General features: G+C 60.3%; 91 protein-coding genes, 4 tRNA genes, 2 pseudogenes and 1 other annotated feature (1 of these 98 running past the window's edge). Of the genes and pseudogenes, 42 read left to right on the top strand and 55 right to left on the bottom strand.

Annotated elements, in window-relative coordinates:
- Nucleotides 1-1,366, top strand: the 3' portion of a protein-coding gene (gene tnpC, locus M2367_RS08535; RefSeq protein ID WP_259236424.1) for an IS66 family transposase. Its footprint begins 56 nt before the window's first position; 1,366 of the gene's 1,422 nt are visible here — the last part of the coding sequence; its start codon lies off the left edge, out of view; its stop codon occupies nt 1,364-1,366.
- Here tnpC and M2367_RS08530 read toward each other — a convergent pair.
- From M2367_RS08530 to M2367_RS08485, 10 genes and pseudogenes are all read right to left on the bottom strand, one after another.
- Nucleotides 1,348-1,596 (bottom strand): annotated as a pseudogene (locus M2367_RS08530) (IS481 family transposase); the annotation flags it as partial. The gene tnpC and the pseudogene M2367_RS08530 sit on opposite strands and share 19 nt — an antisense overlap.
- A 93-nt stretch (nt 1,597-1,689) precedes the next feature.
- On the bottom strand, nt 1,690-2,898 hold the full coding sequence (locus M2367_RS08525; RefSeq protein WP_259236423.1) for a phage integrase central domain-containing protein: 1,209 nt from the start codon (nt 2,896-2,898) through the stop codon (nt 1,690-1,692).
- Between the two features lie 252 nt (nt 2,899-3,150).
- Nucleotides 3,151-3,921, bottom strand: coding sequence for a chitin disaccharide deacetylase (gene chbG / locus M2367_RS08520; RefSeq protein ID WP_259236422.1), 771 nt, complete (start codon nt 3,919-3,921; stop codon nt 3,151-3,153).
- 48 nt (nt 3,922-3,969) lie between these two features.
- Nucleotides 3,970-5,316, bottom strand: a complete 1,347-nt coding sequence (locus M2367_RS08515) for a 6-phospho-beta-glucosidase (RefSeq protein ID WP_224432410.1) — start codon at nt 5,314-5,316, stop codon at nt 3,970-3,972.
- A 155-nt stretch (nt 5,317-5,471) separates the two neighbouring features.
- Nucleotides 5,472-6,299, bottom strand: coding sequence for a transcriptional regulator ChbR (chbR, locus tag M2367_RS08510; protein WP_259236421.1), 828 nt, complete (start codon nt 6,297-6,299; stop codon nt 5,472-5,474).
- 32 nt (nt 6,300-6,331) lie between these two features.
- Nucleotides 6,332-6,685 carry a PTS N,N'-diacetylchitobiose transporter subunit IIA gene (chbA, locus tag M2367_RS08505; protein WP_224432412.1) on the bottom strand — a complete coding sequence of 118 codons (354 nt, stop codon included), beginning with the start codon at nt 6,683-6,685 and terminating at the stop codon, nt 6,332-6,334.
- 56 nt (nt 6,686-6,741) lie between these two features.
- A complete protein-coding gene (locus M2367_RS08500; RefSeq protein ID WP_310504058.1) occupies nt 6,742-8,124 on the bottom strand; it encodes a glycoside hydrolase family 1 protein in 1,383 nt (460 codons plus the stop codon).
- A gap of 54 nt (nt 8,125-8,178) precedes the next feature.
- Nucleotides 8,179-9,531, bottom strand: coding sequence for a PTS N,N'-diacetylchitobiose transporter subunit IIC (gene chbC, locus M2367_RS08495; protein ID WP_224432960.1), 1,353 nt, complete (start codon nt 9,529-9,531; stop codon nt 8,179-8,181).
- 19 nt (nt 9,532-9,550) lie between these two features.
- Nucleotides 9,551-9,871 carry a PTS sugar transporter subunit IIB gene (locus tag M2367_RS08490; RefSeq protein WP_224432413.1) on the bottom strand — a complete coding sequence of 107 codons (321 nt, stop codon included), beginning with the start codon at nt 9,869-9,871 and terminating at the stop codon, nt 9,551-9,553.
- A gap of 1,187 nt (nt 9,872-11,058) precedes the next feature.
- A complete protein-coding gene (locus M2367_RS08485) occupies nt 11,059-12,315 on the bottom strand; it encodes an adenylosuccinate synthetase (RefSeq protein WP_224432414.1) in 1,257 nt (418 codons plus the stop codon).
- Between the two features lie 169 nt (nt 12,316-12,484).
- On the opposite strand from M2367_RS08485, the gene M2367_RS08480 reads away from it, so the two are divergent.
- Nucleotides 12,485-13,453, top strand: coding sequence for a LysR family transcriptional regulator (locus M2367_RS08480; RefSeq protein WP_259236576.1), 969 nt, complete (start codon nt 12,485-12,487; stop codon nt 13,451-13,453).
- A gap of 168 nt (nt 13,454-13,621) precedes the next feature.
- Here M2367_RS08480 and M2367_RS08475 read toward each other — a convergent pair whose 3' ends face one another.
- Together M2367_RS08475 and M2367_RS08470 are read right to left on the bottom strand one after the other, a co-directional pair.
- Nucleotides 13,622-14,893: a TAXI family TRAP transporter solute-binding subunit gene (locus M2367_RS08475; protein ID WP_259236420.1), complete on the bottom strand. Its 1,272-nt coding sequence runs from the start codon at nt 14,891-14,893 to the stop codon at nt 13,622-13,624.
- A gap of 47 nt (nt 14,894-14,940) precedes the next feature.
- Entirely contained in the window at nt 14,941-16,083 is a 1,143-nt protein-coding gene (locus tag M2367_RS08470) for a MalY/PatB family protein (protein ID WP_259236419.1), read from the bottom strand.
- Nucleotides 16,084-16,334: 251 nt separating this feature from the next.
- Here M2367_RS08470 and M2367_RS08465 point away from each other — a divergent pair, with 251 nt between their 5' ends.
- Complete coding sequence (locus M2367_RS08465) at nt 16,335-17,507, top strand: MFS transporter (RefSeq protein ID WP_259236417.1); 1,173 nt, start codon at nt 16,335-16,337, stop codon at nt 17,505-17,507.
- Nucleotides 17,508-17,647: 140 nt separating this feature from the next.
- On the opposite strand, the gene M2367_RS08460 is transcribed toward M2367_RS08465, so the two are convergent.
- Both M2367_RS08460 and M2367_RS08455 read right to left on the bottom strand, forming a co-directional pair.
- Nucleotides 17,648-18,541, bottom strand: coding sequence for a LysR family transcriptional regulator (locus M2367_RS08460; protein WP_259236416.1), 894 nt, complete (start codon nt 18,539-18,541; stop codon nt 17,648-17,650).
- 91 nt (nt 18,542-18,632) lie between these two features.
- Nucleotides 18,633-19,388, bottom strand: coding sequence for a YciK family oxidoreductase (locus M2367_RS08455; RefSeq protein WP_224432419.1), 756 nt, complete (start codon nt 19,386-19,388; stop codon nt 18,633-18,635).
- Nucleotides 19,389-19,736: 348 nt separating this feature from the next.
- On the opposite strand from M2367_RS08455, the gene sohB reads away from it, so the two are divergent.
- Entirely contained in the window at nt 19,737-20,744 is a 1,008-nt protein-coding gene (gene sohB, locus M2367_RS08450) for a protease SohB (RefSeq protein WP_259236415.1), read from the top strand.
- Between the two features lie 215 nt (nt 20,745-20,959).
- Here the strand turns inward: sohB and astB are convergent, their stop codons facing one another.
- A complete protein-coding gene (gene astB, locus M2367_RS08445) occupies nt 20,960-22,297 on the bottom strand; it encodes an N-succinylarginine dihydrolase (protein WP_042041487.1) in 1,338 nt (445 codons plus the stop codon).
- Nucleotides 22,298-22,659: 362 nt separating this feature from the next.
- On the opposite strand from astB, the gene topA reads away from it, so the two are divergent.
- Together topA and M2367_RS08435 are read left to right on the top strand one after the other, a co-directional pair.
- Nucleotides 22,660-25,281 (top strand): type I DNA topoisomerase, encoded by a 2,622-nt coding sequence (topA, locus tag M2367_RS08440; RefSeq protein WP_042041488.1) that lies wholly within the window; start codon nt 22,660-22,662, stop codon nt 25,279-25,281.
- A gap of 103 nt (nt 25,282-25,384) precedes the next feature.
- The gene (locus tag M2367_RS08435) at nt 25,385-25,552 is read left to right on the top strand and encodes a hypothetical protein (protein WP_198135252.1); all 168 of its coding nucleotides are present in this window, start codon (nt 25,385-25,387) and stop codon (nt 25,550-25,552) included.
- A gap of 47 nt (nt 25,553-25,599) precedes the next feature.
- On the opposite strand, the gene M2367_RS08430 is transcribed toward M2367_RS08435, so the two are convergent.
- From M2367_RS08430 to M2367_RS08375, 12 genes are all read right to left on the bottom strand, one after another.
- Nucleotides 25,600-25,950: an MGMT family protein gene (locus tag M2367_RS08430; protein ID WP_042041489.1), complete on the bottom strand. Its 351-nt coding sequence runs from the start codon at nt 25,948-25,950 to the stop codon at nt 25,600-25,602.
- Between the two features lie 388 nt (nt 25,951-26,338).
- Nucleotides 26,339-27,892, bottom strand: coding sequence for a PAS domain-containing methyl-accepting chemotaxis protein (locus M2367_RS08425; protein ID WP_259236414.1), 1,554 nt, complete (start codon nt 27,890-27,892; stop codon nt 26,339-26,341).
- A gap of 228 nt (nt 27,893-28,120) precedes the next feature.
- The gene (locus M2367_RS08420; protein WP_224432421.1) at nt 28,121-29,989 is read right to left on the bottom strand and encodes a beta-N-acetylhexosaminidase; all 1,869 of its coding nucleotides are present in this window, start codon (nt 29,987-29,989) and stop codon (nt 28,121-28,123) included.
- Nucleotides 29,974-30,873: a BadF/BadG/BcrA/BcrD ATPase family protein gene (locus tag M2367_RS08415; RefSeq protein ID WP_224432422.1), complete on the bottom strand. Its 900-nt coding sequence runs from the start codon at nt 30,871-30,873 to the stop codon at nt 29,974-29,976. Before M2367_RS08415 ends, M2367_RS08420 begins: the two co-directional genes overlap by 16 nt.
- Complete coding sequence (locus M2367_RS08410; protein ID WP_259236413.1) at nt 30,866-32,572, bottom strand: glycoside hydrolase family 9 protein; 1,707 nt, start codon at nt 32,570-32,572, stop codon at nt 30,866-30,868. The genes M2367_RS08415 and M2367_RS08410 overlap by 8 nt, the downstream gene beginning before the upstream one ends.
- Before the next feature lie 136 nt (nt 32,573-32,708).
- The gene (locus M2367_RS08405; RefSeq protein ID WP_042041494.1) at nt 32,709-33,701 is read right to left on the bottom strand and encodes an ABC transporter ATP-binding protein; all 993 of its coding nucleotides are present in this window, start codon (nt 33,699-33,701) and stop codon (nt 32,709-32,711) included.
- A 10-nt stretch (nt 33,702-33,711) separates the two neighbouring features.
- Nucleotides 33,712-34,743, bottom strand: coding sequence for an ABC transporter ATP-binding protein (locus tag M2367_RS08400; RefSeq protein ID WP_042041495.1), 1,032 nt, complete (start codon nt 34,741-34,743; stop codon nt 33,712-33,714).
- Nucleotides 34,740-35,654 (bottom strand): ABC transporter permease, encoded by a 915-nt coding sequence (locus M2367_RS08395; RefSeq protein ID WP_259236412.1) that lies wholly within the window; start codon nt 35,652-35,654, stop codon nt 34,740-34,742. The genes M2367_RS08400 and M2367_RS08395 overlap by 4 nt, the downstream gene beginning before the upstream one ends.
- 1 nt (nt 35,655) lies before the next feature.
- Nucleotides 35,656-36,639: an ABC transporter permease gene (locus M2367_RS08390; protein ID WP_042041498.1), complete on the bottom strand. Its 984-nt coding sequence runs from the start codon at nt 36,637-36,639 to the stop codon at nt 35,656-35,658.
- A 117-nt stretch (nt 36,640-36,756) separates the two neighbouring features.
- Nucleotides 36,757-38,442, bottom strand: a complete 1,686-nt coding sequence (locus M2367_RS08385) for an ABC transporter substrate-binding protein (RefSeq protein WP_042041499.1) — start codon at nt 38,440-38,442, stop codon at nt 36,757-36,759.
- A 1,205-nt stretch (nt 38,443-39,647) separates the two neighbouring features.
- Nucleotides 39,648-41,327 (bottom strand): ABC transporter substrate-binding protein, encoded by a 1,680-nt coding sequence (locus M2367_RS08380; RefSeq protein WP_224432426.1) that lies wholly within the window; start codon nt 41,325-41,327, stop codon nt 39,648-39,650.
- A gap of 885 nt (nt 41,328-42,212) precedes the next feature.
- Nucleotides 42,213-45,650, bottom strand: a complete 3,438-nt coding sequence (locus tag M2367_RS08375) for an ATP-binding protein (protein ID WP_042041501.1) — start codon at nt 45,648-45,650, stop codon at nt 42,213-42,215.
- A gap of 250 nt (nt 45,651-45,900) precedes the next feature.
- On the opposite strand from M2367_RS08375, the gene M2367_RS08370 reads away from it, so the two are divergent.
- Together M2367_RS08370 and M2367_RS08365 are read left to right on the top strand one after the other, a co-directional pair.
- Nucleotides 45,901-45,976 (top strand) — tRNA-Gly (locus M2367_RS08370).
- Between the two features lie 60 nt (nt 45,977-46,036).
- Nucleotides 46,037-46,110: transfer RNA gene (locus tag M2367_RS08365), tRNA-Cys, on the top strand.
- 23 nt (nt 46,111-46,133) lie between these two features.
- Here the strand turns inward: M2367_RS08365 and M2367_RS08360 are convergent.
- Nucleotides 46,134-46,418 (bottom strand): hypothetical protein, encoded by a 285-nt coding sequence (locus M2367_RS08360; protein WP_224432428.1) that lies wholly within the window; start codon nt 46,416-46,418, stop codon nt 46,134-46,136.
- A gap of 209 nt (nt 46,419-46,627) precedes the next feature.
- Here M2367_RS08360 and M2367_RS08355 point away from each other — a divergent pair, with 209 nt between their 5' ends.
- The 8 genes from M2367_RS08355 to M2367_RS08320 all read left to right on the top strand — a co-directional run bounded on the left by M2367_RS08355 (nt 46,628) and on the right by M2367_RS08320 (nt 51,895).
- Nucleotides 46,628-46,828 (top strand): YbfA family protein, encoded by a 201-nt coding sequence (locus M2367_RS08355; RefSeq protein WP_042041503.1) that lies wholly within the window; start codon nt 46,628-46,630, stop codon nt 46,826-46,828.
- A 228-nt stretch (nt 46,829-47,056) separates the two neighbouring features.
- Nucleotides 47,057-47,320, top strand: a complete 264-nt coding sequence (locus tag M2367_RS08350; RefSeq protein WP_157013955.1) for a DUF2282 domain-containing protein — start codon at nt 47,057-47,059, stop codon at nt 47,318-47,320.
- A gap of 68 nt (nt 47,321-47,388) precedes the next feature.
- Nucleotides 47,389-48,231 (top strand): DUF692 domain-containing protein, encoded by an 843-nt coding sequence (locus M2367_RS08345; protein WP_259236411.1) that lies wholly within the window; start codon nt 47,389-47,391, stop codon nt 48,229-48,231.
- Nucleotides 48,224-49,024 carry a DNA-binding domain-containing protein gene (locus tag M2367_RS08340; RefSeq protein WP_259236410.1) on the top strand — a complete coding sequence of 267 codons (801 nt, stop codon included), beginning with the start codon at nt 48,224-48,226 and terminating at the stop codon, nt 49,022-49,024. The genes M2367_RS08345 and M2367_RS08340 overlap by 8 nt, the downstream gene beginning before the upstream one ends.
- A gap of 22 nt (nt 49,025-49,046) precedes the next feature.
- Complete coding sequence (locus tag M2367_RS08335; protein WP_224432431.1) at nt 49,047-49,487, top strand: DoxX family protein; 441 nt, start codon at nt 49,047-49,049, stop codon at nt 49,485-49,487.
- A gap of 126 nt (nt 49,488-49,613) precedes the next feature.
- The gene (locus M2367_RS08330) at nt 49,614-50,597 is read left to right on the top strand and encodes a D-2-hydroxyacid dehydrogenase family protein (RefSeq protein WP_259236409.1); all 984 of its coding nucleotides are present in this window, start codon (nt 49,614-49,616) and stop codon (nt 50,595-50,597) included.
- Nucleotides 50,594-51,061, top strand: coding sequence for a GNAT family N-acetyltransferase (locus M2367_RS08325; RefSeq protein WP_259236408.1), 468 nt, complete (start codon nt 50,594-50,596; stop codon nt 51,059-51,061). Before M2367_RS08330 ends, M2367_RS08325 begins: the two co-directional genes overlap by 4 nt.
- Nucleotides 51,062-51,337: 276 nt before the next feature.
- Nucleotides 51,338-51,895: a DUF3332 domain-containing protein gene (locus tag M2367_RS08320; protein WP_224432962.1), complete on the top strand. Its 558-nt coding sequence runs from the start codon at nt 51,338-51,340 to the stop codon at nt 51,893-51,895.
- Nucleotides 51,896-51,962: 67 nt separating this feature from the next.
- On the opposite strand, the gene M2367_RS08315 is transcribed toward M2367_RS08320, so the two are convergent.
- The 4 genes and pseudogenes from M2367_RS08315 to M2367_RS08300 all read right to left on the bottom strand — a co-directional run bounded on the left by M2367_RS08315 (nt 51,963) and on the right by M2367_RS08300 (nt 55,329).
- The gene (locus M2367_RS08315) at nt 51,963-53,036 is read right to left on the bottom strand and encodes an FUSC family protein (RefSeq protein WP_259236407.1); all 1,074 of its coding nucleotides are present in this window, start codon (nt 53,034-53,036) and stop codon (nt 51,963-51,965) included.
- 293 nt (nt 53,037-53,329) lie between these two features.
- Nucleotides 53,330-53,854, bottom strand: a pseudogene (gene mobB, locus M2367_RS20400) (molybdopterin-guanine dinucleotide biosynthesis protein B); the annotation flags it as partial.
- Nucleotides 53,851-54,495, bottom strand: coding sequence for a molybdenum cofactor guanylyltransferase MobA (gene mobA / locus M2367_RS08305; protein ID WP_259236405.1), 645 nt, complete (start codon nt 54,493-54,495; stop codon nt 53,851-53,853). The pseudogene mobB and the gene mobA, both read right to left, overlap by 4 nt.
- A 246-nt stretch (nt 54,496-54,741) precedes the next feature.
- Nucleotides 54,742-55,329 carry a TMEM175 family protein gene (locus tag M2367_RS08300; protein ID WP_042041516.1) on the bottom strand — a complete coding sequence of 196 codons (588 nt, stop codon included), beginning with the start codon at nt 55,327-55,329 and terminating at the stop codon, nt 54,742-54,744.
- Between the two features lie 260 nt (nt 55,330-55,589).
- Here M2367_RS08300 and M2367_RS08295 point away from each other — a divergent pair, with 260 nt between their 5' ends.
- The 4 genes from M2367_RS08295 to M2367_RS08280 all read left to right on the top strand — a co-directional run bounded on the left by M2367_RS08295 (nt 55,590) and on the right by M2367_RS08280 (nt 60,568).
- Nucleotides 55,590-57,299: an NAD-dependent malic enzyme gene (locus M2367_RS08295; protein ID WP_042041517.1), complete on the top strand. Its 1,710-nt coding sequence runs from the start codon at nt 55,590-55,592 to the stop codon at nt 57,297-57,299.
- A gap of 300 nt (nt 57,300-57,599) precedes the next feature.
- On the top strand, nt 57,600-58,838 hold the full coding sequence (locus tag M2367_RS08290) for a uracil-xanthine permease family protein (RefSeq protein ID WP_259236404.1): 1,239 nt from the start codon (nt 57,600-57,602) through the stop codon (nt 58,836-58,838).
- 169 nt (nt 58,839-59,007) lie between these two features.
- On the top strand, nt 59,008-59,745 hold the full coding sequence (locus tag M2367_RS08285) for a dienelactone hydrolase family protein (protein WP_259236403.1): 738 nt from the start codon (nt 59,008-59,010) through the stop codon (nt 59,743-59,745).
- A gap of 256 nt (nt 59,746-60,001) precedes the next feature.
- Entirely contained in the window at nt 60,002-60,568 is a 567-nt protein-coding gene (locus M2367_RS08280) for a hypothetical protein (protein WP_259236402.1), read from the top strand.
- 91 nt (nt 60,569-60,659) lie between these two features.
- Here the strand turns inward: M2367_RS08280 and M2367_RS08275 are convergent, their stop codons facing one another.
- Nucleotides 60,660-61,673: a beta-propeller fold lactonase family protein gene (locus M2367_RS08275; protein ID WP_259236401.1), complete on the bottom strand. Its 1,014-nt coding sequence runs from the start codon at nt 61,671-61,673 to the stop codon at nt 60,660-60,662.
- 169 nt (nt 61,674-61,842) lie between these two features.
- Nucleotides 61,843-62,610 carry a helix-turn-helix transcriptional regulator gene (locus tag M2367_RS08270; protein WP_042041524.1) on the bottom strand — a complete coding sequence of 256 codons (768 nt, stop codon included), beginning with the start codon at nt 62,608-62,610 and terminating at the stop codon, nt 61,843-61,845.
- A 249-nt stretch (nt 62,611-62,859) separates the two neighbouring features.
- Between M2367_RS08270 and M2367_RS08265 the strand changes: the two genes are divergently transcribed.
- The 5 genes from M2367_RS08265 to M2367_RS08245 all read left to right on the top strand — a co-directional run bounded on the left by M2367_RS08265 (nt 62,860) and on the right by M2367_RS08245 (nt 70,421).
- Nucleotides 62,860-63,939: a substrate-binding domain-containing protein gene (locus M2367_RS08265; protein WP_224432441.1), complete on the top strand. Its 1,080-nt coding sequence runs from the start codon at nt 62,860-62,862 to the stop codon at nt 63,937-63,939.
- Between the two features lie 59 nt (nt 63,940-63,998).
- Nucleotides 63,999-65,483 (top strand): sugar ABC transporter ATP-binding protein, encoded by a 1,485-nt coding sequence (locus tag M2367_RS08260; protein ID WP_042041526.1) that lies wholly within the window; start codon nt 63,999-64,001, stop codon nt 65,481-65,483.
- 17 nt (nt 65,484-65,500) lie between these two features.
- The gene (locus M2367_RS08255) at nt 65,501-66,481 is read left to right on the top strand and encodes an ABC transporter permease (RefSeq protein ID WP_084218170.1); all 981 of its coding nucleotides are present in this window, start codon (nt 65,501-65,503) and stop codon (nt 66,479-66,481) included.
- 30 nt (nt 66,482-66,511) lie between these two features.
- A complete protein-coding gene (locus M2367_RS08250; RefSeq protein ID WP_259236400.1) occupies nt 66,512-68,119 on the top strand; it encodes a glycoside hydrolase family 3 N-terminal domain-containing protein in 1,608 nt (535 codons plus the stop codon).
- Between the two features lie 124 nt (nt 68,120-68,243).
- Nucleotides 68,244-70,421, top strand: coding sequence for a carbohydrate-binding protein (locus tag M2367_RS08245; protein ID WP_259236399.1), 2,178 nt, complete (start codon nt 68,244-68,246; stop codon nt 70,419-70,421).
- A 94-nt stretch (nt 70,422-70,515) separates the two neighbouring features.
- On the opposite strand, the gene M2367_RS08240 is transcribed toward M2367_RS08245, so the two are convergent.
- The 8 genes from M2367_RS08240 to M2367_RS08205 form a co-directional block, all read right to left on the bottom strand.
- Nucleotides 70,516-71,127 (bottom strand): LysE family translocator, encoded by a 612-nt coding sequence (locus tag M2367_RS08240; protein ID WP_259236398.1) that lies wholly within the window; start codon nt 71,125-71,127, stop codon nt 70,516-70,518.
- A 190-nt stretch (nt 71,128-71,317) separates the two neighbouring features.
- Nucleotides 71,318-74,617 (bottom strand): mechanosensitive channel MscK, encoded by a 3,300-nt coding sequence (mscK, locus tag M2367_RS08235; RefSeq protein WP_259236397.1) that lies wholly within the window; start codon nt 74,615-74,617, stop codon nt 71,318-71,320.
- A gap of 147 nt (nt 74,618-74,764) precedes the next feature.
- Nucleotides 74,765-76,177 (bottom strand): pyruvate kinase PykF, encoded by a 1,413-nt coding sequence (gene pykF, locus M2367_RS08230; RefSeq protein WP_259236396.1) that lies wholly within the window; start codon nt 76,175-76,177, stop codon nt 74,765-74,767.
- A 307-nt stretch (nt 76,178-76,484) separates the two neighbouring features.
- Complete coding sequence (locus M2367_RS08225) at nt 76,485-77,696, bottom strand: transporter (protein WP_224432447.1); 1,212 nt, start codon at nt 77,694-77,696, stop codon at nt 76,485-76,487.
- A gap of 80 nt (nt 77,697-77,776) precedes the next feature.
- Complete coding sequence (locus tag M2367_RS08220; protein WP_259236395.1) at nt 77,777-78,436, bottom strand: hypothetical protein; 660 nt, start codon at nt 78,434-78,436, stop codon at nt 77,777-77,779.
- A 7-nt stretch (nt 78,437-78,443) separates the two neighbouring features.
- On the bottom strand, nt 78,444-79,121 hold the full coding sequence (locus M2367_RS08215; protein ID WP_042040366.1) for a C39 family peptidase: 678 nt from the start codon (nt 79,119-79,121) through the stop codon (nt 78,444-78,446).
- Nucleotides 79,122-79,174: 53 nt separating this feature from the next.
- Nucleotides 79,175-80,278 (bottom strand): hypothetical protein, encoded by a 1,104-nt coding sequence (locus M2367_RS08210; protein WP_224432449.1) that lies wholly within the window; start codon nt 80,276-80,278, stop codon nt 79,175-79,177.
- Nucleotides 80,279-80,405: 127 nt separating this feature from the next.
- Nucleotides 80,406-80,987, bottom strand: coding sequence for a hypothetical protein (locus M2367_RS08205; protein WP_224432450.1), 582 nt, complete (start codon nt 80,985-80,987; stop codon nt 80,406-80,408).
- Nucleotides 80,988-81,352: 365 nt separating this feature from the next.
- Between M2367_RS08205 and M2367_RS08200 the strand changes: the two genes are divergently transcribed.
- Nucleotides 81,353-82,654, top strand: coding sequence for a sigma-54 dependent transcriptional regulator (locus M2367_RS08200; protein WP_259236394.1), 1,302 nt, complete (start codon nt 81,353-81,355; stop codon nt 82,652-82,654).
- A gap of 98 nt (nt 82,655-82,752) precedes the next feature.
- On the top strand, nt 82,753-82,941 hold the full coding sequence (locus M2367_RS08195) for a hypothetical protein (protein WP_259236393.1): 189 nt from the start codon (nt 82,753-82,755) through the stop codon (nt 82,939-82,941).
- A 105-nt stretch (nt 82,942-83,046) separates the two neighbouring features.
- On the opposite strand, the gene ggt is transcribed toward M2367_RS08195, so the two are convergent.
- Complete coding sequence (gene ggt, locus M2367_RS08190) at nt 83,047-84,828, bottom strand: gamma-glutamyltransferase (protein WP_259236392.1); 1,782 nt, start codon at nt 84,826-84,828, stop codon at nt 83,047-83,049.
- Nucleotides 84,829-84,964: 136 nt separating this feature from the next.
- On the opposite strand from ggt, the gene M2367_RS08185 reads away from it, so the two are divergent.
- On the top strand, nt 84,965-85,561 hold the full coding sequence (locus M2367_RS08185) for a GDSL-type esterase/lipase family protein (RefSeq protein ID WP_259236391.1): 597 nt from the start codon (nt 84,965-84,967) through the stop codon (nt 85,559-85,561).
- A 106-nt stretch (nt 85,562-85,667) separates the two neighbouring features.
- Here the strand turns inward: M2367_RS08185 and rdgC are convergent, their stop codons facing one another.
- The gene (gene rdgC / locus M2367_RS08180) at nt 85,668-86,579 is read right to left on the bottom strand and encodes a recombination-associated protein RdgC (protein WP_042040372.1); all 912 of its coding nucleotides are present in this window, start codon (nt 86,577-86,579) and stop codon (nt 85,668-85,670) included.
- Nucleotides 86,580-86,759: 180 nt separating this feature from the next.
- On the opposite strand from rdgC, the gene M2367_RS08175 reads away from it, so the two are divergent.
- From M2367_RS08175 to M2367_RS08165, 3 genes are all read left to right on the top strand, one after another.
- Complete coding sequence (locus tag M2367_RS08175; RefSeq protein ID WP_042040373.1) at nt 86,760-87,188, top strand: N-acetyltransferase; 429 nt, start codon at nt 86,760-86,762, stop codon at nt 87,186-87,188.
- Between the two features lie 114 nt (nt 87,189-87,302).
- On the top strand, nt 87,303-88,529 hold the full coding sequence (locus M2367_RS08170; RefSeq protein WP_259236390.1) for an exonuclease SbcCD subunit D C-terminal domain-containing protein: 1,227 nt from the start codon (nt 87,303-87,305) through the stop codon (nt 88,527-88,529).
- A complete protein-coding gene (locus M2367_RS08165) occupies nt 88,526-92,278 on the top strand; it encodes an AAA family ATPase (protein ID WP_259236389.1) in 3,753 nt (1,250 codons plus the stop codon). The genes M2367_RS08170 and M2367_RS08165 overlap by 4 nt, the downstream gene beginning before the upstream one ends.
- A gap of 307 nt (nt 92,279-92,585) precedes the next feature.
- On the opposite strand, the gene crr is transcribed toward M2367_RS08165, so the two are convergent.
- The 4 genes from crr to cysK form a co-directional block, all read right to left on the bottom strand.
- Nucleotides 92,586-93,095, bottom strand: a complete 510-nt coding sequence (gene crr, locus M2367_RS08160) for a PTS glucose transporter subunit IIA (protein WP_005906805.1) — start codon at nt 93,093-93,095, stop codon at nt 92,586-92,588.
- A gap of 43 nt (nt 93,096-93,138) precedes the next feature.
- Nucleotides 93,139-94,866 carry a phosphoenolpyruvate-protein phosphotransferase PtsI gene (ptsI, locus tag M2367_RS08155; RefSeq protein WP_042040377.1) on the bottom strand — a complete coding sequence of 576 codons (1,728 nt, stop codon included), beginning with the start codon at nt 94,864-94,866 and terminating at the stop codon, nt 93,139-93,141.
- Nucleotides 94,867-94,911: 45 nt separating this feature from the next.
- Nucleotides 94,912-95,169, bottom strand: coding sequence for an HPr family phosphocarrier protein (locus M2367_RS08150; RefSeq protein WP_005303128.1), 258 nt, complete (start codon nt 95,167-95,169; stop codon nt 94,912-94,914).
- Nucleotides 95,170-95,610: 441 nt separating this feature from the next.
- Nucleotides 95,611-96,579 (bottom strand): cysteine synthase A, encoded by a 969-nt coding sequence (gene cysK, locus M2367_RS08145; RefSeq protein ID WP_042040379.1) that lies wholly within the window; start codon nt 96,577-96,579, stop codon nt 95,611-95,613.
- 276 nt (nt 96,580-96,855) lie between these two features.
- Here cysK and M2367_RS08140 point away from each other — a divergent pair, with 276 nt between their 5' ends.
- Nucleotides 96,856-97,977, top strand: a complete 1,122-nt coding sequence (locus tag M2367_RS08140) for a beta-ketoacyl-ACP synthase III (protein ID WP_224432458.1) — start codon at nt 96,856-96,858, stop codon at nt 97,975-97,977.
- A gap of 83 nt (nt 97,978-98,060) precedes the next feature.
- On the opposite strand, the gene tsaA is transcribed toward M2367_RS08140, so the two are convergent.
- Nucleotides 98,061-98,765 carry a tRNA (N6-threonylcarbamoyladenosine(37)-N6)-methyltransferase TrmO gene (gene tsaA, locus M2367_RS08135; protein ID WP_259236387.1) on the bottom strand — a complete coding sequence of 235 codons (705 nt, stop codon included), beginning with the start codon at nt 98,763-98,765 and terminating at the stop codon, nt 98,061-98,063.
- 170 nt (nt 98,766-98,935) lie between these two features.
- Between tsaA and M2367_RS08130 the strand changes: the two genes are divergently transcribed.
- Nucleotides 98,936-99,325, top strand: coding sequence for an MAPEG family protein (locus tag M2367_RS08130; protein ID WP_042040382.1), 390 nt, complete (start codon nt 98,936-98,938; stop codon nt 99,323-99,325).
- Nucleotides 99,326-99,385: 60 nt separating this feature from the next.
- Here M2367_RS08130 and rcsF read toward each other — a convergent pair whose 3' ends face one another.
- The 3 genes from rcsF to M2367_RS08115 all read right to left on the bottom strand — a co-directional run bounded on the left by rcsF (nt 99,386) and on the right by M2367_RS08115 (nt 103,374).
- Nucleotides 99,386-99,757 (bottom strand): Rcs stress response system protein RcsF, encoded by a 372-nt coding sequence (gene rcsF / locus M2367_RS08125; protein WP_042040384.1) that lies wholly within the window; start codon nt 99,755-99,757, stop codon nt 99,386-99,388.
- 124 nt (nt 99,758-99,881) lie between these two features.
- Nucleotides 99,882-101,612, bottom strand: coding sequence for a heme ABC transporter ATP-binding protein/permease CydC (locus tag M2367_RS08120; protein ID WP_259236386.1), 1,731 nt, complete (start codon nt 101,610-101,612; stop codon nt 99,882-99,884).
- Nucleotides 101,605-103,374 carry a heme ABC transporter permease/ATP-binding protein CydD gene (locus M2367_RS08115; protein WP_259236385.1) on the bottom strand — a complete coding sequence of 590 codons (1,770 nt, stop codon included), beginning with the start codon at nt 103,372-103,374 and terminating at the stop codon, nt 101,605-101,607. The genes M2367_RS08120 and M2367_RS08115 overlap by 8 nt, the downstream gene beginning before the upstream one ends.
- Before the next feature lie 201 nt (nt 103,375-103,575).
- On the opposite strand from M2367_RS08115, the gene M2367_RS08110 reads away from it, so the two are divergent.
- Both M2367_RS08110 and M2367_RS08105 read left to right on the top strand, forming a co-directional pair.
- A tRNA-Gly gene (locus tag M2367_RS08110) sits at nt 103,576-103,649 on the top strand.
- 94 nt (nt 103,650-103,743) lie between these two features.
- A tRNA-Gly gene (locus tag M2367_RS08105) sits at nt 103,744-103,818 on the top strand.
- 182 nt (nt 103,819-104,000) lie between these two features.
- Here the strand turns inward: M2367_RS08105 and arcA are convergent.
- Nucleotides 104,001-104,720, bottom strand: coding sequence for a two-component system response regulator ArcA (arcA, locus tag M2367_RS08100; RefSeq protein ID WP_042040388.1), 720 nt, complete (start codon nt 104,718-104,720; stop codon nt 104,001-104,003).
- A 776-nt stretch (nt 104,721-105,496) separates the two neighbouring features.
- On the opposite strand from arcA, the gene M2367_RS08095 reads away from it, so the two are divergent.
- Nucleotides 105,497-105,976 carry a putative 4-hydroxy-4-methyl-2-oxoglutarate aldolase gene (locus tag M2367_RS08095; protein ID WP_259236384.1) on the top strand — a complete coding sequence of 160 codons (480 nt, stop codon included), beginning with the start codon at nt 105,497-105,499 and terminating at the stop codon, nt 105,974-105,976.
- Between the two features lie 3 nt (nt 105,977-105,979).
- On the opposite strand, the gene M2367_RS08090 is transcribed toward M2367_RS08095, so the two are convergent.
- A complete protein-coding gene (locus M2367_RS08090) occupies nt 105,980-106,462 on the bottom strand; it encodes a hypothetical protein (protein ID WP_224432463.1) in 483 nt (160 codons plus the stop codon).
- A gap of 156 nt (nt 106,463-106,618) precedes the next feature.
- Between M2367_RS08090 and M2367_RS08085 the strand changes: the two genes are divergently transcribed.
- Entirely contained in the window at nt 106,619-107,014 is a 396-nt protein-coding gene (locus tag M2367_RS08085; protein ID WP_259236383.1) for an META domain-containing protein, read from the top strand.
- Between the two features lie 135 nt (nt 107,015-107,149).
- Here M2367_RS08085 and aceK read toward each other — a convergent pair whose 3' ends face one another.
- A complete protein-coding gene (aceK, locus tag M2367_RS08080) occupies nt 107,150-108,925 on the bottom strand; it encodes a bifunctional isocitrate dehydrogenase kinase/phosphatase (RefSeq protein ID WP_259236382.1) in 1,776 nt (591 codons plus the stop codon).
- Nucleotides 108,926-109,081: 156 nt separating this feature from the next.
- Here aceK and M2367_RS08075 point away from each other — a divergent pair, with 156 nt between their 5' ends.
- The 5 genes from M2367_RS08075 to M2367_RS08055 all read left to right on the top strand — a co-directional run bounded on the left by M2367_RS08075 (nt 109,082) and on the right by M2367_RS08055 (nt 115,310).
- On the top strand, nt 109,082-109,774 hold the full coding sequence (locus M2367_RS08075; RefSeq protein ID WP_259236381.1) for a tRNA/rRNA methyltransferase: 693 nt from the start codon (nt 109,082-109,084) through the stop codon (nt 109,772-109,774).
- A gap of 67 nt (nt 109,775-109,841) precedes the next feature.
- Nucleotides 109,842-109,976, top strand: a sequence feature (Thr leader region).
- A 25-nt stretch (nt 109,977-110,001) separates the two neighbouring features.
- Nucleotides 110,002-112,494: a bifunctional aspartate kinase/homoserine dehydrogenase I gene (thrA, locus tag M2367_RS08070; protein ID WP_259236380.1), complete on the top strand. Its 2,493-nt coding sequence runs from the start codon at nt 110,002-110,004 to the stop codon at nt 112,492-112,494.
- 40 nt (nt 112,495-112,534) lie between these two features.
- On the top strand, nt 112,535-113,503 hold the full coding sequence (gene thrB, locus M2367_RS08065; protein WP_404972868.1) for a homoserine kinase: 969 nt from the start codon (nt 112,535-112,537) through the stop codon (nt 113,501-113,503).
- Nucleotides 113,500-114,789: a threonine synthase gene (gene thrC / locus M2367_RS08060; protein WP_259236379.1), complete on the top strand. Its 1,290-nt coding sequence runs from the start codon at nt 113,500-113,502 to the stop codon at nt 114,787-114,789. Before thrB ends, thrC begins: the two co-directional genes overlap by 4 nt.
- A gap of 119 nt (nt 114,790-114,908) precedes the next feature.
- Entirely contained in the window at nt 114,909-115,310 is a 402-nt protein-coding gene (locus M2367_RS08055) for an SgcJ/EcaC family oxidoreductase (RefSeq protein WP_259236378.1), read from the top strand.
- Nucleotides 115,311-115,343 lie beyond the last annotated feature (33 nt).

The following is a 115,343-nucleotide window of genomic DNA, read 5'->3' as shown; positions in this document are numbered from 1 at the left end:
CGAGTTGATACATAAGCTGCTGGACCCTATCACCGAGTTGGAGGGCCGCCTCAACCAGCACAGCGGCAACTCCTCCAAGCCGCCCTCCAGTGATGGTCCTGACAGCACACCACCGGCCAGGCCGCGTCCGGCTTCCGGTAAAAAACGTGGGGCCCAACCTGGCCACAAGGGGCAACGGCGTGAGCGTCATTCGCACGATGCTCGTCTGTCCGTGGAGGCTTATTACCCGGCACCGGAGTGCCCCTGCTGTGGGGGCAAGGTGCTGGCTCATGACAAACCCTATCGAGCGCATCAGGTGTTTGACTTGCCAGAGGTAAGCTACTTCGTTACCGAACACCAACTGTTTCGTGCCACCTGTACCTGGTGCATTCACACCGTAGATGCGGCGCTGCCTGACGCGGTCAGCGACATCCAGATGGGCCCGAACCTACTCAGTTATATCACTCTGCAAAGTGGTCAGTTCCATCAGAGCGTTACCCAGATACAGCAGCAGTTGAAGCAACACTTTTGTCTGGGTTTTAGTCGCAGGGCTATCAGCGAAGCACAAGGGCGGGTCAGTGCCATGCTGACGCCTACTCACCAGGCCATCAAGCAGCAGGTCCAGTCGGCCTCACTCATCCATGCCGACGAGACCCGTCATCAACGGGGTGGCGAGCGGCGCGGGATGTGGATGGCACTGAGCAAAATTGCGGTCTGCTTCATGACCGCTTACGGCCCTGGTATCGACGCTGCCAAGCGCCTGCTGGGGTCGGAGCTGGCCGGCGTACTGGTGACGGACCAGTATGCAGGCTACCGATTTGTCGGCGCGAGTCAGCGCCAGCTTTGTTGGGCGTATGTGCTGCGCCATGTGGCCTCCATAGCCCAAAGTGGTGAGCAGGTTAATCAGTCCGTTGGAGCCAGGTTGGTGCTGCTGGCCAACAGTGTCTTTCGGGTTCGCCATCGCTATGAGCATGGCTCCTTGAGCAAGGATCGCTATCTGCACCGGCTCGGGCGCTATCGAGGGAGTTGGTTAAAGACGTTAGAGCAAGGAGCCATGCTGTGCTCAAAGCTCTATCGGGGGCGTTGCGAGTGGCTCATCAAGGATGACGAGATGCTGTGGCGGTTTATGAATGATGACGATATTCCGCTGACGAATAATGAGGCAGAGCGAGCGCTGCGTGGCTATGTGCTGTGGCGCAAAGGGAGCTACGGCGTGTGTTCACATCGCGGGGAGCTGTTTCGTCAGCGCATCCTGGCGTTGGTGGAGACGGCCAAACGCCAGGGGCGTTGTCCCCAGGAGTGGCTGCGCGCCATCGTCCGAGCCTGCATAGATAAAACGGATTACCCCATCCCAGCCGAATTGTGTGCGTCAAGCTCCTGCCGGTGAACGGTTACCTCATAGGGATGATGGTCAGGTCGCCCGCAGAACTCGCGCCCGTTGTCCGACAGGATGGTATAGACCCGTACCTCATGGGCTTCGAAGAACGGCAGCACCGTTTCATTGAGTACATGAACCGAGGTCACCGATAGCTTGCTGGTGTAGAGTCGCCCCCAGGCGTGGCGGCTCTAGCAGTCCAGCACGGTTTGCAGATAGACCTTGCCAACCCCCTCAGAAGCTGTTTGAGCATTGGTTTAGCAAGGTGTGCTCATCGGCGAGAAAAAGCTAAAAAAAGAACATAGAAGGAAGCTGCCCTGATGGCCGCTTCCTTCTTATTTGCTTGGTAGATCACCAGCCACAAACTCAGTCCACGCATCCATCATAGGGCGCCGCAGATCGAGCAAATCAGTACGGTGGTATGCAGCTTCTACCTTGTTTTGAACTGTGTGAGCTAAAGCTCGTTCAGCGAGATCCCGCGCATAGCCTTGCTCGCTGCACCAGTCCCGAAAGCTCGAACGAAAGCCATGAGCAGTTGCCATTCGACCAGGAGTACAACTCTCCGCTTTAGCTCTTCTCAGAAACATAGTCAGCACAGTGTCTGAGAGTGGTACTTGGTCTCGGGGCGAAGGGAATACTAATTCGTCATGTAATCCCCTTAACCCCTTCAGGATCTCAACGGCACGCAGAGATAACGGAACACGATGTTGTTGCTTGGCCTTCATACGTTCGGCAGGCAAGGTCCAGACCTTTGCCTCCAGATCTACTTCAGACCATTTCATTGCTCGGACTTCACCAGAGCGGCAAGCTGTCAGGATCAAGAACTCCAACATCGAGCGGGTTACATCGTATCGTTGTGCTGTTCTCAGATGTTGCTGAACAAAAGCAGGTATATCACGCCAGGGCATAGCTGGCTGGTGTTCAACCCTCACTGATTTGCTGGGTTGGGCCGGTAGTAAGTGACTCACCACATCCACCGGGTTTGCAGAGGTATAGCCGTGAGCCCATGCCCAAGCCATTACTGCGTGTAGGCGTTGCTTAACACGGCTTGCAGTTTCCGGGATCGTCAGCCATATCGGTTGCAGGACTGAAGCGATATGAGCTGGAGTTATCGCATCAATGGAGATAGCGCCAATGGTAGGAAAGGCATATTGCTCCAATGTGGTGATCCATTGTTTACCGTGTTTGGGGTTCTTCCAACCTGGTAACAAGCTTTCGTAGACCAATCTGGCAGATGCTTCCAACGTCGGGATTTTCGGCTTGTTCTGCTCCTGCAGCCGGACCTCTAGCGGATCCAGATTATTCGCCAGCTGTTCCCGCATTGCCTGTGCGTCTCGAGCTGCGTCAGCGATGGAGATCTCTGGATAAGTGCCGAGACCTGCGTTACGCCGTTTCTTCGTCAGTGGGCTGACATAGCGGAATACCCACTTGCCTCTACCCTTGGCAGTAGAAGGGTGTAGCGTCAACCCGGTGACACCACCATGAGCAAGGGGTTTATCTTCAGGCTTGATGCTACGAGCTTTGGTATCGGTGAGGATTGCCATCGGGTAACCTCCTTGAGAATTGAATGTGCCACTCAGTATGCCACCGCGTGTGCGCAGTGGTAATATGTGATTGGGATAGATTGGACAGTATTTGTTTCTAACATACTGATAGTAAATGGCTTACTGGATTGGTGTGGAGTTAGTTGGACTTGATTGCGGCGGGCACCTCCTCCGCCATTTATTGAAGCCAAAAAGGCCACCCAAGGGGTGGCCTTTTTGCATTGGATGTTTTTGTACTTGGGTGGTCAGCCATTATTGCGATGACCAATCTCGATAACTGCACAGGCGATAGCCTCGCTCGGCGATGAGGGCTGGCAGGGCCGGGTCGGTGAGGATGGCGAGCTCGGTGAGCCTGGGCTGGTGATACGTGCTGCGCTGCACCTCGAGATCGATAAAGGCGGGGTGGCACATGATCTCCAGGGAATCGGCCCCCTGTTCATTGGCGTCGTCGAGCAGTTGCAACAGTAGCTCCCGGGTGAGCGACTCACCGTAGAAGCGGCTGTCAAAACGCTGGCAACTGAGCTCATGGTTGACGGTCAGGCCGTGACGGCGCACCTCCTCCCGATCGATGCGCATCGCAATGCCCTGCTGACGGGCAAAGTCCTCCACCAGGGGATAGAGGCTCGGCAGCATATGCACATGGTGATGGCTGTCGATGTGGCTGGGTGAGCGGCCAAACAGGGTGATGAAGCGGTCGAACTGCTGCCTTAACTCTGCCAGGATTTCCCTTGCGACCAGCAGGCCATCCTCGCTTTTTTGCCAGATGCTCTTGTCCAGTAACCCCTGGGCATTGACCAGACAGGGCAGGGGGGAGAGTGGTTTGCCCCAACTGAGTACGAAGTGCAAGCCGATGGGCAAGTCCGGGAAGCGCTTGGCCAGCCAGGCCGCATGTTCTATGGCCGGAGAGTTGACCATGGCGGTGGTCGAGCTGACCACCCCATGTTCGAAGGCTTCCACTATGCCGTAGCTCTGGGCAGGGCAGAGACCAAAGTCGTCGGCGTTGATAATCAATCTTTTATGCATCTCTATCTCCTGTATTGCCCCGCCGATGATCAACGGGGCCCAGTGTTCTCAGGCGAGATCCGCAATGGCGGCGGCAAACTTGGGCAGGTGCTCGCGGTGGGCCAGCAGCAGCTCCTGGGCAACGATTTTTGCCTCGTTGTCCGAGTGGATCAACGGATTGAGGTTCATGGCCAGCAGCAAGTCATCGAAGGAGCCGCTCAAGGCAGCCTGGGAGGCGGCAATCTCGAAGCTCTTGATGAGGTGAATGAGCCCGTTGACCTTGTCGTCGAAGCGGGTGAGGCGCGGGTGGGGAATGGCACCATCACGGCCCACCAGGCAAGTCATCTCGACGGTCCAGTCGGCCGGAATGTTGGTGACATGGCCATGGTGGGGAATTATCACATACTGTTCGCTGCGCTTGTCGTTATGGATGGCGCTGATCACCTCGCAGGCCGCATCCGAGTAGTAGGCGCCGCCGCGCAGCTCCAGCTCCTTGGGCTTCTCGTTGAGCTCAGGGTTCTGGTAGAGCTCAAACAGCGTCTTCTCCACTTTTTGTACCACCTGGGCCCGGGCGCCGCCCTTGTAGAATTCGCCCATCTCGATCCCCAGCATCTCTTTCTCTTTGAAGTAGTAACGCAGGTAGGAGCAGGGCAGCAGGCGCAGTCCGCGCATCAGGCTCGCATCGAAGGGCAGATCGAAGATGTTCTTGACCGAGCTGGAGCTGGTGAGGCTGCCGTCTATCACTCCCTCAAGCAGTTCATCGAAGCGCGATACCCCATTGACCAGCACGTCGCCGATGAACACCAGGTGATTGAGGCCGAAGATGTCGATGGAGAGGGCGTCCTCTGCGCTGACCTTGAGGGCGTCGCGCACAAACATCTGCATGCCGACCGGAATGTTGCACACCCCGATGAAGCGGCGGAACTGGGTGTGGCGATGCACGGCTTCGGTCACCATGCCGGCCGGATTGGTGAAGTTGATGAGCCAGGCATCCGGGCAGATCTCCTCGACGTCCCTGATGATGTCGAAGATGACGGGGATGGTGCGCAGCCCCTTGAACAGGCCGCCCGCGCCATTGGTCTCCTGACCCAGCAGGCCGTGGCTGAGGGGAATGCGCTCATCTTTTTCCCGGGCTTGCAGCTGGCCGACCCGCAGCTGGGTGGTGACGAAGCTGGCACCTTGCAGGGCGGCGCGGCGATCCAGGGTCTTGTGCAGCGTCATGGGGATGCCGGCTTTGCTGATCATGCGCTGGCAGAGGTCGAAAATGATGTCCAGTTTCCCCTGGCCTTCGGGGACATCGACCAGCCACAGCTCGTCGATGGGCAGCTCGGCGTAGCGCTTGATGAAGCCATCGACCAGCTCCGGGGTGTAGCTGCTTCCGCCACCTATGGTGACCACTTTAAGCGTCTTGTTCATAAACACCTCTTTCATCATTTTCAAATTGGGTTGAATAAGGGGCCGCCCTGCATCTGGGGTGCAGTGGGCCGCAGCCACCTGTGACAGGGGCCGGTCAATCTGGGACAGCTGTTTTACAACGCGCTGTTTTTAAATAAAAATATGGTTAGCCCATCTCAGACTGGGGTCTCAAATTTCGGATAGAGATATTTGCGGTAACTGCCCGGGGTGAAGGAGGTCAGCTTCTTGAAGTTTTTGATAAAGAGGCTGACATCGTTGTAGCCGGTCTCGAAGGCAATGTCGGCCACGGAGTCGTTGGTGACTTCCAGCTGCATCTTGGCGTAGTTGACCCGGATCTCGTTGATGATCTGCATCGGCGTCTTGTTGTAGTAACGCCGGGTGGCACGGGTCAGGTACTCCTGGCTCTTGCCGGAGAGATGGATCAGATTGGCCAGGGCATCTTCGGCAAACAGCGGGCGATCGTGCATGCGCTCAACCGCCTCATGGAGCCAGAGCGGCAGATCCTCGCTGGCCGAGGCGTCCTTATGGTGGCGCAGCCGGTTCATCACCGAATAGGTCACCCCTTCGAGAAATTCGGTCAGCGCCTCTTCCCGAAAACCGGGGGAGACCAGTACCGACTCGATATAACTCAGAAATTCATGCTTGAGCGGATAGGCTTGGGACGCCACGAAGTGCTCAGGCAGCAGGTATTTGAAGTGCTCGTCAAAGTAGTGGCGGCTGATCCCGACGTTGAAAATCCGGGTGGTGCCGAACTCGTAGAAGCTCTGATGGGATGAGCCCAGCGGAATGAACACCAGATCGCCGCGCTCGAGCAGTACCCGCTTGCCGTTGACCTCCTGGTAGTAACGGCCGGTCAACACCAGGGTGAACTCGTAATAGTCGTGCTGATGCAACCCGGTTCCGCTCACCTGCTTGTTGTAGATGAACATGTGGAAGGGTCTGTTATTGAACAGCTCGTTTTCCCGGATGGTCTTGACGCTCATTATTCGCCCCTTATGACTGGCCGATGCCGCTGTTACTTGCCGAGCAGCTTTTCATGCACATCGATGAGTTCGTTGATGAGCTCCCGCGCCAGCATGGAAGTCATCAGGTGATCCTGGGCATGCACCAGCACTAGCGTGACCGGGATCTTGCCCTCGCCCTGATCGCTCTCAATCAGCTGGGTCTGCACCAGGTGGGCGGCGTTGAGGGCCTCGCGGGATTGGGTCATCAGCAGGCGGGCGGCGGCCATGTCGCCCTCCTTGGCCTTCTTCAGGGCGCTGTAGGCCAGGCTGCGTGCCTGCCCCGAGTTGATGATGAGCCCCATCACCACCTCTTCCATGTCATCGCACGTCGTGGTCTCTGCCTCTATGTGGTCCATATCGAACATCTCTTTATCCCCTTGATTACGGCTAGTTGATTGAAAGCGGTTTAATTGAATCTCACTTAATTGAAACCATGATTGCGTGCCACCTCGGCGAACCAATAGCCACTCTTCTTGATGGTGCGGGTCTGGCTGTCAAGATCCAGCCGGACCAGGCCATAGCGATTCTTGTAGGCATTGAGCCAGGACCAGTTATCGATGAAGGTCCAGAGGTGATACCCGCAGCAGGCGCTGCCCTCTTGCAGGCCGCGATGCAGCCACTCGAGGTGACCACGAATAAAGTCGATGCGATAATCATCCTCTACCCGTCCCTCCGGGCCGATGAAGCGCTCTTCCCCCTCGACCCCCATGCCGTTCTCCGAGATGTAGCAGCGGGGGTTGCCATAGCCAAGGCGCAGCTCGGTGAGGATGTCGTAGACCCCTTTCTCATAGATCTCCCAGCCCCGGTGCGGGTTCATCTTGCGACCCGGCATCTGGTAGAAATCGAACAGATCTTCGGGGGTGTGCGGTGCCCCTGCGCAGGGCTGATCCTTGGCCTTGACTCGCCGTGGCTGGTAGTAGTTGATGCCCAGCCAATCCACTCGCCCGGCACTGAGTAGCGCCTTGTCACCGGCTTCCACCTCTGGCAGCAAATCATGCTGGCGCAGCAGGTCGATCAGCTCGGGGTCATAGCTCCCCTTCAGGGCGGGATCGAGGAAACTCTTGTTGAGCAGCAAGTCGGCCCAGCGCGCCGCCTGGCTGTCTGCCGCCGAATCGGATCTGGGGTAGGTGGGGCTCAGGTTGAGAATGATGCCAATCTCGCCACTGGCATGGGTATCGCGAAAGGCCTTGACCGCACCGGCATGGGCCAGAGCGGTGTGATAGGCGACAGTGACGGCGCGGCGAAAATCCACCACACAGGGGTAGTGGAAGTGGCCGAGATAGCCGCACTCGACCGGCACTATGGGTTCGTTGAAGGTAAACCAGTGCTTGATGCGCGAGCCAAACAGCTCGAAACAGATGCTGGCGTAACGCACATAGGCCGCCACCACGTCCCGGCTCTCCCAACCGCCCTGCTCCTGCATGCACAGCGGCATGTCGAAGTGGTAGAGATTGATGAAGGGGGTGATCCCCTCGGCCAGCAGGCGATCAAAGACCGCATGGTAGAAAGCGACCGCCTGCTGATTGACCTCGCCCGTCCCGTCCGGGATCAGCCGGGACCAGGAGATGGAGGTACGAAAACTGTTGTGATTGAGCTGCTTGAGCAGTGCGATATCGCTCTCGAAGCGATCATAGAAGGTCGAGGCTTGCGCCGGGCCTATGCCCTGATGGAAGCGCGTCGGCTCAAGGGTGTGCCAGTAATCGAAGATGTTGTCGGACTTGCCATCTCGGCTGGAGGCTCCCTCCGCTTGGGGCGCCGAACTGGCACTGCCCCACCAAAAATCATCCGCAAAGCGATACATCATCATCTTCTCCTTCGGCTTGAAGAGGGAGGAGTCAGGCTCCTCCCGGGAGTGTCATCAGAATTTCAGGGCCAGGGCGATATCCTCTTCGCTCTCCTGTTCTTCCTCGATAACGGCCTGGGCCTTGTTGGCAATCAGCACGAAGGGGACATACATCAGGGTGGCTATCCCTAAGTTGAATATCGCCAGCAGGGCTGCGGCTATGCTGCCGTTGGTGTTGAAGAAGGCCCCCAATCCGGCTGGCATGGTCCAGGGCGCCATGTTGGTGATGGGCGGGATAAAGCCGGTGTTGTAGGCAAACAGGGTGATGGTCGCCAGCACCGGCTGCACCATCACGAAGGGGATAAGCAACACAGGGTTCATGATGACCGGTAGACCAAACAGGATGGGCTCGTTGATCTGGAAGATGCCGGCGGGCAGACCCAGCTTGGCCACCTGACGGTAGTCATCGCGACGCGACACCATGAACACCGCCAGGATGAGGCCTAATGTTGCACCGGTGCCACCGAGGAAGATGTAGGAGTCGAGCATCGGCTTGGTCCAGACGTGGAAGGTCTTGCCGGCGGCGATAGCGGCTTCAACGGAGCCGTATTGGGTATAGAGGGCGACGTTTTCCAGGGTGAAGGGCACCAGAATGCCGTTCTCCAGTGCCGACAGCGCCAAAGAACCATGGACCCCGAAGAACCAGAGCAGCGGGGAGAAGAGCACATAGACCCAGCCGACCAGGCCACCCATGTTGGACAGGGGGGTGGAGATGGTGTCCATGATGATCTGGTGGAAGTTGGTGCCCTCTGTCTGGAGCAGGTAAGCGACTATCCCCATGATGGAGAGGATGATGAAGCCGGGGATCAGCGCCGAGAAGGAGCGCGCTACCGAGGTCGGCACGCTGTCAGGCAGGCGGATCACCCAGTTGCGGCGAATGACGAAAGCAAACATCTCGGCCGAGACGAGACCAATGATCATGCCGGAGATGATGTTGGCGCCACCTAGCCAGTTGGCACCGACCGCATAGGCCTCACCGACGCTGAAGGGGGTGACCGTCATGAAGGCGGCAACAGAGAGCAGACCGGCCGAGAGGGGATCAACCTTGCGCTCTTCTGCCATGGCATGGCCGATGAAGAAGGGTGCCATCAGGGACATGATCCCCAGGGTACCGTTGTAGACGCTGCCGCCAATGCTCTTGAAGCCGTCCAGGGTGGCTATAGTGGCGGGATCGAGTCGCACCCCCATGGAGTAGAAGAAGGATCCCTCCCCAAAACTCAGGAAGACATTGTTGATCAGGACGAACATGGCCCCGGCCAGGGTCAGGGGCATCAGTTTGATGAAGCCATTCTTGATGGCGTTGACATGAGGCTGCTTACCCAGCTTGACGGCAATGGGCAATATGGCCTTTTCCAGGGATGCGATCATGGTGCTCACGGTGTTCTCCTTACTGAGTGAGGCTCTTCTTGATGGATGCGACGGCGGCCTTGAGGACCCCTAACCCATCGACCTTGCCATAGAGCAGGGAGTCGATGACTTCGACCGGCTTGCCCGGCAACAGGGTCTGGATCTCAGACAGCATGTAGGCAATCTGCGGGCCCAGCAGCACCAGATCCGCATCCTGCCCCTTCTCGGCTGCCAGGGTTTCCGGGTAGGCATCTATCTCCACGGGCACATCATATTTCTCAGCCTGGGCCTTCATCTTCGAGACCAACAGTGACGTCGACATCCCGGCAGAGCAAAACAGGTAAATCCGTTTCTTTTCCATAACCACTACCTCACGATTAAAAACCAGTTGTATAGGGGGGGATGAAGCTGTCTCTTGCCGTCACAACCTATGGTTAACTAATCATCCCTCATTGACATCATTGTAATGACTTACAGATCCAACTGATATTTCGACCAGTTAAAAAATAGTTCCATATTGACCTGTCACTTTGGTGTCGTTCACGATTTCAAAGGATGGAAAAATAAGGAGTCAGATGGGTGGTTTTTCAGTGAGGCTTAAATGTTATAAAAACAGATATATTTCAATCATTTAGTTTTATTTTCGTCATTTCACCTGCTCAGGTTACGAAAGCAGTTAATAATCGGCTGTGGTTCACACTTTCACATTAATGGACTTAGCTTGATGTTGGTCACAAGGCCGACCTTGGGGAAGAGGTGGTAACTATACGCTGTTGTTGACCAGGCACTGAGCGCCAGATCCCCCTGTTGCGTTGGGGATCCTGAGTGACTGGTATGTTCTTGCCACCGATGACCATCGGATGTCAGCGCAACCCTCTGCTTCCTCCTCTTTATGGTTGACCCCGATACTGCCCATCCTGGTTGCGCCAAGGTCATGGGCGCGCAAGGCTCCTGGCCAGATCCGGCCATCAACCACCAGCGCAGAGGCGTTCATAAAAAAGCCCTGAGGAGCAGGGCTTTGAACTGTTGCTGAAACAGGGGCAACCCAGAGGGCAGCAACGGCTTCCCGTACCAGCAGGGCCAACTCGTCCTTGCACATTGCTCGAGTCCACGCCAGGCATAGGGATGTGAACGGCGTTGCGTGATGACCAGAGGTTAAAGATGGCAGTGTTCCAGCCACGATTAACGTGCCGCCGCGGGTCAGGGAAAGGAGAGGTACGCAGATCGGGCCGAGTGCCTGCTTGCTGCAGGCGGTGAAGCGGCTGGGAGAGCGGTTCTCTCCTCGTGGCCGACACCGTTGAAGCTGAATGCCTGGTCCATCAGCTGGCCTGCCTCAATGGAGGATGGCATCAGTCTGTTGAGGCAGGGGAAAAGCGGTGTCACTGAACGACCCAATCCCATCCCGCGTACATAGGCACCATTATGAGTCTGAGCGCGTTTGTGATGGCGGGATCTCAAGGGATGGCGCTGTGGAGTCCGGGGTGAAGGCATAAAAAAACCGACACCCGGAGGTGTCGGTTTTTATCTTGCCAAGGGCGCTGAGGCGGCTTAGCGCAGTATCATCTGCTCGCGGCCCGGGCCGACGGAGACCATGGGCACCGGCACACCCAGCAGGGCTTCGATGCGCAGCACATAGTGCTGGGCAGCCTTGGGCAGGTCTTCGAACTTGCGGATGTGGGAGATCTCTTCGCTCCAGGCTTCCATGGACTCGTACACCGGCTTCAGACCGGCGGTCTGCGGCCAGATCGGGTTCTCGGTGTTGGCGCCTTCGTAGGCCACGCAGATCTTCAAGTCCGGCATGCCGGAGAGGCAGTCCAGCTTGGTCAGGGCGATCTCGTTGGCGGCCTGGATCTCCAGACCCTGCTTGGTGGCGACCGCATCGAAGTAGCCGATGTCACGGGGACGGCCGGTGGTGGCGCCGAACTCGTTGGCAAACTTGCGGAACTCTTCCTGGTTCTCCATGGCGGTGATCAGGGTGCCGGTACCCACAGAGGTACTGAACGCCTTGGCCACGGCAATCACGCGCTCGGGGCGCAGGGCCGGCAGGCCGCCACCGATCCCGGCGTAGGCGCCGGAGACGTGGGAGGAGGTCACCCAGGGATACTCACCGTAGATCAGGTCACGGCCGGCGCCCAGCTGGGCTTCGAACAGCAGGGTGCCGTTCTGGGCCTGGATGGCCTTGAGCGGCTCGCTGACGTTGCAGACGGCGTCGATCCAGGGAGCGGACACTTCCAGCAGCCAGTCGGCCATCTCCTGGGCGGTCTGGCTGAATTCGAAGCTCGGGTAGAGGGCCTTGAGCTGCGGCAGTTTCCAGTCGAGGAAGAACTGGATGCGTTCGACCAGTACTTCTGGCTGTTTCAGCCAGCCGACCAGGATCGCTTTTTTCATGACCCGATCACCGTAAGCCGGGGCAATGCCCTGACGGGTGGAGCCGTAGGCGCCATCGCCCAGACGGAGTTCTTCCAGGGTATCTTCCAGGGCGTGGATCGGCAGGCAGAAGGTGGCACGATCTGAAATGGCCATCTTGGGATTGACACCGGCGGCCTTCACTTCGGCCAATTCCTTGGTCAAAGGCTCTGGGCTGATGACCATGCCAGGGCCAAGCACGACCAGGCAATCGGGGTTGAATACGCCACTCGGCAGCTGGTGCAGCTTGAAGGTGCCCAGGTCGTTGACGACGGTGTGGCCGGCGTTGTTGCCGCCCTGAAAACGGATGCTGGCGGCGGATTGGCCTGCCAGATAATCGACGATGCGGCCTTTGCCTTCATCACCCCAGTTAGCACCTACGACTACGATAGACGACATGTGACTTTCTCCTAAGACGTTAGGCGTTCATCCTAGGAGCCTGGGGCGGATTAGAAAAATTAATTATCTTTATAATTCCGATAAGTAAGTCATATAATTGTGACCAATTTATCGGCAAAGACCCGCCATGACGCGCCACTGCGCGCCTGCCGCGGGCGAGAGTGACCCCATGTTGGATATTCACTGGCTCAATACCTTCGTCACCCTGGCGCGCTTGCAGCACTTTGGCCAGACGGCGACCGAACTGCACATGACCCAACCCAATGTCAGTCTGCACCTCAAGAATCTGGAGCAGGCGACCCGGGTGAGGTTGATCGAGCGCAGTCCCTTTCGGCTCACCCAGGCGGGGGAGCGCTTGCTGCAAAGCGCCGAGCGCGCCATTGCCGAGCTGCAACTCTGCCAAGCCGATCTCAATGCCCTGGGGCAATTCAGCCAAGGCAAACTGGCCATCGCCGCCAGCGATATCATCTCGCGCCTGCTGCTGATCCAGCCATTTCAGCGTTTCAAGCAAGCCTTCCCCGGCATCGATCTCACCCTGTTCAACACCACCTCGGATCAGGCCGCCGAGTTGGTCAAGGCAGGGCGGGCGGATCTCGGCTTCGTGATGGCGCAAAAGCGCAGCGAGCCGCTGTTCTATACCGAGCTGCAACAGGTGACCTGGTGCGCCCTGGGTCAGGGGCTCACCCGCTGGCAGGCCCGTGCCAAGGCCGGGGAGAGCGATCCCCTCGACGAGCCGACCCTGATCTTGCTTGGTCACGACACTCGCACCCGGGCGCTGATAGACCCGTCATTGCCCCTGCTGGGGTTGCCGAGCTGCCGCATCATGGAGGTGGGCAGCGTGGATGCCCAGCTCGACTGGGCCGAGGCGGGATTCGGGGTCGCCATAGTGCCCGACTTCTCCTTGCACCCGCGGCTGAAGCTCACGGCGCCGGTCAGCGAGCTGCACGATTTCCCCAGTACCAGCCTGGGCTATGTGGTACGCCAGAATCAGGTGTTGTCCCGGGCCATCAAACAGCTGCTGCACTGGGTGGAGGAGGAGATACAGCGGCCCCATCCCTATCTGGGGCTGGAGTTGGCCTTGAGTGAGCAGGCCAAGGAGGGACAGGCCAAGGAGAGCACAGGGGGAGGAGATGAATAAGCGGTCGATGGGCCAGCCAGGGGGGCGATGGGTTTAGATGGGCAGGCGCGATGCATCCCATCTGGATGGCGACTGAGCGGATCCTCACCACATAACAACGGCCACCCTGGGGTGGCCGTTGTTTCATCGGGTAGTGCGGTTATCCGCCCAGCGGGCCTGACCGCAGACTCAAGGGGCTGGCTGAGCCGCTGATGGCTGAACGGCGTCGCTCACCGCGGGCTCCTGGCCAGCTGGCACTGGGTTGCTGGCGGCCGAGGCTGGTTGCTCTGTCTCGACTGGGGCGGGGACTGTGCCTGTTGCCATGGCCACTGGTGCGGATCCTTCGACGGCACCTTCGACGGCACCTTCGACGGCATTATCCACTTCGGTCGGGGTTGATTCGGTCGAGACAGCCCCGGAAACCAGGGTGGTGGCGTCGGCCGATGACGATGAGAGCTCAGGTTGCAGTGACGCTGGCATCAGGCTCGGCAGGGTGGCATCGCTTGCCGGGGGCGCATTGGCATCATCCAGCATGGCGGCATGGGGCGGTGCCGGGGTCGGCGCCATCATGCTCTCCTGGGTGAGCGCGATCAGGGCCGGGTGCAGGCGAGTGAACTGCTTGAGCCGCGCGTCCATGACCCGCCGCAGTTGATGTACCGTCTCGGCGGGCAAGGTATCGAGGGCCACCAGATCTGCGTACACCGCGATAGTGGGTAGAGAGAGTGTCTGGCCCGGATAGAGGTTGGCCGCGATGCGACCCTGCTCGTAATAGGTTGAGCCCTCGATCAGTTGATTGATTTTGGCATCCTCGATGGCAACCAGCCGTGCCTTGCAACGGCCGGTCAAGTCCGAGATAACCTGACTCGGTTGACCCGCGACCACGAAGGCGGCATCCAGGGTGCCATCACACAGACCTTGAAGGCGATCGGGCCCCTGTTCGGCCACGGTGCCGAAATCCTTGCTCTGCCAGCCCATGGCCTCAATGAGGGCCATGATGGTGATCCTGTCCCCCCCGTTGGCACTGCCGAGATCGACCCGCTTACCCAGCAGATCCCCCAGGCTGCTGATACTGCTCTTCTCGCTGACCAGCAGGGCGACCGACTCGCGATGAAGCCGGTAGAGGGTGCGCAGTGAGGCATCTGGGCCCTGCTGTGCGAAGGGGCCAGTGCCATGCACGGCGTGATAGAGCACATCGGATTGCACCAGGGCTAGCTGGCTCTTGCCACTCGCCAGATCGCGCAGATTGGCGAGTGAACCCTTGGTGCTCTGCACACTGCAGTGCAGGTTGTTGTACGCGCTATCTGCGTTGAACAGGCGACAGAGGGCGCCACCGACAGGGTAATAGACGCCGGTGAGGGCCCCGGTGCTGATGGTGAGGTAGCTGTCAGCGGCCTGGGCGTTTGTTCCCCAGCAGAGCAAGGCAAACAGGGGAGCGAGCAGGGTAGATATTCGTGGGCGCATAGATAACCAATCAGGAAAAAGGGGATGGGCCACTGGGCCCATCGGGTTTAGTTGGGCAGCGTGAGGATGGCTTGCTCCATGCGAGCCAGCGCCTTGGTTAGCAGTGCTCTGGTGCAGCCAAAGTTGAGGCGTACGAAATCGCCGTCACCAAACTGGGCACCCGGGGAGAGGCCAACCCCCGCCTGCTCGAAGAAGGCGATGGGATTCTCCAGGCCCAGGGCGCCCACATCTATCCAGGCCAGGTAAGTCGCTTGATTGCGCGCCATCTTGACCCCCGGCCAGCGGGCCACGGCCGCCTCGATCAGCGCCAGGTTGCCACGCAGATAGTCGAGCTGCGCCAGGAGCCAGGCCTCGCCTCCTTCATAGGCGGCTTCGGCCGCCACGAAACCGAGCAGGTTGACGTCGGCACTGATGCCGCGCATCGCCTGTTGCAACTTGAGGCGCAGCCGGGCATTGGGCACCACGGCGAAGGAGCAGCAGAGGCCGGCGATATTGAAGGTCTTGCTCGGCGCCATCATGACGGCGCTGCGCTGGGCGGCTTCAGCACTGATGGCGCCATAGGGAATGTGCCTGGCATCCTTGTCCAGCAGCAGGTCGCAGTGGATCTCGTCCGAGCAGACCACCAGGTTGTGGCGCTCGGCGATGGCATCGATGGTGGCCAGTTCTTCGCGGGTGAAGATGGTGCCGCCCGGGTTTTGCGGATTGCAGAGCAGCAGCAGATCTGCCGAGGGAGCCTGACGCTCCAGCTCTTCGATATCGATCAGCCAGCGGCCCTCCTGCTCCACCATGGGCACGGTCAGCAGGGGCCTGTCATTGAAGCCTGGCGCCTGCAAGAAGGGGTAGTAGACCGGCTTGGGGGTGATGATGCCGCGACCGTGCTGGCTCCAGGCCTTGCAGGCCAGATTGAGACCAGGGACCACGCCGGGCAGGAATACCAGCCACTCGGCCTCTATCTGCCAGCCATAACGCTCACTCAGGCGAGCCATGATGAGTTCAATCAGACGAGGGGAGGGGCGCGAGTAACCAAAGATGCCGTGGGCGGCCCGCTCGGCCAGTGCTGCCAGCACGCTGGGAGGAGAGACGAAGTCGGTATCCGCGACCCACATGGGCAGCACGTCCTGGCCCTTGTACTTGTCCCACTTCAGACTCATGGTGCCGCTGCGGTCAATTTCCCTGTCAAAATCAAACATCTGCCATCCTTTTTTTAGCCAAATAGTCTTGTCGCCATGGGGTTGCCGGTCTGGGGCTCCGGCCACTGAGGTGCGAGGCCTGGCTGCCACTGGTTTGCCATCATGGGGAGTGCCGCCTGGCGACATGGCCTCTCAATGTACGGTGTCCGTGGGGGAGTCGCAAGTCTTGAGCTGGCTCTTGATAGTGTCATAAAATAGCCATCGTCATGCAGTGCACTCGCACCTCCTTCCTCCAATTCGGTGATAGCCCTATGAAATCCTTGACTGCGGTCATCAAACGTCCGGATCCCGTCTCGTTGTCGTTTCTGGCCGTCACCTTCATGACGGGGGTCGCGGTGGCCCTGCAGGTGCCCACCTTGAGCCTGTTCCTGGCCGAGGAGGTGCAGGTTCGTCCCTTCCTGGTCGGCCTGTTCTACACGGTCAATGCCCTGGTTGGTATCCTCGTCAGTCAATGGCTTGGCCACAGATCCGACAGTCAGGGGGATCGCAAGACCCTGATCCTGCGCTGCTGCGCCGCCGGTATCGTGCTCTCCCTGCTGTTTGCCTGGAACCGCAACTACTGGCTGTTAGTGAGTCTCGGGGTGCTGCTGGCCAGCCTGGCGGCCACCGCCAGCCCCCAGCTATTCGCCCTGGCGCGCGAGCACGCGGATCGCCAGCAAAAGCGCGCCGACATGTTCAGCTCAGTGATGCGGGCCCAGTTCTCCCTGGCCTGGGTGATAGGGCCGCCCATGGCGTTCGCCTTGGCCATTGGCTATGGCTTCGAGGTGATGTATCTCGCCTCCGCCCTGGCCTATCTCATTTGTGGTTTGGTGGTGTGGCGCTGGCTGCCGTCACTGCCACTGCCGGTGAAAGATGAGACTGTCTCCAGGGTCAGCAGCTGGCGGGATCCTTCGGTGCGGGCGCTGTTCATCGCCTCGACCCTGATGTGGACCTGCAACAGCATGTATCTCATCAACATGCCGCTCTACATCACCCGCGAGCTCGGACTGGATGAGAAGTTGGCCGGGATCTTGATGGGCACGGCGGCGGCGCTGGAGATCCCCTTCATGCTGCTGGCGGGCTACTACACCCGCCGCTTCGGCAAGCGGCCCATGATGCTGGTGGCGGTGCTGGCCGGGGTCGGTTTCTACATCGGCTTGGTGACGCTCTCTAGCCAGCAGGCACTGATCGCGCTGCAACTGTTCAATGCCATCTTCATCGGCATCATCGCCGGCATCGGCATGTCCTACTTCCAGGACTTGATGCCGGGCCGGGCCGGGGTCGCCACCACCCTGTTCGCCAACAGCATTCGCACCGGTTCCATACTGGCGGGCGCCATCGCCGGCATCGTCGCCGAGCTGTGGAGCTTCCACGGTGTCTTCATGGTGGCGCTGACCCTGGCCATGCTGGCCCTGGCTGCCTGCTGGCGAGTCCCCAATGCCTGAGTGAGCCTGGCCTGTGGCCAGCGGCATGAGCATGAATAGAAGAGAAGACCCGCGTTGTGCGGGTTTTTTATTGGCTGGCAAGGAGGGAAGAGAAGAGTGGCGTGCAACGGTGGCCCCGGCGGTGGATCCGGGTCTTGGCCTTAGCGCTCCGGGCGCTTATCCGGATGCTGGTACTCATCGCGCAGGCAACGCAGCAGCAATTCGGTGGCCGGGCCCAGGGCATCCGGGCTCATGGTCAGCAGGTAGGTATAGAGATGGCGCTCGCTGCCACCCTCCAGGGTCAGCGGTACCAGGCTGCCATCGGCCAGGGCGCCGTTGGCCAGGTGGCGTGGCAGCCAACCATAGCCGAGCCCTTGCTGCAGCAGGGCGATCGCCTCCTGGTAGTGGGTCACCTTCCAGCCGGTATCCTCGGCATCATTCCAGTCCACCGAGCGATGAATGGGGGGATGCAGACCTATCTGGTTATGGCTGGCCAGTCTGTCCAGGGGCAGGGGGGCTGGTTCGCAGGCCAGGGGGTGCCCGGGGGCGCACAGGGGCAACAGAGTGACCTCGTCCAGGGGCAGGCCGGTGCGATCGCTTGGCAGGTGCTCCGAGATCATCAAGTCCCCCAGTTGCAAGGCACTGAAGTGGCAATGTACCCGCTCATGGAGGTTGATGCGGCAGCCCCTACTGCGAGGATAGAAGCGGGCCAGCGCCCGGTAGAGTCGCTCCCTGGGTTGCAGCGTGCTGACATAGAGGTTGATCTGGGGTTCCCACTGGCGCTCCAGGTTGTCGGCCAGGTTTTCGAGGTCTTCTACCTGCAGGCTGAGTTGGCGGGCGCGCTTGAGGAAGATCTCTCCCGCAGGCGTCAGCACCGCCTTGCGACCACGTACCTCCAGCAGCGCCACCCCCAGACTCTGCTGCAGCTTGGCTACCGCATGGTTGAGGGAGGACTGGCTCTTGTTCAGTGCCTCGGCCGCCTGGGCGTAGCCGCCACAGTCGACCACGGCCTGAAAAATGCGCCACTGCTCGAAGGTACTCTTGGGTCGAAACATAACTCACCTGCTGGTTATTCTGCACCAAGCCCGTATCAACGGACTCTAATAACACTAACTGCCATTGGCGGGACAGGCCTGTTTTTTCTGGTTATTTGGGTTGGGCGACGAAGGTCTGGCCCGTTTTGCCCTGGCTGTCAGCCCCCATCAGGTAGAGATAAAGGGGCATGAGATCGGCTGGCGTCTTGAGCGTCATGGCATCTTCGGCCGGGAAGGCGCTGGCCCGCATCTTGGTGCGGGTACCCCCCGGATTGATGCTGTTGACCCGCACCCCAGTGTTATCCAGCTCGTCGGCCAGCACCTCCATCATGCCCTCGACCGCGAACTTGGAGATGGCATAGGTGCCCCAGTAGGCGCGGCCCTTGCGGCCCACACCGGAGGAGGTAAACAGCAGGGAGGCCTCGCCATGTTGCTTGGCGGTCTGACGCACCAGCGGCAGCAGCGCCTGGGTCAGCAGAAATTCGGACTTGACGTTGACCTGCATCACCTCGTCCCACTCCTTCTCCTGGATATGCTCGAAGGGCGACAGAGTACCGAGCAGGCCCGCATTGAACAGGACACCGTCGAGGCGCCCGAACTGCTGCGCGAAGGTTTCGGCCATGCCACGGTAGTGGCTGGCGGTGGCCCCCTTGAGATCGACCGGGGCGATGGCGGGCAAGGGGTGACCGGCGGCTTCAATCTGGTCATAGACGGCTTCGAGTTTGGCCACTGTGCGGCCGAGCAGTATGACGGTGGCGCCATGGGCTGCGAAGGTCAGTGCCGCTTCACGGCCAATGCCATCGCCAGCCCCCGTCACCAGGATGACTTTGTTGTTGAGCAAGGTGGCGGGGGCCTGATAATCGAGCATGACGACTCCTTTGATTCTTTGCGGTTGGCCAGTGCGCTCGATCATTGCTGTCGAGCAAGGCGCTGGCATTATCCGGGCAAGTGTACTGAGGCGTTTGGCGGTTTGACCAGCGTCCGGGGGTAAAAATGTGAAGAAAACGAGGGGCTTGCCAGCAAATAGTTCAAAGGTGCCAGGCAATGGCGCGCTCTGTGTCCTGTTTCTCCCGGTTCGCTGGCCGAGGCACACCCGGCGCCAAGGGCGGGAGACGGCTCCCCAGCCGCGGCCTGCTTTGGGGCTGGCAACAGTCTTTGCGCCCTTTGGGCAAACTCCCTAGAATGGGAAAAATTTTCACTCTCAACGGAGTTCTCTGTGGCATTTCTGAGCGAATATGGCCTGTTTCTGGCCAAGACACTCACCTTCTTGCTGGCCATCGGCGCCCTGATCCTGATGCTGGTCAGTGCGCGCCACCCCAAGTCCCGCAAGGGTGAGCTGGTGATAAGGGATCTCTCCGCCGAGCTGGAGCAGACCCAGGACAGGTTGCGCACCTCTCTTGCCGGCAAGCAGGAGCGCAAGCTGATCGAGAAACAGCAAAAAGAGCGCAGCAAGCAGCGTGGCAAGCAAGGGGATGAGCGGCGCCGTCTGTTCGTGTTGGACTTTCATGGCAGCATGGATGCCAGAGAAGTCGCCTCCCTGCGGGAAGAGGTGAGCGCCGTGATAGGGGTCGCCCAGCCTGGGGATGAGGTATTGCTGCGTCTCGAATCTGGCGGCGGTGTGGTGCATGGCTATGGCCTGGCCGCCTCCCAGTTGCAGCGACTGCGGGACAAGCAGATCACCCTGACGGTGGCCATCGACAAGGTGGCGGCCAGCGGTGGCTACATGATGGCCTGCGTGGCTGACCGGATACTGGCGGCCCCCTTCGCCATCGTCGGCTCCATCGGCGTGGTGGCTCAGATGCCCAACTTCAACAAGCTGCTGAAAAAGCACGACATTGAATTCGAGATGCACACCGCAGGCGAATACAAGCGCACCATCACCATGTTCGGCGAGAACGATGAGCCGGGTCGGGAGAAGTTTCGCGAGGAGCTGGGGGCCATCCATGAGCAGTTCAAAGGCTTCGTGGCCGCCCATCGCCCGGCCCTGGAGATCGACAAGGTCACCACCGGGGAGCACTGGCTCGCCGGTCATGCCAAGGAGCTGGGGCTGGTGGATGAGCTCTGTACCAGCGATGACTACCTGCTGCGCCGTGCGCAAGAGCGGCATCTGGTGGGACTCTGCTTCCAAAAGCCCAAGTCGCTGACCCAGAAGCTGGGCCAGCAGGGGGCGCTGGGGCTGGTGCAGGGGCTGGAGCGGCTCTGGCAGCAGAGCCCCTGGCGCTGAGCAGCCATTACGCAAACGAAATGAAAAAGCCGGGCTCTTGCCCGGCCCTTCGTTTATGGCTTTGTTGCGGCTTAGAACCTGTCTACGAGCTGTCACGAGAGGTCGTCAGCAAGGTAAAGAGCAGCGCAGGAACCGGAGCGTATAGGCATACGTGAGGATTCAGAGCCTCGCATGAGCCTTGATCACGGCCTCGCAGTAAGATCGTGACCAGGTTCTTAGCGCTGGAAGGGATAGACGGAGCCAAGTTTGAGGATCTGGGTCAGCTCGTCCAGGGCGGTGCGGGACTCTTGCACCAGGGCCGGATCGCGCAGGTCATCCAGGGCCAGGCTGTCGCGGTAGTGCTTCTCGACCCAGGCGTCCAGTCGGGCAAACTGGCCGTCATTGATGAGGCAGGCCGGATTGACCGCAGTCAGCTCGGCATCATTCATGGCGACCCGCAGCCGCAGGCAGGCGGGCCCGCCGCCGTTACGCATGCTCTGCTTCACATCCATGAAGTGCACCTGCTTGATGGGGGTGCCCAGGCCAACCAGCTTGTTGAGATAGGCGGACACGGCCGGGTTGTCACGGCACTCGGTCGGGGCGATGATCGCCATCTCGCCTGAGGGCAGGGTCAGGATCTGGGTGTTGAACAGATAGGATTTCACCGCATCTTGTACCGAGACCTCGGCAGTCGGCACCTCGATAAAGTGCAGATCGCCTTCACCAAACTTGGTGCGCACTTCGGCCAGGGCCGAGTCGGTATTGAGGAAGGCCTGCTGGTGGAAGAAGAGCACATTCTGGTTGCCCACCGCGATGACGTCGTTGTGGAATACCCCCTGATCGATCACCTCCGGATTCTGCTGGATAAAGACGGCGGTCTCCTCGCCGAGGCCGTGCAGACGGGCTATGGCCTGGCTCGCTTCCAGGGTCTGGCGCGCCGGGTAGCGTTTGGGCGCAGGCTGGGATACGTCAAAGGCGCTGCGGCCATAGACGAACAGCTCGACGCCCGCCTCGCCGTAGGCGCGACACAGCCGGGTATGGTTGGCGGCCCCCTCGTCGCCGAAGTGATCATTGTCCGGCAGGTGACTGTGGTGACAGAAATGGCGATCGCCCGGGAAGACGGCGCGCAGGATGCGCCCTGTCACGTCGGGCTCGAGGGAGCGATGGAATTTGTTGGTCAGGTTGGCCGGGGTGAAGTGGATGCGGCCATCCTGGGTGTCGGCGCTCGGCGAAACGGTGGCGGCGTTGGCGGTCCACATGCTGGAGGCGGAGAAGCAGGCGGCCAGCACGGCGGGGGCCTGGCGGGCTGCCTGCTCAAGCACCCGGGCATCGGAGCCGGTGAACCCCAGGCGACGCAGGGTGGCGAGATCCGGGCGCTCCTGAGGAGCCAGTACCCCCTGGGTCATGCCGAGATCCGTCAGCGCTTTCATTTTGCGCAGCCCCTGCTTGGCCGCTTCCTTCGGGTTGGAGGCTTCTTTGGCATTGTTCTGGGAGGCGACGTTGCCATAGGAGAGGCCGGCGTAGTTGTGGGTCGGGCCGACCAGGCCGTCGAAGTTAACCTCGAAGTGCTTCATCAGAGTACATCCTTTCGATTTTTATATGGGTTGCGGTTCCTTCCGCGCACAAAGCTGCGGGATGTGGCCATTATAAAGAGATTTTGTCTGTTGTAACAAGCTGATAACGAAAGTGCTTTGTTATGTTACGAGGGCGGTTTGTTATGTTGTTTCGGATATAAAAAACGGCGATGTGCGGCATAAAAATGAAAAAGCGGTTGCGTCCGGCGGCTCGGCTTCGCATTAATAAATAAAGAAGCGATGCGGTTAGCCATGGTAAGCAAAGTTGTCGCCAAGATTGCTTTTTGGCGTCAAATCTCTTATACAGCCCCACAAAACCGCACACCAACCCCGACGGGTGCAACGAGGATAAAAGTTACAGCATGGGCAAATCACTGGTCATCGTAGAGTCTCCGGCCAAGGCCAAGACCATTAATAAATACTTGGGTAAAGACTACGTGGTGAAATCCAGCGTCGGTCATATCCGCGACCTGCCGACCAGCGGCAGTGCCAGCAGCGAACCCAAGAAACCCGTTATTCGCGGCATCAAGCTCAGCGAATCCGAGAAGGCTGCCAAGGATCGCAACGCCTTGTTTGCCCGCATGGGGATCAATCCGACCAATGGCTGGCAGGCGAATTACCAGATTTTGCCCGGCAAAGAGAAAGTCGTCAGTGAACTGCAGAGTCTCGCCGCCAAGGCCGACACCATCTATCTGGCAACCGACTTGGATAGAGAGGGAGAGGCGATTGCATGGCACCTGCGCGAGATCATCGGCGGTGACGAGAGCCGCTACAAGCGGGTGGTGTTCAACGAAATCACCAAGAGCGCGATCCAGGAGGCCTTTGCCCAGCCGTCCGAGCTGAACATGCACAGGGTCAATGCCCAGCAGGCCAGGCGCTTCCTGGATCGGGTCGTAGGCTACATGGTCTCCCCGCTGCTCTGGAAGAAGCTGGCCCGCGGCCTCTCCGCCGGTCGGGTGCAGTCGGTGGCCGTGCGCCTCATCGTCGACAAGGAGCGCGAGATCAAGGCGTTCGTGCCGGTGGAATTCTGGGACTTGCATGCCGACTTGATGACCGCCGGGGACGAATCCCTGCGCATGGAAGTGCTCAGCCGCAATGGTGCCGACTTCAAGCCGGTGACCAAGGCCGAGACCGATGCCGCTCTGGCCGCCCTGAACGGGGTGGATTACAAGGTCATCAGCCGCGAAGACAAGCCGACCGGCTCCAAGCCCTCTGCTCCCTTCATCACCTCCACCCTGCAGCAGGCCGCCTCGACGCGTCTGGGCTTTGGGGTGAAGAAGACCATGATGATGGCTCAGCGTCTCTATGAAGCCGGCTACATCACCTATATGCGTACCGACTCCACCAACCTCAGCAAAGAGGCGGTCGAGGCGGTGCGTGACTACATCACCACCCAGTACGGCGCCCCCTATCTGCCAAGCGAGCCGAACCTCTATGGTTCCAAAGCCGGGGCCCAGGAGGCGCACGAGGCGATCCGTCCCTCCAACGTCACCCTGACCACCAGCGAGCTGGAAGGGATGGAGTCGGACGCGGTGCGGCTCTATGACCTCATCTGGCGCCAGTTCGTCGCCTGTCAGATGACCCCGGCCCAGTACGATGCCTCCACCCTGACCGTCAAGGCCGGTGAGTTCGAGCTGAAAGCCCGTGGCCGTATTCTGCGCTTCGCCGGTTGGACCAAGGCGATGCCGCCCATGGGCCGCAAAGGCGAAGATACCCAGTTGCCGGCGGTGACCGTCGGTGAGGCGCTCAAGCTGATCAAGCTGGACCCTCGCCAGCACTTCACCAAGCCGCCTGCTCGCTTTACCGAAGCGGCCCTGGTGCGCGAACTGGAAAAACGCGGTATTGGCCGTCCATCCACCTACGCGTCCATCATCTCCACCATAGTGGACAGGGGCTATGTGCGGGTCGAGAGCCGCCGCTTCTTCGCCGAGAAGATGGGGGAGATAGTTACCGATCGTCTGGTGGAGAACTTCGTCGAGCTGATGAACTACGAGTTCACCGCCAAGATGGAGAACAAGCTCGATGAGGTGGCCCAGGGGGAGCAGGAGTGGAAGGACGTACTCGATGCCTTCTTCGCCGAGTTCACCGAAGAGCTGGCCCAGGCCGACAAACCCGCTGAAGAGGGGGGCATGCGCGCCAACCAGATGGTGCAGACCGACATCGACTGCCCGGATTGTGGGCGCAAGATGGGCATTCGCACCGCTACCACCGGGGTCTTCCTCGGTTGCTCCGGCTATGCCCTGCCGCCCAAAGAGCGCTGCAAGAAGACCATCAACCTGGTTTCGGCGGACGAGTTCGTCTCCGCGGCCGATGGGGAAGAGGCCGAAACCGAGGCGCTGCGCGCCAAGCATCGTTGCACCCTCTGTGGCACCGCCATGGATGCCTACATCATCGATGAGACCCGCAAGCTGCACGTCTGTGGTCGCAACCCCGACTGCGAGGGTTACGAGATCGAGAAGGGCCAGTTCAAGCTCAAGGGCTACGAAGGACCCAGCATAGATTGCGACCGTTGTGGCAGCGAAATGCAGCTCAAGAACGGCCGTTTCGGCAAGTACATGGGCTGTACCAACGAGACCTGTAAAAACACTCGCAAGATCCTGAAAAATGGCGATATTGCACCGCCAAAAGAAGATCCGGTGCCGCTGCCAGAGCTCAAGTGCAGCCAGTCCGATGCGCACTTCGTGCTCCGTGATGGCGCGGCGGGTCTGTTCCTCGCGGCCAGCAATTTCCCGAAATCCCGGGAGACCCGAGCCCCCCTGGTGGAAGAGCTCAAACGCTTCAAGGAGCGGCTCTCGCCCAAGCACCAGTACCTGGCCGATGCCCCGGCGTCAGATCCTGACGGTAACGCATCCATCGTCCGCTTCAGTCGCAAGACCAAGGAGCAGTACGTGATGACCGAGGTAAACGGCAAGGCGACAGGCTGGACGGCCCACTACGACAATGGCAAGTGGCAGGAGAGTCTGGCCAAGGCCAAGAAGGCCTGATCCCTGTATGTCGATAGGCCCCGCATAACGCGGGGCCTTTTTCGTTTATGGGGATATACTGCAAAAGCTGCAAGGTAGCGGCAGGCAAGACAAGGAGTCGAAGATGGATATCAACGAGATCCGGCCAGGCATGAGCTGCCTGACACGCGAGGGGGTTGGCTACGTGCTGGAGGTCGACAGACAGAGCCAGCTGGTATTGCTGCAGCGGGAGGCGGAAACCATACCCGTACAGGTTCGCAGTGACGAGATCCTCTCATCTCGCGAGGGATGAGCCCTATCATGGGGCTCGTCATGAGCGCCATGTCATGGCAAGGATCCCTAGAAGGGGATCAGGAACAGCAGCTCGGCGAGATCGGGCTGCCACTGCCACTCCTTCATCCTGACCCGTCCCCCCATCACTGGCACCCCCTCCTGTTGCAGGCGCCCCGTCTGTTCGTCGAATCCCACCGATCCCCTGGGCAGGGAGAGTTTGCCCCCGGCCCCCAGCACGCGGTGCCAGGGCAGGGTTTTCTGGGTCTCTCTGAGTACCTTGCCGACCAGACGAGCCCGGCCCGGCAAGCCGGCGAGATCCGCCACCTGACCATAGCTTGCCACCCGACCGGCCGGTATCAGCGCCAGTATGGCCTCTATCCTGGCCTGTTTGGTGAGCCCGGTTTCCGTTCCTTGCATGGCTGATCATTTTCCATAACGACAAAGGCGCCATTGTGGCGCCTTTGTCGTTGGCTGGGCAAGTGTGACAAAGGCCCCGTTTGGGTGGCACCTGTGTCGTCAGCTGGGCAAAGTGTGCCAAAGACCCCGTGTTGGTGGCGCCTGTGTCGTTGGCTGGGCAAGTGTGACAAAGGCCCCGTTTGGGTGGCACCTGTGTCGTCAGCTGGGCAAGTGTGCCAAAGACCCCGTGTTGGTGGCACCTGTGTCGTTGGCTGGGAAAGTGTGACAAAGGCCCCGTGTTGGTGGCGCCTGTGTCGTTGGCTTGGCAAGTGTGACAAAGGCCCCGTTTGGGTGGCGCCTGTGTCGTTGGCTGGGCAAGTGTGACAAAGGCCCCGTTATGGGGGCAAGGTCAGCCGAAGGTCTGGCTCAGCCCCTTGAGCTGGCTGGACTGGTTGAGCAGTGCCTGACTCACCTCATCGACCTCGCGCATCTTGTGGCTGTTGTGCTGGGAGTGCTCGGAGATGGAGTGGATGTTGCGGCTGATCTCTTCGACCACGGCCTGCTGCTGCTCGGCGGCTGCCGCTATCTGGGCCCCGCAGGCACTGACTTGCTCTATCTCTTCCAGCACCTGATGCAGGCTGCTTGATCCCTGGCGGGTCAAGTCGGCGCAGGTGCGGGTCTGCTGCAAGTTGGTCTGCATCATCGCCTGCCACTGGGTCAGGGTCTGCTGGATCTGGTTGATGCTGCCCTGGATCTGCTCGGTTGCCTTGTGGGTGCGGGTGGAGAGGGTGCGCACCTCGTCGGCCACCACGGCGAAGCCACGGCCCTGTTCGCCAGCGCGAGCGGCCTCGATGGCGGCGTTGAGGGCCAGCAGGTTGGTCTGATCGGCGATGCCCTGGATTTCGCTCATCAGGGTACCGATCCGTGCCGACTCCTCGGCCAGGCTGACGGCCGCCTGATACGCCTGCTCGGCCTGACCGGTCAGGGCGGTGATCTGGCGTTCGGTCTGCGCGAGTTGATCATCGGTCTGCAGGCAGCGGCTGCGAGCCTCGTCCACCTGACCGTGGGAGTCCTGGATATTGCGCGCTATCTCCTGGGCCGTACTGGCCATCTGGGTCATGGCGGCCGCCATCTGCTGGGTCTGGGCATCCTGCTCGCCGATGGCGCTGCAGGCCTGACCCGAGGCGAGTTTGAGGGAGCTGGCGAGTTGTTGCAGCGGCATGGTGGCATCATTGACCCGGCCCAGCACCGTCTTGAGCCTTGCCTCGCCCATCTTGAGGTGGAAATCGGCAATGGCCACCTCTTCCCCCCCCGAATAGACCTGACGGGTCAGGCTGTCATAGTCGTGGCGCAACCCGCGCAGATAGTGGCGGGTGCCGATCAGCTCGTCGCGATAGAGGAGACCGAGCAGCAGCAAGGGCATTGGCATCAACAGCGCCGCAGTTGTCCCGGCAATTTGCCAGGCCAGCACCACCAGGGCCGCGAGACCAGCCAGCGCCAACCCGGGCCGCAGGCGGGTAAAGGAGACGCTCATGGAGGTTGCGCCCTGCTCCGCTTGGCGCAGGGTGCGGTAGATGGTGCTGGCCCGCTGGATCAGGGCGGGGGTGGGCTTGCAGCGCACCGACTGGTAGCCGCTGATCTTGCCCTCCTCATAAAGCGGGGTGACGTAGGCATCGACCCAGTAGTAGCGACCATCCTTGCAACGGTTCTTGACCATGCCGCGCCAGGGTTTGCCTGCCTTGAGTTGCAGCCAGAGGTCGGCGAAGGCGGCCTTGGGCATCTCGGGGTGGCGGACCAGATTGTGATGCTGGCCAATCAGCTGTTCCCGGGTATAACCGGCCACCTCGCAGAAGTGCGGATTGGCATAGGTGATCACCCCGCGCAAGTCCGTGATAGAGACGAGTTGGACCGAATCGGGGAAGGTTACTTCCTGGTCGTTCAGGGGAGCCGGCTGATTGGGCATGGGAGAGTTCCTTTCGTATGGGCGAGCGTTGTTATTATTATCGGCTTCAATCGAGATCCATTGAGGGCTGCTTATGGGATTTACAGGGCAACAGGTGGATAATATGTATCCATATGGCACGTTAAAAGCCGCGCAAAGTGTATGTCTTTTGATGCGAAGAAGTAAACAAGAGGTTGGGGGCGGGATAAAAAAAGGCGGCCGCGCAGACCGCCAAACAGAGTGACAACATTACCTTTGCGGTGTCCGGTAGCGCACCTGCTGCTGGTCGAGTATCGCCAGTTGACCGGGCAACCGGGCACAGAAGTGCGCCCAATCCTTGTCACTCGGCAGACTCCAGGCGACTTCCGCCGTGGCCAGCATGCGTGGGAACAGCATATAGTCGAGTCGGTCACGGGTATGGACCAGCTCGGACCACAGGGGGCTCAGCACCCCCAGGATGTTATCGTTGGCATGGAAATCGGCTGGGGCAGGGTCACAGGAGTAGACCTGCTCCAGATTGGGAGTGCCTGCCCAGTAGAGGCCAGGTTCGTCAATGTTGTCGTTGCAGGCGAGATCCAGATAGAGGTACTGGGCCGCTGCCATCAGCACAGGATACCCCTGACTGGCGGCGTCCAGGCCCGCCTGGAAGCTGGTCCAGGCACAGATGATGGCCTCTTTGCCCACCTTGTCCCCTTGCAACACCTCCTCCCAGCCCACCATCTGCCGCCCCTTGGCGGCAAGATAGTCCTGACAGTGGCGCAGCAGGTGACCCTGCAATTCCCGGATGTCCCGATAGCCCTGCTGCTGCATCAGCGCCTGGCAGGCCGGGCTGTCGGTCCAGACGCCGTGGGGCACCTCATCACCCCCCATGTGCACCAACTTGCTCGGGAACAGCTCGCACACTTCGTCCATGACCTTGTCGAGGAACTGATAGGTGCCGGGCAGTGCCGGGTTGAGCACGTTGTCGTCAAAAAATTGCACAGACAGGTAGCGGGAGTGATCCGCAGGCTCGATCAGCAGTTCGGGCAGCGCCTTGATGGCGGCATGGCAGTGGCCGGGAATGTCGATCTCCGGGATCACCTCGATGCCGAGGCTAGCGGCGTATGCGATCAGCTCGCGGGCTTCATCCTGGCTGTAGAAACCGCCGTAGCGCGCCGCGCCGCCACTGAGTTGGGGGCCGATGGCCAAGCCGTGACCACGCCAGGCGCCCACCTCGGTCAGGGCCGGGAAGGCCTTGATCTCGAGGCGCCAGCCTTCGTCATCGGTCAGGTGCCAGTGGAAGCGGTTGAATTTGTAGAGGCTCATCTGCTTGAGCAGGCGCTTGAGGCTCGCCATCGGCTGGAAGTGACGGCCGCAATCCAGATGAATGACCCGCAGGCCAAAGCGCGGTTCATCTTCTATCTCGATGCAGGGCAGGCTCTCGCCATGTTGCAGATACCATTGGGCCAGGCTGACCAGGCCATGACGCCAGCCCGGGAGGCCGGCGGCGGCAATCTCGACCCCTTGTGGCGTGATGTGCAGGCGATAGGCCTCATCGGCCAGTCCGGCTTCGATCAGGGTGATTTCGGCGTCGTGATCCTGCTCAAGGGCCAGGGAGGTCAGTTCGTTGAAGTGGCCGAGCAGGGCGCTGAGGTTGCCCGGCCCCCTGACATGAGCGCGCTCGGCGAGCCGAAAGTAACTCTCCTCAAGGCGCACCAGGCGACGGGGCTGCGGCACTATGCCGTGCTCGCTATCGACGCTGGCCAGCTCAGGTTGCACTGACGCGGGAGAGTCGAGACCGAGCTCCTGGCTTGCCACTGTGACGGGGATGATCTGGGGACCATGCTGGGACTCTGGCAGGCTGAGGAAGAAGCCTTGCGGCATGTCGGTGAGGTGTTTGAACACCGTCTTGCGACAGCAAAGTGCCAGCTCTCGACTCCCCGGGTGGGGGGCTATCACCTTGTAAGTGCCGCTCTGGTGGATGAGTTCACCCCCTTTCAGGCTGCTGGCGTCTACCTGACGGCCGAGGCAGAAGTGCAGTTGCCAGGGCTCGCTCGGCAGCCTGTCCAGGGTCAACAAGACCCAGACGTCCTCCTCATCGCGGCGTTCGATGGCAATGGTGATCAGGGGTGTAGACATGGCAGTTCCTTCCGTTTCGCAAAGAGGATGGCGCCTTCCAGGGCATCCGCCTGCGGGGTGACAAGGGGAAGATGGCCGAGGCGAGGGCGCAGCCGCTCTCCTATGCCACCGAGCAGGGCGACCTGGTTGGCACCTTGTGCCAGCATGCCGCCAATCAGGGTCTCGAGCTGATCCCGGGTTTCAGCCAGCAGGGCCTGGGCGAGGGGATCCTCGTCCTTTGCCGCCTCGAACACCCAGGGGGCGAAGCGGCCATAGTCGGCCGGGATCGCCTGGGCCGCCCAACGGACCAGCGCCGCCTGATCCCGTCCGAAGTGGTCGAGCAGGCGTACCGCCAGCAGGCTGGGGGCCAGTATGCCGTCGTGGCAGAGCAGGGATTGCTGGATGGCGCGCAGGCCCAGCCAGGCACCGCTGCCCAGATCCGAGATGGGGAAGCCGCGGCCCGAACAGGTGCGAATGCGGCCTCCCTGAAAGATGAGCCCGACCGAGCCGGTGCCGGCGATGAGAATGGCCCCTTGGTCGCCGCCAAAGGCACCCAGGCAAGCGCCGAAGGCATCCGAGGTCAACCGGGTTTCGGCAAAGGGCAGGGGCTGGGCCAGAAAGTCCCGATAGCAGCTCTCCAGCTCGGCGGAGGCCAGCGCCAGCCCGGCGCTCATCCGGGCCAGGGCCGAGTCCGGCAGCCGGGCCGCCGTCATGGCGCCCTGCACCGCACCCAGCACATGGCGTTGGGCCAGGTCGATGCCCAGTTCCAGATTGGAGCCGGGGGCGCGTCCCTCACCGAGCAACTCGCCTTTCTGGTTGCGAATGCGAGCCCGGGTATGGGTGCCGCCACCATCGACGCCGACCCAGTAGGCGATGTTATCGGGCAACACAGGGTGCTTACTCATGACGCGTCCCCTGCCAGCTGATCGCCAAGGCAAACCAGGCGCCATGGGGGATCCACTGTTCGCCCCAGCGCCAGTTTTGATCCAGGCGATCCCGATATTCATCGGGGATGAAGGCGACATCGGCCTCGTCCTCGAAACCCGAGGTGATGCCGTTGCAGATGCCGCCCGGGGCGCTGGGGTAGCCCGCGGTGTAGCCCGGGTTCTTGATGCCGTGCCCGATGAGCATGCAGGCGTCGAAGGGATTGAGCCCCAGGATCCAGTCCAGTTGTCGTTGACCGTGGGCGTCGAGGGAAGCGGCCAGATCCGGCAGCCGGGCGGCGGCGGCAAAGGCCGCGGCGGCCAGGGAGGCCAGCCGGGCGTTCTCCCCTTGCCACCAGTAGCCTGACTCGTTGTGATGGGGCATAAAGAAGCTCACCCGAGGTGCCTCATCCACCCCTTTCACATACTGACGGGCGAGGGCGAAGGGGTTGCCGGGACGCCCGGTCAGGGCCAGCTCGGCGAGCAGGGCCTGGCGCACGACGAGTTCGGCCCTGGCGATGCGGTCGGGATCTGTCTCCAGCGCCAGGTATTCGAGCAGGGCCAGTACCGGCAAGCCCGCCTCGGCGGCATGGTAGTAAGGGCGCGAGCCATCCTGGTTCGCGCTCCAGTAGTGACCAAGTGCGTCGTGGGGGCGCAAGCGGGCACAGAGCCGCTCGGCCCAGTGGCGCGCCTCGGCCCGCCACTCATCCCCGAGGCTGTGCGTCAGCTCAACCGCAGCCAGGAGGGCGCAATACTCATCGATGATGTTCTCCTGGCCATCATCCAGATAAGCAAGGTTGTGCTCGCGCAGGTGCAGGTAACCGCGCCGGGCCGCCTCGCCATACTCGGCCTGTGCGAAGTCACCACTCACCCCGGCCCGGGCGGCGCGGGCCAGGGCGGCGATGGCCAGGCCCCCACCTTGGCGAAAGCCCGCCTGCCAGCTGCCGGATTTGAGCCCCTGCTGGGTGGCGTAGGCGCACAGTTCGCGCTGGGTGACATCCTTGCTCCACTTGTCAAACAGCGTCATGTAGAAGAAGCCGGACTCGTCTTGCATGCGGCACAGGAAGTCGGCGCCGTGCAATCCCTCATCATCGAGACGCTTGCCCAGGTTCAGGCTGTCGATATCCTGGCGTCGGGCCAGCAGCTCCCGGCTCTTGAGCAGAGACCAGACCACCAGCGGGGTCTGCTGGGGGTTGAGGTAGTTGGCGTAGGAGAGGTGACTCAGGTACTTGCTGACATCGCCGCTGGCGTCATACCAGCCACCGTGCACGTCACGGCGTCGCTCGCCGCCGAACAGGGGGGCGGCTCTGTCCGCCTTGTCATATTGGCCGCTGCAACGTTGACCCTTGAAGTAGTGGATGACGTCAGACAGGCAGTGCTGGGTCAGTAACCGCTCACCCAGCCGGAAGCGGGCGGAGCGCACTATGCCATGGGCGGTGATCACCTCGAGCCGGTAGTCGCCGGCCTGGGTGACTGCGCTGAAGTCGATGACCCAGAAGGCCCGTTGCTGCCAGCCCGGGACGCAGACCTCCTCGTTGAGGGGCTTCTCAAACAGGGCAGGGCCGCCGGTCAGCGGCAGCAATCGCGCCAGGCCCTCCTGGATCTGGCCGGGCCGGGTCTGCAGCAGTGCCTGCTTGCGACCCTGACACTCATAACCCACCTGATTGACTAGCAGTTCCATCGATACCTCAACATTCGGGGAAGGGCACAGAGGATGGATGAGCGGTGCAGGCATGAGGTACTCCCCGCATCTGCGATGCCATCTCGCCTCTGTATTTGATTCAGGAAGGGGACGGCCCAAGGCCGCCCCTTCGGGCTTATTCGTGCAGGTAGCAGCGCACGAAGTGATTGTCGGCAAGCTTGGTGACGGGCGGCATGGCCTCCTTGCAGCGGGTCATCACCTGGTTGCAACGCCCGGCGAAGGGGCAGCCATAGGATTCCGGCGTCCAGAGCGGGATCTCCCCCTTGCGCCCGCCTTCGAGCTCGGCGTGGATGCTCTTCTCGGGGTCGGGCACCGCCGAGATGAGCAGCTGGGTATAGGGGTGCTGCGGGTGGTGCAGGATCTCGTCCACCTCCCCCCACTCCACCATGTGACCCACATACATCACCGCCAGATCCTCCGCCACGTAGCGGGCGGTGGCGATGTCATGGGTGATGTAGAGCATGGAGACCCCGAGCTCGTTCTTCATCTGCTCCATCAGGTTGAGGATGCCGATGCGAATGGAGACGTCGAGCATGGAGGTGGGCTCGTCGGCGAGCACCACTTCCGCCTCCACCGCCAGGTTGCGGGCGATGTTGACCCGCTGGCGCTGGCCGCCGGAGAGCTGGTGCGGGTACTTGGCCGCCGTTGCCTTGGCCGGGGTCAGCCCCACTTTCTCCAAGAGGTCATGGACCATGTCCGGCAGATCTCTCTTGTCGAGCACCTTGCTGTGCAGCAGCAGGGGGCGGGCGATGTGGTGATAGATGGTGTGGGTCGGGTTGAGCGAACCAAACGGATCTTGCCACACCATCTGCACGCTCTGACGGTAGTCGAGCAGGGCGGTGCCCTTGTTGAACTCCTCCAGATCCCGGCCGCGATAGAGGATGCGGCCGCTGGAGAGCTTGTACATCTTGGCGATGATCTTGGCGATGGTGCTCTTGCCCGAGCCCGACTCCCCCACCACCGCCAGGGCGCGGCCCTTGTGCAGGTTGAAGGTGATGTCGGAGAGGGCCCGCATCTTGCCGCTCTTGATGGCATTGGAGTTGACCGAGAAGTCCTTGTAGAGGTGCTCGACTTTGATGATGGGAGCCTGGGTATCGGCGATATGCATGGAAGACTCCTTAACAGCCAGCGGCCTGAGCGAAGATCAAAGGTTCGGATGCCAGCTCGTCATCGGCCAGGCCGTCGGCGTAGAGATGGCAGGCGGTTTGTTGGCCGGGGCGAATTTCGGCCAGGGCCGTGTACTCCTGACGGCAACGCTCGTGCACCTTGGCGCAGCGCGCCTGGAAACGGCAGCCCACCGGTACCTCCAGCAGGTTGAGCGGGGTGCCGGGTATCCCTTCCAGCACGGTTTTCGGGCCGTGCAAGGGTGGGAAGGAGTTGCCGAGTCCCTTGGTATAGGGATGCAGGGGCGCGGTCAGGATCGCCTTGGAGGGGGCGACTTCGATCAACTCACCGGCGTACATGATGCCGATGCGATCGCAGAACTCGACCATGAGCGAGAGATCGTGGGTGATGAACAGGATGGAGAAGTTGAACTTCTCCTTGAGGGCATAGACCTTCTGCAAGATCTCCCGCTGCACCACCACATCCAGGGCCGTGGTGGGCTCATCCATGATAAGCAGCTCGGGGTTGAGGGCCATGGCGATGGCGATCACCAGCCGCTGGCGCATGCCGCCGGAGAACTGGTGCGGATAATCCTTGAGCCGGCTCGGATGGATGTCGACGATGGCGAGCAGCTCCTGGGCGCGCTTGATCGCCTCATAGCGGGTCAGCTTGGGGTTGTGGGCTTGCAGCACGTCGCAGAACTGCTCCTCCATGCGCAACACCGGGTTGAGCGCGTTCATGGCGGACTGGAACACCACGCTCGCCTGACGCCAGCGGTAGCTGCGCAGCCGCTCGTCGTCAAAGCCGAGGATGTTCTCGCCCTTGAACAGGATCTCGCCGCCGCTGATGTAGGCGGGCGGCTTGTGCAGCCGGGCCACCGAGAAGGCGACCGTGGACTTGCCACAGCCGGATTCACCGGCGAGGCCGAACACCTCCCCCGGCATGATGTCAAAGCTGACCGAGTTGACGGCGCGCACGTCGCCGCTCTCGGTGATGTAGTCGACGCACAGCTCGCGCACCGACAGCAGGGGTTGTTGCGATTTCATGCTGTCTTCTCCTGGGCTGCGATGGGGGTGACGGGGGTGGCGAGCTGTTTCCAGCGACGCAGACCTTTGTGGGAACGCAGCTGCGGGTTGGCTATCTCATCGATGGCGAAGTTGAGCAGGGCCAGACCGGCGCCCAAGGTGGCGATGGCGAAGCAGGGGGCCAGAATTTCCCACCAGGCGCCCACCAGGATGGCACTGGAGGTCTGGGCGTTGTAGAGCATGATGCCCCAGCTGACCACGGTCGGATCGCCCAGGCCCAGGAACTCCAGGGTCGCCTCGGTGACGATGGCGTAGATGATGGAGCCGATGAAGCTCACCCCGATGATGGAGATGAGGTTGGGCAGGATCTCCACCAGGATGATGCGCCAGGCCGGCTCACCCAGCACCTCGGCGGCGATGACGAACTCTTTCTCCCGCAGGGCCAGGGTCTGGGCGCGAATGACCCGCGCCCCATAGGCCCAGGACGTTAACCCTATGATGAGGGCTATCACCAGGGGGGATGCCTCCCCGATGAAGCTCGCCAGCACCAGCAGTAGCGGCAGCCCCGGGATCACCAGCATGACGTTCATCAGGAAGGTGAGGCACTCGTCGATGAGGCCGCCGAAGTAACCGGCAGTGATGCCGATGCCGATGGCCAGGGCGCAGACCAAGAGGCCTGCCCCGAAGCCCACCATCAGCGAGATGCGGGCGCCATTGGTGAACTGGGACCAGATATCGTGGCCCATGCGGGTGCTGCCCATCACGTACTCGGCACTGGGCGGCTGGTGGGGACGGGCAACCCGCTTGGTCGGCTCATTGCTGGCGAGCAGCGGAGCAAACAGGGCCATCAACACGAAGGAGACGACGATGGCGAGGCCGAAGGCGGCCTTCTTGTTGCCCAGTAAAATCTTGAGGATGGTAGGCATACGCATCTTATTTACCTCCGGTACGAAGACGGGGATCCAGGAAGACGTAGAGCATGTCGGCCAGGAAGTTAAAACTGAGCATGGTGATGGTCATGATGAGCAGCTGCCCCTGAATGAGCGGGTAGTCGCGCGCCAGGATGCCCTGGTAGAGGGTCAGGCCCAGTCCCGGGTAGTTGAAGATGACCTCGGTGATGAGGGAGCCGCCGATGACGAACCCCAGCGCCATGGAGAGCGCGGTGACGCTCGGCAAGATGGCATTGCGGGCACCGTAGTTGAAGATGACCCGTCTGTTGGAGAGCCCCTTGGCCTTGGCCATGGTGATGTAGTCTTCCCCCAAAAGGTTAATCATGTTGTTGCGCATGGTGATGAGGAAGCCCCCCACCTGCACGATGGCCAGAGTGCCGACCGGCATGATGGCGTGCAGCATGATGCTCTTGATGTGCTCCCAGCCATAATCGGCGGTGATCTCCGGGCTGTAGGCGTAGCCGATGGGCAGCCACTCCAGGCTGACCCCGAACAGGAACAGGGCGAGCAGGGAGACCACCACGGGGGGGATGGCCTGCATCACCAGGGTAAGTGGCGAGAGGATGCTGTCCATGCGGCCACCCCGGTACCAGGCGGCGAAGATGCCGACGATGGAGCCGAAGGAGAAGCTGATGATGGTGGAGGTGCCTACCAGGAACAGGGTCCAGCCGATGGCGCGACCCAGTACGTCGGCAACCTGCTGCGGGTAGTAGCGCACCGAGGTGCCCAGATCCCAGGTGAAGACGCTCTTCACATAGGTCAGAAATTGAGTGCCAATCGGACCATCTACAAAGCCGAAGGTGGCCTTGAGTGCCTCGAGGGCTGCGGGTTCCATCATGGCGCCGGCCCGGGCAAACATGACGGAGACGGGATCCCCTGGCATGGCTCTGGGTAGCAGGAAGTTAATGGTGGCGGCCACCAGGAAGGCGACCAGATAGAAGGAGAAACGTCTTAGTATAAATCCCATGATGATACCTTTTACTGCAAGTCTGCCCCGCACCGGGCATAGCTACCCCAACCCCGGCAGATCCGGGAAGTGGGCAGGCGGCGGGGAAGAAGGCCCCCCGCAGGGGGCCAGGAGGATTTAGCTGTTCGGCTTGAGGGACAGCACGTGCAGCAGACGCTCAGGCGTATCCGGGTGGAGCTGCGGTTTGGCGACCGGGTTGTCGGCGCTGAACCAGCCATGGAAGCGCTTGGTGCTGTACTCATACCATGTCGGGTTGTTGAACACCGGGATGATGGTCTGGTTGGCACCGACACGTTCCTGGATAGCGAACATGATCTCTTTTTGCTTGGCAGCATCGGCGGTCTGGGTGAAGTCATCGATCAACTTGTCCAGCGCCGGATCCTTGTAGCGGTTGGCCGCGAAGCGGTTGCCACGCTCACCCATGTTGCGTGAGTGGAAAGCGGTCTCGAAGTACTTGTGCGGGTTGGCACCGGCAAAGTAACCCTGCAGGGCGACATCGAAGTCACCGGTGACCAGGGCGTCTGTCCAGACGGTGGCTTCCGGGGTGGAGGTCTTGGCGTTCAGGCCAAGCGCCTGCAGGCCTTCGACGCCGATCTGGACGGTGTTGACCCAGTCGGTCCAGCCGTTGGGTACCAGCACCTTGAACTCGATCTTCTTGCAGCTCGGGGTGTCGAGGAACTTGTCGCCGTCACAATCTTTGTAGCCAGCCTGTTTGAGCAGCGCCTTGGCACCTTCGACATCAAACTTGCTGAACTTGCCGTATTTCTTCTCGACGTCCGGGTTATCCCAGGAGGCGAACGCCTTGCCCAAACCTGACGGATAGTCGTTGACGGTCGGGTAACCGTAACCGGCGATGTCCACCATGGACTGGCGATCCATGGCCATGGAGAAGGCGCGACGGAAGTTGATGTCGTTGAAGGCTTCGTGGTTGCCCGGGTTCTTGCTCTGGAAGTTGACGTTGAACGCCACTGTGCCGGAGGCCGGGAACCAGTATTTGTTGTTCTTGGGATCGTTGCCGACGTAGAGGCGCTCGATGTCCGGTACGAAGGAGCCGAACCAGTCAACATCACCCTTCATGACGGCGGCCAGCACCTGGTCATTGGTGGCCATCTGCGGCATGCGGATACAGTCGATGGCGAGGTTGGCGTTATCCCAGTAGTGCGGGTTGCGGCATTGGGTATAGAGCTGGGCGGAGAAGTTGTCCACTTCGGTGAAGGGACCGGTACCGACCGGCTTGTCGTTGGTGAAGGCAACCGGGTCCTTGACGGACTTCCACTGGTGCTCAGGCACTATGGGGATCAGCACCAGGTCGTTGACCACGTTGGTGTTGACCTCGGTCAGGTCGAACTTGATCTTGTGGTCACCCAACTTCTCGATGCCCTTGATCTGGGTCCAGATAGAGCGCTCATCCAGCGCCTTGTTGGCCTTGACCAGATTGAAGGAGAAGATGATGTCGTCGGCGGTGAAGGCTTCACCGTCGGACCACTTGACGCCATCGCGCAGGTCGAAGGTGACGGACTTCAGGTCATCGCTGAAGGCATAGTGGGTCGCCAGACGATAGACGGGTTTGCCACCCTGCATATCGTTGAAGATCACCAGCGGCTCATAGATGAAGTGACGGGTGGTGTGCAGCAGACCGGCCTGCAGGAAGGGGTTGAAGTTCTTGACCCAGGCTGTCTCCTGTTGGGCGACCATGGTCAGCACCGTCTTGTTCTCGGCGGCCATGGCACTGCTGGTGGCGCCAGCAATCATCAGGGTTCCCAGCATGACTGAGGTAGCTATTTTGGATACTTTGGCAAGCATATGTTTTCCTTTCTTATTGGTCTTCCATGTTTTGGAATGGAGCACCGACATCGCATGCTATGCATATCGGCCCTCTGTGTTGGGCAGGTTTTGCACCCTTGTCTTTATCTAATCCAACGCCCCTAGCAAAGCAGAGTTAACAGAAGAACAACAAGGCCTGATTTCGTCGATTTCGTAAAAACCAAAATTCTTTCGTCATTCTCGTTAAATTCCATTTCAAACCTTTTAAAATTATATACTTACATTTATTTACGCTAAACATAAAGTTCGCATTTAAAAGCCATGCCAGCCGATTGTGTGACCTCGATCGTCCCAGATTTTTCCGTTGCCATCAGGGCTTTTTTTTACATTTGAAACAAGGTTGGAAAGTGCCAGGCAGGCCCTATCTTGCAGGTGATATTGATTATCACTCATCTGTTTTCAGGGCCGCTTGGGCGAGGGAGAAGCGAATGAGGAGACTGTGCCTGGGGATCCGGTTCCGACCCGCCGGCGATCTTGATGAGCGCCATATTGCCCTACCCATCCTGGCTCGCAGCTGTGCACCAGCAGAGGGGGCCGTTCGCCTCTTGGGTTGGCAAAGAGAGAGCTATCAAGAAGGCACTCGGCGGGCTTGGCCAGGGGTTGAGGCGATCACTGTGATGGGGTGGCTTTCTTTTGCATCATTGAGCCCGACAAGGCCTCAGCGGCCGTTATCGGTGCGGGAGCTGGCATCTCCTTGGGGGCCGGCGGTCAGCATGAAGGCGGCAAGGGCATCCCTGCCCATTGGCTTCTGGGGACGCCAGATATGGGGAGAACTGGAAAGTGGCAAAGGCATGGCCCCCATGCGCCCAACAGGCACCCACAGCCCAACCTTGGCTGGTCACCTGTGGCGCCGAGTCGGTCTCCTTATCTGAGCGCTGTCATGCCCCTGGAGGTGGATCTGGCCCCATGAGGCTGGCGAGGGCGTCATTGGGCGATGCGGAGTTTGCTTTTAGTTCTGCCTGCCGATCATCTCTATCGATGATGGGGGGCGGATAAGCGCTCTGCCGAGCTTGGGGTATCAAGCGCGGCTCCTTGTTGGTGGCCTGGAGAGGGAGGGGGCGGATGGCAAGCGATGGGCGGCGGGGGGATGGGATCCCGTTGATGCGTGGTGGTGCTGGCGTGCTGGAGAAGGATGAATAGAAACGGGCCCCGCGGGGCCCGTGTTGTCAAGACTCAAATGGCCGTTAGGCGTTAGGTTTGAGGGCGAGCACGTGCAGCAGGCGCTCAGGGGTGTTGCTGTGTACCTGGGGCTTGGCGACCGGGTTGTCGGCGTTGAACCAGCCATGGAAGCGCTTGGTGTTGTACTCATACCAGGTCGGGTTGTTGTAGACAGGGATGATGGTCTGGTTGGCACCGACCCGCTCCTGGATCTCGTTCATGAGCACTTTTTGCTTGGCCAGATCCGCGGTCTGGCTGAAGCCGTCAATCAGCTTGTCCAGTGCGGGATCCTTGTAGCGGGGTGCCGCGAAGCGGTTACCACGTTCGCCCATGTTCCGGGAATGGAAGGCGGTCTCGAAGTAGTTCTGCGGGTTGGCACCGGTCAGGTAACCTTGCAGGGCCACATCGAAATCACCAGTGACCAGGTTGTCGGTCCAGACGGCTGCTTCGGGGGTGGCTGTCTTGGCATCGATCCCCAGCGCCTTGAGCCCTTCCACCCCGATCTGGACGGTGTTGACCCAGTCGGTCCAGCCGTTCGGCACTATGATCTTGAACTCGATTTTCTTGCAGCTCGGGGTATCGAGGAATTTGTCGCCGTCACAGTCCTTGTAACCGGCTTCCTTGAGCAGGGCCTGGGCGGCCGCCATGTCGAACTTGTTGTACTTGCCAAACTTCTTGTCGACATCCGGGTTGTTCCAGCTGTCGAACAGTTTGCCAAGGCCGGACGGGTATTCGTTGATGGTGGGATAGCCGTAACCGGCGATGTCCACCATGGACTGGCGGTCCATGGCCATGGAGAAGGCGCGGCGGAAGTTGATGTCGTTGAAGGCTTCGTGATTACCCGGGTTCTTGGTCTGGAAGTTGACGTTGAACGCCACTGTGCCGGAGGCGGGGAACCAATACTTGTTGTGCTTGGGATCGTTGCCGACGTAGAGGCGCTCGATGTCCGGTACGAAGGAGCCGAACCAGTCCACATCCCCCTTCATGACGGCGGCCAGCACCTGGTCATTGGTAGCCATCTGTGGCATGCGGATACAGTCGATGGCGAGATTGGCATTATCCCAGTAGTGCGGGTTGCGGCACTGGGTATAGAGCTGGGCGGAGAAGTTGTCGACCTGGGTGAAGGGGCCGGTACCGACCGGCTGGTCATTGGTGAAGGAGACCGGATCCTTGACCGATTTCCACTGATGCTCAGGCACCAGCGGCACCAGGGCTATCTGGTTGACCACGCCGGTATTGACGCCAGCGAGCTCGAACTTGACCTTGTATTGGCCCAGCTTTTCGACCCCGGTGATCTGGGTCCAGATGGCCCGTTCGTCCAATGCCTTGTGGGCCTTGACCAGGTTGAAGGAGAAGAGCACGTCATCGGCATCGAAGCCTTCGCCATCGGACCATTTGACCCCTTGACGCAGGTCGAAGGTGACCGATTTCAGGTCTTTGCCAAATTCATAGTGGGTAGCGAGCCGGTACTCGGGTCTGCCTCCCTGCAATTCGTTGAAGATAACCAGGGGCTCATAGATGAACTCCTTGGTGGTGTGCAGCAGACCGGCCTGCAGGAAGGGGTTGAAGTTCTTGACCCACGCCGTCTCCTGTTGGGCGACCAGGGTCAGCACAGTCTTGTTGTCGGCGGCATTGGCGGCCCCGGCAGAGAGCATCAGGCTCCCCAGCATGCAGGCGGCGGCGACCCGGGATACTTTGGCAAGCATATTATTTCCTTGTTATATGGACGTCCCTGTTGATCTTGTTGAGGGGCGCATGGCTGGCGCTCTACCTCATGTCTGGGTCTGTATGACCCCCCTTAGCTAAGCAGGTTTAACAAGAAAGAAACATTTAATCCTTACGTCGATATCGTAAAAATCCCCTTCTCGACGTTGAAAACGTCAATTTCATTTATTAGTTAATTAATATCAATTGTTTAAGTTATTTGATTTCGCGCAAAAAGTGCTATTTAAGCCCTGTATTTGACGATAATGTGACGAAGATCTGGTCGGTTTTTATCCGCCTTTTGCATTCTTTGTTCTCTTGAGGAAAAAACCTGGTGCGGCTGTTGGGGTACTCTCCGAGAGGGGGGAGAAAACGCCATCGCCAGCCCGCTCCTGATGCTCGTTCCCGGACAGGCAAGGCTCATGGAGGGCGATGTTCCCGGTGCAGGGCCATGGACGATGACAGGGGATTGCGCATGGGTCAGACGCCATCAGGCGGAGTCTGGGGCAGCGCCGCCAGGCAAGGAGTGGCTCCTTCAGCTCTGCTCATCTGTGGTTGCACGGTTTGCGGGTTGCATCTGGGGTGAGAGACCTTTAAGCGGGCCCATGGGGTTGACAGGGTTTGGGCCCGATGAGCGGAAAGGGGGCAAGGAGATGCGCCATCGGCTGTCCCTGGCAGGCGAGAGAGGCGTCGATATAGATAGGTAGGGGTGGCGAGTCAGCCCCGGGCAGTGCACTGAGCACGGGGCTGACCTGAGGGGCAACCTCGTCTCAGCCTGGACTGGGATATGGGGCCCAACGCCTGCCATGCCACGTCTTGGGCAGAGGGAGAGGGGCCAGAGTGCCCGCTGCCAGCGGGCTCTCTGGGTTGAGGATGGCTTTTGATGATCAGCCCTTGCGATTGGCGAGCTGGCGCAACAGCTGGGCACTCTGGTGCAGGCTCTGCTGCTGGGCTTCGCTCAGGGGGCACTGCTTGATCACGTACTCGGCCGTGGCGACCACCGTCTTCCAGCGTGGCGCCTTGGGCAGGGTATCCAGACTCAGATACTTGTCCAGGGTGCGGGTCTGGGGGCTGGATCTGTCCATGTAGACTCGCCACAGCTTGCTCTTCTCCGCCAAGACTATCTTGCCCTTGCCGGTGCTGTGTTGCCAGGCATCGAGGGAGAGGCGCATGGTGTCGACCAGGGCGTGGCGCAGGGGATCATCATCTTGCTGGCGGATCAGATTGTCGGCGAGGGAGCGGAACTCGCCACCGAGTCGGCTCAACTCCCCAAGCAGGTGTTCATCTTCGATGATGGCCTGACGTGACAGGCTCTTGAGGGCATTCTCCAGGGCCGCGACTCTGTGCTCATCCGGCGCGCTCTGGCTGCAGATGAGGGCATAGGCATGGCAATCATTGAGCTGGATAGGCAGGGCGCGCACCAGGGTGAGTTCACTCTGACCGGCCACGCAGAACTGCAGACTCTGTTCACCAAGATTCGTCATATCCGGCCACTGGCTGTGCAGGGGCTGGCTCAGCCACTCATCGAGGGATTGGCCCTCCATGGCCTCGGGCTCCTGGCCGAGACGGGTGGCCAGGGCGCGGCTGGCAAAGAGCACTCTGCCCTGCTGGTCGATGAACACCATGGCATCCCCCCCCTCGCTGATGAGGGCGAGCAGGCGCTGCTGATCCTGACGCAGGCTCTCCTGCAGGTTCAACCTGTGTTCGATCTCCTGTTTGAGCAGCCGGTTTTCTACCAGGGTGGCCCGCCCTTGTCTGGCCTCGAGCAGTGCGCGTACCCGGGCGAACAGCTCCTCCTTGCAGAACGGCTTGACCAGATAGTCGTTGGCCCCCGCATTGAAGCCCTCTTCGATATCCTTGGGCTGATTGAGGGCGGTGAGCAGCAGCACCGGCAATTGATCCTTGGGACTCTTCTCGCGCAGACGGCGACAGACATCGAATCCGGACAGGGTGGGCATCATCACATCGAGCAGCACCAGATCCACCGGCTCGGTGGCGAGCTTGGCCAGGGCATCATGGCCATCGCTGCTCGGCAATATCCGATAGCCGCAAGGTTGCAGCAGGTGGCGCAAGATGTGCAAGTTGATGGGCTCGTCATCCACCACCAGCAGCAAGGGCGCATCCGGCGGAGGGGGGGGCAGGTCTTCACTCTCCCATTCGGGCAGGTTCAGAGGGACATGGCGCACCAGTGGATGCTCTTTGGGACGCAACTCGCTCGGGCCGGGCAGGGCATCGTGATGGGAGAGCGGCAGGCTGAAGCAGAAGGTGGAGCCGACGCTCGGTTCGCTCTGCACCGTGAGTCGCCCTCCCATCAACTCGATCAACTGGCGGGTGATGGAGAGGCCTAGCCCCGCACCCTGCTTGCCCGCTTCATGGCTCATCTGCACCAGGGGTTCAAAGATGTGCTCCAGATTCTCTTGGGCGATACCGATGCCGGTATCCGTGACCTTGATCCAGAGGAAGTGCTCATCCTGGCTGGCGCTCAGCACGACTTTTCCCTGAGGGGTGTATTTGATGGCGTTGCCGACCAGATTGTAGAGCACCTGTTCGAGCCGTTGCTCGTCCGCCAGTACGGCGGGCAGCGCCTGTGGCGTGATATCGACCAGGGTCAGCGGTTTGGCCTGTACCAGATGCTGGCAGAGATCCAGCACCAGGCGCACCACCCCCTTGGGGTTGACGGACTGGGAGTGGATCTCCAGCTGGCCATAGCGCATCTGGTGGTAATCGAGCAGATCGTCCACCAGCCGCGCCAGGCCATCGGCGCTCTTGATGATGAGACCCAGCTGCTGCTGTTGACCCTCGGTCAATTGCTGTTGACCGGCCAGCATGGCTTCCGCCATCCCCTTGATGCCATGGATGGGAGTGCGCAGCTCGTGGGAGGTGTTGGCGAGCAGTTCATCTTTGAGTTTGTCGGCCTGCTGCAGGCTGAGGTTCTGCTTGTGGGTCAGCTTGACCTGCTGTTGCAGCTCCTGAGTCTGGCGTTCGATCAAATCTATCTTGTCCCTCACCGAGCGCTGCATATGACGAAACGCCTGGGCGAGGCGGTCTATGTCATCTTCGGTGCGGGGGATGGCGATGGGGTGATCCAGGGCGCCATCTGCCACCTGTTCGGCGGCAGCCGTGAGGGAGCGCAGCGGTGCCGTGATGGAGTTGGACAGCCAGCGGGAGAAGAGAATGAGCAGCACCAGGGAGCCAACCCCGAGCAGCACGGAGAGCGTCTCCAGTTTGCGGATGGGATCATAGGCCTCCCGGGTCGATATCTCGGCGATAAAGGCCCACTCGGTATCGTACACCTTCACCTGGGTGTAGGCGGCCAGTACCTCATCCCGTTGATAGGACTCGAAAAGTCCGACGCCCTGCTCACCGGAGAGCGCCTTGAGGATAAGGGGGGTCTCCAGGGGGCGAAAATCGGGGGAGAAGCTCTTCTCGACGCTGAACTCCGGTGCCAGCCAGGCATTGGCCCGCATCCGTTTGTCCGGGCCTATGAGGATGGTCTCGCCGGTTTCCCCCAGCCCTTCACGCTCCCCCATGATCTCGTTGAGCTTGTCCGGGCGCAGTTCGAAGACGACCACACCGCGCACATAGTCGTACTGCATCACGGGGGCGGCCAGGTAAGCGACTACTTCGCCGGTCAGCTCATTGCGGCCAAAGTCGGTGAATTCGAAGATCTTCTGTGGTGATTCACCGCTGTCGAGCCGGCGTTTGATACGGGCGAAGGTGTCGCCAAGGCCGCTCGACTGATAGGGGCCTGAGAGTAAATTGGTGGCGAAGTTGGCACGCTTGGTGACCGAATAGACGACATCACCATTGATGTCGATGAGGAAGATATCGCTGTAGTTTGACTTGCGCACCATGTCGGCATAGCCACGGTGAAAACGCTGATGGACCCGGCCATACATCTCGTCCGCCAGGATCAGCGCACTGATGGAGGGTTCAATATCACTGTTTTGGGGATCGGGTTTACGCAGTTGATCCCAGGAGCCGGTGATGTAGCGATTATGGGCCCGCAGGCGCGCCTCCTGGGGGGTGGTGCCCAGCTTCTCGAAGGCACCGGTGAAGCCATAGAAGCGACCGATACTGTTACCGGCAAAATCCTGCTGGGAGAAGCCCATCACCTGAGCCTTGAGGTTGGCGAAATAGTCTTCCAGCTGGTTTTTCTTGATGTTACGCACCGACACCAGATGGTTCGAAGTCTGGGCGGTGAGGTCCTTGCCGTGGGTGTGGAGGAAGAAGAGGGCGACGACCAGAAAGGGCACCATGCCCAGCATGAAAAACGCGAGCATCAGTTGTGTTTTGAGTCCGCGCGCCTTGAAGATCCATTTCATCGTATCAAGTTCTATTGAGAATCCAATTAGTAACCTTGCCAGTCTCGGGCCAAAGGCGTTGTATTTCAATGGCTTTATCCTAAATTCGTCTGTGGGGTCACAGCGGGACGCGCTTTTTTTACCCAAAGCGAATAAAGCCTGAGCAAACGGTCGTGCCGCGGGGCTCGAGGCACAAAAAAGGGTTGTGCTGCCTGCGGGGGTACGTATAATGCGCCTCGTTGTCAGGCAAGACCGGGCAGCATGAGTTCAGGCGGGAATAGCTCAGTTGGTAGAGCACGACCTTGCCAAGGTCGGGGTCGCGAGTTCGAGTCTCGTTTCCCGCTCCAATTTATCTCATCGACACCAAGGATGAGATGTCAGTTACAGTATTGAAGTCTTGACCCTGTGGCGCGTTAGCAAAGCGGTTATGCAGCGGATTGCAAATCCGTTTAGTCCGGTTCGACTCCGGAACGTGCCTCCATTATCTCCTTCATTTCCCTCGTTCTAGCCCTGTTCCAATGCCATGTCACACCGATGTGACAGCCACTGCGTATCCAGATATTTCCTCAATTCGATCATATCCTGCCGTTGCATGGGCGAACCTTGCGTGCTGATTTCATCCAGCTCGGCCATGCGTTGCTTGAGCAGACCACACTGCCACAGGCTGGCGGTAGGTACCCCCTTGTCAGCAAAGGCTATCCTGTCATTGACATTGCTGCGCCACTCCTGCCATTCGTTGTGGGCGAGCAGGCCGCACAGGCCGATGAGCACCATGTTCGCTATCTTCATCCGTCATCCCCCTGTCGTATCTGCTCTAACTCTGGTCAAGGGTGGCTGCTTGGGCAAACATTGTTATTGTTTAGTTAATAAACGTAATTAAGTTTCATCTCTGTCATTGAATGCAGGATTTGGCGGCCATATGGGTAAGAATGGTGTAGTAATTCAACAATTCATGGCGTAAACTTTGCTGAGTGGTCTTACCAGTGAGGCGTTCAATCATGTTTCATCCCTTCTCCCTGACTCGCATCATCCTGCGTCGCACCCTGGTGCTCCTGGTCGGCGTGCTGGCGTTTCCCATCATGCTGTTTCGCCGCGATCGGGCGCGTTTCTACAGCTATCTGCACCGAGTCTGGAGCAAAACCAGTACCAAGCCGGTCTGGTTGAAAATGAGTGAACGGGGCGACCGCATCTTCTACTGATGGGATAACCCCTCGGCAAAAAAATAAAAAAAGGCAGCAGCGGCTGCCTTTTTTTATTTTTATTTTTTCATTTAAAACATGGCGTTACGTTTTATTTAATGCAGGCTGCCCTGCCTGTTTGACATTTTTTCTGACATTGCCTGAAAGATTAGTGGGCGGGGGCCGGTTCTATTCACTGAATCCGCGCCGCGGTTCATTCAACCCCGACGACCTCTATTCAGAAGGAATATGAACATGAAGAAATCGATCGCACTTGCCTCTGCCATGACCGGTCTGCTGGCCCTGGGCAGCCAGTTTATCGCCGCGCCCGCCATGGCCGCCGACGAGAAAGAGAAGTGTTTCGGCGTGGTCAAGGCTGGCCAGAATGATTGCGCGACCAAGACCAGCTCTTGCGCCGGTACCGCCAAGGCTGATGCGGCGGGTGATGCCTTCGTGGTCATGCCAAAAGGGCTGTGCGAAAAACTGGCTGGTGGCAGCCTGCAGCCGAAGTAAGCACTCATGGGGCGACGCGCGCTTGACGAGTCGCCCCTTCCTCCTGGTATGCAAGGGAGACAGGGTTGATGCACTCCTCCATCGGTATTGGCCTGCGCGCCCCGCACTACCAAGTCATGCTGGCAGAACGCCCCGATGTTGGCTGGCTGGAAGTGCACAGCGAGAACTATTTTGAGCCCCACAGCCGGGCCTTTCATGTGCTCAGTCAGCTGGCCGAGGATTACCCCATCAGCCTGCACGGCGTGGGTATGTCCCTGGGCTCCAGCGATACCCTCGATGGGGCCCACCTTGCCCAGTTGCGCGCCCTGCTCACGGCAATCAAGCCTGCGCGCATCTCTGAGCATCTGAGCTGGGGCAGTGTCGACGGCCGTCATTTCAATGATTTGCTGCCCATGCCCTACACCCAGCAGGCCTTGGTCCAGATGAGCGACAAGATAAAGGCGGTGCAGGATCAGTTGGGTCGCGAGCTATTGATCGAAAACCCCTCTTCTTACCTGCAATTTGAAGCAGGCATGCCGGAGTGGGAATTTCTGGCGCAGTTGCAGCAGCGCAGTGGCTGCGGCCTCTTGCTCGATCTCAACAACCTCTATGTCAGCGCCTTCAATCATGGTTTCCCTTGCACCGAGTACCTGGCAGCCATCGATCTCGATACCGTCAAAGAGATCCACCTGGCCGGCTTTACCGACAAATCCCTCGAGCAGGGCCACCTCTATATAGATACCCACAGTTGCCCGGTGGTGGAACCCGTCTGGGCGCTCTATCGCGATATCTGTGTCAGGCGGACTATTCCGACCCTGATTGAGTGGGATCTCGAGATCCCGGTGCTCGCTGTGCTGATTGCCGAGGCGGACAAGGCCAGCGAGATTGCCGAGCTTGCCATGGCTCGGCGCCAGGAGAGACACCATGTCTGAGCGGGTGACTGAGCAACCAGACCCGGGATCCGTCAGGGCGCTGCAACGGGAGTTTGCCGCCAGCCTGCTCGGCGAGCCAAATGAGGTCGCAGCACATATCCAGCCGGGACGCTTTCCTCCCGAGGCCTTGCTGCAGGTCTATCGAAACAACTTCATCCTCAGTCTCACCGAGGTGCTCTCCATCAGCTATGCCGCGAGCCAGGCCATGGTTGGGGAGGATTTTTTCAATGCCGCCGCCCGGGGGTTCATTCTGGCCAACCCGCCAGGAGAGGGCTGTGTGACCGGCTATGGCACAGGGTTCGCCGACTGGCTCGAGAAGTTGCCGACCACGGCGCATCTGCCCTGGTTGGCCGAGTTGGCCCGCTTCGAATGGCAGTTGGAGCGAGCGAGCCTGTTGCCATTCGAGCATCGCCGATGGCCAGCGGAGGCGCTGGCTGCGCTGGCGCCGGATGAGTGGGACAGGGTACGTTTGCTGGTTGCCGACAATCTTCTTTTGCTGTCGGTGAGCGCCGACGTGGTCGGCCTGTGGCGGATGGCGTTGACGGGGGGCGAGGCTCCCCTCGAGCCGTTGCAACAGTGCTGGCTGGCGCTGCAAAAACAGCCGGATTTCAGTGTCATCCCTGTGGCCATAGACGGCGCGCAGTATCAATTGTTGCAGGCCTGCCGCCAGGGGATCCCCCTGACCGAGCTCGATGAAGCGCTCAACCCTGGCGCACTTTTGCCGCAACTGGTGGCGCAGGGGCTGCTGGTGGCATTTTCACTCGACGCCGCACCGGGCGTTGACGATCAATAAGTAAACAGAAAGGAATTATCTGATGGAACATCTTATCGCCCGTGGTCAGCAACTGGCCGATCGTTGGCAGGGAGCCCTGTCGGGCTGGGTATTGCTGCTGGCGCGGCTCTGGGTTGCCCAGGCTTTCTTTCGCGCGGGCTGGCTCAAGCTCAATGCCTGGGATTCGACCCTCTATCTGTTCGAGTTCGAGTACCAGGTGCCCCTGCTGCCCTGGCAGTGGGCCGCCTACCTGGGCACGGCCACCGAGCTGCTCATTCCTGTGCTGCTGCTGCTTGGTCTGCTGACGCGTCCCGCGGCCTTGCTGTTGTTTGGCTTCAATATCATCGCCGTCATCTCTTATCCGACCCTGTGGCCGAGCGGCTTCTTCGATCACCAGCTCTGGGGCTGGATGCTGCTGACCCTGGTGGTATGGGGCGCGGGGCCGGTCTCGCTGGATCGCTGGCTGATCACCAGACTGAGATAAGGCCATCGCCAGTCGGTTGAGGGAGCGCGAGAGCCAGTTGCCGCATTGAGTTGTCAGATGGAGATACCTTGATGCACCATGGTGCCGGTCATTGACCGGCATTTTTTATGGGCCAGGGGAGCAGGGATGAAGATAGCCATACTGGACGACTATCAGGGGGCCACGCGCGAGCTGGCCTGTTTTGCCAAGCTGGCAGACCATGAGGTGACGCTGTTTCGGACTCCTGCCCAGAGCGAGGCCGAGCAGGTCGCGCGGCTGCGCCCGTTCGATGCCCTGGTATTGATCCGTGAGCGCAGCCAAGTCGATGACAGCCTGCTCGCACAGCTGCCCCGGCTGCGGATCATCAGCCAGACCGGCAAAGTCAGTCAGCACCTGAGTCTTGCCGCCTGCAGCCGCCATGGGGTGCTGGTGGTGGAGGGGAGTGGCTCCCCTGTCGCGCCAAGCGAGCTGTGCTGGGCCCTGATCCTGGCGGCGAGCCGCCAGCTGCCCGCCTATTGGCAGGGGTTGCAGCAGGGACAGTGGCAAGATAGCGGCAGCCTGGGGCTGGGGCGCTCCCTGGAGGGGCTGACACTGGGTATCTGGGGGTTTGGCAAGATAGGGCGCAGGGTCGCGGCCTTCGGTCAGGCCTTTGGTATGACGGTGCTGGTGTGGGGCAGTGAGGCATCCCGCGCGGCAGCCTGCAGTGCAGGTTATCGGGCGGCGTCGAGCCAAGCTGCGCTGTTTCGCCATAGTGATGTGCTGAGCCTGCACCTGCGACTGTGCGAGGCCACCCGCCATTGTGTCACTGCTGCAAGTCTGGCATTGATGAAGCCCGATGCCCTGCTGGTCAATGTCAGCCGGGCCGAGCTGGTGGTGCCCGGCGCTCTGCTGGCGGCGCTCCAGGCCGGGCGACCCGGCTTTGCCGCCCTCGATGTGTTCGAGTGCGAGCCCCCGAGCCAGGAGCCCTTGCTCGCCATGGCCAATGTGATAGGCACGCCCCACCTCGGTTATGTCACCCGCGACAGCTACGAGCTCTATCTGGGTCAGGCTTTTGACAACCTGATCGCCTTTGCCGCGGGCTCCCCCGTCAACATGGCGAACCCCGATTGTGGCTGGGAGACCAGGCAATGAATATCCGTCAGGCCACCCTGGCCGACATCCCTGAACTGGTCACGCTGCGCATGGCGCTCTTTGCCGAGCTGGGGGAGGCGTTGGGGGATCAGGGGGAGGCGCTGCATCAGGCCAGTGTCGACTATTTCAGCCGTGCCATGGCCGAAGGCAGGCTCATCTCCTGGGTTGCCGAGGAAGGAGAGGCGGGGGGCGGGCTCTTGGCGGTGGGCAGCCTGGCCCTGTTCGAGCGGCCGCCGTACCCCGGCAACCTGCCTGGCCGGGAGGCTTATCTGCTCAACATGTATACCCGCCCCTCATGGCGAAGGCGCGGACTGGCTCGCCAACTGCTGGCTGCCATGACTCGCTACGCCGACCTGGCCAAGTTTGGCAAGCTGTGGCTCCATGCCAGCGAGGCTGGCCGTCCTCTCTATGAACAGGCCGGCTTCGTGGGACATTCAGACTACCTGGAGCGGCAGCCGGATTGACTGCTGCGGGCGGGCAAGATCGGGCGAGGTGGAATCGATTGACCCTTGGTTATAAGGGGGGCGAGTTGGCGGTGCGTGCCCGGCACCATCTTGGTGAAGAGGCTGCCCTCAAGCAGAGGATGGCGAGAGATGCCACCTCCATTGTTGATTCATTGCGCGATCGCACCGTTAAACTGAACCCTGCCTGTACTGCCTCCCCCTTGCCGATTGTGACCCTCTCCCCCCTTGTTTAGGCTGGCCGCCTTTCGATGATTCAAGACGGCGGACATGACGGATATGGCACAACAGATAAGCAAGAAGGTGGCGTTGTCGCTGCTGCTGGCGATGGGCACCCTGGGGCTGGGTGGCTGCATGGGGCAGATGGGGCTCTCCTCCATGGTGACGAAAGGCAACCTCAAGGTGGTGGATAACCGTTACGGCCGCGCCGGCGTCTTCGTGCTGCTTTCACCCGTCTATGGCCTGGCCGCGACCGCGGATCTCTTCATCTTCAATACCGTGGAGTTCTGGTCAGGGACCAACCCCATCACCGGGAAGTCTCCTGCGCTGGTCGATCATAAGGTCGACACGGCCATCAAGGTGAATCAGCACCTGGACAGCTCCCTCAAGACAGTACCCCTGGCCAGCCTGCCCGCCGATGTGCGCAGCATGGACATTAGCTACCCGGATGCAGATAACGCCCTGATGGAGCTGCACTATAAGGATGGCAGCCGCAGCACAATGCGAGGTCAGCGCCGGGGCGATGTGGTCGATCTCTACTATCAGGGTCGCCTGGTCTCAACCCTGACCCAGGCGCAGCTGGCGACCATGAGTCGCACCGGACGCGTGGCCGCCTGAGCCACGCTGCCTCTGGGGGGATCCCGCTCCCATCCTGATGACAAAGCCCCGCTTCTGCGGGGCTTTGTCATTTTCGCGCCGCGGGGGTGGCGTATGGCTGCAGCACCAGTCCCAGCAAGCGTCCCAGGTGGCTGAGCTGCTCGGTGAGCTGCAAGTTGAGCCAGAGGTAGCCGCTGATGGTGGCCTCGTCATCGGCCCCCGGGCGCACCTCGGCCTGTACCTGGGCGGCCGCCGCTTGCAATCGGGCGATGGCCTGCTCGGCGGCGCTGCTGTCGCCGCTCTTGAGCATGAGGGCGAGCTGGGTGAACACCTCCTCGGCAGCTTGCTGACAGGTGCGCAAGGCGGGGTTGCTCTGCATCAGGAAGTGGCTCTGCCGATCCCGCCAGTAGGTGTTGGCCAGCATCTCCAGGATGCAGAGCGTGTTGCGCATCGTGGTCTGGATGGCTTCGAACAGGGAGCTGTTGAGGCGGGTCTCCTTGACGGCGGGGGCCAGCAAGGGGCGTAGGCTGACCACTTTGGAGAGCAGGCGGGAGTGGCTCTGGGCCAGCCTGGGGCGCTCCAGAATATTGGGGGAGAGGTGGGTGTGATAGAGGCGGTGCGCCTGCAGCAGGGTGTCGTGCAGCTGCAACCGCCAGTGGCTGTAGGCGCGCTGGGGGTAGATGCTGCAAAACAGCAGCGCCAGCAAAGAGCCGAGGATCACATCGCCGCTGCGCCACAGCGCCGTCTCTATGTCCCCCGGCATGGCGCCCATGGTCACGCCTAAGGTGATGCCGATGAGCAGCCCTACGTAGGGGCGCTTGCCAAGCGCCAGATAGCCGCACAGGAACATGATGGCGCTGCACCATACCAGCATCAGCGGCAGGGAGTAGAGCTCCAGATAGAGGGCCACCACCCCGCAGGCGGCGCCGAAGATGGTGCCGACCACCCGTTGCAGGGCCCGCGACAAGACATTGCCCCAGAACGAGATGGGGCCCATCACCACCACCAGGGTGATGAGGGGCCAGGTGCTCTCCGGCAGCTTGAGCTCCCGGGTCAGCAGGAAGGTGAGGGTGAAGGCCAGGGAGATGCGCAGGCCGTGGACCAGACGGTAGCGACCATAGATCAGCAGATCGAAGCGGGAGAGCGGCGTGTTCAGGCGCAAGGGAGTCGTCTCATGTCAGGTTGATCTTCTCGTGTTGCCGTGCCGGCTGACGCTCGCCATCAGGGCAAGAGGCGGATCCGGACCCGCTCACCGGGGATGATGGCCGATCGGGCGGGGTTTTCGATCACGCAGTTGGCCGAGGGCAGGGCTGAGGGCATGAAAGCACTTGCCGGGCGCACCTGCAAGCAGCCGTTGGCATCCTGGCTGAGGTGGCCGGGCAGGCAAGCCTCCCCCGCCGGATTGGGCATGGCCTCCAGGGCCAGGGCGAGCAAGCGCAGCGGCGGCAAAGTGAGCTGGCTGCTTGCATCCCGCCGAGGCAGCCGGGCGCAGAGGAAGTCGGCGATGGCGTCCAGGGCCTCGAAACGAAACTGGGGCAGGGGCGTTGCCTCGGACTCATCGCTGATGAGCGCCACTATGTCCGGGTCGCCAGGGAACAGCAGTGGCCGACCGAGGGCGCGGCGATGGAGCTCTATCTTGGGAAAATGGTGATGTTTGAACCCCTCGACCAGCAGCAGATCGAGCTGCTCCCAGTCGAAACGGGCCAGCAGCGCCTCCAGTGAGGGCTCTTGCTCCGGGGTCTCGCAGATCAGGGCGTGGCGCAGGGAGGAGGCCGCCATCACCTGGCGGGCACCAGCCTGGCGCAGGCGATGGCTGTCCTTGCCAGGCTTGTCCATGTCGAAGTGGTGGTGGGTATGCTTGAGCACCCCGAGCCGCAGCCCGCGCTGGGTCAGCAGCGGAATGAGCCGCTCCAGCAGGGTGGTCTTGCCGGTGCCGCTCCAGGCGACGAAGCCGAGCAGGGGCCGTTGCGCAGGGATCATGGGCGTGCGTCCCCTGCCAGCGATCCGCTTGCACCCAGCAGGCGCGCCTCGTAGGCGGCCAGCTCGGTCTGATCATTGAGGTTGATAAAGGCATCGGGCTGATCGACGAAGGAGACCACCGCCATCCGGTGGCGGGCAAACCAGCAGGCTATCTTGCGCTCCCCCTCAGCCAGTGCCTGGCGCAGGGAGGGGAGCAGGGACTTGTGCAGCAGGGCGACCACGGGTTGCAGATGAGATCCATCATGGGCCACCACCAGCTCGATGTCCGGCGTCAGCGCGGCGCGAAAGCGGCTCATCAGATCCATCGGCAGGCCGGGGCCGTCGCAGGGCACGAACAGCACCCAGTCGTGGCGGGCGGCGGCAAGACCAGCCTGCATGCCCGCCAGGGGACCCAGGAAATTGCCGTTGCCATCATCGATGACCGGGGCCAGCGCCCGATAGCGCTCCTCGCTGCGGTTGGCGTTGATCAGCACCTCGTCCACCTGGGGGCGCAGACGTTCGAGCACGTGGACTATCAGGGGCTTGCCCGCCAGGGGCACCCAGCCTTTGTCCTCGCCGCCCATGCGGGTGGCGCGGCCACCGGCCAGGATCACGGCAGAAACGGGAAAGTGGGCACGAGGGGTTGCGGAGTCTGGCGTCATGTCGCTCTGTCAGGTTCGGTGGAAGGATGCTGGCCGCGGGCTCGTTGCGGGCACCGTCGCCGTTTTCGGTTCGGCTCCGGCCGATCTTGCGCCAAGGGGGCCGGCAGGGCAATGGCATTTATATCCGGCTGCCGGGCTTTCTGGGGTGATCCAGATCAATCCACTCCACCTTGAGCCCTTCGCCGGGGCGTGATGCTGCCAGCCGAACCGGGATACTGGCTGATGGACGCCATGGGGGAAGGCGAGCTAGTTCGCCTCATGCTCGGCCAGGATGTGTTCGATGCGACTGTCCGGCACCAGCCATATCAGGGCGGCCAGCACATAGATGAGCTGGGACAGCCACTGGGCCCAGAAGGCGGCGACGATGGCGCTGAAATAGAGCAGGGGGGAAACCTTGCCCTTCCAGTCGCTGCCGAGTGCCCGCTTGAGCAGCGAGTGCGGGCCCTGGGAGCGGATGATCAGCGTCTGCAACATGAAATAGGCGATGGCCGCCATCAAGAGTACCAGGCCGTAGAGGGCGGTCGGCAGGCTGGCGAAGTGGTTTTCCCCCATCCAGCCGGTGGCAAAGGGGATCAGGGAGAGCCAGAACAGCAGGTGCAGGTTGGCCCAGAGAATGGGGCCTGTGATATGGCGGCAGGTGTGCAGCATGTGATGATGATTGTTCCAGTAGATCCCCAAGTAGATGAAGCTGAGCACATAGCTCAGAAACACCGGCAGCAGCGGGATGAGCGCCGACCAGCTGGCGTCGTGGGGCACCTTGAGCTCCAGCACCATGATGGTGATCAAGATGGCGATGACGCCATCGCTAAAGGCTTCCAGTCGCGTGCTTCCCATGATGAGCTTCCTTGAGTCCGAAGTGCGGTTGATATGTGTGCCCGAGTCGCGAAGCCACGGCACCAGCGGCGGCTGCTCCATGACAATGGCAGATCTAGCTTAGTCGAGGGTGGGGCAGGGGCCGGGAGGACACCGCTGGGGTGAGCGACTTTATGCCCGGCCTCACAAAATCGGTGAAGTAAAAGTTATATGATTGATTTCACTATGTGTCTCGCTTCTTCGCCGCAATGGCAACTTCATGTAAATCAAAGAGAATGACTATGGCTACTGGACAATATCTGCTCTGGAAAGATGCAGAAGGCAATGCCTTTCGCCCCGTGTCCCTCACCGGCACCGACTTGCTCAACAACCGCTACCTCAACAAGAGCACGGCCTTCACCGAACAGGAGCGCGCCGACTTTGACCTGGACGGTCTGCTGCCACCCCAGGTACAGACCTTCGAGGCCCAGCTGGAACGGGTCTATCAGGGTTTTCAAAGCGCCTGCAGCGACATTGAGAAATATCAATATCTTCGCGCGCTGCAAGACAGAAACGAGACCCTGTTCTACGCCCTGATCTCCCTGCATGTGGAGGAGATGACCCCCATCATCTATACCCCGACCGTGGGCAAGGCGTGTCAGGAGTTCAGCCACCGTTTCCAGAAGGCGCGCGGCCTCTATATCACCCCGCAAAATGTCGAGGACATGGGATCCCAGGCACGGCACTTCGATGGTAAAGGGATTCGCATCATAGTGGTCACCGACAGCCAGGGTATTCTCGGCATCGGCGATCAGGGGGTGGGCGGCATGGGCATCCCCATCGGCAAGCTCTCCCTCTATACCCTGGGGGCGGGGATTCATCCGGCCTGCTGCCTGCCCATCGCGCTCGATGTGGGCACCGACAATCAGGCGCTGCTGGATGATCCCATGTATCTCGGCCAGCCCCATCGTCGTATTCGCGGCAAGGAGTATGACGACTTCATCGACAAGTTCGTGGCCGGGGTCAAGCGTCACTTCCCCAATGCCGTGCTGCAGTGGGAGGACTTCAGCAAGTCCAATGCCTTCAACAATCTGGCGTGCTACCAGCAGGCACTGCCCTCCTTCAATGATGACATCCAAGGGACAGGCGCCGTGGTGCTGGCGGGCATCATTGGGGCGGTCAAGTTCAAGGGCGAGACCCTGGGCCAGCAGAACTATCTGGTCTATGGCGCCGGCGCCGGCGGGGTCGGGGTGGCGGATCAGATCTGTGCGGGCATGATCCGCGAGGGGCTGGATCCGCAGGCGGCGCGGGATCGCATCTATATCCTCGATACCCAGGGGCTGGTGTGTGACAACCGCGAGGGGCTCGACGAGTACAAGCGCCGCTACGCCAAACCGGGTCTGCTGCTGGCGCAATGGGATGTGCAGGGCAAGGCCGGGCTGACCGAGGTGCTGCGTCATGTTCCCATCACCGTGCTGCTGGGCACCAGCGGGGCTGGCGGGGCCTTCCAGGAGCAGCACATCAAGCTGATGCTCGAGCACTGCGAACACCCCATGGTGTTCCCGCTCTCCAACCCGACCGCCAACTGCGAGGCACTGCCGGAAGACATCTACCGCTGGAGTCAGGGCAAGGCCATCGTCGCCACCGGCAGCCCGTTCGCCGATGTCGAGCATCAGGGGGAGCGTTATCGCATCGGTCAGGGCAATAACGTCTTTATCTTCCCCGGGGTGGGGCTGGCCGCCATCGTCAGCCAGGTGAAAGAGATTGGCGCCGACATCTTCACCACGGCGGCCTTCGCCCTGGCCGAGTGCGTGAGCGAGGCCGATCTGGCCCGTGGCACGGTTTTCCCGCCGATCCGTGACCTGCGCGCCATCTCGGTGCGGGTTGCTACCGCGGTGCTCAAAGACATCGTTCGCCGAGATCCGACCCATCCCCTGATAGGCCAGGATCTGGAACAACATATCCTCAGCCACATGTGGGAGCCGACCTACCTGCCTTATCGCAAGGTATAAGAGGCTACTCCATCAAGACAGGCGGCCCTCGGGTCGCCTGTCTCGTTTCAAGTTCGCAAAATAGACAAATAAAAAATTATCCCATAGGCAAACGATTGGAATTTGCCATAAAGGTGCGTAAAATCGCGTCCTCGATGCTTGTAGCAACGAATCCCGCCTAAAAGGTTAGTTTCTCGCCCTCCCCAAGCAGTAAAAGGTAAAAATTGATGCTTTTTTGTGTCAAGCCTGCCTTGAAAATATGTAGTGATGATTGAAAAGTGTGAAATATCACCCTCAGTCATCAAAATCGTAAGGACGCTCATGTTTTCCTTAGTCAAGCAAAGTGTCGCCGGGCTGCAGATCCTGTTTGTCGCCTTCGGTGCCATGGTGCTGGTGCCCCTGCTCACCGGACTGAACCCCTCCATGGCCCTGCTCGGCGCCGGTGTGGGTACCCTGCTGTTCCAGCTCTGCACCCGCCGCCAGGTGCCGATCTTCCTCGGCTCCAGCTTCGCCTTCATCGCCCCCATCATCTACGCCACCCAGACCTGGGGACTGCCGTCCACCATGTTTGGCCTGTTTGCGGCCGGCTTCATGTACTTCATCCTGGCGGCGCTGATCCGCGTGCGGGGCATGGGCTTCGTGCACAAGCTGCTGCCGCCTGTGGTGATTGGCCCGGTGATCATGGTGATTGGTCTCTCCGTCGCCCAGGTCGCCTGCAACATGGCCATGGGCCGTGCCGGTAGCGATCAGGTCGTAGAGCCGACCACCGCACTCACCCTGGCGGGGATCTCCCTGGCGGTGACCCTGATTGCGGCCGTGTTCTGCAAGGGCTGGATCAAGCTCATTCCCATCCTCTCCGGTGTCATCGCCGGTTATGTGGCTGCCATCATGATGGGGCAGGTGAGCTTTGAGGGGATGGCAAACGCCCCCTGGCTGGCGCTGCCTCACTTCGAGACCCCGGAGATCAACTGGGCCGCCGCCCTGTTCATGCTGCCGGTGGCCATCGCCCCCTGCATCGAACACATCGGCGGCGTGCTCGCCATCGGTGGTGTGACCGGCCAGGATTACACCAAGAACCCGGGTCTGCACCGCACCCTGGCCGGTGACGGCATCGGCGTCTGCTTCGCCGGTTTCATCGGTGGCCCCCCCGTCACCACCTATGCGGAAGTGACCGGCGCCGTGATGATCACCCGCAACTTCAATCCGGTCACCATGACCTGGGCTGCGGTATTTGCCGTCATCCTGGCCTTCTTCGGCAAGTTCAACGCCCTGCTCACCTCCATCCCCATGCCGGTGATGGGCGGTATCATGCTGCTGCTGTTCGGATCCATTGCCGCCATCGGCCTCAAGACCCTGGTGGAGTCCAAGGTGGATCTGGGCCTGGCCCGCAACATCGCCATCGTCGCCGTGACCCTGACCGTTGGCGTCGGCGCCCTGGAGCTGAAGATCGGTGACTTCGCCCTGGCCGGTGTGGGTCTGGCCTCGGTAGCCGCCATCCTGCTCAACCTGATCCTGCCTGCGCACTCGCAAGAGGGCGCGATGGAGTCGGCCAAGGATTAAGCCCCCCTTCGTCGCCATATAGCCAAAAAGAGGCCACCCCAGGGTGGCCTCTTCTTATTGGGTCGCCAGCCATGGTGGGACGGCTGCGGGTCATGCTCCGCAGGCCTGGCCTGAGAGCGGCTACAATCAGGGTCGCAGTGAGTTGCAACGGGCTAACAAGGAGAACGTGATGAAGATGGTATGGATTTTGGCTCTGTTCGGATTGGTATGGGGCGGTGTGAGTCAGGCGGGCCCGGTCAGTTATAGCGTCGATGGCCAAGCGTTTGAGGGCTTTTACCTTGGCAGCAACAAGCAGGCCCCTCTGGTGCTGCTGGTGCATGATTGGGACGGTCTGACCGACTACGAGGTCAAACGCGCCGAGATGCTGGCGGCGCTCGGTTATAGCGTGTTTGCCGTCGACTTGTTTGGTGCCGGTGTGCGCCCGACCGAGATGGAGGAGAGAAAGCGGCTCACCGGCGCGCTCTATCAGGACAGACCCAGGATGCGCACACTGCTGATGGCAGCGTTGACCGAAGCGGGCCGATTGGGTGGGCGCCTCGACAATGTGGTGGCACTGGGTTACTGCTTCGGCGGCGCGGCCGTGTTGGAGCTGGCCCGCAGCGGTGCCGATCTCAAGGGGGTGGTGAGCGTTCATGGCGGCCTGGCCACGCCCCCCGGCCAGGACTACAAGCAGACCAAGGCGAGCCTGCTCATCCAGCATGGCAGCGCGGATCAGGCTGTTTCATTGACAGAGTTCGCCACGCTGATAGGTGAGCTGGAAGCTGCGGGGGTGACCCATGAGGCGACCAGCTATAGCGGTGCCCCCCATGCCTTCAGCGTCTTTGGCGGCGCCAATTATCGCGCCGACGCCGATGGCAAATCCTGGCAGCGTTTCACCGCATTTCTCGGCGAGGTGAGCAAGGGGTAGGCAAGGGCATCGGTGCCTTATTCCATCGATGCCTTGTCTGTGCACGCCCCCAGCGCGCGTTGCTGGGGGGATCCGCAGAGAACCTGTGGCTGTTGGGGAGATGGACTTCACAAGGTACTGATATCTGGTTGGGGTTTTCGGGAGACGGGAGCGTGATCGAAGGGATCAGAGTCCTGTCTCTGACTGGACTCTGGAGTGGGAGCTGGAGCTTCATCTGAAGGCAGCTTCCGCACGTGAAACATCAAGGAGAAATGAGATGCGTCTATGGATTCATATTGTGGCCGTTCTGCTGCTTGTTGGTTGTGCCGCCAAGGGAGACACCCCGGCCGAGCAGCGTAGCAACATTCAACAGATGCGCCAGCAGACCCTCGCCACCCTGTATGGTCAGGATGCGGGCATCCGACAGGAGGTGGCAAAATCCAAGGGTTATGCCGTCTTTACCAATGTGAACAACAACCTGCTGGTGCTCAGTGCGGGCAGCGGTTATGGCATGCTCCATGACAACCGCACCGGCCGTGACACCTACATGAGGATGGCGACGGCCGGGATGGGGATCGGCATGGGGATCAAGAAATTCCAGGCATTGATCATCTTCAACGATGTCACCGCCCTGGACAGATTCATCACCACAGGATTCGATGCCAGTGCCCAGGCTGATCTGGCCGCCAAGTCGGCCGACGATGGCAAGGTGGTGGTCAGCGAAGCGGCCAACGCCGATTTCCAGAAGGTGAAGATGTACCAGCTCACCGAGCAGGGGGTCGCGGTGCAGGCCACCATGCAGGGTTACAAATATTGGCCGGATGATGATCTCAACGGCAAGTAGTCGCCGGGTTGGCTGATCTTTCCCGCTGGCGGCGCTCGATCTGAGCGCCGCCTCTCTTTGTGGCGACTGAGGCAGCGTGAGCCTCGGGCGCTCAGGCGGGGCGTCCGTCGAGCTTCAATATCCTCACCCACATGGCCCCCTTGCCCACCGGCTGGCGGGAGACGAGGCTCAATTGCCCCGTCGCGGGTGCGATGCGGTGCAGGGCCACATCCTGGGAATCCTGCCCGGTCACAATCAGCGCGTGCCCGCTGTGGTCGATGGCAAAGCCACGGGGGCACGGTTCGGTCGGGAAGTGGGTGAGGGGGGTCAGGGCGCCGCTCTCCTGGTCAATACCGAACAGGCTGAGCAGGCTGCTGGCCCGCTCGCTGGTATAGAGGAAACGCCCATCCGGGGTCAGGTGGATGTCGGCCCCCCAGCGCTCTCCCTGATAACCCTCGGGCAGCATGTCCAGACTCTCCCGCGCGCTGATATGCCCATCCGCCTCCCGGTGGTAGCGATTGAGGGTGCCATCGAGCTCATTGAGGCAATAGATATCACCGTTGTCGGGGTGGCGCGCCAGATGGCGCGGACCGGCGCCGGGGGCGGTGTGAATGTCACCAAGGGGGTGGGGGGCCAGCAGGTCATCGTCCCCCAGGGTGAAGCGGCGAATGACGTCCTCCTTGAGGCAGGCGACCAGCAGCTCCTGATGACCCTGCTCATCGGCCAGCAGGGTCACCGAGTGGGCGGCCATCAGTGCATCGATGCGCTGGTGGGGCGCCAGCACCCGACCCGCCGCATCCATGGGGGAGACGCTGACGTGGTTGAAGGCGTAGGAGGCGGCGAAGAACAGTCTGCCCCGTGCGTCGGTGCAGGTGTGGGAGGCGCTGCCCGCGAGGGGAGCCGAGCTCGGTTCGCCGAGTCGACCATCAGCCTGGATGGGATAGCTCTGCACCATGAAGTCGGGTCGCACCCCCGCATGGAGCCAGCGCTGGTCCGGGCTGATGACCAGTGGTTGCACTTCCCCCCCGGTCTGCACCTGTTGCAGCGGCACCAGCTCATCCTCCATCAGCGCAAAGACATGGATCAACCCGCTGACCGGATTGGCGACATAAACGACTTGTTGCATGGGGTTCTCCTTGTGCGCTGACGCCCATCATGGGGTCATTTTTCCAGACTAAGCGGCGGGTGATGCAAGTTGCCTCAGGCAATTTTTTCAGACTAGGCAGATAGTTGCATAGATTTACCCATGACAGAGCAGCCCCGTCTGTTGTGACTGTGCAGGCTATTTTTCCAGACTATTTTTCCAGACTAAGCAGATAGTTGCGCAGGTTCACGCCGCGGTTGGCCAGTCCAAGCTTGATGCGCACGCTGTTGCGATGATTCTCCACCGTCTTGCGCGCCACATTGAGGGCGCTGGCGATCTCCTGGCTGGACATGCCGCTGCGAATAAACTCGGCCACCTGCATCTCAGAGGGAGTCAGCACTTCCAGCAGGCGCTGATTTCCCTCCTCCTGCAGGCCGTGCAGGCTCTTCTCCATGCTGGCGCGAATAAGCTCCAGGCACATCTTGAGGGCTGGATCCTGGATCTGGGTCAGCTTCTGCTCCACCTCGGGCAGGTGGCGGGCGATCAGCTGCTGATGCTGCTCGCCGGGGGCCGCCCCCTGATTGCCGCTGAGGGCCGCCAGGGAGTGACCGAGTTCGTTGATGAGCCGGTGATCCTGCTCTATGCCGGAGGCGTCCTGGTTATCGCTTGGCTTGATCTGCAGGCACCAGCTGCGGGTGCCGTCCGGCCCGTGGTGAGCGAACAGTTCGAAGGCAAGGTTGAGGATCTCGAACCGCAGAGTGGGCAGGTTGCCCCGGATCCGCTGGCGCATGGCCTTCAGATAGTCGGGGCCGACCAGGAACACCAGATCGTCGAGCCGGTTGAGGGTCAAGGTGTCAACCGGATAGCTGGAGGCGACCACCTGCTCCTGCTCATCGAAGCTGATGAAATAGATGTCATTGCGTGCCAGCAGCTGATGGCAGAGCCCCTGCTCGTCTATGGCGGTCAGCTTGTTACTCATGTTCCTTCCAGTTCTGCATCTCGTGATCGGGCCCCGTATGTCACCTTTATCCACCCCTGCTCCGCGCTCTGCTCATCTATGGAATACCTAGGCGATCAGGTTTTTTCCTGTCATTAATTAACAAAAATTAAACGTATTGTGAGCTGAATCGCAAAAAAATCGCGCTCTTTAGTGAGGTGTATCTCATTACAGGCTACAAAACACCTAGATAATACCTATCAACCACTCAATGGATATAGGGAGAATACCATGTTGGCAAAACGCTCACACTTTTTACTGGCAGGATTGACCGCCGCCATGCTGCTCGGCAACGGGGCCCACGCCGCCGAGGCGACCACGACCCTGGGGCCCAATGGCGAACAACCGACCCCTTATACCCAGGTAACACTCACCACGGCTCAGCAAGACAGGGTCAAGGCCCAGAACTACACGGCCGCCATCCTGATGCACACCACCTCGGACTGGTCGAGTGCCCTCATCAAGGGTGCCAAGGACAAGTTCCAGGATCTGAACGTCAAGGTGGTGGCGGTGACCGATGCCGAATTCAATGCCAACAAACAGAAGACGGACGTGGAAACCGTGATGGCCATGTCCCCCGACATCATTCTCACCCTGGTGGTCGATCCCGTCTCCGGTGCCGCCGCCTTCCGTCCTGCGGTGCAGCAGGGCAGCAAACTGGTGCTGATCAGCAACCTGCCGAGCGGTTTCGAGTACGGCAAGGACTATGCCGGCATCGTCACCGATGACCTGTTCGAGATGGGCGGTTTGGCCGCCGACATGCTGGCCAAGACGGTGGGTGAGCAGGGCAAGATAGGTTTCATCTACCACGAGGCGAATTACTACGTCACCAATCAGCGGGATCAGGCGGTGCTGACCAACCTGGCCAAGCACCACCCCGGCATCCAGATCCTCGCCAAGCAGGGCATTGCCAACGCCAATGATGGCGAGGTCGTTGCCTCTGCTCTCATTACCCAGCACCCGGATATCCAGGCCATCTATGCCCCCTGGGATTCCATCGCAGAGGGGGTGGTGGCCGCCACCCGCGCCGCCGGGCGCAGTGACATCAAGGTGATCACCATGGACTTGGGCGCCGCCAATGCCCTGGACATGGCCAAGGGCCGCAACGTGGCCGGCATAGTGACGGATTTACCTTATGACCTCGGCCAGACTCTGGCCACCATGGGGGCCCTCGCCAAGCTGGGGGAGCAGACTCCCCCCTTCGTCACCGTCTCCGCCGATGCGGTAACCCGTGACAACCTGGCCGAGGCCTGGCAGCAGGCCCTGCGGCGGGATCCGCCGGCCGCCGTGACCAAGGCACTCAGTCAATAAGCCCATAGCCCGTCGCCCAAGGGCGGCTGGCTGCCTCATCCCATGGAAGGAGTCATCACATGGAGCTGTACGCCATAGAGGCGAGTGGTATCAAGAAGGGGTTTGACGGCATACCTGTACTCAAGGATGTGTCGTTCAGCCTCAAGCGTGGCGAAGTACATGCCATCGTCGGCCAGAACGGGGCGGGCAAATCCACCCTGGTCAAGCTGCTCAACGGCTTTCATGGCCGGGATGGTGGCGAGGTGCGGCTGTTTGGCAAACCTTGCCGCTTCACGACTCCCAAGGAGGCCCAGGCCGAAGGGATCGCCATGGTCTACCAGGACTTGAGCCTGGTGCCGACCCTGTCGGTGGCCGACAACATCTTCCTGGCGGGGGGGGCAGAGAGTGGCGCCATCATCTCCAATCGGGACAGGGTGCGCCGTGCCGCACCCCTGCTGGCCATGCTGGGTGTCGATCTGGACCCGAACTGCGAGGTGGGACGCCTGAGTGTCGGCCAGCAGCAGTTCGTCGAGATAGCCAAGGCCCTGGCCCAGAATGCCCGGATCCTGGTGCTCGATGAGCCGACTGCCTCACTGTCCAACAACGAGATCAACGAGTTGTTCAAGGTGATCGCCACCCTCAAGGGGCAGGGGATGTCCATCATCTACATCACCCACTACTTGAGCGACATCATGCGGGTCTGCGATGCAGTGACCGTGCTGCGTGATGGCCATACGGTGCTCGCCACCAACACCAGCAACACCAGTGTCGAGGCGCTGGTCGAGGCCATGCTCGGCAGCAAGGGCGACACCAGCCTGAGTTGGCCGCGCCCGGCATCGGCGCCGGATGCCGTGGCGCTGCTCGAGCTGGACGGGGTATCAAATTCACAACTGCACGACATCTCCCTCAAGGTGATGCCGGGCCAGGTGGTGGGACTGGCGGGGCTGCTGGGCAGCGGGCGCACCGAGATCCTCGAGGCCATCTATGGTCTGACCCCCATTCAGGGCGGCGAGATCCGCATCAATGGCGAGCCGGTGCGAGTCCGTTCCCCCAAGCAGGCCATCGCGCTTGGCATCAACATGGTGCCGGAGGAGCGGCGCAGTCAGGGATTGGTACTCGATTTTTCCGTGGCCGACAACATGCTGATGGCCGCCTATGACCGGCTCTCCCAGGGATTGAGCCTGGACAAACCCAAGGGTGACGCCATGGTACGTGCCCAGATCAAGAGCCTGGGAGTCAAGACCAGCGGCCCCGAGCAGTCGGTGCGTTTTCTCTCCGGCGGCAATCAGCAGAAGGTGGTGATCGGCAAATGCCTCTCCACCGAGGCCAAGGTGCTGCTGCTCGACGATCCCACCTTCGGCATCGATATCCATGCCAAGTACGAGATCATGAAGATAGTGGACAGCTATGTCGCCGCCGGTAATGGCGCCATCTTCGTGTCGAGCGAGTATGCCGAGGTCGCCAGCTTCTGTGACCTCATTTATGTGGTAAACAAAGGACGCATCGTCGCCTGCCTGGAAGGTCGGCGCATGAATGAAGAGACGCTGCTGGCGGCGGTTCAATGACAAACGAGGAGTCAAGGATGAAAGATTTAACCCTGCCGGCGGCCCCCAAGGGCAGCCGTATCAACTGGCGTGACTACATCATCTACATGGTGTTCGTCGGCATCTTCGTGTTCTTTTCGGTGGTGCTCCATGACAAGGGCTTCTTGAGCTCCGTCAACCTGATGAACATCGCGCGCCAGACAGCCACCATCGCCATCATGGCGGTGGGCATGACCTTCGTGCTGAGCGCCGCCGAGATAGATCTCTCCTTCGGTGCCACGGTCGCCCTCAGCGCCATCGTCTCGGCCCTGACCTTGCAAGAGACGGACAGCATCTTGCTGGCGGTCTCGGCGGCGCTGCTGGTGGGCACCATGATAGGGGCCATCAACGGCCTGTTCGTGACCCAGGTCGGTATCCCCTCCTTCCTGGTGACCCTGGGGACCACCGGCATCATCACCGGCATCGCCCGCTGGTCCACCTCCTTGCAGTCGATCCCCATCGACAACGACCTCTATGTGTTCATCTTCGGCTCGGGGGACATAGGGCCCATCTCGGTGCTCTTCATCTGGACCATTCTGGTGACGGTGATCGGGGCCTTCGTGCTGCGCAACACCCGCTTTGGCAAACAGGTGCTGGCCACGGGCGGCAACAAGATCTCCGCCATGTATTCGGGCATCAACATCAACCGCATCAAGCTCTACGTGCTGATGCTCAACGGCTTTCTCGCCGCCCTGGCCGGCATCCTCTACTCGGGACGGCTGCAGAGTGCCCGTTACACCCTGGGGGAGAGCGATCTCATGCTGGTGATCGCCGCCGTCATCATAGGTGGCACCAACCTGTTTGGTGGCAAGGGCATGGTGGTGGGCTCCGTCATCGGCGCCCTCATCATGGGCATGGTCAACAACGGCCTGATCCTGATGGGGCTGAACGTGGATCAGCAGCTGATCCTGCGCGGCATCATCGTCATCGTCGCCGTCACCTTCACCATGGGCCAGCTCAAACAGCTGCGTAAGAAGTAAGTTAACTCTTTGAGACTTAAGGACGAGAACATGAAGATAGATCCCAAGGTGGCGAGCATCATTTCCGGTTGGAGCTTGAAGGAGAAGGTGGGTCAGCTGTTCATTCTGGCCTTCCCCGGCAAGTCCGCCGAGCAGGCGCGCACCATGATAGCCGAGTACAACCTGGGGGGCTGCTACCTCAGCCAGGACAACAGCGACACCTTCGCCGAGGCGCAGCAGCTGACCCGGGATCTGGCAAGCATAGGCGCCGAACAAGGCCGTCTGCCGCTGTTGCTCGGGGTGGATCAGGAGGGGGCATGGGGGGTGCTGGTGGGGGAGTCCACCACCGGGCCCGGCAACCTGGCCCTCGGCGTGGCCGAGACCGGGCAGGGCACAGAACTCATGTATAAAACCATGGCCGAGGAGATGCGCTTTGCCGGGTTCAACTGCATCCTTGGGCCCTGTTGTGACGTCAACTTCAATCCCAGCTCCCCCATCATCGACAGCCGCGCCTTCGGCGACCGACCGGCCAAGGTGGCACTGCACTCGGCGGCGGCGGTGCGCGGCCTTCATCAGGGCGGGATCTGCGGCAGCGGCAAACACTTCCCGGGTCATGGGGATACCCATGGTGACACCCACAGGGAGATCCCCAGGGTCGACAAGTCCCTGAATGAGCTGCGCGAGCAGGATCTGCGGCCCTTCCAGGCGGCCATCGATGCGGGGGTGGATCTGATCATGACCAGCCACATCCTCTACCCGCAGATAGATGCTCAACACCCGGCCACCTTGTCATCGATCATCTTGCAGGATCTGCTGCGCGACGAGATGGGCTTTGAGGGCATCATCATCTCCGACAGCATGAACATGGGCGCCATCGTTCATCACTACTCCCCCGCCACGGCGGCGGTGCAGGCGCTCAAGGCAGGCATCAACATGATCATGCTCTCCGAGGAGCATTACGATCACAGCGACTCCTACCTCGACAAGCAGTTCGCCATGATCCACGGCATCATGGCCGCGGTGGCGGCGGGGGACTTGGACGAGGCGCTGATCGATGCCGCTCTGGCGCGTATCGTCGCCTTCAAGCTCGCCAAACTGGTGCCCATGGCGCTCTATCAAACCATCGACATGGCCGCGAGCCAGAAGGTGGCCAACACTTGCGCCAACCAGGCGCTGACCTGGCTGCGTCAGGTGCCAGAGCTTGGTGAGGGGCCACTCCATGTGCTCAATGCCACCCCGGCCGCCAGCTATCACAACCTCACCAATCCCCGTGGCATAGGCCCCAATCAGCGCGAACCTGCGTTTGATCACTTCCTCGCAGCCCTGGACAACGGCACTCGCCTGGTGCGACCCCTGACCCTGGATCAGCTTGGGGCGGTGGGAGATGGCTGGCTGCTGGTGGTGACTGAAAATCACCCCCTGCCTGGCGAAGACTTCGCCCAAGAGGAGGCTCAGGCCCTGGTGCGCCGACTCAGCCTTGACGTCGAGAAACTGATCGTGGTGGCGCTGCGCAGCCCCTACGACCTGCTCGGTTATCCGGATGTGCGCTACTACCTGTGCAGCCACTCGGCCCGCCCCGAGAGCGCTCGCGCCGCGGCGCAGGTATTGAATGGCACCCTGGTGACCCAGCAGAGCCGGGCGGTGAGCCTGGTCAGTTAAGTTTTTGTTTTTCCCGCCATGAGAATGGCGGGGGATTTCTCCTAGGAGTCTGTGGTTGGGAGCTCATGGGCGATTGCCCAGTTATTAATGGACTAATACGAGGGTTCGGGATTTGAAAACCACCATGAAAATAGTGTCGGCAACCGTGTTGCTGGTATTGGCTGCCCCCGCCTTGGCGGCGAAGGGCGGTACCCAGGATTTCCTGGATGCACTGCGCAACTTTGAATCAGGTATCAATCCGGCACTGGCCGATTTCTATCTGCAAAACCTCGACAACCCCGTCTACACCTATGCCCAGGTGACGGCGCCGGGTCGTCTGGTGCGGGACTGCTCCACCGGCAGTATGCTGTCCGAGCCGACCACCATCAGCGGCTTCTTCAACAAGCTGGGGGTGGGCAATATTTATAACTCCTCCACCCCGACGAATGCGGCCATGTTCAGGACCATGCAGTACAACTCCTTGAACGCGTGGGGCTTTATCGGTTATCAGTTGGGTGAGGCCGTGTTGATCGATGCCGGCTACTACAGTCCGAAACAGGTGACGGTAGATGGCAAGGAGTACGACAGCTTCTACATGTTCGTGCCGGATTCCACCTGGGCGGGTTGCAAGACCGAAGCCCTGGCCGAGATCGAGGGCTCGGGCGGCAACAAGGTCTATGTGACCGATGTCAACCGCTGGCAGGGCACCTTCGTCGGCAAGAATGGCATCAACTCCCTGGCCGACCTGCGCCTGCCCGAGAAGCAGGAGCTGGTGATGCGCGATGCCATGCACTTCAACTATCAGGTGATCAGCAAGCTGCTCAAGGACGCCAACATGACCTGGGCCCAGGCCCTTGCCAAGAGCTGGCCCGACAAAGATGACAATGGTCAGCCTATTCAGGTGCAGGCCACCATGTCCGGCATCCTGGCCGCGGCGCATCTGCGTGGCGCCTGGGGCGTGGGCTCCCTGCTCACCAAGAACCAGATCACCTGCGATGAACTCGGTACCTGCATCACCAAGTACGTCTACAAGTTTGGTGATTACAACAGCCTGTTCGATACACCGGGCAACAGCACGACCCAAGGCTCGCCCTATGATGAGGTGCTGACGGCGGGCTGGGGCAATGACACCGTCATCACCGGCGGTGGCAAGGATCAGATCCTGCTCAACGAGCAGGCGAACGGTTTGACCACGGTCAACGACTTCACGGTCGGCGACGATCTCATCGTGTTGCGTGGCTGGAGCATGGCCGAACCCTTGGCCGATCTGGTCATTGGCGATGTAGCCGATGGCGCCGAGTTGCAATTCGCCGGTCAGCGGGTGGTGCTCAAGGGGGTCAGCGCGGCCTCTGTGCAGGCCAATCCGGCCGCGGTCATCACCAAGTCCGACATCTATACCCTGGCCTGGAACTCGGGCAAGCAGGTGGTGCAGGGCTTCGATCCTGCGGTCGACAAGATAGCGGGCAGTGCCGGTATCGGCTTCAAACACCTGAAAGCCTATGAGACGGCCACCTCGGTGGTGATGGGCCCGCAGGCGGAAGATGGCGGCATCTACTCCTCCTACGAGCTGGTGGGACTGACCCTCAACGACATCAGACCCGAGATGTTCAGCAATGTCACCGGCAGCTACGATCGCCTCGGCTACATAGTGCCGCTCAGCTCGCTGAACTGGGGCTGGAACATGACGTTGGTGGCCAATCGCTTCGATCCGGCCAAGACGGTCATCACCACTCCGAGCAATCAGCCGGTGCCCTTCTCCGGCATCAAGCTGACTCAGGAGGGGAGTGATGTGGTCATCACCCTGGTGGAGCCCTATGCCAAGGGCGATGCCAAGAAGATAGTGCTGAAGAACACGGCGGTGAACACCATCACGGCCGCCAACTTCGCCGGCTTTAGCGGTAATTACAGCGAAGCCACCATCGACATCCCCGTCTTCTTCGACATCAGCGTCAACATAGGGGCGGGCGGTACTGTCTCCCCTGCACCGGCGAACGGCATTCTGAAAGGAAAAGGCGGCACCAACTTTACCGTCACCCTGCTGCCCAATACCGGTTACAAGGTGAAATCCCTGAGCGTCGATGGGGTGGCTCAGGCCGTGGCCGGCAGCTACACCTTCAATGCCTTGAATGGTGCTCATAGCCTGTCGGTAAGCTTCGAACCTGGCAGCAGCACCACCTGCCCGGCGAACTGGGCAACCGGCTCCGTCTACACCACGGGTAACAAGGTGACCTACAACGGCAATATCTATGAGGCCAAGTGGTGGAGCAGCGGTAACCTGCCCACGGCCGGGGATCCCTGGAAGCTGATTGGCCCCTGCAGCTAAGGCGGCATCAACCAGCATCAGGTGATGGCAATCACCCCTATGAAACAGGCCCCGCTTCGGGGCCTGTTCTTTTTGATGCCGTTGCCGCAGGGGCTTATCCGAGCTGTGTCAGCAGCTCGCCGAGCACCGGCACCACCGAGAGGACGAGCAGGAGTGCCATGGTGTAGTTGAACCACCGGCGGGCCTGGTCATGTTGTAGCCAGCGGTTTAGCAGGGAGCCAAACAGCATCCAGATGCCGACACTGGGGAAGGAGACGATGAAGAAGGTGAGGGCTATGGTGAGATTCTGGCTGTAAAAGCTCGCACCCACAGTGGTGAATGCGGCAATGGCGCCGGTGGCAACCACCCAGGCCTTGGCATTGACCCACTGGAACAGGGCCCCCTTGATGAAGGAGAGCGGTTGCTGTTGCTCCTTGCCCGTCGCCATCCCGGCCGAGCGGGCGATCAACCAGGCGAGATAGAGCAGATAGAGGGTGCCTGTGACCTTGATAAGCAGATGCAGGTCAGGCCACAGGCGAAACAGCTGGCCAAAGCCCAGGCCAACCAGCAACAGCATGATGGCGAAACCGACGCAGATCCCGGCCAGCAGTGGCAAGCTTCTCCTGACACCGAAATTGAGCCCCGAGGTCATCACCATGATGTTGTTGGGGCCGGGGGTGATGGAGGATGAGATGGCAAACAGCACCACGGCGTAGAGGTAATCCATGACAGCATCCTTTGTATAGTCCTTTTTTGAATCCATTAGATGGGGGCCCATTTCGCAAATGCAATGGTGGCGCCTGTCCTGGCATTGATTGCTGAGGCGCGGGCAAGCCATGGCATGACCCGCTGAACGGCCACAAAAAAGGGAGGCCCTGCAGCAGGGCCTCCCTTGGTCAGTGATCCACCCGTCAGGATCAGACGGCTTTGCCATCTTCACGGGGGAGGGCGGGGTGAGAGGCAATCTTCTGCTCGTCCCCTTGCAGGTTCTTGATATAGACATCCATCTGGTTGAAGGAGATGTCTATGCCATTCTCCTTGAACAGGCGGTCTATGGTGCGGTTGAGCTCATCGATGGCGGGGTTGCGATCGCCGAGTTCACTCACGAAGAAACGCAGCTCATGATCCAGGGTGCTGGCGCCGAAGGTAAGGAAGTAGACCAGGGGTTCGGGATCCTTGAGCACCCGACTGTTCTCCTGGGCAGCCTGCTTCAGCAAGGTACGGGTCAGCTCCAGATCCGAGCCATAGGCGACCCCGACCCGGGCGATGACCCGGGTGACGGTATCGGACAGGGACCAGTTGATCAGCCGCTCTATCATCAGCTGCTGGTTCGGGATGATCACCTCTTTGCGGTCAAAGTCGGTGAGGGTGGTTGAGCGGATCCGGATCTTGTTGACCGTGCCGGATATGGTGCCAATGGTGACCGTATCGCCGATCCGCACCGGGCGCTCGAACAGTATGATGATGCCGGAGATAAAGTTGGAGACTATCTGCTGCATACCAAAGCCGATACCGACCGAGAGCCCCGCGGCCAGCCACTGCAACTTCTCCCACTGCATGCCGAACATGGCCAGTGAGGTGAGGGTACCCACCCCAATCAGCACGTAGTTGAGCATGGTGGTGATGGCGTAGGCCGAGCCCTGGGCCAACTTGAGTTTGGAGAGTACCAGCACCTCCAGCAGACCGGGCAGGTTGCGGGCCAGGGACCATGCGACCCCCAGCAAGAAGAGGCCGGTGAGGACATCGCTCAGGCTGACGGGATATAGCACGGCATTGGCGCCAGTTCCCTCACTCTTGTGCCAGAGCACCACGCTATCGAGGTAAGTAAATACCGCGATAAGATCGGACCAGAGCCAGTAGAAGGCGACCCCGAAGATGCCAAGCAGCACGATGCGGGTCAGGCGCAGGGATTGCTGGCTCACCTCTTCCAGTGCCATGGGCTGCTCTTCGATGGCGTCGCCCCCTTCCGCATCTTCTTGCGCCCTGTGCTCACGCTTGGCCACGGCACGGCGCCAGGCGAGACGGCGGGCTGCCAGTTCCAGACCGCGCAGGGCGGTACGATAGACCAGGCTCCATATCAGCAAGAGATAGAACGACTCGATGAGCCGGCCGGTCAGCTTGAGTGCCGTGTAGTAGTAACCAAACAGCACCAAGCCTATCAGCACTATGGGGGTGAGCAGCAGCAGGAAGGAGAGCATCGACTGCAACATGCTGACACCGCTCTTGATCCTGGCCCTGAACAGGGGATAGAGCATCCAGGCGGTGGCGCCCAGCAGGATCAGGGTCAGCGCCTGGCCCAGGGCGTCATTGCCCAGGGTCGAGGGCTCGATTACGGCCTTGGTCGACAACATGATGAGTGGCATCAAGGTGAACCAGAGATAGCGAAAATGCTTGCGCTTGCTCGCCAGCTCTTCCCTGGGCAGTCGGAAGTGACTCTCGGCGATGCCCCCCGGGCGCATGACCCCGAGATAGACGCTAAATACCAGATAACCCAACGCCAGATTGAGGGTGATCTGCATGGTCAGGTTGATGCTGAGCAGACCATTGTAAGCGAGCAGCAGCCCGGCGGCGCAGATGAAGAGGGCGCCCGGCAGGGAGAGCAGGGTCATCATCAGCAGCGCCTTGGGAGTGTGCAACTGGCTGTCCTGACGGAAACGACCAAGATCCTTGTTGATGTTCTGCAGGCGGGTCTTGATGGCCTGACGTTTCCACAGCAGCAACCAGCCGATGACCAGCAGCGGCAGGGCCAGCAGGCTGACGGCAACCAGCACATCCAGCCAGGCCTTGGGGGTCAGGGTCCAGTCGCTGATCTGCTTGGCCACCTGGCTCGGCCAGGAGAGGAGCCATTTACTGTCGATTGGCTTGTTGCTGCTCACCCAGAAGATGTGTTGCTGCAGGGTCAATTCGATGGAGTTATAGATCCGTTTGATCTGCTGCTGGGTCAGCTGCAGGCTGATGGCGTTGGTCAACTGCGCATCGAGCTGGCGGTTGAGCTGGTCGAGCAGCGAGATGCGGGTGTCGAGCAGGAGGGAGAGGTTCTCCCTGTCTTCGGCACTGACGGCCAGGCCACTGGTCTCGATCAGCTTGTCGAGGAACTGGTTCTTCTGGAACAGCAGATCCCGCTGCTGGCTCAGTTCGAATTGGGCAAGGTGCAGATCGGCTATCTGCTCCTCCAGGTTGCTGACCGCACTGGTGGGGGCCGCCTCCAGTTGCTGATAGAGCTGATACAGGATGCGGGAGAGCAGCAGGTTACCCTTGAGCATCTCAACCTGTTCATTGAGGTTGCGCTCGGTCTGAGTGCCCCGTTCGAGCCAGCTCTTGGCCTGCAGGTTTTTCTGCATCAGGGTGTTGAGATTATTGGTGGCGGAGATCAACTGCTTGCTGAGCTGGTGATTGGCCTCCTGCTCTTTCTGGATCAGCGGGTTGTTCAGACTGGCGACCAGCTCGCCAGTCTGCTCTGCGGTTTTTTCAGTGTTGCCGAGGCGCTTGCTACTGACTTCATTTTGCAAGGACTGCAGTTTCTGCTCTTCCAGTGCCAGGCGAGCGTTTTGATAATCCCGTTGCTTGACCGCGAGATCCTGCATGCTGGTTCTGTTATCCAGCTCCTTTTGCAGGTAGGCGAGTTGCAGGTCGAGCAGTGCTTGCTCCGCGTTGAGCTTGCCCCGTTCGGCACTGCTCACGGCATCCCCGGCATTGAGGCGGGAACGGATCTCCTGGCTACGTTGATACGCCTTGCTCATGGTGCTCTGGGCACGTTCTGGCAGGGTTTGAAGGTTGGTTATCTGGCTGGCAATGGTGCCGAGGGATTCCTGGGCATCCTGCATGCTGGCCATCACTTCTGGCTGGCGGCTCTCGAGTGCCTCCAGGCTCATGGTCGCATATTCTTGTGCGATCTGCTCCGGGCTCTTGCTCTTGTTTAGTTCATCGATCTTTGCCGAGATCTCCTTGAGATCCGAGGGGAGCGTCCTGAGACGTTGGCTCTGTATCTTGGCCTTGGCATTCTCCTTGTCGATGCTGTCGAGCAGGGAGAGGGTTTCACTGAGAAACGTCTTGTCAGCCTGTTGGCTGACGGTCAGGTTGTCCGACTTGGAGAGGGTCTCGAGCTGGCGCTGGATCGTTCCCTGCTGGGGAAGATCCTGAGCCAGGGCCTGGCCCACGGCGAGGGTGGAGAGCAGACACAACAGAGTGGCGACTCGTTTGAACATGAGTGAAAGCATAGGGGTTCCGTTGGTGACCATATGAAGGGATGGATCCGATCACTGATAAATTGCGCGAGATTCTAGCACTCGCCTCGGTCATCAAGCAGAGGGGATGATAAAAAAAAAACGGCGCCCGCAGGCGCCGTTTCATCGGTTCAGCACGGATTAGAGTACGTGAACGGAGGCAGTGTTGGTGGTACCGCTCGGTACCAGGGCACCGGAGACCATGACGACCACATCACCCTTCAGACCCATGCCGCTTTGCAGCGCAGCGTCTTTGCCGATGCGATAGAAATCGTCAGTAGAGGCGATGCTGTCAACCACATGAGCCACCACGCCTTTGGTCAGCACCAGCTGGGCAGCGGTTTTCTTGTTGGTGGTGATGGCCAGGATCCAGGCTGTCGGGAAGTACTTGCGAATGGCCTTGGCAGACTTGCCGCCTTCGGTCGCGACCACGATCAGCGGGGCATCCAGCTTCTGGGAGGTCTCGACAGCGCCTTTGCAGACGGCTTCGGTGATGCGCAGCTTGTTGCTGTCATTGGCAGCAGACAGGTTGGATGGCATCACGGCGTCGGTACGTTCGCAGATGGTGGCCATGATGGTCACGGCTTCCAGCGGGTACTTGCCCTTGGCAGACTCACCGGACAGCATGACGGCATCGGTACCGTCCAGGATGGCGTTCGCCACGTCACCGGCTTCGGCGCGGGTCGGACGCGGGTTCTTTATCATGGAGTCGAGCATCTGGGTCGCGGTGATAACGACTTTGCGAGCCTTGTTGCACTTGGTGATGATCATCTTCTGGGCGAAGATCACTTCTTCAACCGGAATTTCGACACCCATGTCACCACGGGCGACCATGATGCCGTCGGAGACAGCCAGGATCTCGTCGAAGTTGTCCAGGCCTTCCTGGTTTTCGATCTTGGAGATGATCTGGATGTTCTCGCCACCGTGGGCTTTCAGGTGCTCACGGATTTCCAGCACGTCTTCTTGCTTGCGGATGAAAGATGCAGCAACGAAATCAACGCCTTGCTCACAGCCGAAGATGAGGTCGCGCTTGTCTTTCTCGGCCAGGGCCGGCAGCTTGATGGAGACACCCGGCAGGTTGACACCTTTGTTCTCACCCAGATCGCCGTTGTTGAGCACCTTGCAGATGACGTCACGCTCGGTGATTTCGATAACATCCATGCCGATCAAGCCATCGTCAACCAGGATACGGTTGCCGACGCGCAGGTCGTTGGCAAAACCGGCATAGGTCACGGCGACCTTGTCCTGATTGCCAACTACGGTCTGATCGATGGTGAAGGTGAAGGTCTGGCCGGCGACCAGAGAGACATCGTTGCCACCTTCCAGCTTCATGGTACGGATTTCCGGACCCTTGGTGTCGAGCAGGATAGCGGCTTGCTGGCCGGTTTCTGCCATGACTTCGCGCAAGTTGTTGATGCGGCCGCCGTGTTCGGCGTAGTCACCGTGAGAGAAGTTCAGGCGCATGACGTTCATGCCGGCATCCAGCATCTTGGCCAGCATTTCTTTGGATTCGGTCTTGGGACCTATGGTGCAGACGATTTTGGTCTTTTTCATGTCAGTCTTCATGGTTAAGGAGTTTCCGCCGAGTAATATACACCAGTTTCTGGATACTTTTTATGATCCAGAAACAACGTTTTGAGCCAAAAATGCCTCATTTTGCGCGATAACGTTTTCGTAGCCATGAGATTTTAGGGCCTAAAATAATGGCGTTTTTGGGGGCTAGCCCATACATGACAGATGCGTCACGGATCTGGCTGATGGGGAGTATGTAGTTAAATGACTAGCTGGCCCGACCTCTTCGCTGGCCGGAGAAAGCGTACTTTCCCCGGCCTGGGTGGGGACGATAACCTCGATGTTGGTGCTAGAAACGATAGGGGAAACGTATCCCTATGTTGTAATCAGGAGCATCAGTAGTCAGCCCTGCCGACCAGTTGACGGCCATGGATAGTTTGTCTGTCATGGCCCAGGTCGCCCCCATGCCAAAGCTGGCGGCATTGGCATCCGAGCCTGTGACTTTCTCCATGGGGAAGCCTTCGGCGCCTTGCTCGGATTCCAGGGTGATGCGTTGGTTGATGTTGAATGAGAGGCTGAAACGCTCGTTAAGGGCAAAGGCAACCCCCAGACCATATTCGTACCAGTCACCAATCTGTATGCTGCCGGGCTGATCGCCAGGCAGATAGGAGACATCGTCAAAGTCGCCTTTGAGGCTATGGCCATAGTTCAGGTTGGCAAACAAGATGGCAGGATCCAGGGTTCTGACCACGGAGAAGCCGGTAGATAGTTGCCATAGGCCGTTGCCGGTGGCGAGCTCTTTGGGGGTGATCAGGTTGCCAGATTCCGATGTATCCACTCCTATGCCATAGGGATCTCGGCCGGTCGGTGCCTTGGCCCGTATGTTCCAGACCAGATCCGGCCAATTTTCATCCTCCGCCAGCACCCGATAGTAGACAGCCATGCTCAGATCGCCCAAGCCGCCGTCCGTGACACTCTGCTCTTCGAAATCGCGGCTGGAATTCTCCTTGCCCGTGGTCTGGTAGTTGGTGCTGCGCAGCATGTAGGGTACGGCCAGCTCCAGCTGCCAGCGATCGTTGAGGGTATAACGAGTGACGAGATCGGCGACCCATTGATCGGAACGTACCCGATCGAGATTGATCTCGCCGAGGAAGATGGCATCAAGGGCAAGGAAACCACGCAGGGCCAGGTCTTTGCGGTTGTAATGTTGATAGGAGAGCCCGAAGTCCAGCACCCAGGCACGATCGAACACATTATGCTGCTCGATCATCAAGTCTTCCGTGCTGCGCCCCGCCTCCGGGGTACGGCGAGTCGCTTCATTTTGGGGGGCTGATGCGGTGGCGGCCGTACCAGCCACGGCCCCCGTGGCGGCGGCTGTGCCCGCTGTCTTGCTGGTTTTAACGGCCTCCAGACGCGCTTGTAGCTGATGAAGCGCCTGATTTTGCTGGATAAGTTGTTGGCGTAGCAGATCGAGTTGCTGTTGCAGTGCCTCTTCTTCCGCACTGGCCGCCCAGCAGCTGAGCGGTGCCAGCGCAATCAACACCATGGCAGACTGTTTCATCGGATCCATCCTTGTTGTTTATTGTCTTTGTATCAGCGCCATCCAATGGAGCAGGATCAATCAGCAAGGGTTTACTTACTTTAACGGGAGAGCCAGATCCGGGTCTGATTGAGTGCCCGTAAACCATCTCCTCTGACTCGATTAAGCTGCAATAAGCCCCGGCTGAAGTTGTCTCCTCGCAGACTCTGTTCCAGTTGAACGTGTCCATCGGCCGAGTTTAGTTGCAGTCCCGCATAATTGCCCGAGACCCGGTAGCTAGCCGTACCAAGAGATCCCTGACTTTCATAATTGCCAGTGTTTACGCTCTGGCCCGTCACCGGTGGCGCTGTCAAGGTGATGCCGGTCTGGTTGACCGAGCTATTACCACTGCCTTGAAGCTGCACCACTTGAACCAGACCCGAGCCATTGATGTTGCTGGCGGCAGGCGCGGACACAGCCGCTTTTGCATCATTTTTGATGCGGATGTCGAGGTTGGGGTGATTCTTGATAACGCTCAGGGTCAGATTCATGGCTGCCGTCTGCTGCGCCTGGGCCGTGGTCAGGGTCGAGATAAACTCGATGCCGAAATAACGGATCCCCTGAGGCCCGGCGTAACGACCGCGCAGATTGGCGAGTTCACTGTCGCCAAGCTCGGGAGCGAAATGCTCCGACAGGTTGGCCAGTGGATCCGAGGCTGCCAGCGCAGGGCCGGTCATGCCTGCAAGCAAGCAGGCGAGCCAAACGGAATGTAGGTTGCTCATAACTGCCTCACATTAGCTCCCTGTGCTGAAAACCAAACTCCAGCAGGGAGGTCTCGTTGATGGGCGCAAACAGGCCATCTTTCCCTCGCACTGACAGAGGGGGGGATGGATTGGCCAGGGGAGCGTCCGGACGATATCCGGATCCAATCACCGCCAGCAGGATCCCGTTCCAGCTCTTCTTGAACTCATCAAACGAGATAATGCGATTTCCCAGGGCGGGATCGGCCAGATAGACGCGATCTTGTCGATCAATGGCGCGCAGTACGGCGAAGTGCTGATAGCCACGAATATTGAGTAACACTATGGTCGGCACTCTCACCTGGCGCAGCTTCTCGTCACCAAGTCGATAGCCCCTGACCCGCATGCCGAGCATTTGCAGATACTGCTTCATGTCGAGCATGGAAAATCCATAACGCTGTACCAAAGCCGGATCGGCCATGGCCATCATGCCATCCATGACCCAGCGTTCATTGGTCACCTGGCCGTAGGAGTAACGCAATATGGTTGCCACGGCAGCGGCGCCGCAGCTGAAATCCGTATGTTGACGCTCGATATTGGCGAAGCGCCGTTCCATGATGCTCTGCACCGGCTTGTTGAAGTCGCCAAGGGCCGGGAGATGTTCCCCTATGGGCAGATTGGCCGCCCAGGCACCCTGACAGAGACACAAGATTAGTAGCCAGCGCATCGTCTCCTCCTCGCGTGTAAAAAAGGGGGCTTGAAGCCCCCTGTGCAAACTGATTACTTGGCGAAACCTGCGGCCAGCGAGAGGTTGTTCGCTTGCAGATTGTTGGTGCCAGATGCCACGTTCACCCCAATGTTGCCCACGGCGCCATTGAAGGCCCCACCATTGATGTTGGCGTGGTTGAAGGTCTCACGACTGGTGTAGGTGTTGACCACAGGAATGTAGCCAGACACAGAACCGCTCAGCTTGATATCACCCTCTTCCTCGAACTCGAACTTGCCAGGGTTTTTCTTGTTATCGTTATCGAAGTCGATATGACCAAGCTGTTTTTGTGCCCCGGGGTTGTGATCCCCGTCTATCCATACTTCCGGATAGACATCATTGGACTGCTTGCTATCGCCCTCATAGCTGCCATGAGCGTTGAGCTTCAGGTAAACAGGGTTGTAGGCCACTGTTTTGGTTGCACTCAGGCTGGTGTTGGAGGTGGCGTTGTGGGATACGTTCTGGCTATTGGCGACTGTGGCCACGGCCATGTTGCCAGTGGAGACAGTGGCAGCCATGTTATTGGCCTGGACGTTACCCGAGCCGGAAACCACGTTCACCCCGATATTGCCTGCCGCGTCTTTGAAGGCGCCATCGCCGATGCCAGATTTGTTCTGATGACCCATGTTGGTGGTCAGGTTATGACCGGCACTCTGATCGGAGAAGATCTCTGCATCAGATGATCCACCGGCAGAACCGCTTTGGCCCGGGTAACCACGACCCATGACGAACTCGGCGTCAGCTGAATCGTAGGCTGCAAGGGAGGCGCTGTTGCCCTGCACGTTGGAGTCACCGGCGGCCACGTTGGCGCCGACGTTACCTGCCGCCCCTTTGAAGGCGTTATCGATCTGGCTCTTGTTTTCGGTTCTGTAGTTGGAGGTGCCAATCATAGAGCTGGATTGCTGGTTATCCACCACGGCCATACCCAGCTTGTTGACATTGATGGATCCGCCGACGTTGACCCGTCCTTCATATTCAACATCCACTTCAACCTTGACCTTCTTGGTCAGGGTGGCGCCCGTTTCGTCCCTGTCACCGCCTCTTTCATTGGCGAATGCGGTACCCGACATGGCCATGACGACCGCGGCGGCTAATGAGCTGTATATAAGTCCACGCATAATGAGTCTCTCCATTGAGCTTGCCATGGGGGCCTCACCTGTGACTCCTGTATCCGCGTTCCGATCTATAGATTGAGCATCGGGCATGGCGGTGAAGTGTCAGGTTTAACCTCCTGTCCCTGCGGCATCAAGGCGATGCCGTTACTGCACCGGTCAAAGGCAGGGAAACCATGTTTACCGCTTGATTCCCTTGTCCCGTGACCTGATTAACCTGAATGACTCCCTTGCTTCCTGCGAGGGCGTTGCCATCCAGATAAATACTGCTTGTCGTATTCGCCGGTACCTTGCCTGTGGGCAATGTCGCGACGCTGGTACTGAGATTGATATCGGTCACCGTGCCTACCCCAGTGTCATCCCCAAGGGATAGTGCAAAAGCGTTTACCTGTTGATTGGCTTCCCCTGCTCCTTGGTTGATGCCAATGAGCCCCTTGCTTTGGTTCAGTGCGGAGTCGTAAATGGCAACGCGCTGGTTTCCATTGAGGGCAGAGATAGCCTGGGTTTGCTGACTAAACTGGATGATGGCAGGACCCGAGATTGCGATGGCGGCAAGATTCCCTTGTTGGTTATTGTTGCCGGACACCATATTCACCCCCATGCTTCCTCTGATATTACTCAGAGCCTGCTGGCCTAAATTGACCTGGTTTTCAGCTCTGGTTGGGGCTGTGAATAGCAATAAAATATAAGCAGCCAATGCAATATATGTTTTCACTCTTTCTCTCCATGCTACAAGAGGGGCGAAAGAGGTAAAGCAATGCTTGTGCCATTATTTAAGCTATTGTTTTTAAGATGATAATTTATTGTTGGCTGTGTCATTTAATCTCACCAGTGAGATATGGTCTTTTTTATAATGAATAAGCTTTTGTTTATTTTGGAATTTATTCTTTCTCATCATTAAATCTCGAGTCTCATTATTGTTGTGTCATTAATCTATATCCTGGATAGGTTATAGTTATCCCGTCTTAGTTCATTGAGACGGTGTCGTTTGATATCAAGTTTTTATTTCTACCTGCATGCCGATAACAAGGTGGTCGCAGGCTAGCGTCGCAGTCGGCACGGACGACAGGAGGTTTCAACATGTCGGAAGAAGCACTGCTGGTTATCAATCCATGTGCTGTGTTGGAGACGTTGCTTGCTCAGGGGGAGTGGCGTTTATCTCGGGCCCACTCGTTGAGCGTAGCGGAAGAGAAGTTGCGTCATGGTGACTTTCCCTTGGTGCTGGTGGCTATTGATCCGCTACAAAATGAAGCTCTGCGCGGGCTCATTACCCAACATCCCAATCGCCTCTGGATAGGGCTGGTCGATAGGGAGCTATTGGCTTGTGAGAAGTTGCGTAATCTGCTGGCTGCCTGTTTCCATGATTTCCATACTTTTCCTCTTGATGCCGCCCGTTTGTGCCACAGCCTGGGTCATGCCCTGGGAATGGCACGGCTCATCGAGTGCCAACGTCCACCATTACCGGCCAAGATGCGGATCATCCAGGGGAAAAGTGAGCCGATTGTTCAGCTCAAAGCACAGATTGCCAGACTGCAACACTGCCGGTTACCCGTGTTGGTGACAGGGCCAAGTGGTACGGGCAAGGAGCTGGTGGCGCGCGAGTTGCACTACGGTACCTTCGGGGAGGAGGGGCCTTTTGTAGCGGTCAACTGTGGCGCCATGCCTCACCAGTTGATCCAGTCCGAGCTGTTCGGTCATGTGAAGGGCGCGTTCACAGGGGCTCAGGCCCACAAGATAGGCAAGATAGAGGCGGCTGATGGTGGCACCCTGTTTCTCGATGAGATTGGCGAGCTGCCCCTGGAGGATCAAGTCACTCTGCTGCGCTTCTTGCAGGAGCAGTGTATCGAGATGGTCGGCAGTCACGCCTCGCGCAGTGTCGATGTCAGGGTGATAGCCGCGACCAATATAGATGTAGAGCAGGCGGTTGCGCAGGGGCGTTTTCGTGAGGACCTCTACTATCGGCTGAATGTCGTGCGCCTGAGAACCCCAGCGTTGCGGGACCGCAGAGATGATGTGCAGCTGCTCGCCAACGAGGTATTGGCCGAAATGAAGGGAACTAGGTCGCTGACATTTTCCCATCAGGCGCGTCAAGCCATGCAGGCTTATGGCTGGCCCGGCAACGTGCGTGAGTTGCACAACAGGGTGCAGCGTGCCGCTGTCATGTGTACAGGCCCCTTGATAGAGGCGCAGGATCTGGAGTTGTCAAATTCTGAGTCTTTGCTGTTTGATGGATCACTCAAGGCGGTGCGTGAGGCGGCCGAGCGCCAGGTTTTGCAGCAAACGCTCGCCCGTTTTCCCGATCGCCTTGAGGAGGTTGCCCGCCAGCTTGCCATCTCTCGGGCAACCCTCTATCGCCTGTTGGATAAGCACGACCTGTTGTAACACTGCCGTCACAGGGAAGAGGCATCATCATGAGGTAACCTTGGGGGTGTGCTGCAACAGGCGCCCCAATCAGAATAAGCGTCATACAGGAGCCTCCCATGGCCTGGTATCTTGCTAGCCTGTTTGTCTTGTTGTTGACCCTGCCCTGGTGGCCGCTGCCCAATTGGTCCGTGGCGCCCGTCCGCCAAGGGGATGTGCAGCCCGCTGCCCTGGAGCGTATCGAGCGCCAGCACTGGCTGCTGGCCCAGACAACCGCCCCGGCCGCATTGACCGCCAGCAACCCCTGAGGCCTTTGACTTCCCGATAAACAACGAGGCCACCCTTTGGGTGGCCTCGTTGGTATGGGCACCTTGCTAGCCCGCATGATGCATGGATGGGGTCATTATCCTGCGTCACTCACCCTTGGCTATCCCTTCCCGGCGCGGATCGGCGGCGCCAAACCAACCCTGGGCATTGCGCTCTACCCCCTGCAATCCGGAGGTTTGCTCGTTCAGCACCACCTCATGACCCCGGGCCCGCAGCGCATCGACCACAAACTGAGGGGTACGTCCCTGCTCCAGCTCGGTGGGGCCATTGCGGCTGCCGAAGTTGGGCAGGTTGATGGCCTGCTGCAAGTTGAGCCCCCAGTCCTGAGTGCCGAGCAGCGTCTTGCCCACATAGTTGATGATGGCCGAGCCACCCGGGGAACCCAGGCTCATCTCCAGTTGTTTGCTCTTTTTATCAAAGACCAGCAAGGGTGACATGGAGGATCGCGGCCGCTTGCCGGGCTCGACCCGGTTGGCGACCGGCAGTCCGGCGGCGTCCACCGAGGTGAAGGAGAAATCAGTCAGCTCGTTGTTGAGCAGATAACCGTTCACCATCAACCTTGAGCCAAAGCCATCTTCGATGGAACTGGTCATGGAGACGGCCATGCCTTGTTCATCGACGATGGAGATGTGGCTGGTGGAGGGCAACTCCGGGGTCGCATCCAGGCCACGGGCAATGGCCATGGGCGGTGTGCCGGGTTTGGCCATGCCCATGGATTTGTCGCTGATAAGTGCTCCACGCTGCGCCAGGTAGCCCTTGTCCAGCATGCCAGCCACCGGCACGCTGACAAAATCCATGTCTGCCACATACTGGTTGCGATCGGCGAAGGCGAGGCGCGCCGCTTCGCTATAGAGGTGAATGGCTTGCGGACTGGCGCTCAGCTGGCCATCGGCGCCCTGCACGGGTTTGAGGGCTGCCATGTCACGGCTCTCCAGCATGCCGAAGATCTGTCCCAGCGCCAGGGTGCCGGAGGAGGGGGTCGGGAAGCCACAGACTTCACTCTGGCGATAATCGAAGCAGAGACCCTCCCTGAGCTTGGCCTGGTAGCTGGCGAGATCGCTTGCCGCCAGCACCCCCGGGTTATCCGGGTGCTGATGCACCTTGGCGACCATGGCGTCGGCGAGCGGACCGCGATAGAAGGCGTCGGGCCCCTCACTGGCCAGGGTGCGCAATACCTTGGCCAGGGCCGGGTTGGTGAGCCGGGTCCCCACAGGCTTGGGTGTGCCATCGGCCTGATAGAAGTAGGCGTGGGCCTCCTTGTCCCTGGCAAGATAGGGCTCCTTGGCCAGCAGGGTGCCGAGTCGTGGACTGATGGCAAACCCTTGCTCTGCGAGGGTGATGGCTGGCTCGAACAGGCTGGCCCAGGGCAGCTTGCCATACTGCTGATGGGCCAGGGCTAGCGCGCGTACCGTGCCGGGTACCCCGACCGAGCGTCCGCCGACGACCCCCTCATAGAAGGCCATCGGCTTGCCATCCTTCATAAACAGCTGGTCGGTGGCGGCCGCTGGCGCCGTCTCCCGGCCATCCACGGCGCTGACTCGTTGGCCGTCCCAGACCAGCATGAGGGAGCCACCCCCTATGCCGGAGGATTGCGGCTCGACCAGGGTCAGCACCAACTGTACGGCGATGGCGGCATCCACCGCCGAACCACCGGCCTTGATCACCTGATAACCGGCGTCCACCGCCAGCGAGTTGGCGGCGGCGACCATGAAGGATTTGCCTTGCCAGCCCTGCTTGTCGGTCCAGCCACTGGCGGCCTCGGGGGCGAGCAGGGTCTGGGGGGGCACTGAATAATGGAAGGCTTCCTGAGAGGCGCAACCGGCGAGCAGGCCGAGGGCGACCAGCAGGCTGAGGGGTTTGAGGAACATGACACTCTCCTTGTCTGTTTTTCCTACAGGGATAAAGAATGTGGCACAATCGAGGCTCTATGGAAAGTTTGTCTTTATACTCAAGTGGTTACAAATCTATCAATGAACCAGGGTGGCGGTGGTCAGGGAGGAGAGGATGAGAAGAGGCGTGATAGGGCTGCTCTGCCTGCTGTTGGCCGGTTGTGGTGAGCCCCAGTTCAGACCCCTGGCGGCCGGGGAAACCATACTGGCCTTTGGGGACAGTCTGACCGAGGGGCGGGGTGCGAGTCCCTCGCAGAGCTACCCCAGTGTGCTGGCGAGTCTCAGTGGCCGCCCCGTCGTCAATGCCGGGGTGTCGGGGGAGCTGAGCCAAGCGGGCCGAGCGCGGTTACCGGCCCTGTTGGTCAAGCACAGGCCGGGCCTGGTGATCCTGCTGGAGGGGGGTAATGACATCTTGCGAAACAGTGGCGAACCCGCGCTCAAGGCCAATCTCGCCGCCATGATAGAGGCGGTGCAGGGCAGCGGTGCCCAGCTGCTGCTGGTGGCGGTGCCGCGCAAGTCGTTGTTGAGCGACGGCGCTCCCCTCTATGGCGAGCTGGCGGAACATTATCAGCTGGTGCTGGACGACAGCAGCATAGGTGAACTGCTGCGCAGTCCGGGTCTCAAGTCCGATACGGTGCACCTCAATGGCGAGGGATACAGGGTGCTGGCCGAACGGATCCATGGCTTGTTGCAGGATCGCGGCGCCCTCTGAATGGACTGGGTTGCCAGGGGCTGCCGATTTCATGGACAAAAAAACCGCCCGAGGGCGGTTTTTCATCATCTGGTCGAGGGTTTGCGACAGATACTGGCAAGTGCGCTCAGATGGACTGCTCTTCACCACCTAGCACCGCGAACAGCGCCGGGATGAACTGGGCCAGCTCGGCGGTCACCAGGGCGAAGTCGGCATCCAGACGAGCGGCCGGATCCTCGCTGGTCACATCGTCGTTCTGCTCGCGCAGCTCCTCGCTGAACTTGAGGCGCTTGATGGAGAGATCGTCCCCTAGCACGAAGCTCAGGGTCTCCCCCCAGTTCAGGGCCAGCTTGGTCACCAGCTTGTCGTTGGCGAGGTGATTCTTGATCTCGTCAGTCATCAGATCCTGCTGCTTGCAGCGGATGATGCCACCATGTTCCATGGCGCTGCGCAGCTCTGCTTCATCTTCCAGGGTGAAGGGGGCGGGCAGGTTCCCCTCGCTGAGCCACTCGGTCATGGTGATTTCGGGCGGATTCTTGAGGGCTACCGGCACCACCGGCAGGGTGCCGATGCTCTTGCGCAGCAGGGCCAGCAGATCGTCAGCCTTCTTGGCGGAGCCTGCATCGACCACCATCAGGTTGTCGGCCGGGTTTATCCAGGCGAAGGTCTGGCTGGTGCGGCTGAAGGCGCGCGGCAGCAGGGTATGCATTATCTCCTCTTTCAGCGCCTCCTTCTCTTTCTTCTTCAGGGCGCGGCCCTGCTCGAATTCGATCGCTTCCACCTTCTCGGCCAGCATCTCCTTGACCACGTTGCCGGGCAGCATCTTCTCTTCTTTGCGGGCGCAAAGGAGGATGTGGCCAGCGGCCGAGTGGGTCAGGGTGGCGCCGAACTTGCCGAGGGGCTTGACCCAACCGAACCGGGAGATGTCCTGGCTGCCACAGGGGGTAAAGGCGCAGGCCTCAAGCTGGGTCTCCAGCTCGTCGACACTCAGCTCGAAGGGGCGGGTAAAGCGATAAATCTGCAGGTTTTTAAACCACATGGCGTCCTCGGTCGTAAAGATTGTCCGGCGGGCATTGTACTGCAAAGCGGCGCTTTGTGATCGACCAATCACTCCGGTGAGAAAAATCGGACGGCGCTCACAGGCCAGGGTGCTGGCCGAGCAAGGGGCAGTCGAGGTCTCCTAGACTGCCAGAGTTGGCTGACGGATAAGGATGAAGAGATGCTCAGAGCGAGTCGGGCGCAGGATATGGATGCCATTATGGACATCTGGTTGCTGGCTTCCCTGCAGTCCCACGATTTTGTCGATGCCTCCGTCTGGTGGCAGGCTCAGGAGCTGCTGCGCAGCCGTTACCTGACCCGGGCCGAGGTGTGGGTCTATGAAGACGATGGCGAGCTGCAGGGATTCATCGCCCTGGTCGACGATTATCTGGCCGCTCTGTTTGTGCGCCCCGATAGCCAGGGGCGGGGCATAGGCCATGCCTTGCTGCAAAATGCCAAGACCCAGGTCACCAGCCTGCATGCCAGGGTCTTCACCGAGAACGATCCTGCGGTGCGCTTCTACCGCCAGCATGGCTTCGTTATCGATGGCGAGGAGCCGGATCCCCTGACCGGTCATGGCCAATACCGGATGCACTGGTTCGGGGCTTGAGCCGTTTTTCTTTATGGCACCCTTGAGTCCCACCCTTGCCGAACAGGCATGGGCTAAGGCACCATGACGTCAATATGGGCGCCTGACGCCTTCGCTTAATTGAGCCGCAACGCCATGAAAATCCTGCATACCGCCGATTGGCATCTGGGCCATCAGCTCCATGGCCATGAGCGCCGTTTCGAGCATGATGCCTTCCTCGACTGGTTGGCCGATACCATCAAGACGCGGCAGATAGATGCCCTGCTGGTGGCCGGGGATCTGTTCGATACCGCCAATCCCCCCGCCAGTGCCTGGCAGCAGCTGTATGGCTTTCTGGCAAGATTGCGCGCCGATATGCCCAGGCTCAACCTGGTGCTGGTCGGTGGCAACCATGACTCCCCCTCCAAGCTGGATGCCCCCCATGAGTTGCTGCGGGCCTTCAACTTGCATCTGGTGGGCAGCATCAGTCGGGATGAGGGGGGGCAACTGGAAACTGACCGCCTGCTGGTACCACTGCATGACAGGGAGGGCAAGGTGGCCGCCTGGTGCGCCGCCGTGCCCTTCTTGCGCAGCAGCGACCTCAGACCCGAGGCCCTGGGGGAGGGGCAGGACAGGCTGATCGAAGGGGTGCGCCAGATCTATGATGAGCTGCTGGCCGAGGGGCGGGCCCGCTGCGAGCCCGAGCAGGCCCTGGTCGCCATGGGCCATGCCTATCTGGCGGCGGGTCAGCTCTCCGAACTGTCCGAGCGGCGGGTGCTGGGTGGCAACCAGCATGCCCTGCCTGCCGACATCTTTGCCGGTGCCGATTACACGGCGCTCGGTCACCTGCATCTGGCCCAGCGTCTGGCCCCCGGCGTGCATTACAGCGGCTCGCCGCTGCCCCTCTCTCTCAATGAGGCCAACTATCGTCATCAGGTGCTGGAAGTCACGCTGGAGGGCGGCAAACTGGTGGCAGTCGAGCCCATCTTGGTGCCACGCAGCGTCGAGATGATACGGCTGCCCGAGAGCGAATTGCATGTCGCTCTGGAGGCGATCGCGGCGCTGGACCTGGCCGATGTCCCTGCGCAGGCGCAACCATTCCTGGAGGTGAGGCTGTTGCTGCCCAAGCCCGAGGCGCGCATTCGTGAGCGGATCCTCGCGGCCCTAGCAGGCAAGCCGGTGCGACTGGCCCGGATCAGCACCCGCTATCAGGGTTCAGGACAGGGGCTGGCCGATGGCGGCCAGCGTCGGCGTCTGGACGATATTGCCCCCCAGGAGGTGTTCACCCTCTGTTATCAACGGCAGTTCGAAGGGGAACCGAGCGAGGCACTGCTCGCCTCCTTTGACGAGATCCTGACCCAGGTCAGAGAGGCCAAGTCATGAAAATTTTATCCCTCGCCGGGGAGAACCTGGCCAGTCTGACTCAGGCTTTTCACATCGATTTTGACAAGGATGCCCTGGGCGCTGCCGGTCTGTTTGCCATCACCGGCAATACCGGGGCGGGCAAGAGCACCCTGCTCGATGCCATCTGTCTGGCGCTCTATGACGAGATGCCGCGCTTTGTCGCCAACCGTAAAAATGTGGCCGAAGTCGGTCGCCAGGATGATGAAGAGAAGCTCAAGGCCAATGACGTGCGCGGCATCTTGAGTCGCGGCCATGCCAGCGGTTTTGCCGAAGTGCGCTTTCGCGGCTGCGATGGCCGGGTCTATCTCGCCCGCTGGGCGGTGCGCCGGGCTCGCAACCGGGCTGAGGGCCGCTTCCAGGCCCAGGAGCGATCCTTGACGGATCTGGTCAGCGGTCAACTCTTCTCCGGCAGCAAGCGTGAGCTGCAAGAGCGGATCGACGAGTTGGTTGGGCTCTCCTGGGAGCAGTTCCGCCGCGCCGTCATCCTGCCCCAGGGGGAGTTTGCCGCCTTCCTCAAATCCGATGCCAACGAGCGCTCCGCCTTGCTCGAGCGCATGACCGGCACTGAGCTCTACTCAGCCATCTCGGTACAGACCTATGAGCGGGCCAGGGCCGAGCAGCAGACGCTGGCGACGCTGAGGGAGCGGCTCGGCGACATAGCGCTGATGGACGAGGCAACGCGCGTGCAGTGGGCCGCGCAGCAGCAGAGTCTCTCCGCCAGCCTCACGCTCGCCCAGCAAGAGCGTCAGCTGTTGCAGGATTTTCGCGATCTCAACGATCGTATCGCCACCCTGCGCCAAGCCTGTCTGGAGGGGGAGGCCTCACTGGCGGATGCCGAGGTGGCTCATGCCCAGGCGGCGCCCGAGCGGGAGGCGTTTGGCCGCGCCGAACAGGCTCAGGTGGCCCGCGCCGATCACGACGAGCTGGCTCGCCTCGATCTGGAGGCGCAGCAGCAGGAGCGGCTCATCGACCAACTGAGGCCCGAGCTCGAACGGGCCGAGCAGGCGCAGCAGCAAGCCACCCAGCTCGAACAGCAGCTTATTACGCAAAGAGCGGCCGCCGAGCGGGAGTGGGGGGCGTTGCAGCCCGAACTCAAGCGGGCGCAAGATCTTGATACCCGTATCCGGGAGAAGACCAGCCAGTTGCAGGAGATCCAGCAGCAGGGCAAGCCGGCGCGCGAGCAGCAACTCAAGCTGCAGCAGGAGTGGCAGCAACAAAACGAGCAGAAGCAATCCCTCGAGACGCGCCGTCAGCAGCGAGCGAGCTGGCTCGAGGAACGCAAGGGGATGGCCCCCTTGGCCCGTCAGTGGCAGCCCTTGCTGGCTGCCATGCAAGACTGGGCCGAGAGCCGGGGGCAGTTGCAGCGGGTGATCCAGCGTCGTGCCCAGGGAAGCGAGACGCTGCTCGATCTCAATGCCCGCCTGGAGCAGGGACAGCAGGAGCGCGATCGCGGGCAACAGGAGTGCGCGGCCTTGCAACGGCAGCACGATGAGTTGCAGGCTCAGGAGTGGGACGCTCAGGTTGCCGGGGCGCAGGAGTTGCGCCAATCCCGGACCGAGCAGTTGGGGCAGGTGCGCGCATTGTTGGCGCTGACGCAAGAGGGCCGCCACTACAGCGAACAGCAGGCACGGCTGCAGCAAGAGACGAGCCTGCTCGAGCAGCAACTGGCACGGCTGGCCGCGCAACATGGGGAGCGGGAACCCGAGCTGGCACGGCTCGTCATCCAGCGTGATGAGGCGCGCCATGCCCTGGAGCGGGCCCGTGCCGTGGTCAGTTTCGATCAGCATCGCCATGTGCTTCAAGATGGTATTCCGTGCCCGCTCTGTGGCTCAGAGGCTCACCCTTACCGCCAGAGTCAGCCTCAGGCCGCGGGTATCCTGGCCCAGCAGAGCGAACGGGTTCATCAGCTGGATCTCGAGTGTGAGCGGCTCAACCGTCAGCATCTGCAAGGGGAGGTCGAGCGCGCCGAACTGACCCGTCAGCTGGCCGCCCACCAACAACATCATCCCGAGCTGGCCGCGAGAGCCGCACAGCTCAATCAACGCTGGGGAGAGCTGGGAGGACGCAAGCTGCTGGGGCACGACCTGCCGACTAACCCCAGTCCAACTGAATGGGGCGAGTGGCAGACGCAACTGCTGACCCAGGAGAAGGCTCTGGCGCTGAGCCTGGCGACTGGCCTGGCGCAGTTGCAACAGGCCCAGCGGGAGCAGCAGCGACTGGCGGAGCTGCGGGATCAGCTGACCAGACTCAATGTTCGTCAACAGCAGTGTGAACAGCAGCTGCACGAAGCCGAGCGCCAGAAGATAGCGCTGGAGGGCGAGCTGAAGGCGCTGGCCGAACAGGAGAGCGCCCTGGCACAGCGACTGGTGCAGGGGGAGGCGCGGCTCGATCAGCAGATGGGCGCCGAGCCCTGGCGCCAATGGGCGGAGGCGGCGCGTTGGCAGGAGTGGCAACAGACTTGCGAGGCCTATTTGCAGGGCCAGAGCGAGTGGGAACAACTGGGCAATGAGCTTGCCAGCCTGACCCCCATCCTCAGTGCACAGGCGGTGCGGGTGCAGAGTCAGAACGATCTGCTGCACAAGCTGACGCTTGACTATAAAGAGGGCGATCAACAACGCCAGGTGTTGCTGGCCAGCCGCGAGGCGTGCCTCGATGGTCGCGCCATCGCCGTGGTGGAAAGTGAGTGGCAGCAGCGATTGCAACAGGGGGTCACTCAGCTCGAGGAGGCGATGGCTGCCCTGCATGCCTCAAGGGAGCGTCAGACCGAGCTCAAGACCCGCTTGGCCCATCTCGAGCAGGACAGGCAGCTGAGTCGCCAGCGGCAGCGTGAGGTGCAGGGGCGCTGGTCGGCTCGGGCCAGCGCGTTGGGCATCCCGGAAGATGATCTGCGCCAGCTGTTGGCCATCACGCCGGATGAGCTAAAGGCTCGCCGTATCGCCTTGCAGCGCCTGGACGATGCCCTGGCCGAGGCACGTACCCGGCTCGGCGAACGCCAGCGGGCACAGGCTCAGGAAGAGGCGAAGCTGGCGCGCTATCGCGCGCATCATGGGGAATTGGCGGCGCTGAGTGCCGAAGCCCTTAGCCAGCGGCTTGCCGAATGTGAGACCCGCTGCCGCGAGCTCGATGAGCAGCTGTTTGAGTGCCGCAGTCAACTTGCCCAGGCCGAAGTGGCTCGCCAGAAGGCGGGTGAGCTGCAGGCGGCGTTACAGCAGCAGCAGGGGGTGGCGGATCATTGGCAGCAGCTGTCGGATCTCATCGGCCAGGCCAATGGTGCCAAATTCCGTACCTTCGCCCAGAGTCTGACCCTGGAGCGCTTGCTGCTCGAGGCCAACGCCCAGCTGAGCGACTTGTCACCACGTTATCGGCTGGAGCGGGTACCGGGTACCGATCTGGCGCTGCAGGTGGTCGACCTCGACATGGGAGATGAGGTGCGTTCGGTCGACTCCCTCTCAGGTGGCGAGAGCTTCCTGGTTTCCCTGGCCCTGGCCCTGGCGCTCTCCAGCCTCTCCTCCAAGCAGACCCAGATAGAGTCGCTGTTTATCGACGAGGGGTTCGGTACCCTGGATCCGGACAGCCTGGACTTGGCCCTGGCCAGCCTGGATTCCCTGCAGGCGGCGGGGCGCCAGATCGGTGTCATCTCCCATGTCCAGACTCTGGTTGAGCGCATCGGGGTACAGATCCGCATCGAGGCCCTGGGTGGGGGAGAGAGCCGGGTAGTCTTGCCCTGAATGGTTGCCAGCCGCGACGACTGCTGGATCAGCATGGCGTAGTGGAAGTGGAAGTGGAAGTGGAAGTGGAAGTGGAAGTGGAAGTGGAAGTGGAAGTGGAAGTGGAGCCGTGGAGCAATGCGCCGGTTTGCCATCAGGGATGCCAAACCGGCGGAGCGGCTCCCACAGGCTGGCATCCGTGCTGTCTGGGGGGACGGTGGGAAGTCGGGGAGCCATGTCGGGTGCTCGCCTGGTTGCGGGCTTGGCGAACAGAGATAAAAAAACCGACGCCTTGGCGTCGGTTTTCATCGTCAGGCCTGGGCCAGACTTATTTCTTGATGCGGATCACCGGGGTCTCACCGACGGTCACGGCACCAGTCATCTTGATCAGCTCTTTGATCTCATCCATGTTGGAGATGACAACCGGCGTCAGAGTAGACTTGGCTTTCTCTTCCAGCAGGGCCAGATCGAACTCGATGATGGTGTCGCCGCGTTTGACCTTTTGGCCTTCCTGGGCGATACGAGTGAAGCCTTCGCCTTTCAGTTCAACGGTATCGATACCGAAGTGAACGAACAGCTCGATACCAGTGTCAGACTCCAGCGAGAACGCATGGTTGGTCTCGAAGATCTTGCCGATGGTGCCGTCGCAGGGGGCAACCATCTTGTTACCGGCTGGCTTGATGGCGATGCCGTCACCAACGATCTTCTCGGCGAATACTACGTCAGGCACGTCTTCGATGGGGACGATCTCGCCAGACAGGGGGGCAAAGATTTCGATGCCGCCGGTGTCAGAGCTGTCATCGGAAACTAGCTTCTTCAGTTTATCGAACAGACCCATAGTAAAAGCTCCTAAAGATGATTATCGCTGTTTGCAGCCGATCTTAGCAGACTGCTTTCTGCTTTATAAAGTTATCTACACAGGCTTCGATTTCGGCGGCGGTGGCATAGCTCAATGCTTGATCTGCCATGGCCTTCACATCTTCGAAGTTAGTGTTGCGAATGAGCTTCTTGATGCGCGGTACAGAGATGGCGCTCATGGAGAATTCATCCAGACCCATACCCAGCAGCAGCAGGGTGGCGCGTTCGTCACCAGCCAGTTCACCACACATGCCAGTCCACTTGCCTTCGGCGTGGGATGCATCGATCACCATCTTGATCAGCGTCAGGACGGAAGGCGACAGCGGGTTGTACATGGCGGAAATCATTTCGTTACCACGGTCGACGGCCAGGGTGTACTGGGTCAAGTCGTTGGTACCGATACTGAAGAAGTCCACTTCCTTGGCCAGATGATGAGCCATCACGGCGGCGGCTGGGGTCTCAATCATGATACCCACTTCGATGGATTCATCAAAGGCTTTACCGTCGGCACGCAGTTCGGCTTTGAGCTGTTCCACGGTGGCTTTGAGGCTGCGGAACTCTTCAACCGAGATGATCATCGGGAACATGATGCGCAGTTTGCCGAAGGCAGAGGCACGCAAGATGGCCTTCAGCTGAGCGTGCATGATCTCTTCGCGATCGAAGAAAATGCGGATGGCACGCCAGCCCAGGAAGGGGTTCATCTCTTTCGGGAAATTCATGTATGGCAGTTCTTTGTCGCCGCCAATGTCCATGGTACGGACGATGATCGGCTGATCCGGCATGGCCTCTGCCACTTCTTTGTAGGCCTTGAACTGCTCGTCTTCGGTCGGCAGCGCATCGCGATCCATGAACAGGAACTCGGTGCGGTACAGACCCACGCCCTCGGCGCCATTGCGGATGGCACCCTCGGTATCCTTGACGGTACCTATGTTGGCGCAGACTTCGACCTGATGGCCATCAAGGGTGATGGCGGGCAAGTCTTTGAGCTTGGCCAGCTCATCTTTCTCGGCCTGGAACTGGGCCTGGAATTTCTTGGCGTCGCTCAGCTGCTCCGGGCTCGGATTGATGATGACCTGGTTATTGATGGCATCCAGCACCAGCATGTCGCCATTGTTGACGCGACGGGTGATGTCATTGGTGCCCACGATGGCCGGCAGCTCGAGGGAGCGGGCCATGATGGAGGTGTGAGAGGTACGGCCACCGATGTCGGTGACAAAACCCAGCACATATTTCAAATTGATCTGGGCAGTTTCAGACGGGGTCAGGTCGTTGGCGACCAGGATTACCTCTTCGTCTATGGTGCTCAGGTTGACCACGGCGATGCCCAGTGCGTTCTTCACCAGACGGGTGCCGATGTCACGGAAATCGGTGGCGCGCTCACGCAGATAGGGGTCATCCAGGTCGGCCATCATCTTCGCGTATTGCTCGATGACCTCAAAGATGGCCTTGTCAGCATGGGCCTTGTTGTCCTTGATGAAGGATCTGATATCCCCTTCCAGCTCCTCATCTTCGAGCAGCATGATGTGGCCTTCGAAGATGGCCTCTTTTTCCTCACCGAAGGTGCGACCTGCCATCTCTTTGATGGCTTCCAGCTGGGTAGCTGACTTGGTGCGAGCTTCGAGGAAGCGGTTGATCTCGGTATCTATCTGTTCGGCAGAAATCTTGCTCTGATTGATAACGATTTCATCTTCTTTGAGAAGAAGCGCCTTGCCGAATGCGATGCCGGGGGACGCAGGAATGCCAGATATCATAATCCTTCCTATTAAAACGACTGTGGGGGAGGAGTGTGAGCCGGATTACTCCAGCTCGTCCATCAGGGCGACCAGCTTCTCAACGGCTTTCTGAGCGTCCGGGCCATCGGCCTGGATGGTGACGTTGGTACCCTTGGTCAGACCCAGAGTCTGCAACTTGAACAGGCTCTTGGCGCTGGCGGACTTGCCACCGGAGACCACAGTGATCTCGCTTTGGAATTCTTTGGCTTCTTTCACGAATTGCGCTGCCGGACGGGTGTGCAGGCCGTTTTCAGCAGTGATAACTACAGACTTCTCGTACATGGTTCACCCCATATTATTGATATTTTATAGTCTGAAGGCCGCTTTGAGGCTGCTCTTTCAGACCGTTTAAGTATGCATATGTTGTAAAGTAACGAAATCAGACCTGCAATAGCTTAATCCAGGTCAATTTTCTGTTCAGTATTTGTAGTCTTGGTCGGATTTCCTGGAACGCTGTGCTGCAAGCCGCGCTATACCTAGCTTGTCGTTATTTTATAACGAAAAATAACACTTTGTTACTTTGTGAAACCTGACCCGCAAAAAGTGCGTGACGCCGCACAGGATATGAGATTTATCACAGAATGTCTGCTTTTTTTGTGGCGCGCTTATTTGTTATTTTACCCCAAAAAATAAGGGGGTCGAGTGGCGCTGTTTGGCGATAAGTTTAGCGCAAACAAAAATGGCGCCCACTGTGGGCGCCATTTTTATGGAAAACAACATCATTTACTGTTGCAGCTCTTGCTCACTGAACACACCCGCAAACAGGGCGCTGGAGAGATAGCGCTCGGCAGCACTCGGCAACACGACCACTATGGTCTTGCCTGCAAATTCGGGCAGTTCTGCCAGACGGGCGGCGGCCACGACGGCGGCGCCTGAGCTGATCCCCGCCAGAATGCCTTCCTCTTCCATCAGGCGGCGAGCCATCTCGATGGCATCATCGCTGCTGACTTGCTCGACTCTGTCCAGCAGGGCCAGGTCCAGGTTGCCCGGAATGAAGCCGGCGCCGATGCCCTGGATCTTGTGGGGGCCTGGCTTGATCTCTTCTCCAGCCAGTTTCTGGCTGATGACGGGGGATTCGCTTGGCTCGACCGCGACCGAAATGATGGCCTTGCCCTTGGTCTGCTTGATGTAGCGGGAGACCCCGGTGATGGTGCCGCCGGTACCGACCCCGGCCACGAACACATCGATGTCGCCATCGGTGGCTTCCCAGATCTCGGGGCCAGTGGTCTGCTCGTGGATCTCGGGGTTGGCCGGGTTTTCAAATTGCTGCAGCAGTACAAACTTGCCTGGTTCGGATTCGAGGATCTCATTGGCCTTGGCGATGGCGCCCTTCATGCCAAGCGGCCCCTCGGTCAGCACCAAATTGGCACCGAGCGCCTTGAGCAGCTTGCGGCGCTCAAGGCTCATGGTGGCCGGCATGGTGAGGGTGATGGGATAGCCACGGGCCGCAGCCACGAAGGCCAGAGCAATACCGGTATTACCGCTGGTGGGCTCGATGATCTCTTTGCCCTTGGTCAGCACACCGCGCTTCTCTGCATCCCAGATAAGGTTGGCGCCGATGCGGCACTTGACGCTGAAGCTGGGGTTACGGCTTTCGATCTTGGCCAGCACTCGGCCTTTGGTAACACGGTTGAGACGAACCAGCGGTGTCTGACCTATGGTCTGGCTGTTGTCCTCAAAAATCTTACTCATGGTGCTATCCCTGTTTGTTACGGCGATGAAACAAGATTACTCTGAGATTCCTGAATGAGAAGTGACGTTTTGTTATAACAATATGTTATTACAAGATATAGAGCTTATACCCTCTTATCTGAATTAATCGCCGACCATCATCCGATGGTCAGTTATAACGAAACCCTGAACGATAGCAGAGTGTCGCGCGCTGGCGCCTGTTCTTCCGTCGGCCCGGCTCTGCCTCACCTCGACCCTACCCGATAAGCCGGGACTGCACCCGGCACAGGAGCAAAGATGACCCAGATAGTGATCAGTGGCAGCGGCCTCTATACCCCGCCCCACGCCGTCAGCAACGAGGAGCTGGTCCAGGCCTTCAACCAGTATGTGGATCTCTACAACGAAGAGAATGCCTCCGCCATAGATGCGGGTCAGCTCGATGCCAAACAGCACTCCAGCAGCGATTTCATCGAGAAGGCCTCCGGCATCAAGAGCCGCTTCCTGGTGAGCCGGGAAGGGGTGCTGGATCCCGATATCATGCAGCCGCTCTTGGCCGAGCGCCCCGATGAGCAGCCCTCCATCATGGTCGAGATGGCGGTTGCCGCCGCCGAGCAGGCGCTGATCGCCGCCGGTCGCAAACCCGAAGAGATAGACCTGGTGATAGTGGCAGCGTCGAACATGCCGCGCCCCTATCCGGCACTGGCTATCGAACTGCAGCACTATCTTGGGGCAAGCGGCATGGCATTTGACATGAATGTGGCCTGCTCCTCCGCCACCTTCGGCATCAAGACGGCGGCGGATCTGCTGGCGGCAGGGACGGCCAGGCTGGCCCTGGTGGTCAATCCGGAGATCTGCTCGGGTCACCTCAATTTTCGCGACCGTGACAGCCATTTCATCTTCGGCGATGCCTGTACCGCCGTCTTGCTGGAGCGGGAGACCGATTGCCAGGTGGCGCAACCCTGGCGGCTGGTGGGCAGCAAGCTGACCACCCAGTATTCAAATAACATCCGCAACAACTTCGGCTTCTTGAACCGGCTCAGCCCCCGCACCCGTTATGGCGACGACAAGCTGTTTCGCCAGCAGGGGCGCAAGGTGTTCAAGGAGGTGTTACCCCTGGTCTGCGACCAGATTGAGGGACAGTTGGCGGCTCAGGGCTGGCAGACCGGGGAGCTTTCCCGCCTCTGGTTGCATCAGGCCAATCTCACCATGAACCAGTTCATTGGCCGGAAATTGCTGGGCCACGATGCCAGTCAGGAGGAGGCTCCCGTCATCCTGGACCGCTACGCCAACACCAGCTCGGCGGGCTCTGTCATCGCGTTTCATCTTCATAACCAGGATCTGCCCAGCGGCGCCCGCGGGGTGCTCTGTTCGTTCGGCGCCGGTTACTCCATCGGCAGCCTGCTGCTCGAGCGGGGATGATCCGGCGCCTGAGTCGACTGTTTCAGCGCAGCAAAAGGGGCCCTCGATGGGCCCCTTTTTATCGGGCAGAGATCCTGGGAGAGTCAGATTGCCTCGATGGAGAGGACCTCGCACTCTGGCTCTGTGATACGAAAACGCACCTCGAGGTCGAACAGGCGCACCCCGTACAGTTTCTCATCGGCTTTGCCTCGCTTGTAGGTGGGGCGGGGATCCTGTGCAAGCACTTCGGCGATCAGGGTCTCAAGCTCGGGATGCACTTGCTGCAAGGCGGACAGCGCCGCCCGGGCCTGCTCGGTAAAGTGCACTGATAGCAGCCCTTGGGGCGCGTCAGGGGCAAAGCCTCCCCGGGCATCGGGCAGGCTGTCGGCATAGGGAATGTAGGGTTTGATATCGACGATGGGGGTGCCGTCGAGCAAGTCGACGGCGCCGAGTTCGAGCCAGAGTTTGCCGCGTGCGCGGCCGACGCCAAGCAGTTCCACCACGGAGAGACCCAGCGGATTGGGGCGGAAGGTGGAGCGGGTGGCGAAGACGCCGACGCGCTCGTTTCCGCCAAGGCGAGGCGGGCGCACCGTCGGGTGCCAGCCCTGGGCCATGGTCTGGTGGAACACGAAGCTGAGCCAGAGGTGGGAGAACTGCTCTATGCCGCGCAGCACATCGGGCTGATCGTAGGGGGGCAGCAGCTCGAGCCGGGCGCGGGCCGATTTGACCAGACCGGGCTGGCGAGGGATGGCGAACTTCTCCTTGTAGGGGGAGTGGATCACCCCCAGGGTATCTATCTCAAATTTCACGCGGCGCGCCCCTGCATGGTGGAAAACCGGGGCAATCTAGCATAATCCGCCGATAAAGGCATGGATGCGGCAGGAAGCCTGGCCCGGCGCTGGGCGCCATTGGCGCAAGCACCGGACCCGGCTATAGTGCTGGCACTGCTGATCCCCAGATCCTGCTTCGAGGAGTGCCCATGATCATTGCCCCTTACGCCGCTTTGCTGGCTTGCCTGTTCATCTATCTGAGCCTGAGGGTGGTGCGGCTGCGTCACCGCTTCCAGGTGGCGGTGGGAGATCATCAGGAGCCGCTGCTTACCCGTGCCATTCGCGCCCATGGCAACTTCGCCGAGTATGTGCCGCTCTGTCTGCTGCTCATCTTCTGCTTCGATGGCCTCGGTGGCCCCATTCCCCTGATCCATGGCCTCTGTCTGTCGCTGTTGCTGGGTCGCGCTTTGCATGCCTATGGCATCAGTTCGCCAAAAGAGAATTTCAAGTTCAGGAGCAGTGGCATGGTGATGACCTTCATCGCCCTGCTGGGTGCGGCACTGGGTATCTTGGCGCTGACCCTGATAGACCTGCTGTGATCGCGGTCTCGATAAGGGGGAGGGGGAATACAATCACCCCGGCGAGGCCGGGGTGAGGTGTCATTTCTGTTCGGCCACCTTGAGGGCCTGGCCGTAGCAGATGACCTGCTTGAGGCAACCGGGGATGTCGCTGTACTCGGCACACTTGTCGATGGCGATGCCATTGCCACCCATGTCCGCAGCCCGGCGCCGGGCCAGAGTGCGCGCTTCCCCGGCGTTGGGGACGGGCTGGTTGGCATCGGTTTGGCAGGATTCGCCCTCGACGGTGCCAAGGTAGAGATAGTTCAGCTCGGCAAGATCGGCCTGCTCATAGATGGTGACACTGCCCGGTTTGAAGTACTCGTCAAAGTTCTCCTTGTCCAGGTTGCTATTGAAGGCGTAGTTGGCGCAGCCGGAGGCGAGCAGGGGCATCATCAGGATCAGGGGTTTCATGTCGGCATCTTGTTGACCAGTGAGGCAAACATTATAGGGGCCAGTCGCCACCGGCGACCAGCCCCTATTTCTCGGTGTGTGACCAGGATGACGACGCCAATCACCCGCTGGGTCCCTCAAAGAGTCAGACCGGCGCCAGGCGTCGATGCAGGCTCTGATAGTAATCATCGGCCAGCAGTGCTTGATGAGGGGCACACAGACGGATCTGACCCTCCTCCATCAGCGCTATCCTGTCCATCTGCTCCAGGCCAATCAATCGGTGGGAGATGAGCAGCATGGCGCGATCGGCACCCAAGCGCATCAGCAGCGCCATGATGTCGCGCTCGGTCTGGCTGTCGAGCCCCTCGGTCGGCTCATCCAGCAGCCAGAGCGGGGCATCATGCAAGAGGGCACGGGCAATGCCGATGCGGCGCCGCTCCCCACCAGACAGGGGGCGGCCACCGTCGCCGAGCCAGGCATCCAGACCCGTCTCATCTTCTAGCAAGGCGCCAAGCCCGACCTGTTGCAGTACCTCGGCCAGACGCTCGTCACTGGCGGCAGGCGCAGCGAGCTTGAGGTTGTCGCGCAAGGTGGCGGCAAACAGGTGCACCCGCTGGCTGACCACAGAGAGCGAAGCGCGCAGAGCCCCTTCGCTGTAATCGGTCAGCGGCTTGCCGCCCAGCAAGATCTCGCCAGATTGCGGGTTCCACTCCCGGGTCAGCAAGCCCATCAGTGTCGATTTGCCGCAGCCCGTCTGGCCCAGCAGCGCCAGCTTCTCACCGGCCCGCAGCTGCAGGGTGCAACCGCGCAGTACGGCTTGAGTACTACCCGGATAGCCGAAGGAGAGATCGTTTATCTGCAAGGCGCCACCCTGGGCAGGTTCGTTCAAGGTGCCCCATTCCGGCGGCTGGGCATCTTGCAATATCTCGTTGAGGCGGCGGGCCGAGGCCAGGCTGGTGGAGAGATGCTGAAAGGCGCCGGCCAGGGGCAGTAAGGCCTCGAAGCTTGCCAAGGTGGCAAACACCATCAGCGCCGTGATGGGATCCGGCGTCGCGCCGCCCACCCCGTGGCTGGCGAGCCAGAGCATCAGGGTCAGGGTCCAGCCGCTCAGTAGCTGAACACTTGCATTGGCCAGACCGCTCACCCTGGCCATGCGCGCCTGGGCAAGGATCAGGTCCTGCTCGGCCTGTTGCAGCTCGGTGAGGGCGCGGGGGGCGGCGGCAAACATCTGCAGCTCGGCCTGACCATCCAGATAATCCACCAGGCGGGTACGCAGTTGGGCCTTGCCGAGGATGAGCGCCTGACCGGGCTTGCGACCGGCGAAGAAGAACACCAGGGGCAGGGCTATCATGCCAAACAGCAAGATGGCGCCCAGAGTCAGGGCGAGCCGACCGTCGAAGAAGGAGAGGAAGAACACCAGGCCGGCTGTGCTGAGCAGCGCCGCGCCAATCGGGGTGATCAGGCGCAGATAGACGTGGTCCATGGCGTCGATGTCAGCCACCAGGCGATTGAGCAGATCCGCCTGGCGAAAGCCTGCCAGGGCCCCGGTGGAGAGGGGGGAGAGTTTCTGCCAGAACCAGACCCGCAGCCGGGTCAGTACCCGGAAGGTGGCATCGTGACTCACGACTCGCTCCCCCCAGCGACCCGCGGTGCGGACGATGGAGAAGAAACGCACCCCGCCAGCCGGAGTCATGTAGTTGAAGGTGTCACGGCTGGCGGCAGCCATGCCCGCCACGGCTGCGGCGGAGAGGAACCAGCCGGAGAGCGACAGCAAGCCTATGCCGGCGGCCAGGGTCACCAAGGCCAGCAGCAGGCCGACACTCAGGCTCAGCCAATGTTGGCGGTAGAGCCGCAGAAAGGGCAATAAATCAGTCATCGAGAGAATCCCCCGCACGTTGGGACAAGAGGCTGGCGAAGGGCCCCTGGCCCTCGCTCAGCTGCCGGTAATGGCCCTGTTCGACCAGCTGACCCTTGGCCAGCACCAGGATCTGATCCATCTCGCTCAGTTGATCGAGCCGGTGGGTGATCATCAGCAGAGTCTGGCCCGCCGTGGCTTTTTCCAGGCTTCCCATGATGGCGCGCTCCGAGAGCCTGTCCAGACTAGCGGTGGGTTCATCCAGCACCATCAATTGGGTCGACTTGAGCAGGGTGCGGGCCAGGGCCAGACGTTGCGCCTGACCGACCGAGAGGCCGCCTGCCTGATCGCCAAGGGGATAATCCATCCCTTTTTCCATGGCAAACTCCCACGCCTGGGCACCCTTGAGTGCCTCGCTCAGCTCGGCATCGCTGGCATCCGGTTTGGCGAGCAGCAAGTTGTCGCGCAAGGAGGCATGAAACAGCTGCGGGTTTTGAGAGAGCCAGCCGAGGCGTTGTCGCCACTGACTCATGTCGAGACTGGCCAGCTCCAGGCCATCGACTTTCAGCTCCCCGCGATAGGGGGCAAAGCCGAGCAGGGCATTGACCAGGGAACTCTTGCCCGCACCACTGATCCCTACCAGGGCGGTGCGTGAGCCGGGTTCCAGAGTGAAGTCGATGGGGCCGACCAGCACCTTGCCCTCGGCGCTCAATACCTCCAAGGCACAGGCCTCGACCCGAATGGGGTGGTTGGCCGTGAACGGCTGGCTGCCGCTGGCAGGTTCAGCCACCTCGGCTTCCAGAAACTCCAGCAGCTGTTCGGCGGCGCCGATGGCCTGGGCCTTGGCGTGATAGTGCGCGCCGAGCTCGCGCAGGGGCGCATAGAACTCGGGGGCCAGGAAGAGCACGAACAGGCCGGTAAACAGCGTTACCTTGGCGCCGTAGTTGCCGAAGTTGAGGTGATCGATATAAGAGAAACCAAAATAGACGGCGACCAGGGCGACCGAGAGGGCGGCGAAGAACTCCAGCACCGCCGTACTGAGGAAGGCCAGCCGCAGCACCTCCATGGTCCTGACCCGAAAGTCTTCCGACGCCTCTTCTATCTCCTTGCCCTCGGCCTGGGTTCGCATGAACAGTTGCAGGGTGCGCAGTCCCTTGAGCCGGTCGAGGAAGTGACCCGAGAGGCGAGCCAGGGAGTGGAAGTTGCGGCGGTTGGCATCGGCGGCGCCGACCCCGACCAGGATCATGAACAGGGGGATGAGCGGCGCCGTACCGAGCAGTATGATGCCTGCCGCCCAGTTGACCGGGAAGACAGCGACCAATATCACGATGGGAATGAAGACGGCGATGGCCATCTGCGGCAAATAGCGGGAGAAGAACTCCTGCATATTTTCGATCTGTTCGAGCAGCAGGCTGGCCCAGCTCCCGGCCGGACGACGTTGTATATAAGCAGGGCCGAGGCGACTGAGACGGGTCAGCACCAGGTTGCGTATGGTCTGGCGCACGGCGGCACCGGCCTTGAAGCTGGTCACTTCGCGGCCATAGGCGAGCAGCGCCTTGCCGAGGGTGACGGCGAGCAGGGTGATAAACAGGGGGATCTGCTGCTCGGGCAGGATGCCCTCTATGATGAAGCCGTGCAGCAGGGTGGCCAGCAGCCAGGCTTGGGCGACCATCAGGACTCCCTGACCCAGGCCGAATGCTATGGAGAGACCGATCCAGCGTCGGCCGTGACTCGACTGCATGCGCAACCAGCCATAAAGATGTTTTTGGGTATTCTTGTCCATCACCAGCTTCCTCATTTCGAGTGGCGCAAGACTATCCTCGCCCCCAGGCAATGGCAACCTTGTAAATGCCATGGCATCACGCGGGGCGGTTGAAAATGCGGCGCCCTGTTCATTAGTTGGTCGAACAGTTTGATTTGCGGTAAAAAATCGAAAGGGTGCCATTGCGCTTGGCGGCAAAATGCATATAGTAGAGCCCCTGACGCGGGTGTAGTTCAATGGTAGAACGGTAGCTTCCCAAGCTGCATACGTGGGTTCGATTCCCATCACCCGCTCCATATTCCGATGGCAAGCTGCTTGATTTGTCTCAAGGCAACAAATTGCTTGAACAGGTGGGTTTGGTTGTCCTCCCACTGTAATTTCTGATGCCAAGCGGGCATCGTATAATGGCTATTACCTCAGCCTTCCAAGCTGATGATGCGGGTTCGATTCCCGCTGCCCGCTCCAGCTTCACAGCAAAAAGCCCACTCTCGCGAGTGGGCTTTTTGCTTATGTGGCTCTTCCATCAACCGTTGCCGCGCCTTCATCCCCAAGCGCTCATCAGGTCAGGTGTGGCCACTGCTTCTCTGGTGCGGCCAGCAAAAAGGCGCCTGATGGCGCCCTTATTTGTGCTGTGAGGTCGAGTTCGCTTATTCCTGCTCGAGCTCGCCGCAGAAGCGGTAACCTTCGCCATGGATGGTGGCGATGATCTCGGGGGTGTCGCCCACGCTCTCGAAATGCTTGCGAATGCGGCGAATGGTCACGTCCACGGTGCGATCATGGGGTTTCAGCTCACGGCCAGTCATCTTCTTGAGCAACTCGGCACGGGTCTGGATCTGGCCCGGGTTCTCACAGAAATGCAGCATGGCGCGAAACTCTGAGCGAGGCAGCTTGAACATGTCGCCGGTCGGGCTGACCAGAGCGCGGCTGTTGATGTCCAGGGCCCAGCCGTTGAACAGGTAACGTTCGACTTGCTTCTTCTCCTCGCCACCGGGCAGCACATTCATGGTGCGGCTCAGCAGGTTGCGAGCGCGTATGGTCAGCTCACGAGGATTGAACGGCTTGGTGATGTAATCGTCGGCGCCGATTTCAAGCCCCAGGATCTTGTCGACTTCATTATCGCGACCGGTCAGGAACATCAGAGCTATGTTGTCATCTTCACGGAGTTCGCGAGCCAGCAGCAGGCCATTTTTGCCCGGCAGGTTGATATCCATGATCACCAGATTGATGGTGTGGTTGGTCAGCGCCTGGTGCATCTCGTCACCATTGTTCGCTTCCAGCACGACATAGCCTTCGGCTTCGAAGATGCTCTTGAGGGTATTGCGGGTAACCAGCTCGTCTTCGACGATCAGAATGTGTGGTGTTTGCATGAGTTTTCCCAGATTCTTATCAGTTAATTAGCTAAATTTTAACACTTTTGGCGTTACCCGACCCATCAAGGACGTATCCTGAAAATTTATTACATCATCCAGGGTATGAACTCAGGATCGAGTCATCGCGAATTTGGTATCAATGCTGGCCAACATCCCTGCGCCATATGAAGGCTCTCGACCCTGGCGGGAGAGAGGAGCCGGAAAGGTAGTCCATTACGAAAGTTGCCGCATTTTATCAGTTAACAGGCGCATAACAACAGTCTTTGCTGTCAGATAGCAACTTTTTAACTCTGGTTTGATGTAGGTCAAACCCTGAACTGGCAGCATAATAGTGGGGTCAGCCCCCTTTTTAGCCACTTATTAATGTAATTAAATGTAACATGTGATTGACATGGTTTTGTGGGAAAACTACAAAATTTCGTGCGATCCCCCTCCTTGTCCCGCCAGCGTAGTCCAGTTACGCCAGGTTAATCGCCAATCATCCCGCTCACTGCGCCGTGCTCAACGTGCGCTGACCGAACACTCCCTCTGTCTTGCCAAAATGATCAAATTTTTCATCGCGCAGTGCGGGCTGGCATCGGTTCAAGCTAGCCCGCCCTGACCCCTTGACTGTGTAGCCAACGATGCGGCTATAGACCAGGGGTAAAGCCGCGGAGTCAGTGCTTGCGGACTGTGCCTTGGGGTCGGTCGAGGGGATGGACTCATTTTGGATTGTCAGCTCGTTATCTTGATGAAAGAATGAGCGTCATCATATCCAAGGAGAGGAGTGAATCATGCTGGATCTTTTGCCGGATCTCTGCGACCTGCACGGCGACAGTTTGCAGGTTGCCGACCCGCTGTTTCAACACTTTGGCGCCAATGCCATTTTCTATGGGGAGGCGGTGACCCTCTCCTGTTTTGAAGACAATAGCCTGGTGCGAGATCTGGTGGCACGTCCCGGTCATGGCCGAGTCATGGTGGTCGATGGTGGGGGTTCTGTGCGTCGAGCCTTGCTCGGGGATCAGTTGGCCATCCAGGCGGTCGGATCAGGATGGGCTGGTTTCATCATCAATGGGGCTGTGCGTGATGTGGGGACGCTCAATACCTTGGCCCTTGGTGTCAAGGCGCTGGCGGCCTGTCCCGTCAAGACGCAAAAGTTGGGGGTTGGGGAGGAGGGCGTTGTGTTGAGCTTTGCCGGGGTGACCATAGCGCCGGGGGATTTCGTCTATGCAGATCTCAATGGCGTCGTGATCAGTGCCAGTCGGCTGATCTGAGCGTCAGAAGTGAAAGCCCATGCCGATGCTCAGAGACTGTTCGGCGGTGAGCGGGCTGATGCCAAGGTTTGCGGTCAGCGCCAATTGAGGGGCCAGCAGCAGCCGGCTATTGAGCTCGACTTGAGTCGTCGTATTGCCAATCTCTAGCTGGCTTAACTGGCTGCCAATGTTGAGCGCCGGGGTGAGCTGGTAGCGCAGCCCTGAGGCTAGATTGAAGCCTGCCTGTGCGGATCGGCCAGAGCCTGCGGGGCCCCCCTCCATGAAGAGGGCAACATCATCCATGATGTTGTACTGATAGCCGGTGTTGATGAGCCAGGTGTCGAAAGGGTCGGTTCGGCTATCTCCCCGTTTGTCCTGCAACACCCCTGAATAGCTTCTCAGATAGAGCTCTCCCTCGCCGGGATCCTGTTCAAGGAAGTCCCAGTCGGCGGCGATACAGTTGAGGCTACAGGCAGATAACAGCAGACAGATGAGTGAGTTAGCCATTCATTTCCCCTCCATGGGTCCCGAACAGGATCACAAGCATGGCACATGCTTGCATGCTGTAAAGGGACTCATTTAAATTTCCGAGGCTTTGCTTCGCAGGCTCATCGTGGTAAACAGGGCCGTTCATTTTACTGCATATGACCGAGAGGGGATCCCATGAACAAGAATCTGATGCTGCTGGCCGCCCTGGCCCTGGGAGGCTGTGCCATGACATCCGGCTCCAACATGACTCAACTGGAGGCCAATACCTGGCAACTGCAAGGGGCGAGCGCCGATGCCTTCACCCTGCAGATCGCCGAGGGCAAGGTGGCTGGCAAAGGCGGCTGCAACCGCTATTTTGGTGGCATTACCAAGCTCGATGATCAGACGCTGACCCTGGCTGGCCTCGGTTCAACCCGCATGGCGTGCATGGGCGATCTGATGGCCAAGGAGGGTGATTACCTCCAGAAGCTGACCCAGGTCGCCAGCTATCAGGTGAGCGGCAACCAGCTGGTATTGAAAGATGCCAGTCAGGCAACCCTGCTCACGTTCGACGCCACGTTGGCCGAGTAAGCACCCGTTGCGGGTCAAGGGTTGTCGCATCCGGCACATGGCTGCTCCTGCGAGGCAACCTGTCTGAGAGAACTGACCCAATAGAGAGGGGCGCCGCGGCGCCCCTCTCGTTTTCCAGCCGGATGCGCTTCGAACTTATGGCGTGCTGCTCCCGTCAGGAGATGGCGGGTTGGCTTGTGCGTCTCTTTCTCCCTGTTGATAGCGAAAGCGCTTCTTGCGTCTATAGGGATAGACATCCTCGAAGCTGCCCCCCTGGATATTGGCCTGCAGCCCTTGCCAGTAGCCTGCATCGAACAGCTCACTGTGCACTTGCATCATGATCTCCCGCACCTGGCGCTTTTGTAGCAGGAAGGTGGCGAACTCTTCGGGGAAGATGTCGTTCGGGGCGACCGAATACCAGGGCTCGGCACTCAACTCATCCTCCGGGTAGCGTGGCGGCGGGATCTGGCGAAAGTTGCACTCCGTCATGTAGCAGATCTCGTCATAGTCGTAGAACACCACCCGGCCGTGGCGAGTCACCCCGAAGTTCTTGAACAGCATGTCACCGGGGAAGATGTTGGCCGCCGCCAGTTGCTTGATGGCGTTGCCGTACTCTTCCAGCGCCAGCCGGGTCTGCTGCTCGTCGGCGTTATCCAGATAGAGGTTGAGCGGGATCATCTTGCGCTCGGTATAGAGGTGTTTTATCACCAGTTTGTCCGAGGTCAGGGTCAGCGCCGAGGGGGCGACCCGTTGCAGCTCGTCCAGCAGCTCGGGAGAGATGCGGTCCAGGGGAAACTCGAAGTTGGTGAACTCCTGGGTATCGGCCATGCGGCCCACCCGGTCGTGCTGTTTGACCAGCCGGTATTTTGCCTTCACCTGTTCATGGCTCACGTCTTTGGGGGGGGTGAACTCATCCTTTATTACTTTGAACACCACGTCATAGGAGGGGAGGGTGAACACGCTCATCACCATGCCCTTGATGCCGGGGGCGATGACGAACTGATCCCGGCTCATGGCCATGTGCTGGCGATAGTGACGGTAGAACTCCGTCTTGCCGTGCTTCTGGCAACCGATAGCGTTGTAGAGTTCGTAGTCGGGTTTGTGGGGCAGTATCTGCCGCAAGAAGGCAACAATGAGCGCAGGCTCGGGGGCATAGACCATGAAATAGGCGCGGGCGAAGCCAAACACGATGGAGGCCAGCTCGGGCTCGAAGATGAGGGTATCCACATAGATGTGCTGCCCCGTGCTCAGCAGCGGCAGGATGAAGGGATAGACCCGGTCCTGGCAGCGAACAAGTCCCACCAGGTAGGCGCCCTTGTTGCGATAGAACACCTCGCGCAGCAGTTCCAGGGTGAAGGGCGCGGTGCGCAGTACCGCCGGGCCGCTCTGGGCCAAGTGGCGGCAAATGTGCGCAATGTCGCGCTCCTTGTCCTCATAGGGCAAGGTGAAGGGGTAGTCGGCAAACAGTTGACGCAAGGAGTGGGGCAGCTCTGCCAGGCTGCCGGGATAGATGCGCAGTTGGGTCGACAAGTCAGGGTGTTCACCCCGGCTGCGAAATGGGTGGATATAGAGGTTCTCGTCGCGGATGTTGCGATGGCGGAAGATGCGCCGGTAGACGGAGTTGAAGAAAGACTCGGCCACCTCGAAGTTGGCACAACCCGGCAGCAGATCGCTAAAGGCGCTCTTGACGCGTTTGAGCAGGTCCTGGGTCGCAACCTGCTCCCCCATCATGGTACGGATGAGCGCCGTGGTCGCGCCCACATGATGGTCGTAGAGGCGGATCCGCTCACGCCCGGCGAGTTGCACCCCGAGCCAGTCGCCATGCTCGAAGCGGCTCTTGCTGCCTTGGGTGATGTCGAGAAAGCGGCTATAAAATGACTCGAACCGCTGCAAAATAGTCTCTGCGACTGCCTGTCCCAGTGCCTTGTCCATCGCCACCTTCCTTGTGGTTATCTGGCCTCTTCTGGCCATTATTTCGCCGATATTTCTGGCCACTATGGCAACATTCAAACATCTGTTCAAGTGGCATTTTGCGGGGATAAGCGGTAGATTTCGCCCCTTTGCAGCCCTGCCCGCGAGGAATAATCCATGAAGCTCTATTTTGTCCTGATGGCGCCAGCCCGCCCACAGAATGTCGGGGCCGCCGCCCGCGCCATGAAGACCATGGGTTTTGACGCCATGCGGGTCGTGGCGAGCCGGGTTCACCAAGAGGATGAGGCGAGCTGGGTGGCCCATGGGGCGCAGGAGATACTGGCCAATGCCGAGGCGTTTGATACCTTGCCAGACGCCTTGGCCGACATGGATCTGGTGATCGCCACCACGGCCCGCCAGCGTGGCCGTTATCAGCACTACCTCACCCCGGGGGAAATTCGTGATCAGATCCGCGCCAAACCCTCCCTGAACAAGGTGGCCATCCTGTTTGGCTGCGAGGAGTCGGGTCTCTCCAACGAACAGCTGGCCCATGCCGACCTGCTCAGTTACCTGCCCCTCAAGGTGAGTTACCCCTCCTTGAATCTGGGGCAGGCGATCATGCTGTATGCCTATGAACTGAGTCCGCTGCTCGATGAGTCGACCGCAGTAGACGAAAATTCGGACAACAGTGGGCAAGTTCGAGTGCTAAAAAGTAAAACAGCAGAAATTCTTGCTGAAGTCGGGGTTTCGCAGGATGAAAAACTGCATCAATGGGTAATGGACCGAGTACCTATGCTGCCACAGCGGGATCTGAATATGCTGCATCTGCTCTGTAAAGACCTGATGAGGCGGCTTGGCAAGTTGCTTTGAGTTGACAGCGTCCGCCGTGCAGGGTATTGCTAGAGGCCAGTCTCGTAGCAGAGTGTTCGTCATGCAGTTAATCATCAACGTCATCACCACCACCATTATTACCGGTACCACCACAGGTGGCACTGGGGCCGGTTGATGCGCTGACGAACAAGCACAGAAATCAGAAAAAGGCCCGTACCCACCCAGTACGGGCCTTTTTGTTGCGCAGTTTACAGGGAGAGAAAGCGATGAGAGTGTTGAAGTTTGGCGGGTCGTCACTGGCCGATGCAGAGCGTTTTTTACGGGTTGCCGATATTGCGGTCAACACCCATGGTCAGTCCCAGGTAGCCCTGGTGTTGTCAGCGCCAGCCAAGGTGACCAATCACCTGGTGGCGCTGGTCGAACAGACCAGCCGTGGCATGGATGCCAGCCCCACCCTGTTTGAGATAAACGGCATCTTCTCCCGTCTGTTGGCGGGTCTCAAGGCGGCCTATCCGGCCCTCGATGAGAAAGCATTGCAGGCCCGGCTCACGGCCGAACTGGATCAGGTCGAGCGCCTGATGCAGGGCATCCGCCTGCTGGGTCAGTGCCCGGACAATGTTCAGGCTCACATCCTGAGCCGGGGGGAGAATCTCTCCATCGCCTTCATGCATGAGCTGCTGCGGGTGCGCGGCCTCGAGCTGGACGTGATAGTGCCCGAGCAGATGCTGGTGACCGATGGCGGCCATCTTGAGGCCCATGTCGACATCGAAGCTTCCCGGGTGCGTTTCGCCGCCAAGGGGCTTCGCCCGGTTGTAGAGGGGCAGGGCCCCTCTGGAAAAGCGTCATGCCTCTACCTGATGCCGGGCTTCACCGGTGGCAGCGACAAGGGCGAGACTGTGCTGCTGGGCCGTAACGGCTCTGATTACTCCGCCGCCGTCTTGGCCGCCTGCGTGGACGCCGAGTGCTGCGAGATCTGGACAGACGTGGAAGGCTGCTACAACTGCGACCCCCGTTTGGTGCCGGATGCCTACCTGCTGAAAACCCTCTCCTATAAAGAGGCGATGGAGCTCTCCTATTTCGGCGCCAAGGTGCTGCACCCGAAAACCATCGCCCCGGTGGCCCAGTTCCACATTCCCTGCCTCATCAAGAACAGCTTCAATCCCCAGGGGCCCGGCACCCTGATCGGTGCCGAGCAGGGGGATGATGACCTGAAGGTAAAAGCCATCTCGGATCTGTCAGGCATGTGTATGGTCAACGTCTCCGGCCCCGGCATGAAGGGCATGGTCGGCATGGCTGGTCGCATCTTCTCCGCCGTCTCCCGCGCCGGGGTCAGCATAGTACTCATCACCCAGTCATCCTCCGAGTACAGCGTCAGTTTCTGTATCCACAGCTATGACAGCGACAAGACCCGCAAGGTGCTGGAGCGCGAGTTCGAGCTGGAATTCAAGAACCAGCTACTGGATCCGCTCGAGATCATGACAGATCTCGCCATCATCTCCCTGATCGGGGATGGCATGCGCACCAGCAAGGGGATGGCGGCGCGCTTCTTCACCTCCCTGGCCCAGGCCTCCATCAATATCGTCGCCATCGCCCAAGGCTCGAGCGAGCGCTCCATCTCGGCGGTGGTGCGGGATCGCAAGGTGGCGGAAGCCATCAAGGCCTGCCATCAGAACTTCTTCGGCAGCCAGCAGTTCATCGACCTGTTCGTGGTCGGCATCGGCGGCGTCGGCGCGGCCCTGGTCGATCAAATCGCCCGCCAGCAGCCGGTATTGGCCGAGCAGGGCACCGGTCTGCGGGTGGTGGGCATCGCCAACAGCCGCCAGATGGCGGTCAACAAGGATGGCCTGGCGCTGGCCAACTGGCGTGAACAGCTGGTGGAAGCCCGTGACAGTTTCAGCCTGGAGGCGGTGAAGAAGCTGGTGGAAGAGAGCCACCTCATCAACCCGGTGATCGTCGATTGCACCTCAAGCGAGGCCATCGCCGTCCAGTATGCGGACTTCCTGGCCGCCGGTTTCCACGTGGTCACCCCGAACAAGAAGGCCAACACAGGGTCGCTGGATTACTACAAGGCGCTGCGCCGCACCGCCCGCCAGACCCGCCGCAAGTTCCTGTACGAGACCAACGTGGGCGCCGGCCTGCCGGTCATCGAGAACCTGCAAAACCTCATCAAGGCCGGTGACAAGCTGCGCGCCTTCGACGGCGTCCTGTCCGGGTCACTCTCCTTCATCTTCGGCAAGCTGGACGAGGGCATGAGCTTTAGCGAGGCCACCAAGATAGCCCGTGGCAACGGCTTCACCGAGCCGGATCCTCGTGACGATCTCAACGGCATGGATGTGGCTCGCAAGCTGCTGATCCTGGCCCGCGAGGCCGGCATGGCGCTGGAGCTTTCCGATGTGGAAGTGGAGCAGGCGCTGCCACCCGGTTTTGATGTGAGCGGCGATGTGGAGTCCTTTATGGCCCGTCTGTCCGAGGCCGATGGCTGGTTCCGCGATCAGTTCGCCCTGGCTCAGAGCGAGGGCAAGGTGCTGCGCTACGTGGGCTCCATCGAAGGGGGCAAGTGCAAGGTCGCCATCAAGGCGGTCGGTGCCGACGAGCCCCTGTTCAAGGTGAAAGACGGGGAGAACGCGCTCGCCTTCTTCTCCACCTATTACCAGCCCATCCCCCTGGTGCTGCGCGGCTACGGCGCAGGGACCGAAGTGACTGCCGCCGGTGTCTTCGCCGACGTGCTGCGCACCCAGAACTGGAAGCAGGAGCTGTAACATGAGTTCAGCGATGAACCCCGATTTTGAACAAGATGCCATGGTGCCGGGCGGCAGCGTCGTCGCCTATGCCCCGGCCTCCAGCGCCAACCTGAGCGTGGGATTCGATGTCCTGGGGGCGGCGCTCGCCCCCGTGGATGGCTCCCTGCTGGGGGATCGCGTCCAGGTAAAGGCTGCCGATGTGGCGTTCGCCCTCTCCTCCGTGGGCCGCTACGCCCACAAGCTGCCGGATGATCCCAAGAAGAACATCCTCTATGACTGCTGGCTTGCCTATGGGGAGGCCCTGGAGAAGCGCGGTCTGACCCTCAAGCCGCTGGCGATGGTGCTGGAGAAGAACCTGCCGGTGGGATCGGGTCTGGGGTCGAGCGCCTGCAGCGTGGTGGCGGCACTGGAAGGGCTCAACGCCTTCCACGGCGCGCCCCTCGATGAACACGCCATGCTGCTGTTGATGGGGGAGATGGAAGGCAAGATCTCCGGCTCGGTCCACTATGACAACGTGGCCCCCTGCTATCTCGGCGGCATGCAGCTGGTGCTCGAAGAGCACGGCGTCATCAGCCAGGGCATTCCGGTGTTCGAGCAGTGGTACTGGGTGGTCTGCTACCCGGGCACTGTGGTCTCCACCGCCGCCGCCCGCGCCATACTGCCGGCCCAGTATCGCCGTCAGGATTGCCTCACCTATGGCCGTCGCCTGGCGGCCTTCGTGCACGCCAGCTACACAGGGCAGGAGGGATTGGCGGCGAGCGTGCTCAAAGACGTGATTGCCGAACCCTACCGCGCGGCGCTGATCGAAGGCTTCAACGAGGTGCGGGCCCAGGCGGCCCAGAACGGGGCCCTGGCCACCGGCATCTCGGGCTCAGGCCCCAGCGTCTTCGTGGTGATGAAGGATCTGGCCCAGGCCGAGCGCATGAAGGATTGGATGGATGCACATTTCGTGCAGAACGAAGATGGATTTGCCCGGGTCTGCAAACTGGACATGGCCGGGGCACGGGTAACAGGAAGCGAGCTATGAATCTTTACAATATCAAGGACAAGAGTGAACAGGTCAGCTTCGCCCAGGCGGTGCGCCAGGGTCTGGGCCGCGAGCAGGGGCTCTTCTTCCCCGAAACCATCGCGCCCCTGGCCGAGGTGGATGCCCTGCTGGCGCTGCCGCTGGCCGAGCGCTCCGCTCGCATCATCAGCCACCTGCTGGGGGACGAAGTGCCCTTGCCTAAGGTCAGCGAGCTGATCGACGCCGCCTTCACCTTCCCGGCGCCGCTGGTGAAGCTCAAGGACGGCACCTATGCCCTCGAGCTGTTCCACGGCCCGACCCTGGCATTCAAGGATTTCGGCGGCCGCTTTATGGCCCAGTGTCTGGCGACCTTCCGCACCGTGTCTGCCGAAAAGAATGACAAGATCACCATACTCACCGCCACCTCCGGCGACACCGGCGCCGCCGTGGCCCACGCCTTCTATGGCCTGGAGGGGATCGAAGTGGTCATTCTCTATCCCAAGGGCAAGATCAGCCCGCTGCAGGAGGCGCTCTTCTGCACCCTCGGCGGCAACATCCGCACCATCGCCATCGACGGCGACTTCGATGCCTGTCAGGCGCTGGTGAAGGATGCCTTCGACGACGAAGAGCTGAAAAAGGCCATCGGTCTGAACTCCGCCAACTCCATCAATATCAGCCGCTTGCTGGCGCAAGTGTGCTACTACTTCGAGGCGGTGGCCCAGCTGCCCAAGGCTGACCGCGCCAAGGCAGTGATCAGCGTGCCGTCCGGCAACTTCGGCAACCTCACCGCGGGCCTGATTGCCAAGGCGCTGGGGCTGCCGGTGAAGCGCTTTATCGCCGCCACCAACGCCAACGACACAGTGCCACGCTACTTGAAAACCGGCAGCTGGGAGCCGCACCAGACGGTCGCGACCCTCTCCAACGCCATGGACGTGAGCCGCCCCAACAACTGGCCGCGAGTGGAAGAGCTGTGCCGCCGGGAAGGCTGGGCGCTGGAGACCCTGGGCTCTGGCATGCGCAGCGATGCCCAGACTCGCGATGCATTGCAGCGCCTGCATCAGCTGGATTACCTGTGCGAGCCTCACGGGGCCATTGCCTGGGATCTGCTCAATGAGCAGCTTAGGCAAGACGAAGTGGGGGTCTTCCTCTGCACCGCCCATCCGGCCAAGTTCAAGGAGTCGGTGGACGAGATCCTGGGGTTGGATGTGCCGCTGCCCGGCCCCCTTGCCAAGCACGCCGCGCTGCCGCTGCTGTCTCACGAGCTGCCCGCAGACTTTGGCCGCCTCAAGGCCTTCCTGCTCGGTTAAGTCGCTATGAGACGCTGAAGATCCCCCGCTTTTATATTGAGAGCGGGGGATTTTTTTATGTCCGGCATAGGGCGGGGAATCCAGCCCTGGATGATCACCCTGAAACAAAGGAGCACGGTATGAGTCAGCATCCCCTTCGTCAACTTATCGAGACCTGCGACGCCGCCATCTCCCGGCGCGACTTCGACGCCCTGATGGCCTTCTACGCCGAGGACGCCGCCCTGGTTATCAAGCCCGGCATGGTGGTGCGCGGCATTCCCGCCATCCGCCGCGCCTTCGCGGCCATCTCCGATTACTTTGACGGCCGGCTTGAGGTGACCCAGGGGGCCATGGAGGTGATAGAGGGGGCCGACAACGCCCTGGTGATCATGGAGACTCGGCTGCGCTACTCGGACGGGCAAGGCGGCCTGGTGGACGAGACTCGCCGCGCCACCTATGTGTTTCGCAAGGAGGCGGATGGGCAGTGGCGCTGCACAATCGACAACTCCTATGGCACTGCGCTGCTGGCGGCAGTCCCATAACCCCTGCGGCTCAACGTCGCCACAGCTGGCTGG

Source organism: Aeromonas sp. BIGb0445 (assembly GCF_024809075.1).
Classification (GTDB): Bacteria; Pseudomonadota; Gammaproteobacteria; order Enterobacterales; family Aeromonadaceae; genus Aeromonas; species Aeromonas rivuli.
The sequence above is the reverse complement of the archived record's forward strand: the minus strand, read 5'-3'. Positions and strand labels throughout refer to the sequence as shown.

What these genes read in the sequence shown, in the direction of transcription:
- M2367_RS08525 (WP_259236423.1), bottom strand. Translation starts at nt 2,898, where the DNA reads ATGGCAATCCTCACCGATACCAAAGCTCGTAGCATCAAGCCTGAAGAT.
- chbG (WP_259236422.1), bottom strand. Translation starts at nt 3,921, where the DNA reads ATGCATAAAAGATTGATTATCAACGCCGACGACTTTGGTCTCTGCCCT.
- M2367_RS08515 (WP_224432410.1), bottom strand. Translation starts at nt 5,316, where the DNA reads ATGAACAAGACGCTTAAAGTGGTCACCATAGGTGGCGGAAGCAGCTAC.
- chbR (WP_259236421.1), bottom strand. Translation starts at nt 6,299, where the DNA reads ATGAGCGTCAAGACCATCCGGGAAAACGAGCTGTTCAATAACAGACCC.
- chbA (WP_224432412.1), bottom strand. Translation starts at nt 6,685, where the DNA reads ATGTTCGATATGGACCACATAGAGGCAGAGACCACGACGTGCGATGAC.
- M2367_RS08500 (WP_310504058.1), bottom strand. Translation starts at nt 8,124, where the DNA reads ATGATGTATCGCTTTGCGGATGATTTTTGGTGGGGCAGTGCCAGTTCG.
- chbC (WP_224432960.1), bottom strand. Translation starts at nt 9,531, where the DNA reads ATGATCGCATCCCTGGAAAAGGCCATATTGCCCATTGCCGTCAAGCTG.
- M2367_RS08490 (WP_224432413.1), bottom strand. Translation starts at nt 9,871, where the DNA reads ATGGAAAAGAAACGGATTTACCTGTTTTGCTCTGCCGGGATGTCGACG.
- M2367_RS08485 (WP_224432414.1), bottom strand. Translation starts at nt 12,315, where the DNA reads ATGTCGTCTATCGTAGTCGTAGGTGCTAACTGGGGTGATGAAGGCAAA.
- M2367_RS08480 (WP_259236576.1), top strand. Translation starts at nt 12,485, where the DNA reads ATGTTGGATATTCACTGGCTCAATACCTTCGTCACCCTGGCGCGCTTG.
- M2367_RS08475 (WP_259236420.1), bottom strand. Translation starts at nt 14,893, where the DNA reads ATGCGCCCACGAATATCTACCCTGCTCGCTCCCCTGTTTGCCTTGCTC.
- M2367_RS08470 (WP_259236419.1), bottom strand. Translation starts at nt 16,083, where the DNA reads ATGTTTGATTTTGACAGGGAAATTGACCGCAGCGGCACCATGAGTCTG.
- M2367_RS08465 (WP_259236417.1), top strand. Translation starts at nt 16,335, where the DNA reads ATGAAATCCTTGACTGCGGTCATCAAACGTCCGGATCCCGTCTCGTTG.
- M2367_RS08460 (WP_259236416.1), bottom strand. Translation starts at nt 18,541, where the DNA reads ATGTTTCGACCCAAGAGTACCTTCGAGCAGTGGCGCATTTTTCAGGCC.
- M2367_RS08455 (WP_224432419.1), bottom strand. Translation starts at nt 19,388, where the DNA reads ATGCTCGATTATCAGGCCCCCGCCACCTTGCTCAACAACAAAGTCATC.
- astB (WP_042041487.1), bottom strand. Translation starts at nt 22,297, where the DNA reads ATGAAGCACTTCGAGGTTAACTTCGACGGCCTGGTCGGCCCGACCCAC.
- topA (WP_042041488.1), top strand. Translation starts at nt 22,660, where the DNA reads ATGGGCAAATCACTGGTCATCGTAGAGTCTCCGGCCAAGGCCAAGACC.
- M2367_RS08435 (WP_198135252.1), top strand. Translation starts at nt 25,385, where the DNA reads ATGGATATCAACGAGATCCGGCCAGGCATGAGCTGCCTGACACGCGAG.
- M2367_RS08430 (WP_042041489.1), bottom strand. Translation starts at nt 25,950, where the DNA reads ATGCAAGGAACGGAAACCGGGCTCACCAAACAGGCCAGGATAGAGGCC.
- M2367_RS08425 (WP_259236414.1), bottom strand. Translation starts at nt 27,892, where the DNA reads ATGCCCAATCAGCCGGCTCCCCTGAACGACCAGGAAGTAACCTTCCCC.
- M2367_RS08420 (WP_224432421.1), bottom strand. Translation starts at nt 29,989, where the DNA reads ATGTCTACACCCCTGATCACCATTGCCATCGAACGCCGCGATGAGGAG.
- M2367_RS08415 (WP_224432422.1), bottom strand. Translation starts at nt 30,873, where the DNA reads ATGAGTAAGCACCCTGTGTTGCCCGATAACATCGCCTACTGGGTCGGC.
- M2367_RS08410 (WP_259236413.1), bottom strand. Translation starts at nt 32,572, where the DNA reads ATGGAACTGCTAGTCAATCAGGTGGGTTATGAGTGTCAGGGTCGCAAG.
- M2367_RS08405 (WP_042041494.1), bottom strand. Translation starts at nt 33,701, where the DNA reads ATGCATATCGCCGATACCCAGGCTCCCATCATCAAAGTCGAGCACCTC.
- M2367_RS08400 (WP_042041495.1), bottom strand. Translation starts at nt 34,743, where the DNA reads ATGAAATCGCAACAACCCCTGCTGTCGGTGCGCGAGCTGTGCGTCGAC.
- M2367_RS08395 (WP_259236412.1), bottom strand. Translation starts at nt 35,654, where the DNA reads ATGCGTATGCCTACCATCCTCAAGATTTTACTGGGCAACAAGAAGGCC.
- M2367_RS08390 (WP_042041498.1), bottom strand. Translation starts at nt 36,639, where the DNA reads ATGGGATTTATACTAAGACGTTTCTCCTTCTATCTGGTCGCCTTCCTG.
- M2367_RS08385 (WP_042041499.1), bottom strand. Translation starts at nt 38,442, where the DNA reads ATGCTTGCCAAAGTATCCAAAATAGCTACCTCAGTCATGCTGGGAACC.
- M2367_RS08380 (WP_224432426.1), bottom strand. Translation starts at nt 41,327, where the DNA reads ATGCTTGCCAAAGTATCCCGGGTCGCCGCCGCCTGCATGCTGGGGAGC.
- M2367_RS08375 (WP_042041501.1), bottom strand. Translation starts at nt 45,650, where the DNA reads ATGAAATGGATCTTCAAGGCGCGCGGACTCAAAACACAACTGATGCTC.
- M2367_RS08360 (WP_224432428.1), bottom strand. Translation starts at nt 46,418, where the DNA reads ATGAAGATAGCGAACATGGTGCTCATCGGCCTGTGCGGCCTGCTCGCC.
- M2367_RS08355 (WP_042041503.1), top strand. Translation starts at nt 46,628, where the DNA reads ATGTTTCATCCCTTCTCCCTGACTCGCATCATCCTGCGTCGCACCCTG.
- M2367_RS08350 (WP_157013955.1), top strand. Translation starts at nt 47,057, where the DNA reads ATGAACATGAAGAAATCGATCGCACTTGCCTCTGCCATGACCGGTCTG.
- M2367_RS08345 (WP_259236411.1), top strand. Translation starts at nt 47,389, where the DNA reads ATGCACTCCTCCATCGGTATTGGCCTGCGCGCCCCGCACTACCAAGTC.
- M2367_RS08340 (WP_259236410.1), top strand. Translation starts at nt 48,224, where the DNA reads ATGTCTGAGCGGGTGACTGAGCAACCAGACCCGGGATCCGTCAGGGCG.
- M2367_RS08335 (WP_224432431.1), top strand. Translation starts at nt 49,047, where the DNA reads ATGGAACATCTTATCGCCCGTGGTCAGCAACTGGCCGATCGTTGGCAG.
- M2367_RS08330 (WP_259236409.1), top strand. Translation starts at nt 49,614, where the DNA reads ATGAAGATAGCCATACTGGACGACTATCAGGGGGCCACGCGCGAGCTG.
- M2367_RS08325 (WP_259236408.1), top strand. Translation starts at nt 50,594, where the DNA reads ATGAATATCCGTCAGGCCACCCTGGCCGACATCCCTGAACTGGTCACG.
- M2367_RS08320 (WP_224432962.1), top strand. Translation starts at nt 51,338, where the DNA reads ATGGCACAACAGATAAGCAAGAAGGTGGCGTTGTCGCTGCTGCTGGCG.
- mobA (WP_259236405.1), bottom strand. Translation starts at nt 54,495, where the DNA reads ATGACGCCAGACTCCGCAACCCCTCGTGCCCACTTTCCCGTTTCTGCC.
- M2367_RS08300 (WP_042041516.1), bottom strand. Translation starts at nt 55,329, where the DNA reads ATGGGAAGCACGCGACTGGAAGCCTTTAGCGATGGCGTCATCGCCATC.
- M2367_RS08295 (WP_042041517.1), top strand. Translation starts at nt 55,590, where the DNA reads ATGGCTACTGGACAATATCTGCTCTGGAAAGATGCAGAAGGCAATGCC.
- M2367_RS08290 (WP_259236404.1), top strand. Translation starts at nt 57,600, where the DNA reads ATGTTTTCCTTAGTCAAGCAAAGTGTCGCCGGGCTGCAGATCCTGTTT.
- M2367_RS08285 (WP_259236403.1), top strand. Translation starts at nt 59,008, where the DNA reads ATGAAGATGGTATGGATTTTGGCTCTGTTCGGATTGGTATGGGGCGGT.
- M2367_RS08280 (WP_259236402.1), top strand. Translation starts at nt 60,002, where the DNA reads ATGCGTCTATGGATTCATATTGTGGCCGTTCTGCTGCTTGTTGGTTGT.
- M2367_RS08275 (WP_259236401.1), bottom strand. Translation starts at nt 61,673, where the DNA reads ATGCAACAAGTCGTTTATGTCGCCAATCCGGTCAGCGGGTTGATCCAT.
- M2367_RS08270 (WP_042041524.1), bottom strand. Translation starts at nt 62,610, where the DNA reads ATGAGTAACAAGCTGACCGCCATAGACGAGCAGGGGCTCTGCCATCAG.
- M2367_RS08265 (WP_224432441.1), top strand. Translation starts at nt 62,860, where the DNA reads ATGTTGGCAAAACGCTCACACTTTTTACTGGCAGGATTGACCGCCGCC.
- M2367_RS08260 (WP_042041526.1), top strand. Translation starts at nt 63,999, where the DNA reads ATGGAGCTGTACGCCATAGAGGCGAGTGGTATCAAGAAGGGGTTTGAC.
- M2367_RS08255 (WP_084218170.1), top strand. Translation starts at nt 65,501, where the DNA reads ATGAAAGATTTAACCCTGCCGGCGGCCCCCAAGGGCAGCCGTATCAAC.
- M2367_RS08250 (WP_259236400.1), top strand. Translation starts at nt 66,512, where the DNA reads ATGAAGATAGATCCCAAGGTGGCGAGCATCATTTCCGGTTGGAGCTTG.
- M2367_RS08245 (WP_259236399.1), top strand. Translation starts at nt 68,244, where the DNA reads ATGAAAATAGTGTCGGCAACCGTGTTGCTGGTATTGGCTGCCCCCGCC.
- M2367_RS08240 (WP_259236398.1), bottom strand. Translation starts at nt 71,127, where the DNA reads ATGGATTACCTCTACGCCGTGGTGCTGTTTGCCATCTCATCCTCCATC.
- mscK (WP_259236397.1), bottom strand. Translation starts at nt 74,617, where the DNA reads ATGCTTTCACTCATGTTCAAACGAGTCGCCACTCTGTTGTGTCTGCTC.
- pykF (WP_259236396.1), bottom strand. Translation starts at nt 76,177, where the DNA reads ATGAAAAAGACCAAAATCGTCTGCACCATAGGTCCCAAGACCGAATCC.
- M2367_RS08225 (WP_224432447.1), bottom strand. Translation starts at nt 77,696, where the DNA reads ATGAAACAGTCTGCCATGGTGTTGATTGCGCTGGCACCGCTCAGCTGC.
- M2367_RS08220 (WP_259236395.1), bottom strand. Translation starts at nt 78,436, where the DNA reads ATGAGCAACCTACATTCCGTTTGGCTCGCCTGCTTGCTTGCAGGCATG.
- M2367_RS08215 (WP_042040366.1), bottom strand. Translation starts at nt 79,121, where the DNA reads ATGCGCTGGCTACTAATCTTGTGTCTCTGTCAGGGTGCCTGGGCGGCC.
- M2367_RS08210 (WP_224432449.1), bottom strand. Translation starts at nt 80,278, where the DNA reads ATGCGTGGACTTATATACAGCTCATTAGCCGCCGCGGTCGTCATGGCC.
- M2367_RS08200 (WP_259236394.1), top strand. Translation starts at nt 81,353, where the DNA reads ATGTCGGAAGAAGCACTGCTGGTTATCAATCCATGTGCTGTGTTGGAG.
- M2367_RS08195 (WP_259236393.1), top strand. Translation starts at nt 82,753, where the DNA reads ATGGCCTGGTATCTTGCTAGCCTGTTTGTCTTGTTGTTGACCCTGCCC.
- ggt (WP_259236392.1), bottom strand. Translation starts at nt 84,828, where the DNA reads ATGTTCCTCAAACCCCTCAGCCTGCTGGTCGCCCTCGGCCTGCTCGCC.
- M2367_RS08185 (WP_259236391.1), top strand. Translation starts at nt 84,965, where the DNA reads ATGAGAAGAGGCGTGATAGGGCTGCTCTGCCTGCTGTTGGCCGGTTGT.
- rdgC (WP_042040372.1), bottom strand. Translation starts at nt 86,579, where the DNA reads ATGTGGTTTAAAAACCTGCAGATTTATCGCTTTACCCGCCCCTTCGAG.
- M2367_RS08175 (WP_042040373.1), top strand. Translation starts at nt 86,760, where the DNA reads ATGCTCAGAGCGAGTCGGGCGCAGGATATGGATGCCATTATGGACATC.
- M2367_RS08170 (WP_259236390.1), top strand. Translation starts at nt 87,303, where the DNA reads ATGAAAATCCTGCATACCGCCGATTGGCATCTGGGCCATCAGCTCCAT.
- M2367_RS08165 (WP_259236389.1), top strand. Translation starts at nt 88,526, where the DNA reads ATGAAAATTTTATCCCTCGCCGGGGAGAACCTGGCCAGTCTGACTCAG.
- crr (WP_005906805.1), bottom strand. Translation starts at nt 93,095, where the DNA reads ATGGGTCTGTTCGATAAACTGAAGAAGCTAGTTTCCGATGACAGCTCT.
- ptsI (WP_042040377.1), bottom strand. Translation starts at nt 94,866, where the DNA reads ATGATATCTGGCATTCCTGCGTCCCCCGGCATCGCATTCGGCAAGGCG.
- M2367_RS08150 (WP_005303128.1), bottom strand. Translation starts at nt 95,169, where the DNA reads ATGTACGAGAAGTCTGTAGTTATCACTGCTGAAAACGGCCTGCACACC.
- cysK (WP_042040379.1), bottom strand. Translation starts at nt 96,579, where the DNA reads ATGAGTAAGATTTTTGAGGACAACAGCCAGACCATAGGTCAGACACCG.
- M2367_RS08140 (WP_224432458.1), top strand. Translation starts at nt 96,856, where the DNA reads ATGACCCAGATAGTGATCAGTGGCAGCGGCCTCTATACCCCGCCCCAC.
- M2367_RS08130 (WP_042040382.1), top strand. Translation starts at nt 98,936, where the DNA reads ATGATCATTGCCCCTTACGCCGCTTTGCTGGCTTGCCTGTTCATCTAT.
- rcsF (WP_042040384.1), bottom strand. Translation starts at nt 99,757, where the DNA reads ATGAAACCCCTGATCCTGATGATGCCCCTGCTCGCCTCCGGCTGCGCC.
- M2367_RS08120 (WP_259236386.1), bottom strand. Translation starts at nt 101,612, where the DNA reads ATGACTGATTTATTGCCCTTTCTGCGGCTCTACCGCCAACATTGGCTG.
- M2367_RS08115 (WP_259236385.1), bottom strand. Translation starts at nt 103,374, where the DNA reads ATGGACAAGAATACCCAAAAACATCTTTATGGCTGGTTGCGCATGCAG.
- arcA (WP_042040388.1), bottom strand. Translation starts at nt 104,720, where the DNA reads ATGCAAACACCACACATTCTGATCGTCGAAGACGAGCTGGTTACCCGC.
- M2367_RS08095 (WP_259236384.1), top strand. Translation starts at nt 105,497, where the DNA reads ATGCTGGATCTTTTGCCGGATCTCTGCGACCTGCACGGCGACAGTTTG.
- M2367_RS08090 (WP_224432463.1), bottom strand. Translation starts at nt 106,462, where the DNA reads ATGGCTAACTCACTCATCTGTCTGCTGTTATCTGCCTGTAGCCTCAAC.
- M2367_RS08085 (WP_259236383.1), top strand. Translation starts at nt 106,619, where the DNA reads ATGAACAAGAATCTGATGCTGCTGGCCGCCCTGGCCCTGGGAGGCTGT.
- aceK (WP_259236382.1), bottom strand. Translation starts at nt 108,925, where the DNA reads ATGGACAAGGCACTGGGACAGGCAGTCGCAGAGACTATTTTGCAGCGG.
- M2367_RS08075 (WP_259236381.1), top strand. Translation starts at nt 109,082, where the DNA reads ATGAAGCTCTATTTTGTCCTGATGGCGCCAGCCCGCCCACAGAATGTC.
- thrA (WP_259236380.1), top strand. Translation starts at nt 110,002, where the DNA reads ATGAGAGTGTTGAAGTTTGGCGGGTCGTCACTGGCCGATGCAGAGCGT.
- thrB (WP_404972868.1), top strand. Translation starts at nt 112,535, where the DNA reads ATGGTGCCGGGCGGCAGCGTCGTCGCCTATGCCCCGGCCTCCAGCGCC.
- thrC (WP_259236379.1), top strand. Translation starts at nt 113,500, where the DNA reads ATGAATCTTTACAATATCAAGGACAAGAGTGAACAGGTCAGCTTCGCC.
- M2367_RS08055 (WP_259236378.1), top strand. Translation starts at nt 114,909, where the DNA reads ATGAGTCAGCATCCCCTTCGTCAACTTATCGAGACCTGCGACGCCGCC.